Source organism: Aquimarina spongiae, from assembly GCF_900141785.1.
Classification (GTDB): Bacteria; Bacteroidota; Bacteroidia; order Flavobacteriales; family Flavobacteriaceae; genus Aquimarina; species Aquimarina spongiae.
On record NZ_FQYP01000001.1, the window covers coordinates 57,672 to 173,014 of the forward strand.

Sequence of the window (115,343 nt, forward strand, 5' to 3'; positions counted from 1 at the left end):
CAAGGATGTCTCTTCCTGTTTTATTGATAAAACCATAATTTCCAAATCCTCTGGAGCAGTCTACAGGAGCTGTTTTGGTAATACTTCCATAATTATCAACATTAGTGAAAATATCGGAGCTTTGAACCGCTTTGGGAGCAGGAGTAGGAGCAGGAACAGTTGTGGGAGTAGGACTAGGAACTGGTGTAGGGACGAATTGATTTTGAGTATACCCTTGTGGTGGTGCATAACGATTTGATGGATTTGGATTCGCGTAATTGTTTCCGGTATTACCATATTGGGGGCTAACGTTTTGTGGAGAAGGATTGACAGGTAACACGTTTGCAGATTGGTATTGGTTTTGCCCTTGAAAGTTCTGCGTTTGCTGAGGATTTTGAAAATTCTGAGCAGGTTGTGTATTTGGATATGTTTGAGGCTGTTGATAGGTACTTGTATTGGGGTAATTTTGGCCATATGCATTGGCACTTGTGTTTGCTGCAAATTGTTGATTTGGGTTGGGAAGCTGTTGGTTTTGTAGATTGTTTTGAATATTAGGAGTATAAGACCGCTGATCCCAAGTGTTAGCTCCAGAAGGGACGCCTTGATTTACAGATGGCTGTGTATTGGTAAATTGATTTGTAGAAGAGGTGATCCCTTGATTAGAATTACTATTAGCGTAATTCTGATTAGGAATTGGAGTATTAGTTGGTTCGTTGGTCGCGGGTAGTTTTTTTACACTTTTTAGGTCATTAGCCCTGAATGTAAAATTGTAACCATCCTGAGTTTGTATGGACACGTTACTGTTGTAGTTGAACTCGGTAATCTTACCGATAATGACACTTCCATTTTTTAAAGTAATGACATCATTAGTGTTTTGAGTCCAACCTAAAGAAGAAATTAATAGTGCAAAGGATAAAAGTAAATTTTTCATAACATTTTTTTTAAGCATTTAGATTTAATGTGAATACAACGCAGTATAGCCGTTCTAAAGCAATAGTAGAACAGTTACCTGGTGAACGTTACTTTTTTGGAAGGTAAGTTGATGGATACAAGAACCAAGTAGTTCTTGAAATCTCTTCAAGATACTGATTATTAACAAATTAAATCGTTAAGTAATTATTAAATTCGGTCTTGAAAATGTTATAATTCTATGGTTTTAACTTTTGGCAGTTATAAGGATAAAAGAAAATTTTTAAGGCATTTTTACGTTCCAATATAGATATTCGTATTTTTGCGATAAGACATTAAAATAATGGCTAAAAGAAAAGTAAGTACAAAAAGGAAAACCACAAAAAAAACAAAAACCTCTTTAAAAGAAAGGTTCACTTTATCCAGGCAACAGAAAGTAGTTTTGGGTAGCTTCTTGTTTTTTCTTGGAATAGGATTATTTTTCGCGTTCATCTCATTTTTCTTCAATTGGAAAATGGATCAAAGCGAAATTTCAGAATTTTATAACAGAAGTTCTACTGCAAAAAACTGGTTAAGTAAATCTGGAGCAAAAGTGAGTCATTTTTTCATTTTTCAAGGCTTTGGAATATCAGCACTAGTGCTTCCAGTCCTTACTTCGCTTACCGGTGTTTATCTGTTCTTCGATTTGAATAAAAAGAAGCTGGCTGGATTCTGGTTTTGGGGAGTTCTGGTTATGATCTGGGTATCGGTAGTTTTTGGTTTTGTGCAAAAAGAAGGTGGTCTTTTGGCTGGTGTAATAGGATATGAGATCAATGACCTTTTACAAGATTATGTAGGTTTTATTGGTACAGTATTGATATTAGCGTTTTTTGCAATCATATATATTGTAATTCGTTTGCGATATACACCAGAGAAATTAACTGCCTCTATCAAGAAGACACAAAAAGTGATCGCAGATGATTTTGAAGCATCACCAAAACCTACGGCTGTTCGTAATGAAGTAAAGGATACAGAAGAAAAGGAACCGGAGACTTCTTCGGGGATTAAAGAAAAAATTGATGCTATTATTGCCCGATCCAAGAATGGAGAAAAGGTAGAAAAGAAAAAGGAAGAACCAGTAAAAGTTGTTGCAACCGATACCGATAACAATGAAATTACACTCAATCCTACCATCAATCAATTTTATGGCAATCCCGAGAATAGAGATAATGATGTTCCTGAAAAATTGGTCATAAAATCTGAAGATAACCCAGAAGATATTGCGATGGAGGTAGAAACTACCACCGAAGAAGAACAAGTCAAAAATATCAGTAATAAGCTGGTGAAGGATTTTGGGGAGTTTGATCCTACCTTAGAGTTAGGGAATTTCAAATTTCCAACTATTGATTTATTAAAGGACTATACAGCGAATAGCAGCGGTATTACTATTGATCAGGGAGAGCTTGAAGAAAATAAAAACCGAATCGTTGAGACGCTAAAGAACTATAAAATTGAAATTGCTCAAATAAAAGCTACGGTAGGTCCTACTGTTACCTTGTATGAGATTGTTCCCGAAGCTGGTATTCGAATTTCAAAAATTAAGAATCTCGAGGATGATATTGCACTCTCTCTTGCTGCTTTAGGAATTCGTATTATCGCTCCTATACCTGGTAAAGGAACAATTGGTATCGAAGTGCCTAATAAGAATGCAACCATTGTTTCGATGCGTTCTGCTATAGCATCACCAAAGTTTCAGAATGCAGAAATGGAATTGCCTTTATCTCTGGGTAAAACTATCGCGAATGAAACCTTTGTAGCAGATTTGGCCAAAATGCCTCACTTGTTAATGGCTGGTGCTACAGGGCAAGGTAAATCGGTAGGTCTTAATGCGATCCTAACTTCGCTATTGTATAAAAAACATCCTGCTGAGGTTAAATTCGTATTGGTAGATCCTAAAAAGGTGGAATTAACCTTGTTTAATAAAATCGAAAGACATTACCTGGCAAAATTACCTGATGCCGAAGAGGCAATTATTACCGATAATACCAAGGTAATTAATACACTCAATTCATTGTGTATAGAGATGGATGCTCGATACGACCTGCTCAAACATGCCATGGTACGTAACATCAAAGAATATAATGCTAAGTTTAAAACTAGAAAATTAAATCCAGAAAACGGACATCGATTTTTACCTTACATTGTTTTAGTAATCGATGAGTTTGCGGATTTGATTATGACCGCTGGTAAGGAAGTAGAAACTCCAATTGCCAGATTAGCACAATTGGCCCGTGCTATCGGGATTCATTTGATCATTGCCACACAAAGACCTTCGGTAAATGTAATTACGGGTATGATTAAAGCCAATTTCCCTGCGCGAATTGCATTTAGGGTAACCTCAAAAATTGATTCTCGAACGATTTTGGATACTGGAGGAGCGGATCAGTTAATCGGTAGAGGAGATATGTTGTATACCCAAGGAAATGATATCATCCGTATTCAGTGTGCTTTTGTAGATACTCCAGAAGTAGAACGCATTACAGAATATATCGGTAGCCAAAAAGCATATCCAGATGCGCATTTGCTTCCAGAATATGTGGGAGAAGAAAGTGGCACAAGTCTTGATATAGATAAAAGCGATAGAGATAAACTGTTTAAAGAAGCAGCTGAAGTTATTGTAACAGCACAACAAGGATCGGCGTCTTTATTACAAAGGAAACTAAAGTTAGGGTACAATCGTGCGGGTCGTTTGATCGATCAGTTAGAGGCTGCCGGAGTTGTAGGACCTTTTGAAGGTAGTAAAGCAAGACAAGTGTTGGTTACAGATTTGGTGGCACTTCAACAGTTATTAGATAATGAGTGATCATAGAATTTAACACCCAATTTATAATGATACACACAAAAACAAAGAAATTAAATAGAATGATTAAAAAGGTAGTATTTGCAGTACTTTTTATGGGAGCCGCTGCAATGCAAGCTCAGGATGCGAAGGGGTTATTGGATGAGGTTTCCCAAAAGGTAAAAAGTTATAGTAATATTGTGATAGGATTTAAATATGCTATCAACAATCCAGCAGAAAATGTATCTCAGGAAACTAGGGGAGATGTTACTTTAAAAGGAAATAAATATCTTTTGAATTTGATGGGAACAGAGCAGATGTATGATGGTAAAAAGTTATACGTAATTGTGCCAGAAGATGAGGAGATTAATATTTCATCCCAAGATGAAGATGATGACAACAGCATCACTCCATCCAAAATGTTGACTTTTTACGAAGAAGGGTATACCTATAAAATGGATATTGTTCAGAATGTGCAAGGTCGTAAGATTCAATTTGTAAAGTTGATTCCGATCGATTCGAGAAGCGATCTGAAAGAAGTATTGCTAGGAATCGATAAGCAAACAAAGCACATTTATAAAATGATTCAGAAACAAAACAATGGTTCTAATGTAACCTTTACGGTAACTAGTTTTAAAACGAATCAACCGCTATCAGAGACCTTATTCATTTTTGATGAGTCTAAGTACGATAGCTATTATATCAATCGTTTGGATTGATCTGCATAAAATTATGATAAACAAAAGAACGGGTATTAAAAAATACACGTTCTTTGTCTTTTAATAGTTTTTGAAATGGCATTTTATAGTGTCCTTATATAAATATTGATTAGGAAATTTAAGTGAATGAAAATTCTTGACAGATATATTTTATCAACCTTTTTGAAGACGTTTTTTCCACTGTTCTTCATTATTATGTTTATTCTTTTATTACAAACAATCTGGTTGTTTATATCTGAACTGGCAGGAAAAGATTTAGATTTTTCTGTAATCATTAAGTTTTTGACGTTTGCGACTCCAAGGTTAATTCCTATGGTACTGCCGCTTACAATTTTATTGACTTCCATTATGATTTTCGGGAGTTTTGCCGAAAATTATGAGTTTGCTGCAATGAAATCGTCAGGGATCTCCCTACAGCGTGCCATGAGAACACTAGCTGTTTTTATCTTTTTTGTAGGAATAGGAGCTTTTCTCTTTTCGAACACTGTAATTCCCTCTTCAGAAAAACGATTCATTAATCTCAGGAAAAACATTGTAAAGGTCAAACCCGCTATGGTAATCGCTCCCAATCAATTTAATGATCTGGGAGATATCAATATTAAGGTCGCCGAGAAGTATGGAGATAATGATCAATTTCTTAGAGATATTATCATTCATAAAAAAGCAGCAAAACCAGGTAATTTTACAGTGATTAAAGCGGTAGATGGAGAATTAAGAGGGAGTACAGATTCTGACTTAATTACACTGATACTTAAGGATGGGAATTATTATGACGAAATCCAGCAGCGTTCCCCACAACGAAGAAAAAAGATCCCATTTGCTAAAACTCATTTTGAAAAATACTTACTTAACATAGATCTGTCTTCTTTAGATAATGTAGATATGGATGCACAGCAGTATCGAAAAGGATACAATATGTTGAATGTAAATGAACTGAGGCATGAGATCGATACCTTGTCTGATCGGGTAAATAAAGATTTTGAATCGGTAATAGACAATATCGAGAAAAGAAATGGCTTAAAGGAACTAAACAAGAATATTAAAATAGATACACTTCCCAAAGCAACCAAAGATTCTTTAGACCTGAAGGATTACTTTGATACTAAGCAAAAAGTACAGATTTATAAATTGGCTTTTTCTAATGCAGATGGAGTTATCAGACAAATTAACTCTACCCAAAGTACAACTACGGCGCTCAAAAGAGCATTGAATAAATACGAAATGTCACTACATGATAAATATGCTCTGGGAGTTGCTTGTATTATTCTGTTTTTTGTAGGAGCACCGCTAGGAGCAATTATTAGAAAAGGAGGGATGGGATTGCCGATTGTAATCGGTGTAGTGCTATTTTTGACCTATCATTTTATAGGAATCTTTGCAAAGAACAGTGCAGAAGAAGGTGGGATACCTCCTTTTATAGGTTCTTGGCTTTCCACTTTTATTATTTTTCCACTCAGCATCTTTCTTACTCGTAGAGCTACGACGGATCAAGGTATTTTTAACTTTGATAACTTTGTCCAGCCTGTTAAAGATTTCTTTGTAAAACGATTCTCAAAAGAAGAAAAATAGTCTTCTTTTTTGAATATCTTTGCATCTAAATTATACGGAATACTATGTCAGAAATTAAGGAGACTACCAGCAAGATCAAGTTGAATACTATTCAGGAAGCGATTGAAGATATTCGACAGGGAAAGGTGATCATTGTAGTAGACGATGAGGATAGAGAAAATGAAGGGGATTTTTTGGCTGCTGCAGAAAAGGTGACTCCAGAGATGATCAATTTTATGGCTACGCATGGTAGAGGACTTATTTGTGCGCCACTTACCGAGAACCGTTGTGAGGATTTGAGATTGAATATGATGGTTGGGAACAATACAGATCCTATGGAAACGGCTTTTACCATTTCTGTCGATTTAAAAGGGAATGGAGTTACGACAGGTATTTCTGCTGCCGATAGGGCAAAAACTGTGTTGGCGCTTACCGAGGCAAATACCAAACCACATGAATTGGCTAGGCCTGGTCATATTTTTCCTCTCAAGGCAAAAGAGGGGGGAGTATTAAGACGTACAGGTCATACTGAAGCCGCAATAGATTTTGCCCGATTAGCTGGTCTAAAACCAGCAGGAGTTATTGTAGAGATCATGAACGAAGATGGTTCGATGGCTCGTTTACCACAGCTGGTAGAAGTAGCCAAAAAGTTCGACCTAAAACTGGTTTCTATAGAAGATTTGGTAGCCTATAGAATGCAGCATGATTCTTTGATCGAGAAAAAGGAAGATTTTGATTTGGTGACTCGTTTTGGGAAATATAGATTAAGAGCCTACAAACAAACTACAAATAACCAAATCCACATAGCACTTACTTTGGGGAACTGGAGTGACAACGAACCAGTATTGACTAGAGTAAATTCTACCTTATTTAATAATGATATTTTGGGAACCTTGACCAACAATGCAGATAAACGTTTGGATGCTATGTTCCAAAGAATTAATGCTGAAGGAAAAGGGGCTATTATTTTTATCAATCAGGAAAGTCAATCTTTGAACCTTTTAGGACGTTTAAAAGGATTAAAAGAAATTCAGAATGGAGAAGATGTAGTAAAAGCACCAAAAATCATGATGGATAGCAAAGATTTTGGTATAGGGGCACAGATTCTTCATGATTTGAACATCCATAAAATTCGATTAGTCTCTAATACGGTACAACAAAAGAGAGTAGGGATGATTGGTTATGGACTCGAAATCGTAGATTATGTCAATTATTAGTACGTAATTAATCTTTACTGGTAGAGTGCACTACCGATAAAACTAAAATGCTGTTTGGTTTGGTCTTAGATTACAGGAAGAACTAGTCATTTGCTATATGAAACATGTAAAGTTTAATAAAAGTTTATGCGGAGTCGACCTTCTTCTTAATGTATTACGAATCAAATATGAAAGTAGCATCGTCTTTTCTGATGATGTGTATACTACAGACTTTTTTCAGATTGTTTTTATCAAGGAAGCTAATGGTACATTACTGCTAAATGATCAAACGATTACTCTTGAAGATAATAGTATTGTATTCATTACAGAAAATCAACGATATCAATGGGACGTGGATCAAGAAAAATTTGATGCTACCATTTTAGTTTTTCAAGAAGACTTCCTAAATGATTTTTTTGCCGATCAATATTTTACATATCGCTTGCTGTATTTTTATCAAACAGATTTTCCATTGTATCTAAATGTTTCTGAGAATATTAAGAATGATTATTTAGAAAAACTTAAGGAAATAAAAACCGATTTACAACATCCCAAAAGCGATAGTGTTCATCTTATTCGCTCTATTTTGTATTATCTTTTAATTCAGTTGAATCGCTTGTATTCAGAACAGTATAATATTACTTCTACTATTTCTAATGATAATCTGGCGTATCAGTTTCGAAAATTAGTAGAACAACATATCTACGAAAAACAGCGTATAGATGATTATACCGATATATTGAAGGTAAGTAGGGTTACTTTAAATAAAACGATCAGTAAACATTTTAATGTAACTACCACCGAATTTTTAAAATCCCGATTAGCTTTTGAAATCAAAATGAAATTGTTGTTTACGATGTCAACAATAGAAGAACTAGCAGACATATTTCACTTTTCTGAGTCGAACCACCTGTCTAGGTTTTTCAAGAATCAAACAGGCTTAACTCCAAAAGAGTATCGCTTGTCTTATCAAAATGGTAGTTATTCGTAGCCGTTTGGTATTCTTCTATTCATTTCATATTTAGATTTTTGCAACGTACTTTTTTTAAATCTAATAGAAAATGAAAATTCATCATATTCGAAATGCAACCCTGGTCATAGAAATAGAAGATAAGGTAATCTTGGTAGATCCAATGTTGGGGCAAAAAGGAGAAACGGGACCTCCGTTTACCTTTTTCCGTTTCAAACCACAACGTAATCCTACAATTGATTTACCCACTGCCGCAATAGAACTTATCTCAAAGACAACACATTGTTTGCTTACTCATTTACATCCGGATCATTTGGATAAAAAGGCTGAGCATTTCCTTCGTTCCAAAAACATACCCATTATTTGCAGTGTAAAAGATGTATCTGCTTTGGAGAAAAAAGACTTGAATATTTCTCAGGAGATTAATTATTGGGAAAGAGTAGACTTTTTAGGCGGTAAAATCGAAGGGATTCCTGCTCGTCATGGCTATGGTTTTATTGCAAAACCTGCTGGTAATGTCATGGGATTTTATATGCAGTTCCCTAATCAACCTTCAATCTATATCAGTTCGGATACGATTTATACTAATAACGTAAAAAAAGTGCTTACCGAATACGAACCGGATATTAATGTTTTGGCAACGGGTTCTGCTCAATTTGATATTTTCAAACCGTTGCTAATGACTATGGAAGACATTCTTCAATTTATCAAGGATGCACCAGGCCATGTAATTGCCAACCATATGGAGTCTGTGAACCATTGCCCAACAACCAGAGCACAACTAAAAAAAGAAGTTGCTAATATTGGATTATCCGAAAAAGTATTCATTCCAAATGATGGAGAATGTATGATCTTTTAATTCGAACTATATAGTTATAAAACACTTTTGATAGCGGCCACCATGTTTGCGGCTCTTTCTTGAGTTTCTTCTTCAGACCAACCTAGTTTCACCAAGCAAGAAATGGTTCTTCCCATCCATGCATCACTGGCATCAAAAGATCGATTGTTCTTTTGTAGTCCAGATTGCACTTCGGGGGATAATTTGCCCAAAGACTTTTGTTCTAGAAGGTGTTCCCATTTTTTGTAATAGTGCCAGTTGTTGTCAAACCAGTAGAAGCATGCATCTACACCATGTGCTCCCAATGCTTTATGTGCTTTTCTGGCGATATCTTCATTAGGTAAAAATATATTTAAAAAGGAATAATTTTCAACTCCGGTTTCTGGTACGCGTCTAAAAGTAACTTCAGGGATTTCAGTTAATGCATTTCGGAATATCATGTAATTCTTTTCTTGTACAGAAAGCGTATGATCTAGTTTTCTCAATTGTGCAATTCCAACTGCCGCGTTTAATTCAGAAATACGATAGTTATATCCCAAAAATGGATGTGTTTCTGCACCTCTATCATTACCAATATGATCATGTCCGTGATCGTGATATTTGTGAGCTCTATCAGCAAATAGTTCAGAGTTGGTAATGATACCGCCACCTTCACCGCAGGTAACCGTTTTTACATAGTCAAAAGAGAAACAACCTAAATCCCCATAGCTTCCCAGAGGTTTTCCGTCATAAGTGCCACCAATAGCTTGGCATGCGTCTTCTAATAAAATAAGCTGATGTTTATCACAAATAGCTTTTAGCGCTGCCAAATCTGCCATAGATCCACACATATGTACAGGCATTACTGCCTTTGTTTTTGGAGTAATCGCAGCTTCTACTGCTTTTGGATCCAAAGTAAGCGTATCATCTATATCGCATAGTACAGGAACAGCGCCTACAGAAAGTATCGCTTCAAAACTTGCCACAAAAGTAAAAGTAGGCATGATTACTTCGTCTCCTGCACCAATTTCTGCACAAGCTAAGGCAACAGTAAGTGCCGCAGTACCACTAGAAACTACTTGAGCGTACTTTGTTTCCATTCGCTTTGCCAGATCTTTTTCAAGTTCGAGTGCTTTATGGTGACCGTTTCTCATAGGATCAAAACCATAACGCATTAAGACTCCATTATCCAAAACGTCTTGTACTTCTTTCCTTTCTTCTTCACCAAATAATTCAAATCCTGGCATAGCTAGTTGTGGTATTATATTAAAAACTCTTTTCGGCAAAAATACCGAAAAGAGTTCTTATATGCTTGTTGCTATTTTATATTTTTTTAACTAAATATTTATTATAGTGTCTTTGGTAGAGCGTCGTACTTTCTTAAAGTCAGAGAACATATCATCTTCTGCTCGATACCCAACAGGGAGTACCAAAACAGAGGTCAATCCTTTTTCGTCAAGTCGTAAAATTTCATCATATTTTTGTGGGATAAAGCCTTCCATAGGGCAGGCATCAATTTTTTCTAAGGCACATACGGTTAATAAGTTACCCATAGCAAGATAGGCTTGCTTGGCGGCCCAGTTTGCAATCTCTTCTTCAGGTTTGTTTTTAAAAGAATCTACCAGTTGGTCCCTAAAAGGTTTCAAGATTTCATCGGCAGTATTTCTTATGGCTTTTACATTTTTAAAATATGAATCGATATATGTTTCTCCTATTTGCGTTTCGATACAAAAAATAAGTAGATGTGATGCCTGGACCACTTGATTTTGGTTCCAGGAATGCGCTACTAGCTTTTCTTGTAACTCTTTATCCTGTATCACAATGAGTTTAAGTGGTTGAAGCCCATATGATGTAGCAGTTAAGTTAAAGGCCTCGGTAAGTATATCGATTTTTTCTTTTGGAAGAATTTTTTCAGCATCAAATTTTTTGGTAGCATAACGCCAACGTAAACTTTCTATTATATCCATTGGAAGTTTTTTAAATACATAGCAAAGATACTGCGATATGATTTACCTTTGGTACAAATTTATATAAGAAAAAACTATATCATCATCATATGAACACTATTGAAGAATTGATCGAAAAATCTGAAACCAGAATCTTTAAAGCCGTTTTTCCCAATACCACAAATCACTATGAAACCTTATTTGGAGGTACTGCACTGCAATTGATGGATGAGGCATCTTTTATTTGTGCGACTCGTTTTAGCCGAAAAAAGGTAGTTACGATCTCTTCAGATAAAGTTGATTTTGAAAAACCAATTCCTGGAGGTACCATTATAGAGTTAATTGCAAAAGTTGAACTAGTTGGAAGAACCAGTTGTACGGTAAAGGTAGATATTTACAAAGAGGACATGTATAGTTTTAATAGAGAGCTTGCGGTTACGGGATCTTTTAAATTTGTCGCCATTGGTAATGATAAAAAGCCAATTCCGATTGTTGATGCTCAATCATAAAAAAAGGAGATTCTTTTGAATCTCCTTTTTTTATTTTTTTATCCAATTTAGTTCTCCTTCAGTTGTTTAATTTTTATACGGAAAGCAGCAAAGATTAAGGTCATAAAGAAGCTTAACCAATTAAAGATGGCATAGAAGGCATAATCAACAACAGGAACACCTAATACACCACTTTGATACGCTCCACAGGTGTTATAAGGAATAAGCACTGATGTTACTGTACCCGTATCTTCAAGTGTTCTACTTAAGTTTTCTGGAGCCAATCCTTTATCTTTAAATGCTTTTGCATACATACGTCCTGGTACAACAATCGCCAAATATTGATCTGAAGCAGTAGCATTCAAGATCAGACAACTAGCTGCAGTACTTGCGAATAGACCAAATACAGAATCAAACATTTTTAATAATGCTTTACTTATGGTAGCCAAAGCTCCAATAGCATCCATGATACCACCAAACACCATAGCACATACGATCAACCATATGGTACCTAGCATTCCTGCCATACCTCCGGAAGTAAATAAATCATTGAGTTGTGCATTTGTAGTTTCTACTGCAGTATCCACAGTCATTGCTTTCATTACTCCTTGATACGCCGAAGTAAAGGTCAGTTCTGAACTTTCTGTAATATTCATAACAATATCAGGTTGTGCGATTATTGCAGCAATAGCTCCTAATAAAGTACCTGCCAACAAAGCAATCAAAGGAGGTGTCTTCTTTACGATAAGAACAATTACTAGAATTGGAACGATAAACAACCATGGCGTAATGGTAAACGCGCCTTTTATCGCAGCTAATTGTTCTCCTATTTGTGGAGTCCCCGAAGTATCTATCGAAAAACCAATGATGATAAAGACAATAAGTGTAATAGTAATAGTTGGAATCGTAGTGTATGTCATGTACTTGATATGAGAAAACAAATCTCCACCAGCCATAGCAGGAGCAAGGTTGGTAGTATCCGAAAGGGGAGACATTTTATCTCCAAAATAAGCTCCAGAAATTACAGCCCCAGCCGTCATACCCAATGAGATTCCTAAAGTATCACCAATTCCTATAAGTGCAATACCTACTGTAGCCGAAGTAGTCCAGGAACTACCTGTAGCAATAGAGATCACTGCACAGATAATTACACAGGCGGCAAGGAATATTGTGGGATTTAAGATTTGAAGTCCGTAATAAATCATCGTAGGGATAATTCCGCTAATAAGCCAGGTACCTGCCAAAGAACCTACCATTAATAAAATGAGCAAAGCCCCAGAAGTAGATTTTACATTATTGGCTACTTCTTCCATCATTTGTTTGTAAGATACCTTGTTGAAGAATCCTACGATGGCAGCCACGGCTGCTCCCAACAACAGAATAAACTGATTACTTCCGCTCAAAGCATCATCGCCAAAAACAAATACATTATAGAATAGCATAATTACTAAGATCACTACAGGTATGAGCGCTTCCCAAATATTAAGGGCTTTGTTTTCTATAATTTCTTCATTTTTTGGGGTAGAAGGAGTAATGTTTTGACTTTCCATACGTGATTTTCAAAATTTTCGGATGTAATGTTACGATATTAATGAAATTTATGCAACGTATAGGATCAGTTAATTAGTAGATAAAGTAGGTACTTATCATTTAAAAACCCCCTCTTTTTTTGGTTTTTAATACGATATTTTGCTTTTCATCGATTATTTATGTTTTTTATCGATAAAACATTGCTTTTGAACCCCTCTTTTTCTATAAAATCTCGAATACTGTACTACTTTTGAAGTGTAAATGAGAAAAGTAAGAGAAAAAGAAAAATTTGAATTGTTTGTTTGATTGTTTTTAGACTTTTTTTGTCCCTGGAAAAAATAATTCCCCCGAATTATTGACCCCAAAACTTGTTAAAAAGCCTCTTCCCCCAAGAGGCTTTTCTTTTTGAGAATTTCCGTAAAAAATTAACTTTTTTAACACTATTTTTGCTTTTTATCGATTAAATTCGTACTTTGACGATCAATATTGATAATAATGTAATTTTGTTTGTAAGATGTATTACGGATTACCACATATACGACAAGGATTACAACCGAGATAAATTTTTAAAATATTGATTAGCCCCACTGAACTCAACTTGGCTTAAGCCAAAATTAATTACCCCTAATAAAAGGCCTCTACACCATAGAGGCTTTTTATATAGTACATATTTCCTTAAGTGGAGAAAGGACATTTGTTTAAAATTTTATCAAAATTAACCAGATGTTGTGTTCTTTCATTTTTTATAATGAAATTCGTAAAAAACTCTGCTATGTATAATTCCGCTTATAAAGGTTTTGAATTACTATTTCTTTTTGTGCTATTACCCATTAGTTTTTTATTTCCGTATCCAGCATATATAAAAGCTGGACTTACCGTTATATGCTTTATATACATACTTATATTGCTACGAAGAGGAGGTCTGCTAAAATTAAAATTTCCTCCTAAGGCCTATTGGAAATCCTTTTGGAGAGAAATTTTGTTGAAACTTGGGATTATTATCGCCGTAACTGTTCCATATGTGCTATTTGTGGCTCCGGATAAATTATTTTTTGTAATCCTTAAAAGACCACAGTTGTGGGTAATGATCTTGTTTATCTATACATTTTTATCTGTTTGGCCTCAGGAAATTATCTATAGAACATTTTTCTACGATAGATATGAATCTCTGATTAATAACAAATGGTTATTCATCTTTATCAATGCTATTTTGTTCTCTTTGGCTCATATCTTTTTAAAAAGCTTTTTAGTACAATTGCTTACTTTTTTGGGGGGATTACTTTTTGCGTATACCTATCAGAAAACAAAATCAACGACTTTGGTCTCCGTAGAACATGCAATTTATGGTAACTGGTTATTTACTGTAGGTATGGGGGAGATGCTTGCTTTTCCAGGAGTGAATTAACCGTTTAAAAAATCAACCAATTGCCGTACTGCTTTTCCTCGATGACTGATCTTGTTTTTTTCTTGTAGTGATAATTGCGCAAAAGTATGTTCATATCCATTAGGTAAAAAAATAGGATCATAACCAAATCCTTCATTTCCTTTTTTATCAGAGGTTATACTTCCCTCGCAAATCCCTGTAAAGGTATGAAGTGTACCTTCTAGTTCTAATGCGATAACCGTTTTAAAATGCGCCTTTCTATTTGAATTGTTATTTAACGCATCTAGCAGCTTATCCATATTGGCATGATCGTCTTTCTGATCACCAGCATATCGGGCAGAATATACTCCTGGGGCACCATTTAAGGCATCTACTTCAAGTCCTGTGTCATCTGCAAAACAATCATAGCCATAGTGTTGTTTGACATGCTTTGCTTTAAGAATAGCATTTCCCTCAATAGTTGACGAAGTTTCAGGAATATCTTCTGTACATCCAATATCAGTAAGACTTAATAGCTCAATAGACGTAGGCAAAAGTTTTTGCACTTCTTTCAGTTTGTTTTGATTATGCGTAGCAAAAACAAGTTTCATAAGTTAGATTTTTCTTATGGTTGAACTTAAAATGACTCTATCATTTGTTTCTATGCTTCGGCGTCAAAATCCGAAATCCATTTTCCTTGAACTTTTAAAACCTGTTCAATGACATCTCTAACACATCCTTTTCCTCCTTTTTTGAAAGAAACATACTTTGACACTTCTTTAATTTCTGCAACGGCATCTTGAGGACAGGTGGGTAATCCAACCAATTGCATTACGGGTAAATCGGGGATATCGTCACCCATATAGAGTACGTTTTCGGGTTTGATATCGTAGATGTCCATATATTCATCTAGTTGATCTACTTTATGATGAGCTCCCAAATAAATATCAGTAATACCTAAACCTTTTAAACGTTTACGGACCCCTTCATTTTTACCCCCGGAAATAATACAAACGTTAAACCCTTGTTGCACGGCAGTTTTAAGAGCATATCCATCTTTGATGTTCATTGTTCTTAGGAGTTCTCCATCGGTATTGATAATTACGGTTCCATCGGTCAATACACCATCTACATCAAAGATAAATGTGGTGATGTGTTGCAAGTATTCTTTATAGCTTTTTTCCATGTTTTGATTGTATAGCTTTGGTAAGGATAGTATATATTTCTTTTTGCGAGTCGGTATTCATTATTTTTAAATGCCGCGCTATTGTTTGTTGATCATTTCGTATTGCGGGTCCTGTTTGCGCTTCTGTTGCAGGGATTTCCAAGATCTTTTTTGCAGTTTCCTGGATCAGAGGATGCAAAATCTCAAAAGGAACATCATAAGCCTCACATATATCGGTGCCAATAGTATAAAGATGATTAGTAAAGTTATTTACAAAAACAGCCGATACATGCAACACATTACGTTGAGCCGATGTTATTTCATATACTTTGTCGGATAAGGGCGAAGCTAATTTTTTTAATGTATTTAAATCTTGGGTTTCCTCAGCTTCTATACAGATGGGGATGGTACCAAAATCTACAGATTTATCTTTGCTAAAAGTTTGTAATGGATAAAATACGCCTTTTCGGTTATCACCGGCAATAGCATCCATAGGGACGCTTCCAGAGGTATGTACTACCAAACGATTTTGGAAAGGTAGTTTATCCGAAATTTGAGCGATAGCGTCATCGCTAACAGCAACAATGTATACATCTGCATCTTTTAGGGCAGCTATATCGGTTATTATTTGAGTAGCGTCTTGATCGGGATGAAGCGGTATTCCTTTACGATTATAACACTGAATAATATTCACATCTTCCGCCCCATTCAATGCGTGGTATAGGTGTGTTGCTACGTTTCCGGCCCCCAAAAGACAAACTTCTATCATGCGGCAAAAATAAGGAAGTAACCTTAAAATTAAGAATAGAAAACCATTTACTACATGAATTGTTGAAAAATGGGTATTTCCTATTATGTTAAAACGTAAAATACGGTTTAGCTCTAAGACGCATACACTTCTACTACACATCTTATTCTAATTGTTAAATAATACTGCTTTATCCTCATAAAAACCTTAAATTTGCCGAGCTAAAAAAAGAAATCACTATGCAGAAAAAACTTGCAAGTATTTTGTTCTCCACAAGATTAATGGCCATATTGTTTATTGTATTTGCGGTTGCTATGGGAATAGGCACTTTTTTGGAAGATGCACATGGTACCACAGCAGCACGAATTTGGATATATAATACCTGGTGGTTTGAAGCCATAATGGTCTTTTTTGCAATCAATTTTTGCGGAAATATAGTGCGCTATCGCCTGTACAAAAAAGAAAAATGGGCTACATTGTTATTGCATTTATCTTTTATTCTGATTATCGTTGGAGCTTTTGTAACTAGATATGTCAGTTATGAAGGAGTAATGCCGATCAGAGAAGGAGAGACCACATCAAAGTTCCTTTCTGAAAAAACATACTTAACCATTTTTATGGATGGCGAAATTGATGGAGAACCACTCCGTCGTATTGTTTACGAACCGCTAGAACTTGCTGAAGCTACTGGTAATGATTTTACCATTCAGACCGATTATAACAAACAACCTGTTACTATTGTCTATAAAGACTATATTATGGGTGCTGAAATGGGCTTAGTTCCTTCAGAAAATGGTGAAAACTATTTGAAGATCGTAGAGTCAAGTGGAGGGAATCGACATGATCATTTCCTAAAAGAAGGAGAAGTGGCTAATATCCACAATATATTGATGGCTTTTAATGCTCCTACCAAAGGCGCTATTAATATTACTTACAAGAACGATGAATATTTTATAGATTCTCCTTTTGATGGTTCGTATTTGCGTATGGCAGATCAACATCAGGGACTAGTCTTTAAGGATAGCTTACAACCTTTACAATTACGATCCCTATACCAAACTGCTGGGATGCAATTTGTGATTCCAGATCCTGTAATCAAAGGAAATTATGATGTAACACCAATCGAGATTAAAGACAAAGGTCAACAGGATGCTTTAATTTTTGATGTAACTTCAAACGGTGAAACAAAAGAAGTAAAACTACTAGGAGGTAAAGGATATCTTAATGATATGAAACAAGTATCTCTGGGAGGACTAGAGATGTATTTCCAATATGGATCCAAGCAAATGGAACTTCCTTTTTCATTAAAATTGAACGATTTTATTGCTGAAAAATACCCAGGTACAGAGAATGTGTACAAATCCTATATGAGTAAAGTGGATATTGTAGAGAATAATAACTCTAGACCATACGATATTTACATGAACCATATTCTGGATCATAGAGGCTACCGATTTTTTCAAGCTTCTTTTGACCCAGATGAAAAAGGAACTGTGCTATCTGTAAATCATGATCGCTGGGGAACCGGGATTACTTATGCTGGTTATATGTTATTGTATCTTGGATTAATGCTTATTCTGTTTACCAGAGGATCGCGTTTTAAAGATTTGGAAGCGATGCTAAGCAAGGTGAAATCGAAGAAAAAGGATCTAGTTACTATTTTCTTATTAGGTATCTCAATATCCTCTTTTTCGCAAGAAGTACCAGGGCATTCTGATCATGTACAAACTTTCCCTACAAAAGCAGAATTGGATTCTGTAATCAAAACCAATGCGGTAACCAAAGAACATGCAGCCAAGTTTGGAAGTATCGTAATTCAGGATGAAAGAGGAAGAATGAAACCGGTAAATACGTTTTCTTCAGAACTATTAAGAAAAATAAGTAAAAAAGATACCTACGAAGGATTAAACGCGGATCAGGTTTTTGTTTCTATGGTAGAGAATCCATTTGTGTGGTATAGTGTTCCTATTATTGAAATAAAAAGAGAGAATGATAGTCTTCGTAAAATACTAGGGGTACCTACAACAGAACGAAGAGTATCTCTTATCGATTTGTTTGAGCCTGACGGTTCTTATAAATTAGATCCGTATTTGGAAGAAGCTAGTAAAACCAATACTCCAAGTAGTTTTGAGAAAGATTTCTTAAAAACACATGAGAAATTCTATTTGCTAAATCAAGCATTAGGTGGAGGTATTCTTAGGATTTTCCCTGTACAAGGGGATGAAGGAAACAAATGGGTCTCTATGCCAGAACTGAACGAATATAAATTCTCTGGTATGGATTCGGTATATACTCGTCAAATCATTCCGATTTATAGACAGTCTTTGCAAGAAGCTCGTGCAACAGGAGATTACAGTAAATCAGATCAATATGTAGAGAGTATTAAGAGTTACCAGAAAAAATTTGGAAGTGAGGTATTACCTTCAGACAAGAAAATCAAGGCAGAGATCGCTTTAAACAAGTATGATATCTTCAGAACTCTGTATCGCTACTATATGATGATAGGATTGTTCTTGATGATATTTGTGATTTTTAGGATTTTTAAAGAGTCTAAAATCATTAGAGCTCTTATTGTAGGAACCATAGGAATCGTAGTTTTACTATTCATTTCGCATACTGCAGGGTTGATTATACGCTGGTACGTTTCTGGTCATGCTCCCTGGAGTGATGCTTACGAATCTATGATATATGTGGCTTGGATGACGCTTGCCATTGGTTTAGCTTTCGGTAAAAGAAGTAATTTAACCATTGCAGCTACTACATTTGTGGCAGCGATAATATTGTTTTTTGCTCATGAGAACTGGACGGATCCTGCCATTGCCAATTTGCAACCGGTATTGGACTCCTATTGGGTACTTATTCATGTATCTATTATTGTGGGTAGTTATGGACCTTTCTTTGTTGGAGCAATTTTAGGAATTTTGGCATTGTTACTTACGATTCTTACCACAGAGTCCAACAAGAAAAGAATGGAACTCAACATCAAAGAGATTACCATTATCAATGAGATGGCTCTTACTATCGGTTTGGTGATGTTGACGATCGGTAACTTCCTAGGAGGTATGTGGGCCAATGAGAGTTGGGGTAGATACTGGGGTTGGGACCCTAAAGAGACCTGGGCACTGATCAGTATTATGGTGTATGCATTCGTAATCCATATGCGTTTGGTACCAGGATTAAGAGGAAGATGGACCTTCAATTTACTGTCTGTAATTGCTATTTACAGTGTATTGATGACGTATTTTGGAGTGAATTTCTATTTGAAAGGATTACACTCTTATGCGAGTGGAGATAAAGTGATTACTCCAAGCTCGGTATATTATTCTATCGTCTTTATCCTGATTCTAGGAGCTGTTTCGTATTGGAGGCACAATGTGCATTATAAAAAGAAAAAAGAAATTTCGTAATCAGAAATACTCATTCTCAAAAGCCTTGTATCAAACAAGGCTTTTTTTTATTTGTAAATAGTATCCTCTCAAATTAGTTATATTTGAGTATCAACCATAGTTCCAGATTTTGCCAATGGATTTTAGTAAAGAACTTTTGTTTTTATTTAGTGCACTGGGTGTTTGTAATGGTTTGGTGTTGGCGATTTACTTTTTCTTTTTTGCTAGACCCAAACACAAATCGCATATATTTTTAGGTTTTTTATTGTTGTTTTTGAGTATTCGGATTGGTAAATCGGTGTTCTACTACTTTAATTACGATCTGGCCGGAGTATTCGTACAAATTGGGCTAACGGCATGTTGGTTACTAGGGCCATTTTTGTATTTCTATGTAATATACGCAACTTCAAAAAAAGAAATAAAACGACCTTTTTGGGTATACCATACGCTTGGTTTGATATTGATCGCTTTGTTTGTAAACTTAACATACCCGTGGGAAGAGTACAGACCTCTCTGGCAAAACTATTTTATTTTTGGAATTCATCTACAATGGTTAGCTTATCTTGTTGCTGCAGGGATACAGCTATATAGTACATTTCGAAGAAAAGAGATAACTACGACTTCGAATGGTAGTTTCAAAGTTTGGATATTGAGTATTTACTTCGGAAATGTAATCATATGGCTTGCCTATAATCTTTCTCCTTATACTTCGTATATCATAGGAGCGCTTACATTTACGCTAATATTTTATCTGTTGTTACTACTGATTTTGTTAACCAAAAGACGAAAGTCGTTATTACTGTTAGATCCGCCAAAATATAGTAAATCTACTATTGAAAGCGCAGAAGTAGAAAGAATTGTACATGTTCTTGGAGAAGTACTAAAAGAGAATCAGTTTTTTAGAGATCCTAATATTTCTCTTCAAAAGGTTGCTCGAAAAATAGGAATTCAACCCAATAAACTATCACAGGTGTTGAATGTAAATATGAATACAAGTTTCCCGGGAATTCTAGGAACATATCGTGTAGAAGCAGCCAAAAAACTGATCGTAGAGAATCCCGAATACTCTATAGAAAGCATAGGTTATGAATGTGGTTTTAATTCCAAATCTTCTTTCTACAGTACTTTCAAAAAGAATACAGGAATGACACCTGCCATGTTTAAGAAGAAGGCAAACATCTAAAGAAAAAAGTTCAAAATAATTTTTTAGGACTCCTAGAAAGCATTTCCAAACTACTTTGTGAAGCAGACATACTATACTTGTTACAAAACTTATAGTATGAAAGGTTTACAATCGCTTTTGCAATTAGGAATACTATGTCTAACCTGTATGTTTTATGGGCAGGAAAATTATACACATACCCTCACAACATCTCAGGAAAAACAGATCGATAGTTTGTTTGTCGATTATGGGGACCCTAATAAACCCGGGGTAATCATGGCCATTCTACACAATAACCAATTAGTGTATCAAAAATCTTTTGGATCAGCAGCAATAACACCAAACACTCCTATCACAAAAGAAACAAAATTTCAACTAGCGGTTATGGCCAAGCACTTTACTGCTTATGCCATTTTGCTTTTAGAACAACAGCAAAAATTGTCTGTAGATGATCCTTTATATACGTATGTGCCAGAGTTAGCTAATCTGCCTTCATCCATACGTCTTAAAGACCTGCTTCGAAATTCTGATGGATTACACGATTATAATGCGCTAAAAAGAATAGCGGGAAAATCAAATGATGTTGGTATGTCGAATGCGGATATCATTAAGGTTTTAAAAAATGTGACTTCTTATAATTTTGAAGCAGGGAAGGATTATGAATACACAGATACAGGAATGATTCTATTAACAGAAGTTATTAAGAAGGTAACAGGAGTAAAATTTTCAGAGTTTATGCGAAAAGAAGTATTCGAACCTGCGGGTATGATGAACACCTTATTCGTAGATACTAAAAACACGGTTCCCATCAATGTAGCGATTCCTTATGTAAACCGCAACGATCAGTATGTAAGAGGAAAGATACTGGATCATGTTTATGGGGTGTCGAATTTTTTTTCTACGATCGAAGACTTAGTGAAATGGGAACAAAGAATCCTAAATGCTAAGGGTCAGGAAAATGGAAGATTGCTTATTAAGCTCAATGAATTGGTAGCTTTGGATACCGGAAGAAGATTTCGTACTTCTTTGGGCAACCTTACTTATGGGCAGCAATTTGAACATAAAGAAAGAGGATTGAGCTCAACGTATCATACGGGTAGTTACTCGGGTTATGCGAGTTCAATGTTTAGATTTCCGGATCAGAATTATGCCGCAATTGTGTTAAGTAACAATGGATTGGAGTACAATGGGTATTTTGGAGTGTTGGCAGCACATATTCTGCTGGAAGATCAGTTTACAGAACCTACTTCGATAGACATAAATACCTTAGATATCAAACCTATTACTTCACAAGAATTACAAAAATATGCCGGGAACTATTGGGACCAAAAAGGAGGGTTTTATCGTAAGCTTGAGGTAAAAAATGATACCCTACACTATGTAAGGACAAACGGATATGTATCTCCACTGGTACATTTGGGAAATCATAAATTTCAGATGGTGTTGGATTGGGATGATAAAATCTTTATCACTTTCAGTACAGATTATAAAACCTTTGATTTTGTAAATGGTGAGGCAGAGCCTATTCGATTTGAACGATTTGTATGGAACGAAATTACCGAGGATAAGGCTAAAGCCTATGTAGGAACTTATTATTGTGAAGATTTGCAAATAGGATATGATATTGCATTTCAAAATAATCAGTTGATCATGAAAAGTATACATAACGAAGATGTTGTACTCACTCCAATAATGAAAGAGTTGTTTCATGGAGACCAGTGGTATATGCGCAGCATTACCTTTAAGAGAAACCCAAAGAATTCAGTTTTGGGCTATTACACTTCAATGAGCGATTTGAATGGAGTTTGGTTCAAAAGAATAGAGTAGAGATCTAAAAAAAGAATTTAGAAAACCACTCAGTTGAGTGGTTTTTTTTTTTAAAAAATTCTGATTAACAACGTGTTATTTGAGTGTGGTTTTAGTTTTCAGGTTTTGTGTAAGTGACGATATCAATGCCAATACCATTGGGGTCTTCTATAGCAAAATGTCGATCTCCCCAGGGCTCATCTCTAAGTGCTATTTTGATTTCAATTCCCTTTTCCTTTAATTCTTGATATAGAGTATCTACATTTTCTACTTCGATAGTAAAATACATACCAGTACCAGCGTATTCAGTTTGGAAAAAGGGTTGTTGGGTGTGGTGGTTGGATTGTGTAAACGAAATCGAAGCTTGTTTGTTTGGAGTGTGTAATAAAAGATAGAATTCATTTTCGAAAGCCACTCCAAATCCAAGGTGATTGGTGTAAAAGGCTTTGCTTTCTTTTATTTTGTTGGTGAATATTCCTGCGTTCAGATTCATGATGCTTGTTGTTTGTGCGTGTACTGATCCAAATGAAATAAGTACAACTGCGATTACTATTAGATTTCTCATTTCTTATGTTTTGATAACACAAACTTAGCGTAGGATGGAAGAGAGGAATTGTAAAAATCGGACAAAGACTAGCCAAAGGCTTCAGATGGAGTAACCCCATAAAACGTTTTAAAGTTTTTGATGAAATGGGCTTGATCAAAAAAACCGACATCAAAATATAGTTTATCCTCTTTTAGGCTTTGTCTAGAAGGTTTTACATTCAAAATGTACTGAAACCGTACTACATTGCTGAAGGATTTTGCGGTGGTACCGATATAAAAATTAAAAATTCTACGTAGTTGTCGTGCACTTAGACCAGTATCCAGTTCTCTTTCAGTGTCTAGAAAACCATTTTTCTGAAAAATAAGATCTAAAGAATTCAGGAATCGAGTATCGTATTGCAACTGCTGATTTTGGATGATATCCGCTAATTTATCACTCAAGATGGTAGTAATATGAGCAAATGAATCAGATCGCTTTATTTTTGCAAGTATCCAATCAGAAAGTTCGGGCAATACTACATTCAATGGTGGTGATTGATTACTTAATGTTTTGGCATCGATCCCAAAAAGAAGAGGAAAGGCAGCAGGCAAAAACCGAATCCCAATATAATCAAAGTGAGTACCAATAGGGAACTCGGTATACTTTCTACAGAATCCCATGATAAAATTATCTGAAGGCTGATTGTGATCAAAAAAGATATCGATACATCCATCAGAGACCACTCGGTATACAAAGGGTTTTTGAAGAGGTTTAGGTGTTTTTAATTGCCAAAAACAATACACAAAATTTTCGATAGTAGGACTGGGCCGAATTTCCTGATATACAACTTCTTTGTCTTCAGTTTTCACTGTAGGTTGAATAGGTTTGTAATGGTTTTTTATGATTTCAAATTCTTTCATGTCATGTTGATCGAATTTTTCTGAAAATACAAAACATTATTCTTCCACAGGCACATTATCTGTATTATTGATTTCCCAGATGGCATCTTCATACATCGAAGTATATTGAATATTAAATTTCCATTTTGGATTAAGGCTGATGGGATCTAGCTCTAAATATTTGGTAAGTTGAGGTAATTTGGCAATAGGGATATCGAATTTGTAAATGACTAAGGTTTCATTAGAGGATAGGGTAGTATAATCTTCTACAGAAGCAGTTTCTGCAATATTACCATACTCTTCTATTTGTGGAAATTTTTTAATCGCAAAAGCATCGAAGTCTAGTTTGTACTGCTCTTTTTTATACAGAATATTCGCCTTTTGCACAATGGCAGGTCCCAGCCCTTTGTTTTTTACCCATTGGGTAAATGAAACGATAGAGTCTCCTGTAGTTTGAGTAATTCCAAAGGATAGACGAGGTTTAACCGAAAGCTTGCTTTGTCGGTTAATAATATTGGTTTGATAAATAAAAATAATCAATGTCAGGATACTCACAATCATTGCTGAAAGACTTAGAATTCTTTCTGTCTTGGGAAACTTTATTTTCATGAACCGCAATCGTTAATTTGTTTTACTTTTTCTATTTACAATGAAGAATACAAATAAACACTATTTTTTCGGTTTTTGCATTTTATACGCCAGAACTAAAGAAGATGCACATGATTCTTGACGAAGTACTATTTTGGTTTTTCCATTTCATATAGATCAAGCCCTTTTCCCCAATAATTTTTTTCGATTCGATTGGTGTTAAATCCAAATATTTCAAAAAACTGATAGGCATGTTGTGAGGTGGTTACTACAAATTTTTCTACGTTACTGTGGTTGTTTAGCCGCTCTAGGCAATGGTATACAGCCTGTTTTCCTAGTCCTTGCCCTGCATATTCTGGATCAAAGAAAATCCAGGTGATTCGCCCAGATTTGTCATTTTTATTTACATAATATCCTGTACCGCCCACAATACGATTGTCAACCTCAATAGTCAAATAAGTTGAAGCGTTTTTCTGTAAATACGTTTCAAAATCTTTGATTTCTTTTTTATCAAAAAATAGAGGAGTATTCAAGGCGAAAACCCGTAATAGTTCTTCTTTGTCAGCTGATGTATAAGGTCGGATCATTTTATGTATTAATACTAAGATCTAAAGTAGTGTACGTCTTTTATTTGAAATAGCTATTAGTTTGATTTCTTCCAGGATTAAAATACATCGGTTGTATATCCAACAGCACTACTGATCTTTTGAATAAACTTTCTATTGCTTTTAGATATTCCATGAACAGTATACATAGTTTTACCTTCGGCATTAAATAATCTCAAAACGTCAAACATACCATAGTACTTGGTTTTTGCTATTTGTGACCAAGGATAATTAACACTATTCCCTTTTTTGATGATTGTAAAACCATCTTTGTCATAGCTAATCTTCGTGCCTATATATCGAATTAAGACTAAACCAACATATGCACCATATCCGGCAAAAAAAGTAATTACAGGAATACCACCAATAGATAAAAAGCCTTCTTTTTGTATTAAGGTTACCATCCAAAAGATGGAGAATATCGTTATAAAACAAAAAACAAGCACAACCACATAAGTAAGTAATTGGAGGAGTGGGGGATTGAGTATGATGTCTCCAGTTACCTTGTTTTTGTGAATTTGCCTTTCTGAAGCTTCTTTGGTCATACGTCTTTTTGATTATTGATAGGGAATCTCTAAGGTAATGAAATAGTATTGAAGTATTTTGTTTTTATTAGGCCGTTAAAATAAAAAACTATACATCTTCATTAATTTCAATCCAATAGCCATTAGGATCTTGAAAATAGATCTGTTTGATTCCGTCTTTTCGAACATAATCTTTATTTGGCGTATCTCTCCAGTCAGAGTAGTCGATGTTTAATGCTTCCAGATGTTTAATAAATGGACTTAGATCTTCTGTGGCCAGTGCAAAATGAACGGCTTTATTCGTTTTTATCTCCGCATCCGGGCGAGGAATAAGATGCAATTGCTTGCCTTCTCCTAGGGATAACCATCTGGTTTTTGAGTTGGATGCTGTATTCTCAATTTCATCAAGTTGCAGTACTTTTTTATAAAAATCAATAGATTCGTCAACATCTTTTACCGAAAGCGCAATATGATTGAATGAAAAAGTAGGCATTTGTTTAGCTATATTATTTTGATACAATATTCTACCCTTACAAAGTTCTTATTTTTTTGATTGTAATAACTCTTTTACCATTAATTTTAGCTCCAAAATTTCTTTTTCTTGTTTAGCTAATGCAGAATTTTGTTGTTCTATTTCCTTTTGTTGTTGAATGGTATACAGCGTTAGCTCTTCCACTTTTTTAAGAAGATTCATGTCCATTTCAGCAAGTAGCAGCCCATTTTTTTTGAACTCTTGAGCTGATGGAATTTCTGGTAGATGACCATGTTTTTTGATGTAGTTTTTTACTTCTTCAATACTTCTTAAGTCATAACTTTTGGCAAACACATAATCTGGTGCAGGAATATTCAGGTCGATTTTAACCTCTTTGGCGTGAATATTTCCATTTACCGTTAACTTCATGTCTGGATTAGTTGTTCCAATACCTACATTTCCAGCAGTGCCATAAGGGTTTGGGTCTAAAATAATGTGATTTTGTGAAGAAAGTTTTAAACTGGTATTTAGACTTTGGGAATTTGATCTTGTTGCTTGGATTTCGAAGAAACCGTTTTCCTCTGTTTTGAACCTAGCCAAAGATGTACTTCCTTCAATTCTTAACTTAGCATCAACATTAGTGGTTCCAATTCCTACTCCATTACCATCTCCCTTTACAATCATTAATTTTGAATATCCATTATTACTATTGAAAAGAATATCTTGAGAATCTCTAGTCTCAATTTCTAAATCCCGACCATAACTTCTGATTTCATTTGTTCCTCCAATATTATTCCGAAATAACAAGAACCCATCAGAGTTACCAATACTCATTGTTTTAGAACTACCAAATATTTCTAAATTGAAATTAGGATTAGTAGTGCCTAGACCTACGTTTCCATTTTCTGAAAAAACTATTTTATCATCGATACCTCCAGGTTGAAATCTGATCTTTCCTACTGAAGATCTAAGGATCAAACCATTGGAGAGTTGACTATCAGTTCCAAGAACACCGGCCCTTGTCCAGGTACTTACCTCATTGTAATTTGGAGATGTAGAAAGCAGGTATACAGAGTTACCCGGTAGTCCGTTACCAATAGAAATTCCTCTTCTGGCCAAATTTCCTTCACTACTATTATTTACTTCAATAAAAGTAGTTCCGTTGTGGTTTTTTTCAACATCCAAAATTGCACTGGGATTAGTAGTGCCAATCCCCACGTTTCCTGTAGTTCCTATTTGATTTTGTTGTGCATATATTACAAGGTTAGTCAAGAATATCAGGATACTTAGATTTAATTTTTTCATTATACGGTTTTTATTGCTACTAAAACTAAGTGTCTCATATCCTAAAAATGTTACGTGAGTTTAACGTATTTGTTATAAATATTTCAAATTAGATACCATAAACACAATATGTTTTCGAACTGATGTTAACTATCTAGCCAGTGATGAGTCTATTTTTTCTTCGGTCTAAAAGGTTGTATAACATCCTCATTACATTCCAGATATGGACCGTTCATAAGATCTATACAATAGGGTACAGCGGGAAAAACGGCATCCAAACATTCTCGTATCGATTTTGGCTTTCCAGGTAGATTGATGATTAAACTTCCTCCTCTAAGACCTGCCGTTTGTCGTGATAGAATTGCAGTAGGTACATATTTTAGTGACTCCGCTCTCATAAGCTCTCCAAAACCTGGCATCATGCGATCGCATACAGCTTCGGTAGCTTCTGGTGTAACGTCCCTTTTGGCAGGACCTGTACCTCCTGTGGTCACCACCAGACAACAATTTTGCTGATCAACCATATCAATGATGGTTTGTTCAATTACTTCTTGCTCATCAGGAATGACCTCATATACTTCAGTCCAATCAGAAATCAGGTATTCGTTAAGGGTGTGTATGATTGCTTTTCCGCTTAGATCTTCGTACACACCTGCACTGGCTCTATCACTTACCGTTATAATTCCTATTTTGATATCGTTGTTTACTTGCATTCAGAATAATCTTTTGTTATGGTTAGTTTAAGCCTTGGGAGGCACATTCATTCATCTTTACTTTTTTAAATAGTGCTATAGTGCTTTCAAAATGAGTACTAAAGTAGCGAAATTACAATGATTTCAATGTTACTTATTGAGTAGGTTTAGTCTTCTACATATTCTAAAATATCCCCAGGCTGGCAATCCAATGCTTTACAAATAGCCTCTAGTGTTGTAAATCGAATTGCTTTAGCTTTGCCTGTTTTTAATATAGAAAGATTTGCAGGGGTGATCCCCAGTATTTTTACCAGCTCTTTTGATTGCATTTTTCGTTTTGCAAGCATCACATCTAGGTTAACTATTATGGCCATAATTATATAGTTAATTCGTTTTCTTCTTGTAGTGAAATTCCCTTTTTAAATACATCAGCCAAAAAGAACATAAAATACCCCAAAATCAAAAACACTAATAGTTCTGTTGATAAAAGGTCAACAACTCGACTTGAAGTTTTTGCCCAGGCGAGAAAAGCGATATCAATAAGTAATGTACCAAATGCAAAAGCAAGAAATGATTTTCCGGCCTTTTTAAATGCTGAGCTCACTTCTTGTTGAAAAATTTTCTTTTCCGCCAGTAATTTTGTGGTGTTATTAAGTTGATAGAGCCCCAAGATGATAAATCCAAAAACCAGAATATAAGCTATAGCAAAGATGAGATATGCGGTTATCGAAATCTGTACGTCACTGTTGGCGATATTGACCTTTGAGAAAAAAGGCTCTTCCGGCAAACTCCATTTTTTTATCAATTGAAACGTCCATTGCAAATCATCGGTTAGTTTACCAATAACGAAGATAATTCCGATAATGTATATGGTGTTAAAAGCCTGAATTCCTGTACCTGTTTTTTTTGATGTACTACCCATTTTAAAAAATATTTTGTTATTGCTAATCTATAAAAAATTATTGAAAAACAATAATTAAATATTTAAAAATGATAAAAATTTAATTTCAAGAGTTGATTTTCAGATAGTTGTTTTTTTGATGGAGAAGATAAAAGAACTTTATAAACACTTTTATAAAACGAAGATTAGACAAGAAGGTAGTAAAGATGAATAGCACCAAGTTCCAGAACATTCAAATCAGGATTGTTGGATTGAATTAGTCCGATTTTTTTGATCGGAGTAAAATGAAAATGGTTCCACCAAGAATCATTATATAATAAGATGGGGAAATAGGTATTCCACTAGTATATTGATCCCAAATGTTGAACACTCCAAGAAAGATGATAAAACCAGCAATTATTTGTGACCAACCAATTGATTTTCCTTTACCTTTCATAAATTCCTTTTGAGTTGTGCTTAGTGTTTAGTAATTTTTTCTAGTTCTTTCAGGGATACCTTGGATTTGTTTCTATCATACCAAGCCGACCATATTTCAATTATCTTCTTGTCCAACACGGGTGTAAGGTTTTGAGTTCGATGAATTCTCCTACGTGTGATTTTGGTCTTTTTTTCGAACAATGATGAGGTCTTACGAGCATAAATGTCAATTTGAATAGAATAATTTTCGTCGACCCTTTCAGATTGGTAATATTGTGAATACTCTTCTGGTGAATAGGTTATAATTGTATCATTGTTATTTGACCAAGCCTTTTCTACTTCATATTGGATCCATAATCCTCGTATTAGAAACTCGGTAATGGAGTCTTTTTTACTCGAAATGTCGTTTTGCGAGAAAGTAACAGTACTAACAAGTACCAAAATTATTAATGTCAGATTTTCTTTCATCACATTAAGCACAACGGTTTGTGTATGAAACGTAGCGTGTAAAAAGACGCTAACTTTTCGAATTATCACAGAGCCGAATTTTTATATTTTGTATTTAACTTATCAAACTTAAAAGCCAAATTTAAAATTTGGCGATCTACCTAAATAAACATGAACCATTCGGAAAGCCCTTATTAGCTATGTTTTATACACGTTGTTGCCACACGTATTTTTAGCGGAAGTATCCTAAGTTTTCCAATTCTGAATACCTTGTTGATATTTCTGATATTGCACTTTCGCTTAGTAATTCGGCAGTTGTATTTTCGTAAATTTTATATGAACCAGTTCCACTTCTGCAAGTTTTTACTTCTTGATTACTATCTCTCAAAGCATAAATTCTTTTCCAATCACTTTGGCTTAGTAGTTCCGATTGGAGTTGTTCAGTATAGTCTTTATTATTAGAGATTTTATAATTAAGTGATTCAATCCGCCAATCCGATATTTTTTTTGATTTCAAGGTATCAAGTTCCTTTATCATCTGGGTAAGCTCAATTTTTAGATTTTCCTCGATATACTTTTTCTTTTGTAAGTCGTCATAAATCAAAGCGTCAATTACATACAATTGAACTTGAATATTCGGATAATCAACTATTTGTTCTAATAAGTCTCTTCGTTGGTATCTAATTAACTGAATAGTAGCTTGCCTTCTTTGAGTTGCCATACCTACAGTTGAGTATTCGCAAATCCAACCATATTCATCTCTAGTTCCTACGCCAATTAATTCATAGTAAGCTTTTAAAACATCTTTTGGTTCAGCGATAGATAATTTTAAAGAGTCGGGTAGGTTTGGCAGGTATGTATGAGCATATTCTAACCAAACATCTTTATCAAAATAATTCGTATTCGTTTCTTTTGATGTGTTTGATATTTGACTATGATATTCCATCACTTTATTGTTGAAACTTGTCAGTACAAAATCTGCAACACGACCTTGTTGTACATATTCATACTTGGTCAGTAGACTATCTTTTCGCTCGTAAGCATAATGACCTTTATTTGATTTGCTGAAAGCCTTCAGATTTTCCCAGTCTAATGATTTTAGTAGGTCAGAAGTGGCAATTGGTTTTTGTTCATTCTGTTCTGATGGGAATTTTCCGAAATCAACAGTTTGAGCACTTAATATTGAATTGAAAGCTAAAGTTAAAATGATAAAACTGATTTTTCTCATATGTGTGGCAACGGTCTATGTATGGTGCGTGCTTCGCATGCACTATACACCTTGTTATAGCGTGTTTTTTTCTTTTTCAAACCATTCAATAGCAATGGTCTTTGTTTTATTTCTATAGAATTTAGTCCATTTAGATTTGATATTTTTATCTTCAATTCCATTCGTCAAATATTCCATTTCCACTCCAGCCTTAATTCCTTTTTTGTAGAACTCAATTCCATAATTTTCAGTTGAATCAATTAAAGATTTATAGTTCTCTTTAAGTTTTTCTTTGAAGTCTGTACTTGAATCTATGAAGTCAGATATAATTTCAAATCGTTGCTCTTTAGTCAGTCTAGGAATGAAAATATGAGTATCATAGTTCTTTTCATTGGCTATAATAGCTTCTTTTATATCCCTTTCTTCCTCTTTAGTTAGTCCCGATTCATATTCCGATTTACATTCTGAAACTAAAGAGTGATCAAAAATATGAACTCCAATAACTTTTAAATCTCTCTTTCTTAAATAGAAAGTTTCGTTCATAGAAGTAAAGGAGTAAGCAAAAGCAGAAATCAAGAATTCTATATTTGTGTTTTGCTCTTTCATATTTAATGTGCTACAACATTTAATATATGTGTCGTAGCAGGGCAAAATATTACCTTGCTTTTCGATTTTTCTGCACATTGGTTGCTAACTTTTACTTTCTGCAAGTATTGCACCTACCAAAAATACAACAACCATTAGATTCATCACTTAGCTGCTATGAGCATATATATAGTGTTGTGAGTTTTTTTTAATTCAGTTCAAGTTTTATTCTATTTTCTAATTGAACAAGTTCATACTCCAATTCATCTTCGGGGATGTCCAAAAATTTACCCCATTCATTTTTGAATTGGTTAAAGAATATTTCGCTTTGATTTTTAAGTGTGTCAAGAGGAACATCTTTAATGTCTTTTTGTCTCAGGATATCTATTTTTGATTCCAATTTTCTTCGGTAAACTTCACATAAGTCAAATCTCACATTTGCAATTCGGAGAGTCATAAAGTTTGTGGTGTCCGAAACAAAAGATTTTGAAGGTACAAAGACTGTTGTAGATTTATATTCGATTTTAGAATTCCGAATATGGTACCTTGCTGCTATACCAACGTCCGTTGATATATTGTCAATTAGGTTTTTTTCAGGATCATATATGAAATCTTCCCAATCTAATTTGACATTTGATTTCCAGATTATTTTATTTTTTAGTGTTAAGTATTCTTGAAAATCGTAGTAAGCATATTGTAATCTTTGCCAGAATAGAATTGTTGTAATTCCAATCAACACTATTCCTCCAATAATAATCAACTTCTTATTCATATACAATTACTAACAACGTTCCTTGTATGTTGCTTTTGCTTGCCGAAGGGAGCAAATGAAATATACAAATTGTTGTGTGTTGTTTTTATTCTAGTTTAAAATATACGGTAACAAATGCATCAACTCTTATGTTATCAAATTCAACTTCCAAATCTTCTCTTAATTCATATCCCCCTTTTCGTACTGAATTTAAACCTCTAATATTCAAACCAGGGACTCGACCTTGCAGAAGACCTGTAATGTTAGTCTCCAAGTCAGATACAAAAATTGCTTTTCCTAAGTTTTGATTTAGAGCTTTTGCCATTTGTTCAGCTTGCTTTTTTGCCTTTAAAACTGCTTTTGATTTGAGTTCAATTTTCAGTTCCTCTAACTTAGTATATTCCGTTTTTAAGAGATTTACATTTGATATCTTTTGCGACTCTAAGTCTCTAAGTACCTTTCCTGCTAGTTTTGCATCATTTATTTCCAATTCATAACTCTTAGTCTTATAAACATCAGTTTTTTTTAAGAAAAAATCTCTAAAATTACTTGAAAGAGTTACAAGTCTTAGCTGGGTTTTCGTATCTATATTATTAGATTTTAAGACCGTTTCTAGTCGTTTTTCCAATTCTTCTACTGAAATTTTACCTTTTGAATTACTTTCTTTTAGCAAGATGGACAGTGTTATCTTATCTGGGGTAACCTCAGTAGTATAAGTGGCTTTGGTTTGAATTTGTGGAATTTTAGAAAAGTCTATTTCTTGTGAAAGTCCAAAAATTGGTATAAAAACTAGTATTAAAATTATATATCTGATCATTTGGTGAATTTTAGTTCCTCAAAACTAATTTGATTTTGTTAATCATAATAATCGGATTGAGTAAACTATGTTTCTGGTTGAGTGAATAAGCTTTTTCAATAACGTTTAATGTAAAATGCGTTTTAATGCATTTTTATATATTGTTGTAGTGTCGTTTTAGTAATTTAAGTTATCAAGCTCATGTTTAAAAAATGTTTCAAATTCCCGCTTAATAGTTACTCTGTTTTGCTTGATTAAATCACAAATTAAGTCTTTAATTGTTAATACTCTAGTATCGATTTTTGGTTTTTCATTTAAATGAAACAAAGAATATAAACTCAATTTCTTATTCTGACTAACCGGCTGAGGAAGCTGGTTTTTTATTGCTTTATAAATTTTAAGTCTGTCTGTTTGGTTAAATTTTTTGTCCAAAAATGATTCTCTGGATAATTCGTTTTCGAATAGATTTTGCATTTTTAGAGAATTTAAGATTCTTAATTTGAAAAATACGAATGCAATATCATTACGTAAAATTACATTATTATGAATAAGCTCTAACTTTTTGTTATCTAAAGGAAAACTAAAACTGTGTTTTTTTTCTAATTCTTCAGTGTTTTCTGGATAAGTTCTCATCTGTTATAATCTTCTTAGGATCTTATTTTAAATGCATTACAACGCTCCCGGCTATGATTTCGTTGTGGAATCATCCGCAAGATTATTCCGTCTAGAAATCAGTCGTTGGTTTATACTTTTATTTTGGTGTGGCACACAACCACAATGAATTATAGCCATTGTTGGCAATAGATTTTTATTAAATAGGGTATTTTTCTTCCTTCATTCCCATATATCTTTCTTTAATTACTTTTATGTGTCTTAATTCATGTCCAGCAATATGATAGATCAAAGCTCGAACAGTTCTTTCATTTTTAATTTCCCCATCATCATCGATTCCGCTTCCAGACCGCATCAGAGATTCCTCAGGTAAGTTTTGAAATAATAATAATGTTGATAGTCTAACACTCCAGTATTCATCGAAAATATTTTCTAAACTTCTTTTATTAGCTTTTGAATATTTTGCATAATTATTTTGGTCAAATCCATGAAAAGGAGTCTTGTCATTTCGTGCATACCGCAAAGCTCTATAGGTGAAGATTCTTTCATCGTCTATATTATGAACCAATACTTCCTTAATGGTCCATTTATCTTTGGCGTATCTGTAAACTAATTTCTCTTCTGGCAAAGAAAAAATCAGTTCCTTTAGTTTGAAAAAATTGTCATGAAGCTCTTGTAGAATATCGTCATCCGTTTTTATCAGATCAAAATAATGCTGTGAATATTCTGGATACTCTGTCCGCATCGGTCTTTGAATTTTTCTAAATTGATTCATTCTACTAAATTATTGGCAATGTTTAATATATGTGTTGTAGCAAGACAAGATGTTACCCTGCTTTTCGATTTTTCTGCGCAGTGATTGCTAACTTTTCTTTATTGCGAGTGCTGCGCCACTGCAAAATAACCAGATCATCCAATTAGTCATCTAGCAGCTATGATCACATATATGTTGTTGGCAAATCGTTTTTACTCTTTAGTATTACTTTCCTTTTCTTTACCAATTGCCCACTTCTTTATTCTATAATTTAAATCTCTAAACCCTATTCCGCTTAGTAACATTCCAATTGGCATTCCAATTATGGTTCTCCAAAACTCTTTTGGATTTCGTTTATAATCGGGTAAATATGCCCAATAAAGGAAAATAGTAAAAAGGGTTATTAAAACACCAATTATTATATATTCCATTTTCAAGTTTTCTCGTTTTTAATATTCAAATTCCGTGTCATCGCTATTCATTAGTTTGTCAATTTTCCATTCAGAGACTTTTCGAATTCTTTTAATTCTATCTGATAATTCAGGGTTATAGCTACAACGGTTTTCATTAAAACCAACCCAATTCGGGAAATATTTTTTAGCTAATTTGAATGTTCGTTTTTCAATGCTTTTGGAATTCTCTTTTTGAGTTTCAAAATTTTCATTCACAATTAATTTCGTCCGATAATTAAGAGCATACCTTAAAGCATTTTCTAATTTGGGATTACATTTTTCAATTCCTTCATCTTCCCAAACTACAGCGTCCGCTAGAACGTGATAATCCATTTTTGGGTTTTCAGAATCAGATTTAGTTGGAAGACTATTTTTATACTTTTTAAAAGCCTTCCTAATAAATAAATCTTGTATTATCTTTTCTACTATTTTACCCATTAATTTTTAATGTTTGCCAACGCATGTATATAGTTACTAAAGGTAACTATATTTCTTATATATGGTCTTGCAATTGTTTGTAACTAATTGTAAGTGTTTGTAAACCCATAAGTGTTACCCTAAGAACTCAAAAAGATTCAAGCTTAAACTTTGATAGACTAAAGTTCGAACCATCTTGCCTAAATTTTAGCTTCTAAAGTCTAATGTTAGATCACCAAAGGGGACTGCTAGATTCCCATTGTCCCCAAAACACTATATAACATCCCGTTTTTAACAAGGTTGGGCACTATTTGTTGGGTACTTTCTTTTTGTAAAGGTTTTTTGTTATGAAATAATATTCAAAAGTTCATACTAAAAACCTTCCAACATGAAAAAGCAAGTACAATTAATAATATCCACCATTATTATGGTATGGATGAGCCTGGCTGGATATGGCCAAAATGTAGGGGATCAATTTACGGTTGATGCTATTAAATACGAAATTACTTCAATCACTACACCCGAAATTAGGATTGTGGTTTATGAGGGTTCGGCCACAGAGGTGGACATCCCCGGAACGGTCCTTCATGATGGTGAAACTTACGCAGTGACCCTCATTGGTGAGGATACCGATACTTTTCAGGGTGGTGTTATTCGACCTTTTATAGGAAATGGGCTGACCCGTGTCACCATTCCCAACACAGTGACCACTATTGGACTTGGGGCTTTTACCAACAATAAATTGACCGAGGTAGAAATACCGAACAGTGTCACTCATATAAGAAGGTGGGGCTTTTCCGGTAACAACGGTTTAGAAGAGCTGACCATACCAGCCAATGTGGAATATATTGGGCCCGGGGCTTTTTTTGGGAACGGAGACCTCATTGTGAGATCCCAAGGCAATCCACCACCAGAAATTCATGAAACAGCCTTTAATACTCCACAGGGCCCTACCCGAAAAATGGCCCTTGTGGTTCCCTTTGTTAGTATCCAAGCTTATGAAGATGCAGGCTGGAAGGACTTAGGTTTTATGAGCATCACCTCTGGAGCCATTATCTTGGATGGCGTTATATACGGAATTATTGACACTCCAAACGAAGTAACAGTGATTGGCAATATTGGCGTAGGCTTTAATATGACCATTCCTCCAACGGTGGAGATTGATGGGGGTACCTATCCGGTGACTGCTATAGGTGATGATGCTTTTCTGAATCCAACTTTGCTAACGGTTGTGATACCGGGGACTGTGAAAAGTATTGGGTCCCGTGCCTTTTATACACGGCATATTAATCGAGTGACAGTGACGGCCCATGAACCACCGACGCTCGATGCAGATGCCTTTCAGTATCCATATCGTCACGACAAAATAAAGGTGATCGTGCCCAAGGGCAGGGTGCAAGCTTATAAAGATGCAGGATGGACAGGTTTTAATGACATCTTTTCGCTTATTGGACAAGAACACAATAATAGTGGCTTTATATGGGAAGTCACATCGACATCCCCCAATGAAGTAAAGCTCAAAAATTATATAGGCCTTAGCGGAGTTCCTACCGGAGGTCATGTAGAAATCCCCTCAGAAGTCCATTACCTCCCAAACAGTGAGAATGACAATATATATACGGTCACGGCTATAGGGGATAATGCTATGCGGAATACAGATTCAAGGAGTTTTACGGATGAACCGGAACCAGTTGACAGAACATTAAACACCGTACAAATTCCCGAAAGTGTTACCAAGATCGGAGAAGGTGCTTTTGCAGACAACCAATTGACCCATGTTGATATACCTGATGGTGTGACCTATATAGGAGAGTCTGCTTTTGCATATAATCAATTAACCGAGGTAGACATACCCGGCAATGTTAAAAGTATTGGGAAAGATGCATTTTGGCAAAACCAATTGAGCAGTGTTGAGATTTCAGAAAGTGTGACCAGTATCGGGCAACGGGCATTTGGACATAACGAATTGACGGAGGTCACCATACCCGATGGTGTGACCAGGATTGAACAGTGGATCTTTTCCCGAAATAAACTAACAAAGATTACTATACCGGCAAATGTGGAACATATTGGTTACCAGGCCTTTTTCGACAACCAATTGACAGAGGTAACCATATCAGGTAGTCTGAAAAACATTGATTTGTATGCTTTTCAGAATAACCCAGACCTTCACTTGATGACAGTGGAGGCTAACGATCCTCCATCGCTCCATGAGGATACATTTACAAATCCAAATCGTGACCAAATAGACCTTGTTATACCTACCGGCAAGAAACAGGAGTATTTAGATAATGGGTGGCACGGGTTCAGATCCATCAGCAACGGAATCTTTACCGTTGATGACATAAAATACGGAATTACCTCTCGAACTGAAGTTATGGTGGTGGACTATATTGGCATGGCCAAAGACGTGAGTATTCCTGAAACAGTGGATCATAGTGAAGAGCCCTATATAGTGACCGCTATCAAAGAAAATGCTTTTCAAAATAAAGAACTGGCTAGTATTGAGATTTCATCCGCTGTAATCAGTATCGGAGAACTAGCGTTCGGTAACAACCAATTGACAGCTATTGCTATACCGAACAGTGTGGAACGTATAGATAGCCACGCTTTTTATGTCAATCCTGACCTTGTCTTGGTGACAGTAGAGGCCAATAATCCGCCAATGCTCCATGCAACGGCCTTTGCTAATGCAAACCGTCATCAAATTGACCTTGTGGTACCCCCAGGTAGAATACAAGCTTATAAAGATAATGGTTGGGGCGGCTTTAGATCTATATCAATATCAACGGAAAGTATCCTTTCCCAGCTTATTGCGGATTTTAATAGAGGGTTTTCCCCCAACGCCGATGGCATTGCAGATACCCTGGTGATCGAAGGTCTTGAAAAATATAAGAACAACGTGGTCAAGATATACGATCTAAGCCAACGCTTGTTATTCAGTGCCCATTATGGCGGGCTCAACGATGCCTGGGATGGCACCCATAAAGGCAGCCTAGTTCCTGTGGGCTCTTATGTATGTGTGATCGACTATAACGAATCGGGGTTGACTCACCAAACAAAAATGATCTATGTAAATTATTGATGTTTTTGTTTCTGTAGTAGCCGGGCTTCGAGAGCCTCAGCCCTCGTATCCGAACCCTGAGGCTCTCGAAGGGTAAGTAGTACTAAGCATTATCCCGGGTTTCGACTCCGCTCAACCCTCGTGTCCGAACCCTGAGCGGAGTCGAAGGGAGAGCGTCGCACTGAGCTTGTCGGGCTTCGAGACGTGTGCTGAGCTCCGTCGAAGTACCATTTCCAAATAACAATCCCCAAAACCAATATCAAGTATAAACCATAAATAAATAATACGTATGTCCAAACAAAATTTTGAAAAGAAATTAACCGAATTAGAAAACATACCACAAGAATTAGTTAAAGCACCATCACAACCCGTAGATGTCACTACACAAGAAGCCGAAGACCTATTTGTTTGGGCGCAAGAAGATAAACAAGTACTAGTTAGTATAGGATTAGATTGGAGCAAATATGTAATCGATCTACCGATACGAACAGGAGCGTGCCGATATGCACAAGCCATTTGGAACAAAGAGCGCTATAGCCAGGAAGAAGCAGCCAAGACCTGGAGAGAAGAATCGCCCAAAGCCTATGAGTTTAGAAACGATCTATTGGCCGATATGCGTTTTGCGTTTAGAAAACGCCCAGATCTATTAGGACGGGTACGCACTATTGCAGGAGGAGATGGCAATGCCGATATGATCCAGGATTTGATGGATATCAGTGTGCTAGGAAGAGGAAATACCACCGAATTTGAAGCAATTAAATATGACGTATCCCGCTTTGATGTTGCTGAGCAAAAGTCAGACGACCTGGCCGAGCTATTAGCCAAAGCTAATGGTACAACTTTAGACAATTCTAAGGCCAAAAACATTCGTGACCGTGCGTTTACCCACCTTAAAGAAGCCATGGATGAGATTAGAGATACGGGTAAATACGCCTTTAGAAAAGATCCTGAACGCTACAAAGGCTATATAAGCCGTTATCGACGTAGGTGAGACTTGTTTATAGTTGATGGTTGTCCGAATTGAAAATTTTTTAAGTACTCATATTTTTTAAAGCTTACTATTACTGGCCCGCGCACTGGGTTGAGGTCTCCGCGCCATGCGGACGCCTCGCCTTGGTGCGCGGGTTTCTTTTTACCTTGTGCGGAAGCATCTCCCTACACCGCGGACCGATAAACCTTGTGTGCGGGAGGGTCACCTATCTGTACGGAGCACCTGCCGAGTGTCGTTGGTCGATAAAAATGTGTGAATATCAAGCCGTAACACAAATAAGAATAGTTCCCTTTTTTTACCAAACTATAAATGAAAAGAATAAAGGTATTATCGCTGAAGTTACAATTGAGTCAAAAAATATCTAAGACTAAATTCGTTTATGCATCTCTTCTTAAAAAAATAAGGCTGAAACTCCAATTATGATTAAATCAAAAATGTAATTAACTTTTGATCATCTAAATCCAAATTTCTTTACTTTCATATGGTTTGTTTATATGTTGCACAAAGTTTCTTGTATATTGTGTTTGCCTGCCGAAGGCGGCATATGCAATATACAAATTGTTAGGTGACGTTTTTTGTTCTTTTCTGTTTTAGTAAATCAGCACATTTAGGGATTCCAGATTTTTGTCGTTGCTTATCGGATAAACATTCCCTTGTTTTTCCACCCATTTGTCTGTATTTGTATGGTATAGTTCCCTTTGACGAAGGCGTAAATTTCCATTCAAAATTCTTTAGAGCTAAAAATAAATGACGATTAATAAAAATGTCTAATTCTTCTGAAAATCTCTCCACCTCAGTGTAGTAAAATGCAGAAACCCAACCGTCATAAACGTTAGAAATCTTCTTTAATAAAGTCAAAACATTATATTCCACTTTTCCATTGCATATATCTCTTATTTTACTTTTTAGTCTATCAATATTACTTTTTGAAGGATAAAAAACCTTACCATTAAAAGTAATTGATAAAAAATCAAAAGTTGAAGTTTTTAAATCTACTATTTTAGTTTTGTCACCTTCTGACAAGGGATGAATTTTTAGTCCTAGTTTTTTGAGTATTAATTCGCAATCATCAAATGCTTTTTTGCACTCTTTTTCATTAGAACATAAAATGACAAAGTCATCTGCATACCTAACTAAATTGTAATTTTTCCTTTTTATATATGTGTCAAACGGCGATAAGTAAATATTGGATAGAAGTGGTGATAATGGATTTCCTTGTGGTATTCCATCGTTTATATCTTGAAAATAATGTCGTTGCTTTTTTTGAATACTTTCTAATCCTCCAATTTCTTGATTCAATGCAGATTCTATTAAATTATTTAAGCTATCATCTGGTAATTGTGGGAATATTTGTTTTGTAAGTAATACGTTCTTATCTACTTCTCCAAAAAAATTAATTAAATCTGCTTCAAGTACGACTGGGTTGCCTTTATCATAAAGTTCTTTAATTTTTTCAATAGCGTTTTTGACACCTAGTTTTTTTTGGTAAGCAAAGCTTACACCATCACTTTTTGAGATGGTTTTTGCAAATTGATTTTCTAATTCTATTGCAATGGCTTTTAAAACTAGTCTGTCGGCAATTACTGGAACTTGTAAAGGTCTAAACTTCCCATTAGATTTTGGAATCAGAACAGCTCGGTTAGCTGAAAATGAGTAGGTATTATCTCTTAATTTTTTAGAAATTGAAGATATTTTGTCATCAAGATTATTTGCGAAATCTTCTATTGAAATGTTATCTAGTCCATGAGAGGATTTATTGGTTCTGTTTAGTTTTCCCCACGCATCTAAAAGCTTTTCTGGGGATGATATTTTATATAGTAAAGATTTTTTCATCTATTCTTGTGTTGCAAAGACCGTTTGGAAGACAAGTAGTTGTCCGTATGACAGCTCCTTACAATATAGACACAGAACCCCTTAAGGTTAAATAGAGCCAAACGAGGTAAATCGTTCTGACAAAATATCTCAAAAGATGTTCTAGGGCAATACAGGTCGGCGCAAACTTGACATTAAATTCAAGCGTTTTCTCATTGGCGTTCTGGACGGCATTTTTTTGGATTGTCTGCTGACGCCTAAATTGAAGGTGTAATATGTACTCATTTCATTCAAATTTAAGGTTTTTTCTGACTTTTGCAACTTTTTTACATTTTTTGCAGAAAATGTGACTGATGCCCTGCGCTCTCTGCTCTTAAAAGAGCTTGATACCATTGATTCCATTGGCTTTGTGCTGTCATACACAATGGCATCAAACGAGAAGCACACAGAACCACTTAAGGTTAAATAGAGCCAAACGAGGTAAATCGTTCTGACAAAATATCTCAAAAGATGTTCTAGGGCAATCCTGACGATAGGTTTATGAGAGAGCCTAAAGTCTAATCCAAATATTATATCAATGAACTTGTTTTCTGGAAATTAAGTGTCAATTTTTATACCAATGTTGAAACTATGACAGAGTGTCTTTTTTATGACACCTAACGTTTAATATATGTGTCGTAGCAGAGCAAAATGTTACCTTGCTTTTTGATTTTTCTTGCGCATTGATAGCTAACTTTGCTTTTTGCAGGCATTGCGCCTTTGTAAAAATACACAGACTTTTTGAATCATCACCTAGCTACTATGACATCATATATAGTGTTACTCACAGTTTTTATTCTAAGACTTTCCACAATTCATATGAACTCCATCTTGTTTCCCCTTTTTTCATAATCTCGACTTTGTCTTCTTCTATTTTTAGATATTCACCGTCGATATTGTCCCAAACGTCATATTCTAAAATTATAATACCTTTTTTATCACAACTCTCATTAAGTTTAACTTTAATTTCAAATTTTTCTTTATTTAGGTCGGTGATAATTCCTTTAGCAATGCATTTGTCATTCATCCATTTTTGCTCTTGTTTTTTTGTTACGAAATCATAATCATAAGAGAATTCCACCGTACTCCCAATTTTAAATTCACTAAACTCCTCTGTTTTTCTTTTGGTTTCTTTTCTCTCGGATTCTGCCCAATAGTTTTGGTAATATTTTATTTGCTCGTTTAACTCAATTGATTTTCCATTTAGTTTTCTATGAAGTGAAGTTAGAATTATGCCAGACATATCATCTGGATGATGAATTCCTAATTCCCTAAAGTGTTTAGATATTTCTGAAGTTCCAGCCCAAAGATTCCAATTATTTCTTATTGACATACCGGTTGAGAAGTGTAAACTCGAAGTTGCTTCCCGTTCTTCTTTATTTTCAAACTCTTTCAGTATCTTTTCAGGAGTTTTGCACTCAAAATATGCTATAGCATCAGATAGGTCAGTAGGAATGTAATTTTTAATGTATTTATCACAATTATTTTGTCCGATTAATAAAGTCGGTAGAAGTAGTAAAAAGAGAAGAATTTTATTTTTCATATTCGATTAGTTTTCTCAAATCTAATTAGCCCTCTAGATTTAGAAAACTCAAATTGAGTAAACTATTCATTTCATTTAGTTAACCACTTTTACAATTGTGGGTAACGTATGTATATAGTTACTAAAGGTAACTATATTTCTTATATATGGTTTTGTAATTGTTTGTAACTAATTGTAAGTGTTTGTAAACGTCTAAATGTTACCTTAAGAACTCAAAAAATGTTACTGAAAGTATAATCGAAAAAACGAAAGCCGCACTTTCTAAAATCTTAGAATTATCTACAATTAAAAAAGCCCTCAAAATTTGAGGGCTTTTAGGTTATAAGTAGTATTTAGTCAAATAAATAGCTTCTATCTCCAAAAGTTATTCTATATGTACGAAATAATTGTCTTTTACGGGCCATGGATAATTCTATTTTGCCCTTATTATTATCCCAAACAATTAGTTTAGGTTCCTCGTCAAAAGTACACTCTTTCATAGTTGATTTCGTTTCTTTTGCACGTATCCCTTTTTCATCAACACTTTCAGAAACTTCTATAACCTGGTCAGTGTTATATAGTGCTTTTGGTTCTCCATATGCATCAACTAATAAGTTATACGTTTCACGATTCAACTCTCCTGGAATGGCAATACTAATTGTTTGAATAATATTTTGTTTGTTAGTACCCAATGAAATACCATCGATTTTAACGCCTAAAAATTCAAAGTTCCCCGAAATAGAATATAAATTAGCTTTGGGTAATGATTCACTGGCTTCTAATTTAGCATTAGGTAATACGCTAATATCTTGTCCAATGGCATCGAATGGAATCGGGTTCGTCATATTTAGAGTTATAAAAAAAAGTAATTTAATCATTTATATTTTTCGGCTTCCTCATATTAAGGACAAGAGGGTTTGTGCTAGTATATGTAAGTGTCAATCAAAACGTTACCTATATTTTTTGAGTTTTTTAAAACGGTAAATACTTGCCACCAAACAAAAAAGCCACTCATTTGAGTGGCTTTTTGTGATCGCGACAGGATTCGAACCTGTGACCGTCTGCTTAGAAGGCAGATGCTCTATCCAGCTGAGCTACGCGACCATTATTTTGTATATGTGGTAGTAGGATTAGACCTACTTATATTGCTTAATGATTGGTTGTCGATTTCAGCGACGCAAATATACAACAGATCACCATTTCTGCAAGGATTATACAGGATTTTTTTAGTACATTTTTTTTGACCTTTTTCTTTCTTGATGTTTTTATGAAACAATCATACTTCAATTATTTTGTTTTCAATTATTTATCAGGTAAAAACATGGCCTTATATTTTTTTGTATAAATGGCTTTGTGACCATTGTTACAAAAATAGTCCTTGGTAAATCGTACTTTTAGTAAAGAATTAGATCTATTTGACGAATCGGGGAGACTATTTTACAAAAAATAAGCGTAAAATGTAAAGGAATGCGGTCTAATACGATCTAAAGAGTGTGTTTTTAAAAGTGCGAAAAGAATTATGATTATAGAAAAATACAGCAGCGTATTTATCGAGGCTTTTATGAATAATATACAATGGACCTGGAAATCTATTTTGTTCGAGGTGCCTTGGTATCTCAATTACTTTTGGGGACTCACCTTAATCTCTTTATTGGTTTGGGGATTAGAGATTGCTTTTCCGTGGCGTAAACATCAATCGATTTTTAGAAAAGATTTTTGGTTAGATGCTATATATATGTATTTCAATTTTTTTCTCTTCGCTATTGCCATTAGTGGATTTTATGGGATACTAGGAGTGGGGTTCGAACAGCTTGGAATTTCAGCAAAGAGCCTTACGTTATTAGATATTTCAACGTTCCCAATGTGGGTTCAGCTTTTGATATTCTTTATTCTGTTAGATTTTGTACAGTGGTTTACCCATGTATTATTACATAAATTTCCTGTGCTATGGAGATTTCATAAAATACATCATTCGGTAAAAGAGATGGGATTTGCTGCACATCTACGCTATCATTGGATGGAAAACATATTGTATAAACCCTTAAAAACGCTGGGAGTAATGTTAATTGGTGGTTTTGAACCCGAGCAAGCCTTTATTGTACATTTTATAGCGATAGCCATTGGTCACTTTAATCACGCCAATATTAAAATCACCTGGGGCCCTTTGAAATACATTCTAAACAATCCTGTTATGCATTTGTATCACCATGCTTATGAGTTACCCAAAGGAGCGTTTGGAGTGAATTTTGGAATTAGCCTTAGTATCTGGGATTACCTCTTCAAAACAAACTACATTCCCGAGGATAGTGGTACAGTAACTATTGGATTCCCTGGGGATGAAAAAATTCCGAAGAGCTTTTTTAAACAAATCATACACGGTTTTGTAAAGCAGAAATAGGAACTGCTACGGTACGTCCTTGTTATTCTCCTTAAAAATAGCATTTCGCACATCATTAAGATAACTTCTACCGATAGGATAACGAATATCTGCTATCTCTATGCTGTTACCTTCAACTGCATCTATTTTTTCAATCGATATGGTGTATGACCGATGAATACGGATAAATTTGTCCGAAGGGAGTTCATCAGTAAAACTGCTCAAGGTTTGATGAATCATATATTTATCAGCTCCGGTATTTATTTTGATATAATCTCCTAAACTTTCAATAGATAAAATCTCATCCAGATATATTTTTTGCATCTTTTTCTTATCGATTTTTATAAAAAGATAAGCCCTGTCATTATGTGAAGCAAAATCATCCTTCTGTTGGTATTCTTTCATCTTAAAAGCCTTATTAACTCCCATCAAAAACCGATGAAAAGAAATAGGTTTTACCAGATAATCCACCACCTCTAATTCATAACTCTCTACCGCAAATTCTTCATGGGCAGTGGTAATGATAGTTAATGGTTTTTTTGGGATACTTTTCAAAAGATTTAAACCATCCAATAGCGGCATATTAATGTCCAGAAAAATAAGATCTGGTTCGTGATTTCGTAAGTATTCGACGCTCTCGGTTGCATCATTAAAAGAGTCCAAAAGTATGAGCCCTTTGGTTTGATCTACATAATTTTTTATCACATTAATCGCCAACGGCTCATCATCAATGATTACACATTTTAAATCCATTACACTTTAATTTTTAAGTCCACTACGTACAAGTTGTTGTTTTCTCCTATGGTTAAATCGTATTCTTCTTTTTTGTACCCTAGTTCCAGCCTTTTTTTGACATTTCCAATTCCAATACCGCCGGGATAAGATACAATTTCGTTATTATTAATCTGAGTGGGTAGGGGATTCGTGATTTTAAAGTGAAGAAAATCATCGATCACATTAAAATCAATATTGATTTCTACATCCCCAATGTTTTTATTAGCTCCATGCTTAAAAGAGTTCTCAACAAAGGAGAGTAACAACATGGGAGCGATCTCTTTATCTTCTATTTCGCCAGAAACATTAATATTAATTTTTAATAAGTCCCCGTATCGAATCCGTTCCAAATCCAGATAGTTCTGAAGACAGATAATTTCTTTAGACAGACTTTGACGTTTTTGATTGGTTTCATGAAGCAAGTACCTCATAAGCTCAGAAAGCTTCAATATGGTTTTAGGGGTCTTTTCCGATTTTTCTACAGCCAAAGAATAAATATTATTCAACGTATTAAAAAAGAAATGAGGAGATATTTGGGTACGTAAAAAACGAAGCTCGGTTTCCAACTGTAGTTTTTCTACATCGACCAATTTTTTATGTTCCCGTAACCAATCCAAAGTAACTTTAATAGCCGCTACAAAGGCCATTACATACAACTCTCCCAGCATCATTTCTATAGCATAGTTCAAAGTCAATCGGTTGGTTACTTCTGGTCCTTCTGGCCATACGTTATGACTAACCATAAAATAGGTCAAATAAAATTTTGCCAACAACATTATGAAGAGAGAAATAATTACTGAAATGATATACAATAAGTATTTGCGCTTATGAATAAACTTTGGCATTAAGAAGTAGATGTTGAAGTAACTCAACGTCATATGTATAATAAACCCCAGTACAGTGGTTTTAAAAGAATACACATAATCATTAAAATAACTTCCCCATCTAAAGGTGGTAAATAGAAAATATACCAACCAGAATATTACATGATGTTTTAATGTAATATTATAATTATTACTAGGAGTAATATTTATAAGTTGTCTAACTTTTTGCAACATATTCCCGTGTTTTTTTTAGACGTTTAACAGAGTTGCTTTGTTATTGGTCTAAAATTATTCGTTTAAACTTAAGATTTGTAAATATTTATATTATTGTTGTTTTAGTGGTCTACAAATCATTTAAACGCAAATTATATACAGATGAAAATACTTTACAATGTTAAACTGTTACTAGGAATTTTGTTCATCATATTTTTTTCGTGCGACCGAAAAAAAACTAGTAGCAATGGTATAAATATAATAGAAACAAATTTAACCGGATTTGTAGACCCTTTTATTGGTACCGGTGGTCATGGTCATACATACCCGGGTGCTACAGTACCTTTTGGAATGGTACAAGTGAGCCCGGATAATGGTATTTCGGGATGGGATTGGTGTTCTGGTTATCATTATTCAGATTCCAAAACCATAGGGTTTAGTCATTTACATCTCAGTGGAACGGGAATAGGTGATCTAACTGATATTAGAGTGATGCCTATCAATAAAAAGGTGGATCTTTCTCTTCCTATTAAAACACGAGATGACATACCTTATATTTCTAAGTATTCGCATACCAATGAAAATGCAAGCCCAGGATATTATAGTGTTTTCTTAAATGATTTTAATATCAAGACAGAACTTACCGCAGATCTTAGAACTGCTTTTCATAGGTACACTTTTGACGAGGGTGATGATCAGTCTGTAATTCTGGATTTAGGGTATACCGTGAACTGGGATAAAACTATAGATTCAGAAATTACTATTGAAGATAAGTATACGGTGTCAGGATTTAGGCATAGCACGGGATGGGCCAAAAATCAAAAGGTGTATTATGTGCTCCAATTTTCGAAATCTATCAATGGTTATGATCTGTATAAAGGAAATACCAAAGTAGAAAAACTAAATACCGTTAGAGATACAGCGACTTCGGTACAGTTATTCTTTAATGAAGTCATCAAAAATCAATTAGAAGTCAAAGTAGGAATCTCTTCGGTTAGTGTAGAGAATGCCAAGAAAAATATTAGTGAACATCAAAATAATTTTGAATTTGATTCGGTAAGAGAGCAATCGAAGGAGGCTTGGGAAAAAACACTTTCTCATATCACAGTAGATACAAAAATAGATTCTCTCAAAACTATTTTTTATACGGCCTTATACCATTCGCAAGTAGCGCCAGTAACCTATAGTGATACTGATGGAGCATTTAGAAAAGAAAATGATAGTATTCGCTACGCCAAAGATTATACGGCGTATTCTACACTATCTCTTTGGGACACCTTTCGTGCAGAACATCCGCTGCTGATTTTTACAGCTCCTGATAAAGTCTCTGATATGATTAACTCTATGTTGGCATATTATGAGGATAAAAAGATATTACCGGTTTGGACGTTGTATGCCAATGAAACCAATACCATGACAGGCTATCATTCTGTATCTGTGATTGCCGAAGCCTACCTAAAAGGAATAAAAGGTTTTGATATCGAGAAAGCATATCAAGCGATGAAGGAGACTATGATGCAAAATGAAAGAGGATTAGAATTCTACAAAAAATATGGGTACATACCTTATGAACTGCTCGACGAATCGGTAACCATAACACTAGAGTATGCCTACAACGACTGGTGTGTAGCTCAAATTGCAAAAGCACTCAACAAAACGGAAGATTATCAATATTTCATCAAACGATCGGAAGCATACACACATTTATTTGATAAGGAAACTGGTTTTATGCGGGGAAAAAATGAAGAAGGTACCGAGTGGCACGAACCTTTTGATCCAAAGTTTTCTGCACATCGTGTTCATGCAGATTATACCGAAGGAAATGCGTGGCAACACAGTTGGTTTGTTCCGCATGATGTAGAAGGATTGATTCAATTATTTGGAGATGAAAGTGCTTTTGCCACAAAATTGGAGCAATTATTTACCGAAGATTCTGAAATCACTGGAGACAATGTTTCTGCAGATATTTCAGGTTTAATTGGGCAGTATGCCCACGGTAATGAACCTAGTCATCATATTGCTTATATGTTTAACAAAGCCAATATGCCCTGGAAAACGCAGTATTGGGTACATCAAATCTTAAAAACACAATACAATACTACTCCTAATGGTCTAAGCGGAAATGAGGATTGCGGTCAAATGTCTGCTTGGTACGTATTTAGTTCCCTAGGGATCTATCCTATGAACCCGGCATCTGGGGAATATGAAATCGGGAGTCCGCTTTTTGAGCAATCCATATTAAAAATAAGCGACGGTGTAGCGTTTAGAATTGAGGCAGAGCATGTGTCTGATACCAATATCTATATACAATCAGCAACATTAAACGGAAAAGAATTTAATCGATCATATATTACTCATCAGGAAATTATTAATGGAGGAACATTGCATTTTGTTATGGGATCATCTCCAAATAAAAACTGGGGAGTAAAGAACTAACAAACTTTAAATGAGCCTAGCAACCATCGATATTGTAATAATCATTTGTTACATCATTATTACTCTTCTTCTGGGATTTTACGTTTCTAAAAAAGCATCAAAAGATATAAAATCCTACTTTTTGGGAGGAAATGAAATTCCGTGGTATTATCTAGGCTTATCCAATGCTTCTGGGATGTTTGATATCTCGGGAACCATGTGGGCGGTTACAGCCATGTTTGTGTATGGGCTTAAAAGTGCCTGGTTACCCTGGTTATGGCCAGTGTGGAATCAGGTTTTTATTATGGTATTTCTAGCAGCATGGTTAAGAAGATCTAATGTTATGACAGGCGCGCAATGGATCACATATCGATTTGGAAAAGACTTGGGAGCACGACTATCCCATATCATTGTAACTGTATTTGCTATTATTAGTACCCTAGGATTTATTGCCTATTTTTTTGAAGGTATAGGCAAGTTTGCCACCATATTTTTCCCATGGGATCTTTCATTTACCCTGGGATCTATATTGATTTCTTCAGAACAATCCTATGCGCTATTGATTATTGCAATTACCACAATTTATACATTAAAAGGAGGTATGTATAGTGTGGTGGGTACCGAAGTAATTCAATTCGTAATCATGACCATTTCCTGCTTGGTGATAGGCTATATTGCTTTTACCACGGTTTCTGGAGATCAGATCACTGCCGCAGTGCCGGAAAATTGGAAAAATCTATTCTTTGGGATGGAACTGGATATTGATTGGACGGGCTATATCGATAGTGTGAATACCAAAATTGAAGAAGACGGGTTTTCACTTTTTGGGTTTTTATTCATGATGATGATCTTCAAGGGCATTTTTGCAAGTTTGGCCGGGCCGGTCCCGAGTTATGACATGCAGCGTATATTATCCACAAAGAATGAAGTAGATGCCTCCAAAATGAGTGCACTAACCATTGTCGTATTGTCCATACCACGGTATTTGATGATTACTGGTTTTGCAATTTTAGGATTGGTATACCTAGGGCCAGAGTTGCAACTGTCTGGTGCAGGAATAGATTTTGAAACGATATTACCACTGGCCATTCAGCGATTTATACCTATTGGACTAAAAGGATTATTGCTTGCCGGACTTCTGGCAGCTTTTATGGGAACCTTTGCGGCGTTTATTAATGCGGCGCCAGCGTATCTTGTTAACGACATTTATAAAAAGTATATCAAGCCCAATGCTTCTAGTAAAACATATGTTAGATTCAGTTATCTGTCATCGATCTTGATTGTCATTGTTGGACTGTTATTTGGTTTTTTCGCTTCTTCTATAAATACATTAACCGTATGGTTAACTTCGGCACTGTACGGAGGATATGCAGCGGCCAACGTATTGAAATGGATTTGGTGGCGATTTAATTCGTATGGGTATTTTGGCGGGATGTTGGCAGGATTAATAGCGGCTTCTGTGGTACCCGTCTTTTTTCCTGAAACACCAGCAATTTATCTGTTTCCTATGATACTTTTATTATCCTTTGCTGGATGTATGTTGGGGGTGCTTTTAGGTAAACCGGACGATATGGAAGTACTTAAACACTTTTACAAAACAACGAAGCCGTGGGGTTTTTGGAAACCAGTGTATGATCAAATTAAAATTGAAGACCCTGAATTTACAGCAAATACGGATTTTTGGAAAGACACTTTTAATTGTATTGTAGGGGTGATCTGGCAAATGACTTTTGTCTTGATCCCCATGTATTTATTGATTAGACAGTACGATTATCTAAGTGTAGTAATTGGTATTATGCTGGTAACCACATTTATCTTAAAAAAGACTTGGTATGATAAAATGATCACAAAAGCAAAAATATAACTCTTATAACCAAACAACTAATATCATGAAAACACACAAACTCATTTTTAAATTTATACTACTTCTATTTTGTGTAGGAATAAGTTGCCAGATGAACGCTCAGGAATCGGCAATTTACGCCGGAGGACCCATTTACAATAACAGAAATGTGTCCATCGATGAATTACGTAATTCGGGGTATACTACAGTAGTAGTATGGACCATTCATATAGAAGCGAATGGTGATTTAGGATTTAACGGAGAATTTCCACTAGTACAGAACGGAGTGTACGTGGGAGATAATACATACCCTAATTTCCCTGATGATATTGTGAAGTTAAAAACTGCGCCAACATCAATTAATAGAGTCGAATTTGGCCTCAGTGCTGCCGGTTCCGGAACATTTGATGCAGTTCGTAATTTCTACAATTCTGAAGGATTTGGCCCAGGAACTACCTTATATAATAATTTTTTGGCACTCAAAAATGCCATCCCGGGTATTGATGCCTTTAATAATGATGATGAGAGTACCTATCATGTGGCATCGGCAGTGGCATTCACCAAAATGTTGGCAGGACTAGGATATAAAAATGCTATAGTTCCTTATACCAGAAGTAGTTTTTGGAGCTCTTTGGTAAGTCAGGTAAACGCGGCTTATCCAGGTAATATCGATAGAAATTATTTGCAATGTTATGCGGGTGGAAGTGGTAACAACCCTTGTTCTTCTTCCTGGGATTTTGGAATACCAGTGTATCCTGGGCTTTGGGGAGGATCCGGACAGTATAGTATTAGTACGGTAGAGAGTAGGATGAACTCCTGGCAAAACAGTTGTGGAATAACGGGAGGTTTTATGTGGATTTATGATGATTTTGATAACAGCTCTGCTGTTGCCGGATATGCAGCGGCTATTAATAATGCACTTTCCCCAGGCAATGCTCCAGGGGCAGCAAGTGCTCCTAATCCTTCGGAAAACGCTACCAATGTAAGTACAAATACTTCATTAAGCTGGTCTGCTGGATCAGCAGCTACCTCTCATAATGTATTTTTCGGCACAAATCCTAGCCTGGGCTCAGGAGATGCGCTAGGGAATCAATCGGGAACTACCTATAATCCAGGGAGTCTAAATCCAAATACTACCTATTATTGGAGGATCGACGAAGTAAATGCTATTGGCACCACAACAGGTTCGGTATGGAGTTTTACTACAGCCAACGCAAATACCAATGAGGTGGATCATACCGATCCTGCGGGAACAGGAACGATTACTGCCCGAGCAGAAATCAATAATGCAGAATCAGCTGATAGGGCGTTTGATAATTTAAGTACCAATGGAACCCAAAATACGAATTGGAGTAAATGGTTGGATAACGGTGGAATTCCTAGTGTTACTAATCCGAGTTGGATTCAGATTCAATTGCCAAATGCGGTAGTAGTAAATAAATTGGCCATTACAAGTGCCAATGATGTGCCTGATAGGGATCCGGAAAACTTTAATCTACAAGGATCTAATGATGGAACAAATTGGACCAACTTAAATAGTTGGACTGGGCAAACCTGGTCTAATCGATTTCAGCGTAAAGAATTTAGTTTTACTAATGCTACCAACTATTCTTATTATCGTTTGAATACTACCAAAAATAGAGGAGGGATCTCAATGACTCAAATCTGCGAAATTGAACTGATAGGTCCTGCAGGAACTAACCCGCCGGTAGGATGTACGGATTGTATTGATTTTAATACAATAACCTTAGGATCTTATTCTAATCAGGATGCCGATGGGACACATTTTATAGAAGATAATGGTGACACTGCCAGATTGGTCAATAATACCTGGAAACGATCATCTACTTCATACACCATTACGGCTAATACCATGTTAGAGTTTGATTTTAAAAGCACAAACGAAGGAGAAATTCACGGTATTGGGTTTGACGAAAACAATTCATTAAGCAGTAATCGAATTTTTAAAGTACATGGAACACAAAATTGGGGAATACGAACCTATGATAATTATGATGCTAATGGTGGCTACAAAACCTATGTGATCCCTGTTGGTAATTCTTATACCGGAAACGCGATGAATCTGATTCTGGTAAATGATAATGATGCAGGGAGCGGAAATAATAGCTCGTTTAGAAATGTTAGAATGTATGAGAGTACACGTTCTAATGCTATCTCCCAAAATAAAGGTTCGAAGAGTATAGATGAGTTTGACGACGAACCCAACGGTAGTTTGGGGAACCAGGATATTCTAATTTATCCAAGTCCAATAAACGAATCTTTGCAAATAAAATTACCAGTAAATCATGGTTTTACAAGTGCTCAAATATTCAACCTTACCGGACAATTAGTAGTGGCAAAAAAGGTAGATTTAGGACAATATCATATTCAATTTGACACCTTGCAAACGTTGAACAGTGGCATATACATATTAAAACTTGAAGGAAAACAAAATTCCAACATTCAAAAATTTATTAAAAAATAACAGATGAATAAGATTCCTTGGCAGGACCGACCAAGCGGGGTCACCGATGTAGTTTGGAGATACACAGAAAATCCAATCATTGATAGAGATGCTATACCACCCTCAAATAGTATTTTTAATAGTGCAGTGGTGCCTTTTGGGGATGGTTTTGCCGGGGTTTTTAGATGTGATAATAAAGCAGTGCAAATGAATATTTATGCAGGCTTTAGTAAAGATGGGATCAATTGGGAAATTAATCATGAACCTATAGTCATGAAAGCCGGAAATACCAAAATGATTGCTTCAGACTATAAATACGATCCACGGGTTACTTTTATAGAAGATCGATATTGGGTTACCTGGTGTAATGGATATTATGGGCCAACAATTGGGATAGCATATACCTATGATTTTAAGGAATTTTTTCAATGCGAAAATGCATTTTTGCCGTTTAATAGAAACGGTGTGCTATTTCCTAAAAAGATCAATGGCAAATATGCCATGTTAAGTAGGCCTAGTGATAATGGGCATACACCTTTTGGGGATATATTTATGAGTTATAGTCCCGATATGAAATATTGGGGAGAGCACAGAAATGTAATGCAGGTGGCTTCTTTTCAAGATAGTGCCTGGCAATGTACCAAAATAGGAGCAGGATCAGTACCTTTCTTAACTGAAGAAGGCTGGTTATTCTTTTACCACGGAGTTATCAACACCTGTAATGGGTTTAGATATGCAATGGGAGCGGCTATTTTGGACGAAGATCATCCTGAAAATGTGAAATATCGAACCAAACCGTATCTACTATCTCCAGCTGTGCATTATGAACAGGTAGGAGATGTACCCAATGTGATCTTTCCTTGCGCTACATTACAGGATATAGAGCAAGACAAAGTAACTATTTATTACGGTGCAGCAGATACTGTAGTCGCTATTGCCTTTGGAAGGATAAGCGAAATTATTAAGTTTACTAAGGACAATACCTTATAATCATGATGAAGACAAAAGACCATATGTACAGAATAGAAAAATACAGCAACATACATTGTCTGATTGTATTTCTATTCATAGTATTTTGGTCTTATGCGCAGGAGAGTAATGAGAACGTATCTCCTAAAAAATATATAGCATATTTTACCGATCAATCTATCGACGTAAACGGAAATGAATCTGAAGAATCCTGGAAAAAAGTAAAAGCAACAGAACACTTTATAGATATTGAAGGCGTAAAAACTCCTAAGTATAAGACCTCTGTAAAAATGCTGTGGAATGAGGAATATGTATATTTTTTAGCCAAAATGGAAGAACCTCATGTTTGGGGGAATCTCAAACAAAGAGATACCATTATTTTCTACAACAATGACTTTGAGATCTTTATAGATCCAGATAACGACACACACAATTATTACGAATTTGAAATTAATGCTCTTAATACACTTTGGGACTTGTTCATTACAAAACCCTATCGGGAGGGTACTCCAGTATTGAATGATTGGGATGCAAATGGATTAAAATCGGCAGTGCAGATAAATGGAACATTAAATGACCCAACAGATATCGACAAAGGTTGGACACTAGAAGTGGCCATTCCATTCAAAGTTTTTAGAACTTCTTATTACCACAAAAATGTTCCAAGGGATACTTTTTGGAGAGTGAATTTCTCCAGGGTAAATTGGGATTTCCAGCTCGAACAAAATCGATATCAAAGAAAGAAGAACCAGCAAGGAAAATTTGAATCAGAGTATAATTGGGTATGGTCTCCGATGGGAGTAATTAATATGCACAGACCCGAAGATTGGGGGTATGTGTATTTCTCTTCCAAAAAAACCGGAGAACAGGATGAGTTTGAATTACCCCAAGATCATAGAGTAAAACAATACTTGTATATGCTCTACAGAAAACAAAAAGAGTTCTATAAAAAGAACAATCGGTGGGGGACCACTTTTGAAGAAATTTCCTCAAATCACCTGGAAATAGAAGGAAATAGACTTATCCGGAATTTAGAAAATCATCAAACAGGATTTAATATAACAGTAGTAAGCCCATTTACTAATCGTTTATTCATCATAAAAGAAGACGGTAAAATAGTTGAAAAAGAAGATTGATATGAAAATGATCAAAGGTATATATCTAGTAATCATACTTATTCTTATCGGTTGCCAAGCCGAAGAAAAAAAGGAAATAGTTACACAGAAAGAAGAAGTGTCAGAAATGAAAACAACACCTTTTAAATATTGGACATGGATAACCGCTAATCCTGAAAAATCAGAGCAGGAGTATACAATTGAATTCAAGAAATATAAAAATAACGGAATAGATGCAGTATTGATCAACACATTTGCAGATCCGATAGTGTTGGAAAAGTTAACCAAATTGGCTGTGAACGAAGATCTAGAAGTTCACGCATGGATGTTTACCATGAACAGACCTGATGATAAGGTAGCATTACAACACCCTGATTGGTATATGGTGAGTAGAAGTGGTAAGTCTTGTTTTGATGATAGACCTTATGTAGATTATTACCAATGGTTGTCACCTAGTCACCCAGAAGCTCGACAACATGTTTGGGATTTGGTGGAAGGTTTAGCCAAAGTAAAGGATGTGGCAAGTGTGCATTTGGATTATATCAGGTATCCGGATATTTATTTACCCATTGGATTATTACCCAAATACAATCTGGTTCAAAATGAAGAATTGCCAGATTTTGATTTTGATTACTCTCAAGCTTCAGTACAAAAGTTTAAACGTCTATATGGTAAAGACATTCAAAAAGCTGAAGTTCCTGCAATAGATATCGAATGGAAACAGTTTAGATTAAATGAAATCAAAGAGGTTGTAGATGGTGCGTATGACATTGCACATAAGCATGGAAAAAAACTAACGGCAGCAGTTTTTCCATATCCTGAAATGGCAGATCATATGGTACGTCAGCGTTGGGATAAATGGAATGTGGATGAGGTTTTGCCAATGATCTATTATAATTTTTATAACGAAACGGTGGATTGGGTAGGTTTTGCTACTCGACAAGGTGTAGAAGACTTAAAAGGAAAAAATACCAAACTACATACGGGGATTTATTTACCCCCAATGAGTGCGAAAGATGTTGCCGTAGCTATCGAATTGGCTAAAAACAACGGGGCTGCAGGAGTGTCTTTTTTTGATGGAGAAAACATCACAGATGAACAATTTGAAGCCATAAAATCCGCAAAAAACAAATAAAATGTGCGTTTCATGATGAAATCATTTCTATGAAAATAGTATACATAAATATCGTCATCGTGCTATTTCTTTGGTCCTGTAAAAAGGAACAAATCAAGAGACAAAATAATGATTTTGCCGAATCATTATTGACCTCATATGTAAATACTTTTATAGGAACCGATGGTCCCGGGAATACCTATCCCGGGGCTACGCTTCCTTTTGGAATGGTGCAGTTAAGCCCAGATATCGGGATTCCCGGATGGGATCGTATAGCAGGGTACTATTATCAAGATTCTATCATTAGTGGTTTTTCTCATACGCATCTTACGGGCACCGGAGCTGGCGATTTGTATGATATTCTGGTAATGCCTACCAATAGTAGGTTTTCAGAAAGGATAAAAGAAAATAACTATAAGCCATTTTCTAAATTCAGTCATGAAAATGAAAAATCATCTCCAGGCTATTATACGGTTGATTTATTAGACTATGGTATTAAAGCAGAACTCACTGCGACTAATAGGGTAGGAATACACCGATATACCTTTCCTAAAGATACAGCAACGGCAATACATATCGATTTGGGATATGCCCTTAATTGGGATAAACCTACAGATACCTTTATAGAAAAGGTGAATGATTCCACATTACAAGGATATCGCATGTCTACAGGTTGGGCAAAAGATCAGAGAGTGTATTTTGTCATGCAATTCTCTAAGCCATTTCAGAATTATACCATGTACACGGATGATCGTGAAATAACAACCTCATCAGTACAAGGTGAAAACACAAAAGCAGTAGTCCATTATCAGACTTCAGACCAAGAACAAATTATCATAAAAACAGGTCTATCTACCGCAAATATTGAAGGGGCAATGGCCTCATTAGAACAAGAGACTGAAGGTTTTGATTTTGATCAGTACAAGGAAAAAGCACAGGAAACATGGGAGAAGGAATTACAAAAGATTAAAATCAAGACAGCAGATGCAGATAAGAGAGCGATATTCTATACGATGATGTATCAGTCGATGTTGGCACCAACTTTATTAAGCGATACTAACGGAAACTATAAAGGAGCCAATGATACGATCGCCCAGGCTATTGGGTTTAACAGGTATGATACGTTTTCATTGTGGGATACCTTTAGAGCCGCACATCCATTGTACACGATTACTCAACCAGAACGTGTGCCAGATATGATTCAATCTCTTTTGGCACACTACAAAGAAACCGGCCTCTTACCTGTTTGGTCTATGCAAGGAAACGAAACCAACATGATGATTGGTTATCATGCGGTTCCGGTAATTGTAGATGCCTATTTTAAAGGATTTGATTTTGATGTCGAACTCGCTTATAAAGCTTGTAAAGAGAGTGCTATGGTAAACGACCGACAAATTGATGTATACAAGGATTTAGGGTATATCCCGATAGGAGAACATCATGAAAACTGGTCAGTTTCAAAAACATTAGAATATGCATATGATGACTGGTGTATCGCCATGTTTGCGAGAGATTTGGGTAAACAAGAGGATTATGAATATTTCATGAGTCGATCCCAAAACTGGAAGAATATGTATAATGAGAAGAGGTCCTGGATACAACCCAAAAATGATATAGGAGATTTTATAGAGCCTTTTATTCCTAAAGAATATACTACGTACTTCTGCGAGAGTAATGCTTGGCAATACTATTGGTTTGTACCCCAGGATATCGATGGTTTGATTAAAAAGACAGGAGGCAAGGAACGATTTACACAAAAACTAGATTCCATGTTTTCTTATGATCCAGAACCTGGAGATAAATTACCCATTTTTAGTACAGGTATGATTGGTCAATATGCGCATGGTAACGAACCGAGCCATCATGTTGCTTTCTTGTATAATTATGTGAACCAGTCTTCTAAAACCCAGGAATTGACTCAGGAGATTTTGTCAAAACAATATCAAAATCAACCTAATGGGCATTGTGGAAATGAGGATTGTGGGCAAATGTCATCTTGGTATATTTTTAGTTCTCTTGGTTTTTATCCGGTAAACCCAGCACAAGGAGCTTACCTTTTGACTTCCCCCATTTTTGAAGAAGCTACTATACAATTGCCAAAAGGAAAAGTTTTCACGATTAAGACCAAAAACCGCTCTGCTCAGAATACATATATATCAAATGTTACTCTTAATGGAGAACCTCTAAAACAGCTGTTTATAACGCATAAAAACATTTTAGCCGGAGGACTTTTGGAGTTTGAAATGAGTGATAAACCCAATGATTCGAAATTTATAAATATGGGATTGCCCGAAATAAATAAGATATATCAATGATAGTAAGAAATTATACATACCGCTTTTCAATGCTAATGCTGATCGCTGTTTTTTTGAGTTGTAACAATGACAAAAAGACCGAGGATATTATTGTAGAAAAGAAAGCAGTAGTTGATACAGTAAAGCCAGTAGTGATTTCCACCTGGAACCACGGCGTCCCTGCCAATGAAGAAGCTTGGAAAGTGTTAGCGGCAGGCGGAAATGCACTAGATGCGGTAGAGTTGGGTGTACGAACTGCTGAAGCAAATCCGGATATTCAAACCGTTGGATTAGGAGGTTTTCCTGATCGTGAAGGTAATGTTACTCTTGATGCATGTATTATGGATCATAAGAGCAACTGCGGAGCTGTATCGTTTTTGCAACATATAAAACATCCAATTTCTGTGGCTCGTAAGGTTATGGAAAAGACACCGCATATTATGCTTACCGGAGAAGGAGCCTTACAGTTTGCTTTAGAACAAGGGTTTGAGAAAGAAAACTTACTTACTCCAGCTTCCAAAAAGGCATATGAAGATTGGTTACAAAAATCAAATTATAAGCCTATTATTAATATAGAAAACCACGATACCATCAGTATGCTAGCATTAGATCAAGATGGTAATTTGTCGGGGGCATGTACCACAAGTGGAGCTGCCTGGAAAATGCATGGAAGAGTGGGAGATTCTCCAATAATTGGGGCTGGATTGTTCCTGGATAATGAGGTGGGAGCCGCCGCGGCTACGGGACTTGGCGAAGCCGTAATCAGAACTGCAGGAAGCGCTATGGTAGTAGAGCTCATGCGACAAGGGAAATCTCCTTACCAAGCCTGCAAAGAAGTTGTAGAACGAATCTATAACATACATAAAAATCACAGTGATTTAGAATATTTACAGGTGGGCTTTATTGCACTAAATAAAAAGGGTGAATATGGCTCTTATTGCCTGAGACCAGGATTTAATTTTGCTATTAAGAATGCTTTTGTTGACAATGAACTGAAGAATGCACAGTATAAGATAAACTAAGAATTTAATGGTATAACCAAAAGAAATCAACACATGAAAAAGAGACAAGCGTTGATGTACTTTTTGATTTTTTTTACTGCCGCAATTTTAATAAGGTGGATGCTATCTTCTCCAAATGAGGAGTATGTAGCACTCAAAAATAGCGCGGAGATAAGTACAAGCACAGACCAGGCTGGAACAGAAGGAGATTTGGAACAAGCGATACCTGATAACATTAACTATAGTTTTCATGTAAAACCAATTCTATCTGACAAATGTTTTGCCTGCCATGGACCCGACGAAGCGACCATGGAGAGTGGACTTCGATTTGATACCAAAGACGGAGCATATGTTGCTTTGGGAGAAAATAAAGATCGTTATGCGGTAATCCCTGGGGATATTGCTAATAGCGAAATGATAAAGAGAATTTATTCTGAAGAAGCCCATAAAATTATGCCTCCAGAGGATTCTAATTTAACGCTAAGCAACTACGAAAAAGAAGTTTTGAAAAAATGGATAGAACAAGGAGCGAAATGGGATTCGCATTGGTCGTTTAAAGTTCCAGAAAAACCTTCGATTCCTAAAGTAGTAAATCAAAATTGGACCAATAATGAAATTGATTTTTTCATTCTTAAACGATTAGAAAACGAGAAACTTAAGCCGGCGGGTCGAGCTGAAAAAGAAAGGCTAATAAGAAGAGTATCTTTTGATCTGATAGGCTTGCCACCAACTATTAAAGAAATAGAAGATTTTGTAAAGGACACATCGTCAAATGCCTTTGCAAAAGTAGTAGATCGATTATTGAGTGACAAGGCATATGGCGAGCGCATGGCACTAGACTGGATGGAAGTATCCCGATACGCCGATACCCATGGATATCAGGATGATTTAGAACGCACCATGTGGCCATGGAGAGATTGGGTAATCCATGCTTTTAATGAAAATCTGGCGTATGACAAATTTGTAAAATGGCAATTGGCAGGAGACCAAATTGATAATGCAAGTTTAGAACAAATAGTAGCCTCTGGGTTTAATCGAAATCATAAAATCACCCAAGAAGGTGGGGTTATAGACGAAGAGTATCGTGTAGAATATGTAATGGATAGAACCAATACTACTGCAAAAGCATTTATGGGGCTTACCATGGAATGTGCACGTTGTCACGATCATAAATATGACCCAATTTCTCAGAAAGAGTTCTATGGGATGTATAGCTTTTTCAATCAGTTGAACGAAAAGGGGCAAATGGATTATGGAGAAATACCTGAACCGTATATCACCCTGGATAAAAACACAATTGATGCTAAGCTATCATTTATGAATATACCTGATTCTATTGCAGAAGTTAAATTGATGGTAATGAAAGATGAAAAGGGAATACGAAAAAACAAATTATTAAACCGTGGCCTTTATGATGCTCCAGGAGAGGAAGTACCTTATGCCTTGCCAGAAAATGTACTTCCATTTTCAGAGGAGTACAGTAAAGATAGATTAGGATTGGCTACTTGGTTTTTTGATGATAAAAATCCTTTAACCGCAAGAGTAATTGTAAATCGATTGTGGCAACAAATGTTCGGAACCGGGATTGTAGCTACCGCCGATGATTTTGGTAATCAGGGAGCGTTACCCACACATCCAGAACTATTAGATTGGTTGGCCGTTACTTTTAAAGAAGAAGGTTGGGATATTAAACGTATGCTGAAAAGAATGGCTTTGTCCGCTACATATCAGCAAAACTCTAAAATCACTCCAGAGTTGTTAGAAAAAGATCCAGAAAACCAATTGTTGGCCAGAGGAGTTCGATATAAATTACCTGCCGAGGCTATTCGTGATAATGCACTTGCTGCTAGCGGGTTGCTGGTGGAGAAAGTGGGAGGTCCAAGCGTAAAACCTTACCAACCCAGCGGCCTTTGGGCCGAGACTACCTCTGGAGTTGGTCTTACCGAGTATATCCAAGACAAGGGAGAAGGGTTGTATAGAAGAAGTTTGTATACTTTTTGGAAACGTACAGTGCCTCCTCCTTCAATGCTCACTTTTGATGCAGCTTCAAGAGATTTTTGTACGGTACAACGACAAAAAACCAGTACACCCCTGCAAGCGTTGGTGTTGATGAACGATCCACAATTTATAGAAGCTTCAGAGGTAATGGCTATTCAAGTATTAAAGGATAATTCTTCTTCAGAGACAAAAAAGATTGAAACCTTATTTCAGAAAATAACTTCACGGAAACCAGATGAGTCAGAAGTAAATAAGTTATCGGCATACTTGAATGAACAACGACAAGAAAGTACTGAAAACGAGATGACAAAAGAGCTTTCAGAAAACATCCGAGAATTACCAAAAGGTATTGATGAAAAGGAGTATAAGGCGTATACGGCTTTAGTTAGTTTATTATTCAACTTAGATGAAACGATTACCAAAAGTTAAGAGTCATGAACGAGTTATTCAAGCATTTTAATAATAACAACAGAAGACATTTCTTAAAGAAAGTAGGATTAGGTATTGGTGGATTAGCTTTAGGTTCTTTGATTGATCCCACACAAATGTTTCGCTCTCCGGATACTGCTCAGCATTTGGACTTAAGCCCGGGTTCATTAAAATTACCACATTTTGCACCAAAGGCAAAAAAAGTGATTTACCTTTTCCAAAGTGGAGGGCCTTCGCAACTGGATCTGTTTGATTACAAACCAAAATTAACAGACATGAGAGGGCAGGATTTGCCAGAGTCTGTTAGAAAAGGTCAGCGATTAACGGGGATGACCTCTGGTCAGGCTAGTTTTCCTTTGGCAGATAGTAATTTTACATTCAAACAATATGGAGAATCCAGAGCATGGGTAAGTAGTTTGATGCCTTATGTTTCTAAAGTGGTAGATGAATTGTGTTTCATAAAATCTATGCAAACAGATGCCATCAATCATGATCCTGCGATTACTTTTTTTCAGACAGGATCACAACAATCTGGTAGACCCAGTATAGGATCATGGATGAGTTATGGTTTAGGGAGTCTCAATAATAACCTCCCTGCCTTTTCGGTATTATTAAGTAGAGGTACAGGACGGCCCAACGCGCAACCTTTGTATTCTAAACTCTGGGGGAATGGTTTCTTAAGTTCTCTTCATCAGGGAGTTCAATTCCGATCAGGAAAAGATCCGGTATTGTATTTAAAAGATCCCGAAGGGATGTCCAGATTAGATCGCAGAAAAATGTTGGACTATTTAAGTGAGCTGAACCATAAGCAGGAATCAGAATTTGGCGATCCTGAAATCAATAGCCGTATTGCCCAATATGAAATGGCTTACAGAATGCAAACTTCTGTTCCTGAAACAATGAATATAGATGATGAACCGGATCATATTTTCAGGATGTATGGTCCTGACTCTCAAGTTCCGGGAACTTTTGCTGCCAATTGCATACTAGCCAGGCGTTTAATAGAAAAAGATGTACGTTTTGTACAGTTATACCATATGGGATGGGATCAGCACGACAACCTTCCTACACAAATCGAGAAACAGGCCAGAGATGTAGATCAGGCATCTGCAGCACTTATTTTGGACTTAAAACAAAGGGGATTACTAGAAGAAACCTTGGTGATATGGGGTGGCGAGTTTGGAAGAACGAATTATAGCCAGGGAACATTAACCGATACCAATTATGGTCGGGACCATCATCCAAGATCTTTTACCATTTTTATGGCAGGAGGAGGTGTAAAACCTGGATTTACCTATGGGGAGACAGACGAACTAGGATATAATGTAGTAAAAGACCCAGTACATATTCATGACTTTCAAGCCACATTAATGCACCTTATGGGAATCGATCATACCAAGTTTACCTTTAAGCACCAGGGGAGAAGATTCCGATTAACCGATGTGCATGGTCATGTGATCAATGATATTATTGCTTAATACATAAGATGACCATGAACAGAAGAAATTTTCTCCATAAATCGTTTTGTGTTAGTGCAGGAATGCTCACGTTGCCTATGTACGCTGGAGCATATCGATTTGATATGTCCAAAGATTTGATCATTGGTCATAATACTCACCAATATAAGGTAGATCTCAATTGGGGGAATTTGAATGCTTCTGAAGTTCCCGTAAAGGATTGTCATGAGATTATTCAGGATTCCAAAGGGCGGATTGTATTGCTTACCAATCATATAAAAAACAATATCATTATTTATGATAAATCTGGAAAGTTGCTGGATACTTGGGGAACAACCTATCCGGGAGCACATGGATTAACACTAGCGGTAGAAAATGGTGAAGATTTTCTATTTATTACAGATTATGAACGGCATCAGGTGATCAAAACTACAATAGATGGTAAGGTAGTACTGACGGTAGATTATCCAACGGATTCGGGTAAATACAAAACGAAAGAAGAGTATAAACCTACAGAGACTACGGTGCTAGAAAATGGAGATTTTTATGTCGCCGATGGTTACGGGAATCAATTCATTTCTCATTATAATCACAAAGGAGAGTTATTAAATGTATTTGGAGGAAGAGGAACAGGAAATGATCAGTTTTTGAATGCCCATGGTATTTGTGTAGATCAAAGAGATAAAGAGAATCCAGTACTATTGATTACGGCAAGGGAACAGAATGTGTTAAAAAGATTTTCTCTAGCAGGTGAATACCTTTCTTCTATCGAAGTTCCAGGGGCTTTGATATGCAGGCCGGTCATTCATAAAGAGGAGATTTATTTTGCAGTACTAAAGTCCAAAGGATCCACTCATGATGCTTCCGGATTTCTTTTGATTATGAATGATAAGAATGAGGTGGTTTCATGTCCAGGTGCTACAAAACCGGTATATGAGAATAATCAACTATCAGAATTGTATCAGTCTATAAAACTATTTCAGCATCCTCATGATGTATGTATAGATGAAGATGATAATATTTATGTAGCACAGTGGAACTCGGGACAAACATATCCGATAAAATTAACCCGAGTATGAGAATGTTAATAATCATATTAGGAGTAGTGATGTTGTATTCGTGTAATACGGATAAAAAGGATAGTGTAGAGCCGAAGACTTTTTTGCAGAGTAAAGAAATACAATTGGCTAATCCTAAAATTGAAGTAGATCACGTAATTATAGATAGTTCTTCTTTGATTACTGCTTCTTTGGGAGTGGATAATGCTAATATCTTTTACACGATTGACGGAGGAGAACCTACGCAAAAATCGAAAAAATACAAAGAAACCATAGTGGTTTCAGAACCTGGTAAATATACATTTAAAGCGTTTCATGAAGATTTTAAACCCAGTGAGACAGAAACGGTAACTTTTTATAAAAAAGGGATGGATGTAGCTCATTTTTCTATCATTTCTTCTTTGAATGAACAATATCCTGGACAAGGCGAAAACACATTGGTAAATCATAAAAAAGGAAGTTTGAATTTTAGAGATGGTCAATGGATTGGAGTAACAGAACCTTTTATAGCCGAAATTGACTTTAAACAAAAGATAGTTTTAGAATCTTTGGATATCAGCTTTTTAATTAATACTAATGCCTGGATTTTTCCGATACAGAATATTACGATCAAAATTTCCAGGGATAGGGATAGTTTTGAATCGCTACCTGTGGATTTTTCAAATACTCCACTAACTCAAGATATTACTAGACTGGATAATGTTCATATTCCTGTACTAAAAGAATTGCGTAAAATGCGTGTTGAAATAGCGAATACCACATCAATTCCTGAGTGGCATCAAGGTAAAGGAAACCCGGCCTGGCTTTTTATGGATGAATGGATTTTTAACACCAAAAAGAACTGATTTATGTTGGGATTGTTAGATATGTTTTTGGTAACCGTATTTGATCAGGAGTCAATGAATAAGACACCAGAATTTATATTGTTTTTGGGGCGTTTTCACCCATTGATTTTGCACCTACCTATTGGGGGATTACTGTTGGTGTTTTATTTTGAAGTGGTAGGGCGTTTTCGGAAAAAATACTCAGACGCTCTTATTAGAAATGGATTAGGTTTTAGTGCAGTTTTTGCGATTTTAGCCTGTGTTTTAGGGTATTTCTTATCCCTCGAAGGTGGTTATGAAGAGAAAGTAACCAATATTCATATGTATACAGGTATCGGTACTGCTGTATTAATTACGATACTATTTTGGCTTAAAAAATCATCGAAAGACAAGTTGTACTTCCCTTTATTTGTGCTTACCATAATTTTGATCAGCATAACAGGACATTATGGAAGTGTATTAACACATGGAGATAGTTTTCTTACCCAGTACTCACCTTTGGCTACAAAAAAAGAAAAACCTAAGGTGATAGATAGCCTTCAGTATTTTTCGGATGTGATACATCCAATTCTTGAAGACAAATGCATCCAGTGTCATAATGCGACAAAACAAAAAGGAGGATTATCTCTTATTTCAGAAACTGTAATTTTACAAGGAGGGGACGAGGGTAAAGGACTTCTACCTGGAAATGCCTTTGATAGTAATTTGGTAAAACGAATCGTACTTCCTCTAGAAGACGAAAATCATATGCCACCGGCCGGCAAAAATCAAATAACTTCAAATGAGTTATGGTTATTGAAGCATTGGATCAATAATGGAGCGAGTTTTACCGATAAAGCCCTTGCCTTTGAGGATAGTGATACGCTGGTCAATCTGCTAGGTAATTATTTAGAGAAGGATATAGAAATCATACCAGAAGCTTCTATGAGCGCGATAAATGAAGTGGTACAAGCAGGTTTTTCTTTGCATAGAATAGCAACAGATGGGCCACATCTAAGTGCGAAATTTGATGGGGATTCAATTTCCAAAGAAGCCATATCAGCTCTAAAAGGAATTGCAAAGCAATTGGTAACATTAGATTTGAATGCTACTCATCTAACAGACAATATGACCAAAGGTTTGAAGAAGTTGAAAAGACTAGAGCACCTGCGGTTAGACAATAATCAAATTTCTAATAAAACATTAGAATACTTAGTGGATTTAGAAAGAATAAAAGTGCTCAATCTGCATCATACTTTGGTAGATAATGAGGGACTTTCTATGATCGTAGATCACATTTCTCCAGAGGACATTTATGTTTGGAATACTAAGGTTGATGAGCAGTACGCCAAAGAAAAGATAGAAAACGATAGAACTGTAATTCATCATGGGATTTTTGAAGGTTTTGCAGAAATTAAACCTTTAAAACCACCTACGCTTATTACACAACAGACCATTTTTAAGGATAGCTTAGAGATTGAATTTGATCAACCTCTTCGGAATGCAAGATTATACTATACGCTAGACGGGACAGAACCTGATAGCACTTCATCTCGATACACAGCACCGATTAAAATTGCCAATTCGGTGAGTTTAAAGGCCAAAATGTATCAAAAAGAATGGTTGCCTAGTCCTACAATGGAAGAAGAGTTTTTTAAGATAAAACACAAGATCAAAGATTTCAATATGCAACATAAACCATCGGTAAAATATCCGGGATCGTATAAAGTTTTTGATTTTGTTGAAGCCAGCACGTTATTTTCGGATGGGAAATGGGCTGGATTCGAAGGGGAAGATCTGATCACCAATATCAGTTTTGAAGAATCTCAAGCCGTAAATAGCATCTCTATTAGCTCCCTTCAAGATACGGGGTCCTGGATCTTTTTTCCGAAGAAAATTGAAATCTATGCAAAAAATAGAAATGCTTCTTTTCAGAAAATAGAAACATTGAGCTATGATGCTACGAATGAAAAGCAAGCGACCGAAGTAAAGAAAAAACGTTTTAAATTAGAGTTTCCTGCGATAGAGGCGAAACAAATTAAGATCGTAGTTCATAATGTAGGGAAACTCCCTAACTGGCATCAGGGAGCAGGTCAGAAAGGATGGCTTTTTGTTGACGAAATATTAATACAGTAAACCGAATATGACAACCGCAAATAAAATTTCGTATCCCATAAAATTTCAGCCCATATTAAAAGAAAAAGTATGGGGAGGGAATAAGTTGGCTACCCGTTTTAATAAAAAAGCAACCAAAGATAATATCGGAGAAAGTTGGGAAATATCAGATGTTGATGGTGATGTTTCTGTAGTGTCCAATGGCCCTTTGATAGGTAAAACATTAACCGAGATCTTAGCAGAATACAAGGAATTATTGGTGGGTAAGCACGTATATGAACATTTTGAAAACAAGTTTCCTTTGTTGATTAAATTTATAGATGCCAAAAAGCCTTTAAGTATCCAGGTACACCCAAACAATGAGTTGGCTCAAGAACGACATAATTCTTTTGGAAAGACTGAGATGTGGTATATCATGGATGCTGAGCAAAATGGAAATCTGATTGTTGGGTTTCAAAAAGATGCCAATCAAGAAGAATATCTAGAACATCTCAATAACAAAACCCTGATGAACATCCTTAATGAAGATGAGGTGCAGGAAGGAGATGTTTATTTTATTCCAACGGGTAGAGTACATGCTATAGGAGGAGGAGTCTTGTTGGCAGAGATTCAGCAAACTAGTGATATTACCTATCGTATTTATGATTGGGACAGACCAGATCAGTACGGTAATTATAGAGAATTACATACTGATCTTGCTCTGGATGCTATAGATTACAAGGCAGAAACATCCTATAAATCATCCTACGAAACCAAGGAAAATACACCAACAGAATTGGTGAGTTGTGAGTATTTTACCACCAACCAATTAGTGATAAATCAAGATACTTATCAAGCAAATCACCTTCAGGATTCATTTGTGATCTATATATGCGTTAGCGGATCATGCAGTATTCATTATGAGAATGGCTCAAAAGTAGATATGGCTGTCGGTCAAACGGTATTAATTCCTGCGGTTTTAAAAAGCTATTCCATCGAAGCCAAGTCCGAAGCAAAACTGTTGGAAGTATATATTAAATAAAAGTCAAGGTGCCAATAATTATAAACATACTATAAGCAATGAGAAACCAACATATAACCGTATTATTAATCTCGTGTTTATTCTTTTCCTGTAAACAAAACCAGGAAGTACAATCTTCTGTAGAACCCACTGAAAAGCTGGAAAATCTTACCGATTTGGTAAATCCACTCATGGGAACAGATTCTGCTTTCGATTTGTCTAATGGAAACACTTACCCAGCAATTGCAACTCCTTGGGGAATGAATTTCTGGACGCCAATGACTTCAAAAATGGGTGATGGTTGGACATATAAATATGATGAAAATAAGATAAGAGGAATAAAGCAAACCCATCAACCCAGTCCGTGGATTAATGATTACGCTGCTTTTTCGTTAATGGCAGTTACCGGGGATCTTAAATACAAAGAAGAAGAAAGAGCTTCATGGTTTTCTCATAAAGCTGAAGTTGTAAAACCTCATTATTATAAGACATACCTGGCAGATCATGATGCCACTGTAGAGGTTTCTCCTACAGGGCGAGCAGCCCATTTTAAGTTTACATTTCCAAAGAGAGAGCAGTCGTTTATTATTCTAGATGCTTTTTTTAAAGGATCTATGGTAAAGATTATCCCCGAAGAAAGAAAGATTATTGGGTATTGTCGAAATAATAACGGCGGGGTTCCGGAGAATTTTCACAATTATTTTGTGGCCGAATTTGATAAAGATTTTGAAGTAAATCATACCTGGGGAGATGGTTGGAAATTGGTTAAAAATTCCAAAGATAATGAAGGAGAACATGTAGGAGCCATTGTCGGGTTTAAAACCAAAAAAGGCGAAGTTGTACATGTTAAGATAGCCTCTTCTTTTATCAGCCCGAAGCAGGCACAGTTAAATTTAGATAGAGAAATTGGGGATCATACTTTTGAGCAAACCAAAGCCAATGCAAAAGAAGAATGGGAAAAAGAACTAGGAAGAATTCAAGTAGAAGACAGTAATATAGAGCGTATTAAGACTTTTTATTCTTGTTTGTACAGAGTGCTGCTTTTTCCAAGAAAGTTTTATGAGTTTAATGAGAACAACGAGATCGTCCATTATAGCCCATACAATGGTAAAGTGTTACCTGGATATATGTTTACTGATAATGGTTTTTGGGATACGTTTAGAGCGGTATTTCCTTTTTTCAATATGATGTATCCAGAATTGAATAGCCATATCATGGAAGGTCTGGCAAATACTTATAAAGAATCGGGTTGGTTACCAGAATGGGCTAGTCCGGGACATCGTGATTGTATGATAGGATCCAATTCGGCACCTATTGTGGTTGATGCTTTCTTAAAAGGAGTACCTAATATGGATGCAGAAGTTTTGTTTGAAGCCATACTGAAAAATGCCACAACTTCTGAAGGTAGACCATTATCCAATGGAAATCCGATTCGATCTGTTGGGCGAGAGGGCGTAGAGTACTATAATAAGTTGGGTTATGTGCCGTATGATGTAGAGATTAATGAAAACGCTGCTCGTACATTAGAATATGCGTATGCTGATTTTACCATAGCTAAAATGGCAGAAAAATTGGGTAAAGAAGAGGTCGCCAATTCGTTCTATAAACGTTCTCAGAACTATAAGAATCTATTCGATCCTTCTACCAAATTGATGAGAGGGAAAAATGAAGATGGAAATTTTCAAACCCCTTTTAATCCTTTAAAGTGGGGAGATGCTTTTACCGAAGGGAATAGTCTGCATTATACCTGGTCTGTTTTTCATGATGTCGAAGGATTGATTCAGTTGATGGGAGGAAAGTCGGAGTTCGAAAAAAAACTGGATGAGGTATTCACCATGCCACCAGATTTTGATGCTTCGTATTACGGATTTACGATTCATGAAATTCGAGAAATGCAAATCGTAAATATGGGGAATTACGCTCATGGTAATCAGCCCATACAACATATGATTTATTTATACAATTATGCCAATGCGGCCTACAAAACACAAGAAAAAATAAGAGAAGTATTGACCAAACTATATTCGGCTACCCCAGATGGATATTGTGGAGATGAAGACAACGGCCAAACTTCTGCCTGGTATGTATTTAGTGCGTTAGGATTCTATCCTGTAACGCCAGGGGTAAACCAGTATGTTATTGGGAGTCCGTTATTCAAAAAAGCAAGGTTACATTTAGAAAATGGCAATACTTTCGAAATCAATGCTCCTGAAAATTCAGACTCCAATATTTATATTCAATCTCTTACTTTGAATGAAAAAGCGTATGAGAATAGTTATTTGAGGTTTGAAGATATTCAAAACGGGGGAGTATTAGATTTTCAGATGGGAAGTGATCCAAATAAGAATTGGGCAAACACCAACGAAGCAGTACCTTATTCTTTAAGTGCTAATTAATTATTTTTTATTGATGGTAATATTTCGGCAAAAAACGTTTTTTCAAAGTCTTTTAGTAATGGTTGGGATTACTCTTGGTGCATGTCAACAGGAAAATGCCCAGAATTCTCCAATAGAAAAAGAAGTTGAACAAATACCTGTAAAAGAGGTTGCCAAATATGTGAACCCATTTATTGGTACTTCCAATTTTGGAACTACTAATCCAGGTCCGATTGCTGTAAGAGGAATGGTCAATGTATCTCCCTTTAATGTTGCTGGGGCTCAAAATTTACCTTTAGAAAAAGACAGTCGCTGGTTATCCACTCCTTATGTAAAAGAAAATACATTTTTAACTGGTTTCAGTCATGTTAATCTAAGTGGTGTAGGTTGCCCAGACTTAGGAGTGATCATTACCATGCCTACAACCGGAGTTTTGGAAACCGATCATTTAGCATATGGATCCAAATATTCAAACGAAATTTCTAAAGTAGGATATTATTCAAATACTCTAGATAAATATAACATCAAAGTGGAAACCACCGCTACCGCAAGATCGGGCTTAAGCACGTATTCATTCCCAAAGGGAAAGGCCAATATTTTGCTTAATTTGGGATTGGGATTAACCAATGAACAAGGTGGAATGCTAAAAATAGTGTCCCCAACAGAAATTGAAGGATTTCGTACGGTGGGGGCATTTTGTTATTACAAGCCTGATGAGACGTATCCCGTATATTTTGTGGCTAAGTTCTCAAGACCAGCAAATGAATTTGGTGTTTGGCAGAATAGAGATCACTACAAAGGGGTAGAGTCTGAATGGATGAAAGCCTATAACGGCAAAACGATAGTGAAGAAGGAATATACCAAAGAGATTGTAGGGGATAGTATCGGAGGATATATGAGGTATCATTTTGATGAGCCTACACAAGTTGAGGTGAAAATAGGAATCTCGTATGTAAGTATAAAAAATGCAAGAGAGAATTTAGAAAAAGAAACATCCGGGAAAACTTTCGAGCAAATTAGACAGGAAACCAACAAAGAATGGAATCAATACTTATCTAGAATAGAGGTAGAAGGTGGGGAAGAAGAGGATAAAGTAAAATTTTATACCGCGTTGTATCATACGCTTATACATCCTAGTACATTAAATGATGTAAATGGGGAGTATCCAAAAATGAAAACCAGAGAAACGTTAAAGACCGACGGTACCAGGTATACGGTTTTTTCTCTTTGGGATACCTATAGAAATTTACATCAATTGATGAGTCTGGTATATCCTAAGCAGCAATCTAATATGGTAAAAAGTATGTTGCAGATTTATGATGAGTCAGGTTGGCTTCCTAAATGGGAATTAAACGCTACTGAAACAACGACAATGGTAGGAGATCCTGCGGGAATTATCATAGCCGACACCTATTTGAAAGGGATCAAGGATTTTGATATTCAAAAAGCATACGAGGCGATGATAAAGAGTGCTGATCGTATTGAGAATAATCCTTTACGTCCAGGACTAAAAGATTATTTAGAAAAGGGATATCTCACTACATCAACCACCAACAGTGGTTCTGTATCGATTACACAAGAATACAATATTGCGGATCATGCTATCGCGCAATTAGCCAAAGAGCTGGGCAAAGAACAAGATTATGAACGTTTTTCAAAAAGGTCGTTATCGTACAAAAACCTTTTTGACTCCGAATTTAATTTACTACGTCCTAAAAATCATGATGGGACATGGTTATCTCCTTATCGTCCAGAAACAGGGGCAAATTTTGTGAAAAATCTTGGATTTATCGAGGGTAATGCATGGCAATACACGTTTATGATCCCTCATGATATTACCGGTTTAAAAACGTTGATGGGAGGAGATCAGGCTTTTATTGAGCAATTACAAAAGGTTTTTGATAACCAACAGTTTGATATGGCTAACGAACCAGATATTGCATATCCATTTTTGTTTAATTACATCAAGGGGGAAGAATGGAGAACTCAAAAAACAGTGAATAGTTTATTGGACACGTATTACAAAAATACACCGGACGGTTTACCGGGTAACGATGATACTGGAACCATGTCTGCATGGGCAGTCTTTTCGATGATGGGCATATATCCTGTAGAGCCGGCCACACCTGTATACGCTCTCTGTACTCCAAAATTTGAAAAAGTAATTATTCATTTGGACAAAACGTATTATGATACAGATACCTTAACGATTACTTCCAAAAAAACAACTTCCAAAAATTTGATAAAAGAAATTAAAATAGACGATGTCCCGTTTGATAATTTCTTTATCTCTCATGAACAACTTCTAAATTCCAAAAACATACATTTTACATTGCAATAGTGTTTTTTATCTCACTAAGTTGCAAAAAATCAACGCTTCTTTTTATGGTTAATACTTAAATGTTCAGGCAGTTAAACGTAGGGTTGCGCCTCTTCTTTTACGGGGATATAGGTTTTAGGTCCGTTGAACCTATTTGAATTGTTATTCACCTTTTTTTTTAGGGTTTGGGAAAAGCTATAAATACTTTTAAGATAGCTTTTTGCCTATTTACCAACTTCAGAATATTAACCATTTTAATAAATATATTATGTACACACAAATCAAAAAGATTCAAATTGCAACATGTATTTCACTCCTAATGATTTTGGGTATCTCCTGTAGTAAGGATGATATTAGTGAAGAAGATTCGATTAGTTTAGAAGAGTTTACCGAGGTACAGGAAAAAGCACATGGCTTAAAGAACCCTGCTTCTGTCATGTATATCGAAGTAAACAATCAAAAGATGCAAAACGCAGCCGCGTACACCTTACCCGATGGGAAACCTATGATTGACATTGCTGTAATTTTTGCTGCCAATGTAAATTACAATACCCAAAGTGGAAGAACCCATGTGTTAAGTATGAACGATAATGTAAAAAACGTATTACGTAATCGGGCGACTACGATCAGACCATTACAAAATAAAGGGATTAAAGTGCTGCTATCTATTTTAGGAAATCACCAAGCGGTAGGTATTGCAAATTTTCCGACAAGAGCTGAAGCCAGAAGATTTGCAAAGCAAGTGGCAAAAGTAGTAAAAGATAATGGACTCGATGGTGTGGATCTAGATGATGAATTTGCAAAATATGGAACCATAGCTGGAAGACCAGCTATTAATAGAAATTCGTTTATTTGGTTATTGAGAGAGTTAAGAGCGGCTATGCCTAGTAATAAAATAATTACGTATTATCGTATTGGAGAATCTACTGGTCAAATGCAATCACAAGGAAAGAAAGCAGGACAGTTCTTAGATTTTGCATTTCAACCATTTTATGGATCGTATGCCAATATTAATGTTCCGGGATTAGGAAAACGAAAAAAAGCTGCTGCCGCTGTAGATGTAACAAGAACAGCTGCTTCTACAGCAAGAGATTTTGCCAATAGAACAAAAAGAGATCGATTCGGGGCTTTTGTTATGTACAATTTGGATGGAGTTAACAGAGAAAGTTACCTAAATGGTATTTCTCAAGGATTGTATGGCAAACAAACAAGATTGACGGGTACTTTGCAGTAGAGTAATAGGTAGAATAAATATTTGAAAATATAGAGGTTATCTGAAATCCAGATAACCTCTTTTTTGTGGATAAGCTATACTAATAAATTAAATTTTTAAAGTTTAAAGAAACTTCAAACGTTTTCGTTGTTTTGCTTTTTAACTTTTCAGCTTCGTTATTGATCGAAAAACTTTTCTAAAAGTTAATGATATTGTAATATTTATGTTAACAATTAATGATTACCCTAAGGGAAACAAATATCAAATTAACAATTAAATAAACAAATATGTGTAGGAAGTTACTAGTATTTATGCTGTTTATGTCTTTTACATGTTTTGAATCCATCTTCGCACAAGATTCAACGGTAACGGGTAAGGTAACAGATACTAAGGAAGGGAACCCTCTTCCAGGAGTAAACGTAATAGTCAAAGGTACATCGGTCGGTGTTTTAACTGATTTTGATGGGAATTATTCTATTAATTTACCGCAACAGGATGCGGTCTTAGTTTTTTCTACTTTGGGATATGCAACCCAAGAGATTGCAGTAAATGGAAAAACTACAATTAATGTGTCTTTAGCTGTAGAAACAGAGCAATTAGACGAAGTGGTTGTAACAGCTTTGGGGATAGAACGCGATCGAAAAACCCTGGGATATGCGGTAACGCAATTACAAGGAGAATCCGTATCGGAAGTAAAAACACCCAACGCTCTTAATGCTTTACAAGGTAAGGTAGCAGGAGTTAACATTACCCCACCTTCTACAGGAGCCGCTGGTTCGAGTAGAGTGATCATTAGGGGGGCATCGAGTATATCAGGGACAAATCAACCGCTATATGTTGTAGACGGAGTTACCATAGATAATACACAGTTAGGTGCTGCCAGTGAGTGGGGAGGCTCAGATTTTGGTGATGGAGTATCAAGTATTAACCCAGATGATATAGAATCGGTAAGTGTACTTAAAGGAGGTGCCGCAGGAGCGTTGTATGGATCCAGAGCATCTAACGGGGTGATCATTATAAAAACAAAAAACGGTAAGAAAGGACAAGGATTTGGTGTAGAGTATAGTAATCAAATTACTTTTGAGGATATACTAACCAATGTAAGAGATTTTCAAAGGACTTATGGTCAGGGATCTCAAGGAGTAGCGCCAACGACTCAGCAAGAAGGATTGCAAACAGCATTCTCTTCCTGGGGACCAAGATTGGGAAGCATACCTTCTTCTGTACAATTTGATGGTGTTTCTAGACCCTATGTAGATACCGGAGAAAACTTAGATAAGTTTTATGATACTGGTGTTACTATAATAAACACTGTTGCAGTGTCGAAGAACAGTGACGATTTTAATTATCGATTTGCTGTAACAGATTTTGATAATGACGATGTACTCCCAAATTCAGAATTAAACAGAAAATCATTCTCTCTGAATTTAGGTTCGGTAGCTGCAGAAAAACTGTCATTAAACTTAAGCGCAAGATATATTGTCGAAAAAGTAACCAATCGACCTAGAGTTTCAGATGCACCAGGAAATGCGAACTTCTCCGCAGGATTGTTACCTGCCAATGTGAATATAGAAGATCTGGCTCCAGGATTTAATGAAGACGGGGTAGAACAACAAATTTCTGGAAATCCTTTTGTTCAGAATCCGTATTGGGCGGCAGAGCGATTTAGAACATTTGATCGAAGAAATAGAATATTGAGTTCAGCAACTGTAAAATATCAGATTTTTGATTGGTTAGATATTACCGCCAGAGCAGGAATTGATCATGGTACCACACGTACTACTCAAATCGAAGGTTTTGGTACCGCATTTACGCCACTGGGAAGTATAGAAGAAAGAGAAAACAACATCACCCAGGTCGATGCGGATTTAATCTTAGGGTTCAATAAAAAGGTTACGGAAGATTTAGGGATAAAAGCTTTTGTAGGAGCCAATAAGAATACCCAAAGGAGAGATTTTTTGAGACTTAGAGGAGAACGATTTGTAGTACCTTTTTTAGAAATTATAGGAAATGTAGAGAATATCAGTAATGAAAGAACATTAACCGAGCTGGCATTTTCGGGGATTTATGGTTCTGTAGAACTGGGATATAAAGACTTTTTGTATGTAACGGTTACAGGTCGTAATGATTGGTTTTCTACTTTATCAGCAGCGGGTAAATCAACACCAAATAATGATTTTTACCCTTCGGTAAGTGGTAGTTTTGTTTTTTCTAGTGCCTGGGATATGCCATCTTGGTTAACCTTTGGTAGAGTAAGAGCTAATTATTCTGAGGTAGCGGGAGGAACAGAGACTCCGTATCAATTAAGTTTACCATTTCGTATTTTTGGACAGGGGCATTTAGGGCAACCGTTAGGAGAGATTGCTACGGGTACATTACCTAATACTTCTTTAACCCCGTTTAGTAAGTCTGAAACAGAAGTAGGATTAGACCTTAGTTTCTTCAATAGTAGATTAGGAATAGATTTCGCGTATTATAGAAATGAGACTGAAAGAGATATTTTACCTGTAGATATTTCCAATACTTCTGGTTTTTCTAATGTATTGTCCAATATCGGAATATTAGAAAATAGAGGAGTAGAATTATTACTTCGAGGGACACCTGTTCAAACCAACAATTTTAGTTGGAATGTAAGTTATAACCTTGGATTTAATGAAAGTGAAATCGTTGCTACAGATGATCAGGATAATATTCTTACTGTAGGTAATGTAAGAACTTTTGATGCAAGCATTAGTCAAATCGTAGGAGAGCCTTTTGGAGTAATTTATGGAACTGCTTACGAAAGAAATGCCGCAGGACAAATCGTTTTTGGAGCAGATGGATTGCCTATAGAAAGTGCAGAACGTAAGATTCTGGGAGAAGGAGTACCGCCATGGACTATGGGATTGACCAATAGTTTTCGTTATAAGAATATTGACTTAAGCTTCTTAATCGATGCCAAGTTTGGTGGTCAGGTTTATGCTGGTACCAATGCTATTGCACTTTCAACAGGTTTAGATAGACGAACCTTAGAAGGACGAGAAGGCGGATTAGAAGTTAGCGGAGTTGACGAAGCAGGAAACCCGTTTACTTTTACACATGATAATTCTACTTTACAAGCGTATTACGGACGAATTTCAGGAATCGCAGAAGAAGTGATAGAAGATGCCGACTTCATCAAGTTGCGCCAATTAAGCCTGGGATATACTTTTCCTTCCAAAGTATTGGATAAGATTTTCTTAGATAGTGCAAGTGTATCTTTAGTAGGAAGAAACCTGTTCTTTATCATGAGAGAATCAGAAAATATAGACCCAGAAGCAGGATTTAACGGAGGTAACGCTCAAGGTTTGGAGTACTTTGGATTACCACCTATCGCAAGTTATGGACTTACTGTTAATTTGAAATTTTAAGAATTAAAAATATTTCAACGATGAAAAAAATAATCATAGCAATTTTAGTCATCTTTATTGGTACTACCTCTTGTGATAGTGGTTTTGAAGAACTAAATGTTAATCCAAATACAGCAACAGAATTAGAACCAGGACCAAAATTGACCAATGCAATTTTGAGGACAGCTGGAGATCGTTTCGAGAACTGGAGAGGAAATCTAATTTACTCTTCGATGATGATACAACACATGGCCTCAATCGGAGGTGTTTGGGCGGGAGATAAATACCTTTACAATGCGCAATGGTCTGGAGCCTGGTTCGAAAGAGGATACAATGATCAAGTAAAAATTATTGAAGATATTGTGTTTCAACTAGAGACAGATCCAGAAGATCAATATTCAGAAGAAATGCTGGCAATCGCGAGAATACTAAGAGTGTTTATTTACCATAAAATCACCGACCTTTATGGAGATGTACCTTATAGCGAAGCTGGAAGAGGTTTTATTGAAGGAAATTTTAGGCCTGCTTACGATCCACAGAGCGAAATCTATGCAGATATGCTTAATGAGCTTGCAGAGGCTACCGCAGCCTTAGGAACAGGTACTTCACAATTTGGAACAGCAGATATTTTATTCGATGGGGATCAGGATAAATGGAGACGTTTTGGATATTCCATGATGTTGCGTTTAGGATTGCGTCTTATCAAAGTAGATCCTACCGGAGCGCAACAGTGGGCGCAAAGAGCAATCGATGGTGGAGTAATGCAGTCTAACGATGATACTTCTTACGTAGAGCATACAGACGGTCCCGAAGGGATCAATAGAAATGGTAATGGTCAGGTGTTTAGTGCAGACGATGATATGCGATTAAGCGACACGTTTATCAACGCATTAGCCGGAGATCCAAGATTACGAATTTATGCAGCCTTACCAGATGGCGATGGTGATAGAAACACCAGTGGGAGTAATGATCCAGCGATGCAAAGAGGATTACCTAATGGACTTGATGCGACAACAGTACTTAACATACCAGGAGGTGATGATATTAATAATTTTTCTGAGCCTAATAGAAACCTAATTACAGCAGAAGACGAACCTTATTTTTTCCAAACCTATGCAGAAGTAGAGTTTATGCTTGCAGAAGCTGATATTAGATGGGGAATCGCAGGAGGAGATCCTGCTGCACATTACAGTGCAGGAGTAAGAGCAGCAATGAGACAATTAGATTTATATGATGTAGGAGATCAAAGTGTTACAGATATAGAAATTCAGGACTTTTTAACGGCAAATCCATTTGATGCAGCTAATGGTCTTGAACAGGTAAATACACAATATTGGATTGTTACTTTTTTAAATGATATAGAGTCTTTTGCCAATTGGAGAAGAACTGGCTTTCCGGTGTTAATTTCTGTGGATTATCCAGGGAACGAATCCAACGGATTGATTCCTAGGAGATTACGATATTTTGAAAGAGAACAAACTACAAACCCTCAAAATTATCAGGCTGCTATATCAAGACAAGGACCTGATCAATTTACCACCAGAATGTGGTGGGATGTTGAATAGTTTGGCGTTTGCCGTCAATATAGTTTGATTTAACCAAAAAAGAAGGGATTGTTTTCCCTTCTTTTTATCTTAAACTTTATGAAACGAACATTAATAAATTTTATAAATTTCTTAGCCAAAGGAAATATTCCAAATTTTTAATGTGAGAGCGTAGCGGTTACACACATTCTTAATTTTATAATTAATATGAAATCAGGTAATTACTAAAATTTAAACGTGTGAAAATAATAAGTTTTTTTTGGGTTAGCTTTTTTCTTTTCCTGAGTATGAATGCTCAGGAAAAGAAAATTTTTACACTTCTATCTCCCGAGGAAACAGGAATATCATTTTCTAATGATGTTGTTGATCTGAAGGATAAGAATATTTTGTTGTATTCAAATTATTATGGAGGAGCAGGCGTAGGGATTGCAGATTTTAATAATGATGGTTTACAAGATATTTTCTTTGGAGGAAACCTCGTAGGGGATCAGTTATATCTGAATAAAGGAAATTTAACTTTCGAAAACATTACGCAAAAGGCAGGTATTCTGGATGATGGTGGATGGTCTTCTGGAGTTGTTTTAGCAGATGTAAATGGAGATGGTTATACTGATATTTATGTTTGTAGAGAACTCTATGACGATGATCAAGAGCTTCGAAAAAATAAATTATATATCAATAATGGCGATCTTACGTTCTCCGAACAATCCGCCAAATTTGGTATAGATGATAATGCGAGAACCCGACATGCAACATTCTTTGATTATAATAATGATGGGTTTTTAGATCTTTTTCTATTAAATCAACCTCCAAACCCTGGAAGTTACTCTAAGTTTTTTGGAGTTAAAAACCTTAAAAAAGACTTGCGATATGCCTCAAAACTGTACAAAAATGTCAATAATACTCACTTTGTAGATGTTAGTAAAGAAGCGGGAGTTTTTAGCACCAGCAATGCCAATAGCGTATCTGCAGGAGATTTCAACAATGATGGCTTTACAGATCTGTATATCGCTAATGACTTTTTTTTACCAGATTTCTTCTACTTAAATAATCAAGATGGGACATTTACTAATGTAGCAAATACTGCACTGAACCATATGTCATATTTCAGTATGGGAGTGGATGCAGCAGATATCAATAATGATGGACTTTTGGATATTATGGTAGCCGATATGGCGGCAGAAGATAATGTAAGATTAAAGTCCAACATGAGCGGTATGAATCCAAAGACTTTCTGGAAAGTCGTGAATAATGGAGGCCATTACCAATATATGTTTAATACCCTTCAACTCAACAATGGAAATGGAACGTATAGTGAAATTGCTGAGTTATCCAATATTGCATCTACAGATTGGAGTTGGTCCAACCTTATCGCAGATTTTGATAATGATGGATTAAAAGATATCTACGTGACCAATGGTTTGTTGCGAGATATAAGAAATACTGATGCCAATAAGAAATTAGCAGATTATGTAGTTGATGTGGCAAACACTTTTGTAAAAAACAATCCTAATGCAGGCGATGTAAGCATATGGGATATTCTGGATTTGGAAGAAACAGTGAATATTTTGCCTTCGGAGAAATTAAAAAATTATGCTTTCAAAAATAATGGAGATTATACCTTTTCTAAGGTGATGGACGATTGGGGTTTGGATCAAAAAACATTCTCGAATGGTGCAGCTTATGCAGATTTGGATAATGATGGCGATTTAGAAATTGTTGTGAATAATATTAATGAGAAAGCATTTGTATACAAGAATAACACTATCGAAAACGCTAAGCATAATTATTTAAGATTTCAATTATTAGATAGAGGTAATAAACCTACGCTTGGGACCAAAATCACCTTGTTTTATGGGGATCAGAAGCAGTTTGCAGAAACCACAAACGTTAGAGGGATTTATTCGACCAGTGAAACTATTGTTCATTTTGGATTAGGCAAACTTTCCGAAGTAAGCAAGGTGACCGTAGATTGGCCAAACGGAAAGCAAACGGTTTTAAATAACGTAAAGGCGAATCAGGAGATTACGCTTTTGATGAACGAAGAGACCGGAACAAAACCAATAAACGAGGAAACATTAAAAACCATTTTTCAAGACATTACCAGGCTTCAAAAATTAAAACATCGTCATAGAGAGAATGTGTATGATGATTTTGAAGATCAAGTTTTATTACCACATAAGTTGTCTCAGTTTGGTCCTGCGTTGGCTGTTGGTGATATCAATGGCGATACCTTGTTAGACGTTTATATAGGAGCAGCAAAAGATCAGACTGCGGCATTATATGTGCAAAATACCTTAGGTTCTTTTACAGAAGCTCAGCAGCAATCTTTTGTTAATGATAGCCCTACAGAAGATGTGGATGCTATTTTTTTTGATGTAGATAATGATGGAGATCAGGATTTGTACGTAGTAAGCGGGGGCTATGAATACCAGAAAGGAGCAAAAGAATATACCGATCGTTTATATATCAATAATGGGAAAGGGAATTTTATTAAAAATACTGAGGTAAAATTACCTTTGGTTAGTGGAGCTTGTGTCATCCCAAACGATTTTGATCAGGATGGTGATCTTGACCTATTCGTTGGTGGTAGACTAACTCCAAAATCGTATCCAGAGCCCACCTCAAGTTACATTTTGGAGAATAAAAATGGGAAGTTAACAGATGTTACCGCCCAACGGGCACCTCAACTCATAAACATTGGTATGGTTACCGATGGGGTTTGGGATGATTATGATGGAGATGGAGATTCTGATTTAGTACTGGTAGGAGAATGGATGCCTGTAACCGTTCTAGAAAACAACGGTAAGAATTTTAAAAAAATAAACCTTCCTGGGTTAGAGCAATCTTCTGGATGGTGGTTTAGTATTGAAAAAGGAGATTTTGACAATGATGGGGATACCGATTTTATAGCAGGTAATTTAGGGCTTAATTATAAATACAAGACTTCTGTAGACGCCCCTTTTGATGTGTATTATGAAGATTTTGATGATAATGGAAGTAATGATATTGTTTTGGGATATTACAATTATGGAAAACATTATCCTTTAAGAGGCTTTTCCTGTTCTGCACAGCAAATTCCACAGCTTAAACAAACTATAAAAAAGTATGATCTTTTTGCGTCATTAGACATTAACGAAGTTTATGGTAATGATAATCTTCAAGAAGCCCTTCATTACGAGACACAAACCTTTGCAAATTCTTATATAGAAAATTTAGGACAGGGAAAATTCAAAATAGTTCCCTTACCGAACAGAGCACAATTCTCGAACGTAAATGATATGCTTATTAAAGATTTTAATGCAGATGGAAATTTAGATGTTTTGCTGGCAGGAAATCTATTTGTGTCAGAAATTGAAACTATGCGTAATGATGCAGGTACGGGGCTACTTCTTTATGGAAACGGGAAAGGAGAATTTCATCCAGAAACAGTTATGAATAGTGGCTTTTTTACTAACAAAGATGTTAGAAAAATGAAAATGGTCGAAAATCAGAATTTAATTCTTATCGCTAATAACAATGATCAATTACAAGTTTTCAAATACAAAAATTAAAACACCAATCAATACGATTTTAATCAAAGTTTGCACACAATGGATAACCAAAAAATGAACTACAAAAAACCATTTATAACCATCACTTTTTTATTTTTTATGTGGGGGTTTATTACAGTGATGAACGATGTGTTAATACCACATCTCAAGGCTGTGTTTGAACTTTCTTATTTCCAGGCTGCCCTCATACAATTTGCATTTTTTGGAGCATTTTTTGTGATTTCTTTGATCTATTTTTTGATCTCCGTAAGCCAAGGAGACCCTATTTCCAAAATAGGATATAAAAATGGGATTATTATTGGTTTGATTCTTTGCGGAGTAGGATGTAGTTTATTTTACCCTGCGGCTAATTATCAACGGTATGGGATTTTTCTAGGGGCATTGTTTGTACTGGCATCTGGGGTTACTATTTTACAAATAACGGCAAACCCGTATGCGGCAATATTAGGAGACCCAAAAACTGCGTCGAGTAGACTAAATTTGGCACAAGGATTTAACTCTTTTGGGACCACCTTGGCACCAATCATTGGGGCCATATTATTGTATAAAGTATTTTCAAATGGTGAAATCACGGTAGACTCCTTAAAAATGCCTTATTTGATATATGGTGGACTATTTCTTGCTCTTGCTGTTATCATAAAGTTTATTGAATTGCCTTCGTTTGTAAATAACGAGAAGATCGAAAAAGGTTTAGGGGTATTAAAGTTTAGGCATGTCGTTTTAGGGATGTTTGCTATTTTCTTCTATGTGGGCGGAGAAGTTTCTATAGGAAGTTTTTTAATCAATTTTTTTGGTTTGGAATCGGTTATGGGAATGGATGAAGCTGAAGGAGGAGTATTTCTTTCGTACTATTGGGGTGGAGCGATGATAGGAAGATTCTTGGGATCGGTTTCTATGGGGAGTATAAGAAATACGACTAAAAAATATAGTATCATGGCAGGTTTGTCAATACTTTTCTTTTTAGTCCTGTATTTTATCACCGCAATAAAAGTGGAAGGGGCAGAATTTTCTCTGCAGCTATTACCATTTTCCAAAATTTGGCTGTTTATCGTATTCCTGATCATTAACTACCTGGCCTTTCTAATAGGAGGGTCTAAACCTCCAAAAGTGCTAACACTGTTTGCATCGATTATTATCGTATTACTGTTGGTAATGATCCTGAGTCATGGAGCGATAGCTTTCTGGAGTGCCATAGCCATAGGAGCATTTAATTCTATTTTATGGTCTAATATATTCACACTGGCCATAAAAGATTTAGGGAAATACACGAGTCAGGCCTCATCACTATTAGTGATGATGATTGTAGGAGGTGCTTTGATTCCATTATTGCAAGGAGCTGTAGCAGATAGTATTGGAATTCAATTATCCTTCTTTATACCTATTATTTGTTATTCCTATCTCGTGTTTTACGGCGCAGAAGGATATCGAATTAAAAATGTATCTGATAAAACCTGAAATTTTAAAAAGAATGCTCAATTAATCAGAAAAGATGAAACGCGTAACCATCAGTATTTTCATAATTACTAGCCTGCTAGGTTGTAAAAAACAGCAAAAAACACTTCCATATTTAGATAAGGACATCTCTATTGAAGAAAGAGTATCTGATTTAATTTCCCGAATGACTCTTGAAGAAAAAGTAGGGCAACTGGATATGTATTCTTCTAATGATTTGATATTTAATGGTAAGCTTGCTGTAGAAAAAGCAGATAAGATCTTGGAAAAAACAACGATTGGGTCGGTTCATGACTTCTATCCAGAATCTGCAGAGGCTTCTAATGAGGTGCAAAAATACATCATGGAAAACACTAGATTAGGGATACCTGCTCTTTTTATTGAAGAAGCTTTACACGGTTATCAAGGAAATAAAGGAACTGCTTTCCCTGTTCCAATAGGAATGAGTAGCATGTGGGATGTGGAGCTTATGGAAAAAATAGGAAATGCCATAGGAGGAGAAGCTCGTTCTGTAGGAGTGACTATGGTTTTGTCTCCCGTATTAGGAATTGGGCGTGAACCGCGATGGGGGCGCATTCAGGAGACCTACGGAGAAGATCCTTATCTAGCTGCAAGAAATGGAGTAGCAATTATTAAAGGGATGCAGGGTGAGGACCTAACGGCAAATGACGCTATTGTGGCTGAGCCAAAACACTTTGGGATTCACAGTATTCCTGAAGGAGGAAAAAACACAGCTCCTGTTTTTATAGGAGAACGAGAAGCCCGGTCTAATTTTTTGTATGTTTTTGAAAAAGCTTTTACCGAAGCAAAAGCTTTGGGAGCAATGGCAGCGTATCACGAATGGGATGGCGTACCGGCGGCAAGTGATCCATGGTTATTAAAAAAAGTTTTGAGAGAGGAATGGGGATTTAAGGGAATGGTGCTTTCAGATTTAGGAGCGATAGCCAAGCAAAATAATTCTCATTTTACGGCTACAACTCCAAAAGAAGCAATCAATAATTCGATTAGCGCAGGATTGGATATGCAATTCTATGATTATAGCCATGAGGTATTTCAGCAATCCATGATAGAAAGTATTAATGACAAGACCTTACCAATTGAAGATTTAGACAGAGCAGTAAGCAGTGTTTTGTATGTAAAGTTCAAACTAGGACTTTTTGAAAATCCATATGTCGATACTTCTTTAAAAAGTAAGAGATATCATTCAAAAGCGCATCAAGAATTGGCATTAGAATCGGCAAATAGATCCATTACATTACTCCAAAATAAAAATAACCTACTCCCCTTGGGTGATCAGGTGAAAAGTATAGCGGTTATAGGAGAACTTGCCAATAAGGTCTTACTTGGAGGGTATTCACCCAAAAATGTGGAAGGAGTCTCTATTTTGGATGCCTTTAAAGAAACGGATTATACTATTGATTTTGTTGAGGTAGGAGTTCCTGCCAATAGTATGGAACAAATTGATGAACGGTTTTTTCAAACTGAGAGTGGGGCAAAAGGGCTAACAGTAACGTATTTTAACAATACCGAACTTTCTGGAGAACCTGAATTGACGCATACATCATCTAATTTGAATAAATATTGGCATAACTTAAGTCCAGCACCAGGGATATCCGATGATAATTTTTCCATTCGTTGGAAAGGGTATCTAGTTCCTGAATATACGGGAACCTATGAATTCTCATTGATTGCAGACGATGTAGCTCGATTATTTATTAATGAAGAGCTGGTGTTGGATAACTGGAATAGAGAACAAATCAATGTTTGGTCAAATTATAAAGTGCGTTTAGAAAAAGGTAAAAAATATCCTTTTCAATTAGAATTTGCTGAGTACGAGGAGTTTGCCGGCATGAAGTTGTTCTGGAAGGTTGAGCCAGATACCAAAAGTCAATTTTCAGCTATAGAAAAGGCTTTGGAAACTGTAAAAAAATCGGATGTAGTAGTTTTGGTATTAGGAGAAAAAGATGAAGAATCTGGAGAAGGAAAAGATAAAATTAGCTTGGAACTCAATAGCTATAGCAAAAAGTTGATTCAAGAAGTAGCTCGGTTAGGTAAACCCATAGTTTTGGTACTTCAAAATGGAAGACCATTGGCATTAGAAGATGAAAGTATACATATTGATTCCATACTAGAAACCTGGTATGCTGGTGAATTTAGTGGTAAAGCCACTGTAGATATTATTACGGGGAAAGTCAATCCTTCAGGGAAACTGCCAGTCACTTTTCCGAAACGAACGGGTCAGTTACCGTTGTACTATAACCTTAAAAAATCTTCTAGAGGAGGGTATGTTGATGGGAGTAATCAACCTTTATTTGCCTTTGGGCATGGTTTGAGCTATAGCAAGTTTGAATATTCAGATTTGCAAATAGAAAAACCTGAAATAGTAAAAGAGGAGCAGCAAAATATAACAGTTAAGATCAAAAATACCTCAAACCGAAAAGGCACAGAAATAGTTCAATTATACATTTCTGATATATACAGCTCTGTGGTAACACCAGGAATTCAGTTAAGAGGTTTCCAACGTGTAGCATTAGAAGCAGGAGAAGAAAGAGAAGTAAATTTCACCCTATATCCTGATGATTTAGCTCTTTGGAATAAAGAAATGAAACGTGTGGTAGAATCTGGAGAGTTTAAAATTATGATTGGCGCTGCTTCAGATGATATTAGACTAGAATCTTCCTTTGAAGTGAAATAAAGGACAATTCTGGTATGTCAAGAATATGTTAGTATAAGTGATAACGATAAAGAACAAAAGCTTAAAGAAATAATGACGATAGGTGTAGACATAGGAGGGAGCCATATTATGGCCGCAACCATCAACGAGAAATCGCCAGACAAAACACAACAAGTGTATAAAATGGAGGTCGGGTGTAATGAATCCAGAAATATTATACTAGATAGTTGGGTTTCCGTTTTAGGAATTGCAATCGATAACCTGAAGGGTGAAAAGTTACACGGAATTGGAATAGCAATTCCTGGGCCTTTTGATTACTATAATGGGATTTTTCCAAATAAAGGAGAAGGGAAATTTGAGAAATTATACGATGTTAATCTTCGGGAATATATTAAAAAAGAATTGCAACTGGATTCCTCAACTTCGGTAAGGTTTTATAATGATGCCGCATGTTTTGGTATCGGAGAAGCTTGGGTAGGAGAGTTGTCCACCTTTAAGAAGTGTGTTGCAATTACTTTGGGAACTGGGATGGGAGCAACATTCCTGGATAAAGGGATTCCGCTAAAACATGGTGCGGGGGTTCCTAAAGATGGTGAATTGTATCATCTACCATTTGAGGAAGGTATTGCGGACACCTATTTTTCAACACAATGGTTTCAACGTCGCTACGAGGAAATCTCCGGAAACCAAATCAAAGGAGTTAAAGAGTTGATTATGGACACTCAGAATTTGACGATTGCTGAACTAATATTTAAAGAGTTTTCTCAAAACTTAGCAGTTTTTTTGGCTCCTTGGTTATCAGGTTTTGAAGCAGAAGCTTTGGTAATTGGAGGTAATATTTCTAATGCATGGCATTTCTTTGAAAAAGATTTAAAAATTGCTCTGAAAGAATTTCAAATTGATATCCCAGTGTACAGAAGTAAGCTTCTCGAAAACGCTGCATTAATAGGAAGTGCTCGAATTATAGATAATGAGATCTATGATGCGCTTATAAATGGATAAGGAAACAAATTACAACTCCAAAAGATTAACATAGTAATAGTTTGTTAATGATTAATGTATTCACTTATTAAATGTAGGATTATGTTCATAAAAGAGGCCTGCGTAGAGGGAATTAAACAAGCACAATTGGCAGAACAGCATGGAGCCAATAGAATTGAACTTTGCGGCGATTTGAGTGTTGGTGGTATCACACCCTCTTTAGATGAGATAAAAAGAGTGCAAAGTGAATTAGAAATACCGATACGGGTGATGATTCGGCCAAGAGGAGGAGATTTTGTGTATTCAAAGAAAGAATTTGAAATCATGAAGCAGCAAATTATGTATTGCCATAGGTTGAATGTTGAAGGAGTGGTTTTTGGGATATTAAATAAGGACAATACTTTAGACACTAAGCGAATCAAAACATTGGTAAAACTTGCGCTACCGATGAAAGTAGTTATTCATAAAGCTATCGATGAAACTCCTGATATCATGATTGCCTTAAAAAAACTTTTAAAAATCGACGGAATACATGCAGTATTGACTTCTGGAGGGAAATCTACGGCCCATGAAGGAAGAATTGTTTTAAAGGATATGGTAAACATAGCAGAGCAGGCCTTAGAGATCGTTGCTGCTGGCTCAATTACTGACGAGAATGTAGACGCACTTCACAAATACATCAATTCAGGGTTTTATCATGGTAGAAGGATAGTTGGAAATTTAAAAGACGAATGGTAGTTACATGACGATCTAATAGCATCAACTTATAAAAACAGGAAAACCCTTTGTTTTATGATCAAAACAAAGGGTTTTTCTTGTCGGGGTGGCAGGATTCGAACCTGCGACCTCCTGCTCCCAAAGCAGGCGCGATAACCGGGCTACGCTACACCCCGAAAAATGCGGAGAGACGGGGACTCGAACCCCGGCAACACTTTCGCGTTGACAGATTAGCAATCTGCTGCATTACCACTCTGCCACCTCTCCTGATAAGTCTTTTTAAGAACTCTACATTTGTATTCCCAAATGCGGATGCAAATGTAACTTTTATGTCCCTACAATGCAACATTTTTTTTGCATTATTTTCGTTTTAATGAGTAGGTCTTTTTAAAAAGTTGAAAATCAGTTTTTTCTTAAGAGTAAAAATGGTCTGCATTTTGTATCATGTGATCAAAAAAAGCTTTTTTATATTTGTAAACGATAGACCTATTTTAGCTATGATACGCCTAACAAAAAATACTACCCATATGAATTTTAAATACATTCTGGTTTTTGCTTTGTTAACCAGTAGTTTTGCATTTGCACAAAAACCGGTTCTTCTCAAAGATTTTACGTTTAAGTCAGGAGAGAAATACAAACGTATAAAAAGTATCAATACCTATAATATAGCTGTTGGAGATCGATTGGTTTCTATAAAGAAAGGGCGCAAGGATATGACGATCCAGCGTTTTTCTTTAAAAGACCTTAAAGAAGATCTCAAGAAAAGACAGGTAGTCGAGGATAAAGGAGATTTTCAAACGGTAATGCAACTGAATGATAAGGCAGTGGTTTTTTATACAAAAGGCAACAGAGCTTATGGTCAGAAAGTTTCATTGACAGGAATTATAGTAGAAAAACCAATACAATTAATAAACGATAAAGAAGGTATAGCCAGAGATTTTGGTTTTAAAAGCACCTATGGATATGATGCAGGTGGAAGAATTAATCAATTTGTTTTTAAAGCTTCTCCAGATAGAAAAAAGTTATTAGTACTCTTTCGTATCAAGACTCCGGATAATAAACCGGATAAAGTTGGTATTACGGTATTTAGCGATGGGCTTAATTTATTGTGGAGACGCAAAGTAACCATGCCTCATCCTTCAGAAATTATGCAGGGAGAAGATTTTGCAATCGATAACTATGGTAATTTTTATATGACTGCTTCTTATTTTAGTGAAGTAAATGATGATAAGGATAAACTTACTATGGCATACAAAACCGAGGTGTATCGTATCAATGAAAATAGTGGGCCAATAGTAGAGCAAGAGTTGAAAATTCCAGGATATTCTATCACTGATGGAGTGATCGAATTTGATCCCCAGGGTAATGCAAAGGTTACTGGATTTTATGCGGATAACACGGATAAGTCCGTTGTCAAAGGAGTATTTACCGCCAACCTAGCCGATGATGGAGCTGTAGGAGCGATTTCAAAGAGTAACATCTCTGATGAGATACTGCAAAAGTGGGTATTCGAGAGAGAGGCCAGAATAAATGAAGGAACACAAAAGGAAGACGATAAAAAAGACTTAGAAAATCTAAGAGTCAATGATGTTGTCTTTAATCCCGATGGTAGTACTACCATTTTTGGAGAACAACGTTATGTAGAGTCGTTTACAACTTCAAGTTCCTCGGGATCGAGAACAACTTATAAATATTACTATCGAGATATCGTTGCGTTTAAATTGTCTTCTGATAACAAACTGTTATGGGTAAATAAACTACCAAAAAACCAATTGGGAACAGTAAGCAAACGAAGTATGTCTTATCTCAATTTTAAAAATGATGGAAAACATTATTTGTTCTACATCGATGACTTTACAAATCTGAAACGTTCTTTTGAAGAAGCTCCTACTCGTTATTTTGATGGTAAAAAAGAATTTATTTACATGACATCATACATTATCGATGATGCTACGGGAGAGGTTTCCAAAGAAGCCATTTTGACCGGAAGTGATATTCGAAATTCCAGATTGGATGTTATAGAATTGACTAAAGCAGCCACCTTACCGAATAAGGATATGATTTTTGAAGCTTTCGACGGAAAGAAGAACAATTTATTACTTAAGGTATCAATTGCTAAATAGAAATCCCTTCTAACAGGTATATATTTATTTTCAGAAAAAAGTTCTAAAGCTAGTGGTAATGTTTTGTGCTAGTGTGACACTCATGAGTAAAGTACAAACATTAAATAACAACTAGACCGATGAAAAAATATACCATTTTGCTTTTATTGATAGTTATTGCTAGCCATTCGTATGGGCAAGTCAACGTAGGGAAAAGTAAGTCTCCTATCAATCTTTATGTTTCAAAACACAAAAAAGATGTGTTTGAAAACATCAAAAAAACCAATACCGTTTTTGTAGTACCTTCATCATTAGAGGCAGAAGAATTTAAAACGATGATTTCGAGCGTTTGGACATTCAATGAAATCACGTTTATTGACGAAAAAACGTATGATGACAATTCAGAAAAATATATATCATCAAGTAATTCAATTGTTCGTTTAGTAGATAATGGATATCAAAAACAAAAGACAGGAGGAGTTATGGGACCAGGGACCAGAACCGTTGCAGAATATATCGTCTTTAAGTTTATGATGGCGTCTAATTTTGAGAATGTCAAAAAAAACAAAAAAGGAAAATTGAAGTATGATTATTTAAATGTAGCGGAGCTCTTTTTTACTCCAAATATCAGATATAGACAAGACTTTAGCTCAAAAATGAGAATAGGAAGTTTGGATAAGATCAATGAAAAATACGGAGAGGAACCTGGCTTTTACAATTTTGATATGGGGTATATCAAAAACTATTTTCAAGAACTTAATAGAAGGCTTTCTAACTCAGAAAACTTAGTAATCGAAGATGGAATTGAGAAAAAAGAGGAACTAAAAAAATTAAAGGATCAAACCTTGTACGCTCCAAAATGGATTCTGAAAAAATACAATGCGCTAGCAGCTACTTGGGGTAAAACAAGAACAGAAGAAGATATTTTTGGTAAATATGGACACAAGTATGAAGTGATTGATAATGAGGATTTGAATAAAAAAATTCTTAACGGTGACGATTTCTATTACTTGATGCACACTCAATTTAATCAAAAGAAAATGGTATCGGTAATTCATAGTACCACAGGAGAAATCATTTATTTAAAAGAAGACGGATCCTATAACATAAAAGATTCTGACCTTAAGAGTATTGCAAAACTCATCAAATAAGGATTTAAAATTCTAGAAAAGGAAGCTTTTTGCTTCCTTTTTTTCATATTTGTAATATCTTATAAAACCAATCGTTTCTAAGAGAAAGCTTTCAATTTTAAAACATGGTAAAAGTAATATCTCTCATTTTTTTACTCTTTTTTAATACGGATGATGCTGTTAGTTTAAATAGTATCCGAGATGCATATAAGGTTTGTAATCAGTCAAAAGAAAATGCCGAAAAGTTTTATGAAATGACCAAAAAGGCTGCCGAGAACGGCGAAGCTATTTATGAGGGATATCACGGGGCTGCGTTAGCACTTCAGGCCTCTTTCGGGTGGAACCCTTTTTCCAAGATGTCTTATTTCAATAAAGGAAAGAAGCTGATAGATAAAGCGATCCAAAAAGAGCCGGATAATATCGAACTACGGATGATACGATTAAGTATCCAATCTAATACGCCAAAAATTTTAGGGTATAACAAAAATATAGAGGAAGATCGAGATTTTATTTCAGCAAATGTTGATAAAATCACAGGGAAGGACCTAAAAGAATACATAGAAGGGTATATCTCACATTCAGAGGTGTTTGCTAATCCCTGATTATAAATCTACTTTCTTACACTGTAGCACAATTTTTTGATCATTACAATCCGTTGTGAAGAATAGATAATCTTGCCCACCATCTTTGATTTTAAACTTTTTACGAAGAACAGATACACTTTCCTGAAAGTTTCTGGTAGTAATATTTGCTTTATTAATGTTAGTTTTGGCCAAGATCTTTTTTTGATATGGAAAAGAAGCAATGATTTCGAATCGTCTTCCGGGAAATGTAATAAGTTCATCAGAGGTATATAAATGAGAATTACGATGTAGTTTAGGTGCAGAAAGATGATTTGAAACACTTGTAAAACCTCCACTTTTCATAATTGCAGCGTTGGGTTCGTACAAATATTTTTTTGGTTCAGATAAGTTAAGAGTTAGCTGACTTTCTTCAAAAAATATAAAATCGAATTCTTGATTTCCTTTTTTCTGCAAATTAACAGTCTTAATTTCTAACTCGTTTTCATAGCCTTTCTCGATGAACCATAATAATTCCTTTACCTCATTTTCGACCGCTACAACGTGTATTTCTTTAATGTTTTTTAAAGATTTAATACCAGAGCTGATATCCAGCAAGGGAGATGTTTTGATGAGGATATTAGTGCTTTTGGAAAGCAAAAAATCAAGATGTTCGGGAACATTGGGTAAACAATCCTCAAGAAAAAATACTTTGCCCTTGCTCTCATGCCTTCTCGAAGGATCAATATAAATCCAATCTACCGTATCAAGGCCTTTTAGGATTTCTATACCATCACCACATAATGATTTTACATTATCGGTTTGTAGTATACCAAAGTTGTGAGATGCTATAGTGCTCAGTTCTTCATTCATTTCGCAATGAATAACTTTTTTGAATACCTTGGTAAAGAAATAATCATCAATACCAAAACCACCGGTAAGATCAATTAAGGTATGCCCATGTATTTGCTGACTTTTATAACGAGCAGTTATTTCAGACGAGGTTTGCTCTAGATTCAAACCAGGAGGGTAGTAGATATTGGTACAAGAAAACCAAGTTGGTAATTTCTGTTTTGCCTTAGAACGTCCAATAATTTGTTGTGCTAATTCTTGTACAGTGACGTTTGAAAACGGACTCCCTGCCAAAATCAGTTTGTTTACATTTATAGGCTGATCAGAATTTTGGATAATATATTCCTGTACGTCTGTATGTAAAATATGAGGATTCAATAATATCGTATTGGATAAGACATTTACTTTTATAAGTCTTTGGTCAACGTTTTAACGATTTTGTACTCAGATAAAAACTCTTTGGCAATTACTTTGATCGCTGTATAGAAAGGAACGGCAACAATTAGCCCTCCGATACCAAATAGCAGTCCAAAAATAAGAATGGCCAAAAATATCTCTAGTGGATGTGATTTTACACTGGTACCAAATATAAGAGGTTGATTTAAGAAATTATCGATGAGTTGAATGATAAGATATCCTATTAGAATATAAGTCAACTTTGGTAAGATCACTGTTGGGAAATCGTATCCAAGGTTACTGGTAGTAGCCAGAAACAAAACAAGTACTCCTCCAAATAAAGGTCCTATGTAAGGGATAAGATTTAGAATTGCGGCTATTAAAGCTACTGCGATAGCATTGTTTACTCCAAAAATCAAAAGCAATATGGTGTAAAGTATAAATAAAATGCATACTTGCAGTAACAAGCCTACAAAATATCTGGATAAGAGATCTTTGATTTTTGTAAAGGCTCTCATAAATTTATTCTCATCTTCTTTTTTTGCAAAAACCAATAGGCTATTTTCTAATAACTGACTGTCTTTTAGTAGAAAAAAGGAAATAAACAATACAGAAAACAAACCAATCAAAACAGCACCAAATCCGCTTAAGAAGGAATTGATCAAATTAGGAATCGCTTTAAGATCAAAAAACTGCATCAAATCTGTTTGCTTAAATAGCTCAATAAAGCTTAGTTTTTCTACATTAAAATAATCGCTGATCTCTTGATTGAGCTGATCCAGATCATCACCAATTTTGTTGATGTCGATTTCGCCAATAAGCTGTCCTTGTTCTGTAATGATAGGAACGAATAACATCGAGATCCCGAAAAATACCAAAATGGTAATAAACAATGTAAACACTACAGCAAGGGTGTTGTTAAATTTCAGTTTTCTTTTTAAAAATGAAACCAAAGGTCTACCCATTAAAGAAATTACAGCGGCAAAAGCAATATAAATCAGTACCGATCTAATTTGGAATAAAAACCATAACAACCCTAAGACTCCCACAATGGCGCCGACCGCTCTAAGTATACCGTATGAAATTGTTTTTGAGTTCATAATTTAAAAAAGGATCAAAATTCTAAGTTGGTTTGGTTTAAAAATAAGATTATCTATCCAATCTAGCACTAGGGAGGAGTTGATTTGTAATCTCATAGAGTGCAATTCCTGTAGCTACGGCAACATTCATACTACTGTTATTGCCATACATATCGATGTGTACGGTTTGATCTGATAATTTGAGAGCTGCTTCAGAAACGCCATGATTTTCTTCTCCAATGATCAGTGCAATCTTTTGTTCAGAATTCATATCATAGTCCGAACAAGCAATACTATCTTCAGTAATCTCGAGGGCAACAATCGAATATCCATCTTCTTTTAGGCTTGTAATGACCTCTGTAATTTCTTCTTTATGTTGATGCGCAACATGATGATGCGTTGACCTGGCTGTGCGCAACATACGTTTGCTTACTACAGTAATGTCTTCACCACAAAAGTAGATTTGAGAAATACCAAAACTGTCCGCAATACGAAAAAGACTTCCAATATTAGCAGGAGAATTTACCTGATCACAAATAAGAACTATTGGAAATTTTTTTAGTTCAAATTTAGTGGTATCGTGATGTAATTGATGCCCCATTTAATTTTCGAATGCGTATTTGATGATATTTGCTCCCATTTTTAGTGCTTTCAAACGAACTTCTTCGGGATCATTATGTACTTCTGGATTTTCCCAACCATCTCCCAGGTCACTTTCAAAAGTGAATAGCAATACCAATCTGTTATTGTCTATAATGCCAAGGGCTTGTGGACGTTTGCCATCGTGTTCATGAATTTTGGGTAGCCCTTGCGGGAAGCTATATTTTGAAGAGAATACAGGATGTGAAACGGGGAGTTCTACCAATTCTTTATCAGGAAATATTTTTACCAGTTCCTTACGTACGTAGGGTTCCATACCATAGTTATCATCAATGTGCAAAAAACCACCACTCAATAGATAGTTTCTTAGATTTTCAGCATCTTCAGGTGTAAAAAATACATTACCATGCCCAGTCATATGTAAATAGGGATACTGAAAAATATCTACGCTCTCTGGTTTTACCGTTTTGGGTTTCCCAGCAATGGTAGTATTAATATTTTGATTGCAAAACCTTATGAGGTTAGGCAACGCAGTGGGATTACTATACCAGTCACCACCTCCTTTGTATTGCAAAACAGCAATTTCCTGGCTATAGGTCGTAAAGGATGTCAATAAAATAAGGAGTGAAACCGTAAGCTTTCCCATAAATCTCGTCTAAAATAAAGTCTAAAAATACTAAAATTATAAAATGAAGAAGCACCTTTTAATTTTATTAACGCTCGTTGCGTTTTCGTCTGTATATGCCCAAGATCAGAATTCTGCCATAGTTTTAGAATTGTTTACCTCTCAAGGATGCAGTAGTTGCCCTCCAGCAGATGCCTTGTTGGATGATATACGAGAGCAATACGAAAATGATAATGTATATGTGTTATCCTATCACGTAGACTATTGGAACCGTTTAGGTTGGAGAGATCCTTTTAGTACCGAAGCCTATAGCGACTACCAAAGAGATTATGCGGTTAAATTTAGAAGTAGATCGATTTATACACCTCAATTGGTAGTAAACGGAAGCGAACATTTTACGGGATCAAATCAGTACAAAGCTGATGACGCATTGCGTAGATATGCTAAAGCGCCTACGACAAATAATATTAGTATTAGTGATGTGAACCAAAAGGGAAATACAGTGAGTTTTTCATATACAACCAAAGGAGATGAATTTTCTACAGTAACATTAGCGTTGGTAGTGGCAGAAAGGATCACTAAAGTTTCCAGAGGAGAAAATAGAAATAGAACCCTTAAAAACACCAATATCGTAGCCAATAGAGTGGTGAAAAATGAAGAAACTGGGGAAGTATCTATCGCGATACCAGATTGGGTAGGAGATACGGATCAATTAGCAGTTATCGCTTATACCCAGGATAGTGGATTACGAACTACAGGAGCTGTACGAATAGAAATTTAGTGTTACCGAATAACTTTGAAGAGAATAAGCTGATTTAATTGCGGGAAAAAAGAACTAAAATTATTATCAGATACCACTAATATGGCTCTACTTCCATCCTCAAAAGTAGGGCCAAAGGTAATGCCTTCTAGATTGTCGACCATGGTGTTGGTTAATTGACTACGGATGGTCTCAAAATCAAAAAGTAATGTTTTTTCTGCTTTCACAATATTCGCTCCGGATAGTGAAGCAATATCTAATGTATTAGAAGTTTCACTAGCATCTACTTTATAGATTTTTACAGAATTTCCTCCATCCAGATATCCCGAAGAAAAAGAGCGTTCGAGTACCAGAAATTGATCGGTATCATATTCCAGGATTTCTACCAATCCGTTTACGGTAAAATCTGTACCCAATGCTGGTGGTCTTGCAACTGGATCTAATTCGTAGGCAAATTGTCTTTCGGCTATACCAGTAGTTTTGTTGATGTACGTAATTCTAACCGGAGAGTCTGTGTCTGTAAGACCGGGTTCGGGACCGTCTTCTACCAGAGGCAATTCGAAAGCGATCCAATATCCATGTTGATCATGACTACTAGATAACCCTTCCAAAGCACCATTATGCCTTGGGCCAGTAGTGTTATCAGTAGTATTGGCGCTAAAGTTATCTGGCAGTGCAAAGCTTTTGATCTGTTCCCCCGATGTTGTAATTTCTATTAGAGCAGGATCAATTCCATTAACTATAGAACCTTCACTTGTATATAAAAGAGTATTTGTAGTAGTATCAAAACGTATCGCTTCGGGATCTACCATTCCTGTTTCGAAGGAAATTCCATCTGCATTTTTGATTTCAGTCATTTTAGATATCCCCACATTAGTAAATCCTTGTTGCGAATAGGTGATAGCAGCTTCGTAAAATCTAATAGGTGGTGTAGAAGCATCACTTAGCAAGTACCATTTGTTATTGTAATAGTCGATACCTGATAAGCCACCAACAGGAACTCCCTCGATATCTTGACTTGGGATCACAAATTCATCGATAAATTCTAAAGCGCTGATAGTATTGGTATCTGGAGCATCTGGATTTGTATCATTGTTGTTGGAAGAACAACTACATAAAAAAGTGAATAGCACCAGTGAAAATAAAGCCCCCTTTTTCATAAATGTTTGATTTAAAATATAAAGATATTGATTCGAAATGAGATGCCAGTAGTTATGCATTAATGAATGCAATACTATGTACCGCAGAAATGGCTGCTGTTTCGGTTCGCAATCGAGTTGTACCCAATGTAATTGGAATATAACCTACGTCCAGTGCTATTTTAATTTCTTTATTTGAAAAGTCCCCTTCAGGCCCGATCAAAATTGTAGTATTGGTTTTGGGCTCTACAATGTTTTTTAGTAGTTCTTTTGGCCCCTCTTCGCAATGTGCGATCAATAGTTGTCCTTGAGATTGCTGTTGCATGAACTCTGAAAACGAAACTGCCGGATGTAATTTGGGTAAATGATATTGTAGGGATTGTTTCATTGCACTTTGCAAAATGCGCTCAAAACGCTCAGGTTTTATTACTTTCCGCTCACTATGATCACAAATAATGGGTGTGATTTCATCGATTCCAATTTCGGTTGCTTTTTCCAAAAACCATTCATAACGATCGTTCATTTTGGTAGGAGCAACAGCCATATGCAAACGATAAGGATGCTTTGTTTGTGTTTCTCTTGAATTTATTTTTGCAATGCATTGCGAAGGGTTAGAGAACGTAATTTCTGCAATAAACAGTTCTCCCTTACCATTGGTGATATGCAATACATCTCCTTCTTTTTTACGCAGTACTTTGGCTATATGCTTGCTCTCCTCCCTGGTAAAGCGGATCTCTGTACTTGTGGTTTCTAAAGTATGGTTGTAGAAAAGTTGCATTAGATTTTTATTCTGGCTTTGGCAACTACGCTCATGTCTGTAAATTCTCCTTTCAGGTATTTTAAATATCCAACAATCCCTATCATTGCTGCATTATCTGTGGTATATTCAAATTTTGGGATAAAGGTTTCCCAACCAAATTTACCTTCACCTTCTTTCATGGCATTTCTGATTCCAGAATTTGCCGATACACCACCTCCGATAGCTATTCTTTTAATTCCTGTTTGTTTTGAAGCTTTTTTGAGTTTATCCACCAGGATTCCAATAATGGTATACTGCAGGGAAGCACAGATGTCGTACAAGTTCTCTTCTATAAATTTTGGATTTTCCTTCACTTTTTTCTGAATAAAATAAAGCACCGCGGTTTTGAGTCCGCTGAAACTAAAGTTCAAATCACCTACTTTAGGTTTAGGAAACTGAAACGCTTTTGGATTTCCCTGTTGCGCATATTTATCAACCAAGGGACCACCTGGATAAGGCAAACCTAGTAGTTTTGCACTTTTGTCGAAAGCTTCTCCCACAGCGTCATCAATGGTTTCTCCGATCACATCCATATCAAAATGATCATTGACTTGAACAATTTGCGTATGTCCACCGCTAATGGTCATCGCTAGGAATGGAAAATCAGGTTGCTGATATCCTTCTTCTTCAATAAAATGGGCAAGGATGTGCGCTTGCATATGATTTACGTCGATCAAAGGGATATCTAGGGCCAGGGCGAGGGATTTGGCAAAAGAAGTACCTACTAGCAAAGATCCCATTAGTCCAGGGCCTCTAGTAAAGGCAATGGCATTCAAATCTTCTTTGGTAATTCCTGCTTGTTTTATAGCCTGATCAATCACAGGAACGATATTTTGCTGATGTGCTCTAGAAGCCAATTCAGGCACAACACCACCGTATTGTTCGTGTATTTTTTGGGAGGCTACAACATTTGATAAAACTTTTCCGTTGCATAATATAGCAGCAGAGGTATCATCGCATGAGGACTCAATACCCAGGATGTATATTTTTTGTGGATTCATTATGAGGAAAAGGGCATAGAAATTGTTAATATTGTCAGCAAAGTTAAAACAATAAAGCATATCAAAAAATTTCGGAAAATATTACTTAGGGTATTTCTTACCCTTTTGTCGCTATTTGCATTTTTAGTGATTGTATTTTCTGTTCCTGCTGTTCAAACTTATTTTGGAGATAAAATCACCAATAATCTTAAAGAAAAAAATAACGTAGATATTACTATCGGTAGATTAGGGTTAACATATGCCGGTAGGGTGAGTCTTAAAGAAGTATTGGTAAAGGATCATCATAATGATACCTTGATGTTTGCTGGCGAAATTGAGACATCGATAGGTAATATTAATGATATTTCTAATGGCCAACCAGAGATAGGAGATGTAGCTATAGAAGATCTTGTTTTCAAAATGAAAATGTATAAGGATGAAAAGTCGGATAACCTCATGACTTTAATCCGCAAATTCGAAAGTGATAACCCTTCTTCTGGCAAACGATTTTTATTGACTACGCAAGCCATAACTATTACTAATGGAAGGTTTAGTTTCACCGATGAGAATCTAAATAATCCAGAAGTGATTGACTATCGAGATATTTCTCTAGATGCTGAAAATTTAATGGTCGACGGGCCTGATGTGTATTTGAATATCAATGCACTGGGATTAAAAGATCAAAGAGGGCTTAATATTTCAAAGTTACAAACGTGTTTTTCTATCAAACCTGAAGAAATGAATTTTCAGGAGTTAGTGATAGAAACTCCGGATTCTAAGATTCAAGGAGAAATATTGTTTTCATACAAGGTTGGTGGACTGAGTAATTTTGAAAATGAGGTAAATATCAAAGCTGATTTTGATAAAGCCAGTGTATCTACAAATGATTTAATTCCTTTTTATGGCGGATTTGGAAGAAATCAACAGTTTAGATTAAAAAACACCTCGGTGCAAGGAGTATTGAATGATTTCAAAGTAGTTAACGCTAATATTACGGGATTAGACAGATCTATAGTAAAAGGAAATATTAGAATTAAGAATGCGGTTTCAGACGCCACAAAGTTTGAACTCGAAGGAGATTTTGATGATATTACCACGAATTACTATGACCTTATTAATCTTATGCCCAAGATTCTGGGAGAAGCGCTTCCTAAACAATTGTATCAATTTGGTAGCGTAAAAGCTATAGGTAATGCTTCGGTGACTACCAAAGCGGTTGATATGGATATGGATTTGATATCTCAACTTGGGAAAATAAATGCATTTGTTTTACTAGAAAATCTGGATGATATCCGGACATCTACTTATAATGGAAATGTAATTTCGAGTAACTTCAATGTAGGGCAATTGTTGGGATTAAAAACAGTAGGAAATGCAGGGTTTGACATTCATGTTGATGGTAGCGGTTTTACCCTGGAAAGTTTGGATACCAAGATAGAAGGGGATATCAATAAACTTGAAATTAATAATTATACCTATACCAGGCTTAAAGCTATAGGAAACCTAAAAGACCGTGTTTTTGATGGGGAACTAGATTCCAGAGATCCAAATATTAGGTTTGCTTTTAACGGGGTTGCTGATTTATCTCAGGAAATCAATAATTATGATTTTGTAGCTCAAGTGGATCATGTGGATTTGAATAAACTGAACATCTTTACTCGAGATGAGGTGTCTGTGTTTAATGGAGATGTATTCATGAAAATGAAAGGAACCAATATCAATGATGCTTTTGGTACCATTTCGTTTGCAAAAACCTTGTATGCTAATCAGGACGCAAATTATTACTTTGAAGATTTTGATATCACTTCAAGTTTCGATGATCAAAATGTACGTACCATCACCATCAATAGCCCAGATATTATTCAAGGGAGTGTAAAAGGGATTTTTCGGTTCGAGAATGTGTACGATTTGTTTAGAAATTCTGTAGGTAGTCTATATACTAATTTTGAAGCGACCGAAATTACAGACGATGAGTTTATGGAGTTTGATTTCAATATCTACAATAAGATTGTGGATGTTTTTTATCCTGAAATTCAGTTCGCACCCAATACTGTGATAAAAGGCCGAGTAGAAAGTAATGAATCTGAATTTAAACTCACTTTTAAATCCCCGGCTATCCGAGCATTTGGTAATTTGATGGAAGAGGTGGACATCCAAATCGATAATAAGAACCCATTATTCAATACTTATGTCGCGGTCGATAGCATAGCCTCCAGGAACTATGGGTTATCAGAGTTTAGTTTGATTAATGTAACCCTCAAGGATACTTTGTTTATGCACTCCGAATTTAAGGGAGGCAAAAATAATGCAGATAACTTCAATCTGGAGTTTTATCATACCATCAACCAGGAAAATAACTCGGTGATTGGATTTAGAAAATCTGATCTCACCTACAAAGGGCATACCTGGTATGTAAATCGCGATAAAAACAAAAGCAATAATAAGATCATTTTTGATAATGATTTCAACAATATTGATATCCAATCCCTGATATTTAACTATAAAGATGAGGAAATAAAGGTGAATGGAGTTGTGGAAGGGAAATACCATAAGGATGTCAAAGCCACTTTTCAGAATGTAGATTTAAATAAAATTACTCCTAGAATAGATAGTCTTAGTTTTGGAGGAAGGGTAGATGGAGAGTTAACTGTTCTGCAGGAGAATGGAGAGTATTATCCCAATTCAACAATCAGCGTAGATAATTTGGCTATTAATGAAACACTATTGGGGGATTTAAGGATTGATGTAACGGGAAATGATGATTTAACCGAATATAATGTAAATACACAATTAACCGATAATGGGAATCACCAAAGCCTGTCTGCTTTGGGGACCATTAATGTTTCAGAAAAAGGATCAAAGATGGATGTAGATGTAGATCTGGATCGTTTTAATATAGCAGAGTTTAGTGCTTTGGGAGGGATTGTAGTATCTAATATAAGAGGATATGTTTCTGGAGATGCCAAGATCTCGGGAAGTTTTAAAAACCCTTCGATAGATGGAGCGCTCAAATTAAACCAAGCAGGACTTACAGTACCATATTTGAATGTTGATTTGGATTTTGCAGAGAATTCCAGAGTTGTTTTAGAAAAACAACGGTTTAATTTTGATGATATTGATATCATTGATACCAAGTATTATACTCAAGGTGTATTGAGTGGATATATTGGGCATCGACAATTCTCCAAATGGGAAATAGGATTGAACTTACTTGCACCTGATCGATTATTAGTATTGGATACCGAAGAAGACGAAGAGTCTTTGTATTATGGAACAGGGTTTATAAGCGGAGATGCTCAAATACAAGGGCCCACAGATCGTTTGGTAATCGATGTGAATGCTACTACAGAAGAAGGTACGGTCTTCAAAATACCATTAAACGAGAGTGAGTCTATTGGGGACAATTCTTTTATACATTTTTTAAGTCCTGAAGAAAAACGTGCACGACTAGAAGGAAAAGAAATCATATTGGACGATGTAAAAGGGTTAGAACTTAATTTTGATCTGGATGTAAATAACAATGCTGAGGTAGAAATTGTGATCAATAAAGAAAATGGAAGTTCTTTAAAAGGAAGAGGAGCGGGTACTTTGCTTATCGAGATCAACACCAACGGTAAGTTCAATATGTGGGGGGATTTTGTGGCGTATGAGGGGACTTATAATTTCAGATATGGTGCTTTTGTAGAGAAATTGTTTTCTGTTCGGGATGGAGGGACCATTGTTTGGGATGGTAGTCCAACCAGAGCATTATTGGATCTTAGCGCAGTCTATAAAACTGAAGCCAATCCTGCTATTTTATTAGAAAATGCCTCGATAAATCGAAAAATTCCTGTCGAAGTGGTAGTGGATTTGCAAGGAGAGTTGATACAACCTAATCTTAATTTTAATATCGAATTTCCGAATTTGAGTTCTGTGGTAAAAAGTGAATTAGATTATAAGTTGAGTGACCAATCCAATAGAGAACTACAAGCGTTATCTCTAGTGTCACAAGGACAATTTTATAGTGACGAAACCCTTAATCCAAATACTATAACCGGAGGATTGGTAGCAGAAAGAGCATCGAGTCTATTTAATAACTTATTGTCTGATGATGATGATAAGTTTCAGGTAGGGGTAAATTATGTACAGGGAGTAAGAACCCTGGATCAGGAAAATGCAGATCAGTTTGGTCTCACTCTTTCGACACAGATCAATAATAAAATTTTGATTAATGGTCGAGTAGGGGTTCCAATAGGAGGTACAGATCAGTCTACCGTGGTAGGGGACGTAGAAATCGAGTATTTGTTTAATGAAGATGGGTCGTTACGAGGAAAAGTATTTAATCGTCAAAACGATATACAGTTTATTGGGGCGCAAAACCAAGGATATGAACAAGGTTTAGGATTATCCTATTCTGTAGATTTTGATAATTTTGGAGAGCTATGGCAGAAGGTGTTCAAAGGAAAAAAGAAACCAAAAGACTCGATTGCAAAGCCAGTAGATACTACCAAAATAGAAGCTCCGGATTTTATTAACTTTACTGAGAAGAATAAGTAAATTATTTTTCAGACTTTTATTACAAACAAAACCAACTAAACAACAAAAATAAATGGCAAAAGAGATCAGAACGATTGGGGTGATGACCTCTGGAGGAGACGCTCCTGGAATGAATGCAGCGATCCGTGCAGTAGCACGAGCTTGTGCGTATTACAACGTAAAATGTATTGGGTTTTATAGAGGGTATCAAGGAATGATCGAGGGCGATTATTGCGAAATGAACGCTCGTAGTGTACGTAATATCATAAGCCAAGGTGGAACCATTTTAAAATCGGCCAGGTCCGAAGAATTTCGAACCAAAGAAGGAAGAAAAAAAGCAATGGATCACCTTAAGAAGCTAGGTATAGATGCTATGGTACTGATCGGTGGTGATGGAACTTTCAGAGGAGGGCAAATTTTTAGTGAAGAATTTGATATTCCTGTAATCGGTGTGCCAGGGACTATCGATAATGATATTTCAGGAACAAATTATACCATTGGTTATGATACGGCTTTAAATACAGTGATCGATGCTATTGATAAGATTCGTGATACTGCCAGTTCTCATGATCGACTGTTTTTTATTGAGGTGATGGGGCGTGATGCTGGTTTTATTGCTTTAAACAGTGGTGTAGGAGCAGGAGCCGAAGAGATTTTAATCCCGGAGGAAGATCTTGGTTTGGACCGATTGTTAGAATCTTTGAAAAGAAGTAAACGTTCTGGAAAATCCTCAAGTATTGTTGTAGTAAGTGAAGGAGATAAGATCGGAAAAAACGTATACGAACTAGCGGATTATGTAACCGAAAATCTACCGGATTATGATGTCCGGGTTACAGTATTAGGCCATATGCAAAGAGGAGGGTCACCAAGTTGTTTTGACCGCACTTTGGCAAGTCGACTATGCGTAAAAGCGGTAGAATTATTGTTGGATGGTGAAAAAAATGTAATGGTTGGACTCATCGATAATAAGGTAACCGCTACCAGTTTTGACGAAGGACTCTCCAGCGAACATGAAATCAATAAGGAATTACTGCGCATTTCAGATATTCTGTCTACCTAATTTTCTGTTTTTATTCTATACCTTATGATGACAATTGCAATTATAGCCCACGATGGCAAAAAAGCAGAAATGGTGCAGTTTCTTAACGAACACCAGAACGTACTAAGCGACAAAAATATTAAACTCGTATCTACCGGTACCACTGGAGAAAAGGCCAAAAGGGCGGGTTTTGAAGTATCTCCATATCTTTCAGGGCCGTTGGGAGGGGATGCGCAAATTGCTTCAGATGTTGCCGAGAAAAAAGTGGATATGGTGATTTTCTTCAGAGACCCATTAGCAAAACACCCACATGAACCGGATATTTTTATGCTGATGCGACTGTGTGATGTGTATAATGTACCACTAGCTACAAATCCTGCTACTGCCGAGTTGCTACTCAAAGGATTGTAGTATCTGGATTCACTTTTTATTTAAATACCTTTCTTTCAGGGGGAAATCATCCTTCACAAAGTAAAGTTATCTACAAGATTAATGATGTTTGTTGTTTAAATGATCTCATATTCAGTAAGATATCGTTTGTAGATAGCTAGCTTCATTTGTAAATTATTAACAGTCTTCGATATCCGTGATTTAATGTCTTCAGCTTTTTTATATTTGCAGCTTCTTCTTGAACTCCCCAAAATAGAAGGAAAGTAGTTATAGTTTAACACTATTATGTATTCAGACTTTGACCATTGATTTTTATTTTTTTGTAGGAAAACTAAAAAAAAATGAAAAAACAGGGTAACAAAGTTAACGGTTGTTACATAAATAAAAGTTAAACGATAATTAAAGGCAAAACATTTACATCATTTTATAAACTAAGGTATAGATGAATAATACACTCATTCGAAAATCAATGCTAATTGGATGTTTAATATTTTTATATTCTTCGATTGCATCAGCGCAGGTAGTAATTAATCCTGCTTCAGGAAGAATAATGGATATCGATACAGATTTTGTATTCAGACTTACAGAAAAAGGATATAACAGACCCATACTACAATCAGGATGGTTATCCGGAGTTGGGGATTTTTTAGCGATCAAACATGGGGGTCAAATACAGAGGCAACTACCTATGGTTTTCGTATTAGTGATGCCAGAGGATTTGAATTTGGTAAAAACGATTTTGGATCTACATTTTTTAAAGTAAATACTAATGGGAATGTAGGGATAGGTACTTCAAATCCAGGAATCGAATTCGACGTAAGAGGTAGGGTTCAGTTTCATAGTTTAGGGAACACAAATAATTTCTTGCATTTTGATTATGACTCCAACGGAAACAAATTAAGGAGTTATGGAACCAATCTTTTTTTAGAAACCCGAAATATTACCGAAAACATAGAGTTTCGAACAAACAATTCTTCAAATTCATTAATGATTGTAAAGGGGAATGGAAATGTAGGAATTGGAACAACGGATCCACAGGATAAATTGCAGGTTAGAGGAAATTTAAGGTTAGATGGAGGATATAGTAATGATGAAATTAGGTTTGAATCACAAAATGGCTTTCATAGAATAGCTTTTAGACAGTTACGATTTTATGATTGGGATGGTGGAGGAGATAATCTCACCATTAATAATGGTAGTGTTGGAATAGGTACAACCACACCAGACGCAAAACTTGCTGTAAATGGTAATATACATGCCAAAGAAGTAAAAGTAGATTTGGTAGGTTGGCCGGATTACGTATTCGAAAATACCTATGAATTACCAACATTAAATCAAGTAGAAACACATATCAAAGAAAAAGGACATCTGCAAAACATACCATCGGCTCAAGAAGTTGCCGAAAACGGTATTGAATTGGGGGAGATGAATAAAAAATTATTGGAAAAGATAGAGGAGCTTACTTTGTATACCATTGCTCAGGAAAAGGAACTTAATGACCAAGAAAAGCGGATTAGAAGTTTAGAAAATAAACTAGAAAAATTATTGCAACAATAACTAGGCAAACATGAAAAAAATAATTGTAATTGGTTTGATACTGCTTTCAAGTAGTGGGGGTATAGCGCAACAGTGGAATTCATCTGGAGATAATACTACTTCGGGGAATGTAATTGTACAGAATCCTCAAAACACTTCGGCAGTAAGTATATTATCCTGGCAAAATAATATCGCCAGAATCAGGATTGGTGGAGATGGAGTTGGTGCTGATAATGGTTTTATGATTCAAGGTGTAGGAGATAAAAACCTACTTCGCATTATGAATGGAGGAAATATTGGTATTGGTACAACGAATCCATTTACTCCCTTGCATGTTAAGTCATCCCTAGATGGAGTAGTTACTTTTCAGACAGAAGATAACACATGGCTATATACCAATTGGATGGATAATACCGGTACTCGAAAGACATGGATGGGGTTAGGAGCAGATCTATCTTCTTTTAATATTAATGTAGAAAACGGGACTAATAAAATACTTTTTAACGGTGGAAATGTTGGGATAGGAATGACCGATCCCAAAGAAAAGCTGGAAGTGATTGGAACCGCTCTGATCAGTTCGAGAAATACCCGCGGTAGTGTAAAACTTAAGTTAGAGCGCGGAACAGAAGGCAAAGATGCAGCTGTGATTTCATTTGGACAAAATGATAGTAGTATTTGGCATACCGGATTATTGTATTACGGAGGAAACCCTTCACCTAACTTTTATATTAGTCAAAATAATGCTATTGTTGATGGAAATGGACAAGCGGTGCATACCCCAGAATTTACAATAGATCAAAATGGAGATGTAGGTATCGGAACAATTTCACCATCTGCAAAACTTGAAGTAAGAGGAGATGCTTTGGTGAATAATTTCAACACCAGAGGAAGTGCTATTCTTAAAATAGACCGGGGGACACAAGGAAAAGACGCTGCAGTTGTTTCTTTTGGTGAAAATAACAATTACACTTGGCATACAGGATTATTATACAATGGTGGAGCACTTACTCCTGATTTTTACATCAGTCAAAAAAATCTTATCAGAGATGGAAATGGACAAGCTGTTCATACTCCTGAACTTGCCATAACGAAAAACGGAATGGTTGGAATAGGAACCACTACACCAGATTCCAAACTAGCCGTAAACGGCAATATACATGCTAAGGAAGTAAAAGTAGATCTAATAGGTTGGCCAGATTACGTATTCGAAAATACGTACCAATTACCTACACTAGATCAGATAGAAACTCATATCAAAGAAAAAGGACACTTACAAAACATCCCATCTGCTCAAGAGGTCGCAGAAAATGGGATTGAACTTGGGGAGATGAATAAAAAATTGCTGGAAAAGATCGAGCAGCTTACGTTGTATACTATCCAACAGCAAAAGGAAATAGAAGAACTAAAAGAAATTGTAGCAAAATTGATAAAACAATAATAAAGGAAAGATGAGAAAACTGATTGTAATTATTACACTACTATCAATAAATATTGGGATGCATGCCCAGGAAAATCAAATAGGAAATACCGGAAATATTGGGATCGGTACAACAAATCCATTTTCTCCGTTACATATTAAATCTTCACTTGATGGTATGGTTACTTTTCAAACTTCAGATAATACTTGGTTATATACCAATTGGATGGATAACGGTGGTACGCGAAAGACATGGATGGGATTGGGAGCAGATCTTTCTTCTTTTAATATCAATGTAGAAAATGGGACTGACAAAATACTATTTAATGGAGGAAATGTAGGTATTGGAACCACAAACCCCGAGCATCATTTGCAACTAACTAGCTCTAATAATCCAACTCTTGCTATTGGGAAATTAAATACAAACACTCAAGGTAAATCTTCATTAATATTTTTTGCCGGAAACGGCACAACAGCTAATGGTTTTACTATGCAGTATAACAAAACAAATAGTACAGATAGACTATCTTTTGTTGACGGAGGAAATAGGGAAGCTCTTTCAATTGAAAATGGCGGTGATATTGGTATTGGGACCACTACACCAGATTCCAAACTTTCTGTAAAAAGTGGAGGACAATCGATTAACTTCTTAACAGGTACAAATTCGAGCGGATATGTATTAAATATTGGGGTGAATGATGATGGGGTAAATATTGCCAATAACTCTAAAATTAGAGGTTTTAACCTCAAGAATTCTGATCAAACCATCAATTTCCTTACGGGAACGAATACGAGCAGATATAACCTGAATATTGGAGTGAATGACGATGGTATAAACATAGAAAATAACTCAAGTGTAAGAGGTTTTAACTTTAAAAATGGCAACGGAGATTTGATGCGTATCACACATTCTGGTAACATAGGGATCGGTACGATTACTCCGGACTCCAAACTCTCTGTTAACGGTGTAGTTCATGCCAAAGAAGTAAAAATAGACCTAGTAGGTTGGCCAGATTATGTATTCGAAAATACGTATCAATTACTAACACTAGAACAAGTAGAAACTCATATCAAAGAAAAAGGACACCTGCAAAATATCCCATCTGCTCAAGAAGTAGAAGAAAACGGGATCGAATTGGGGGAGATGAACAAAAAACTTTTGGAGAAGATTGAAGAATTGACCCTGTATACCATCGCCCAGGAAAAACAAATACAAGAACAAAACAAAAAAAATCAGGAATTGGAAGACAGGTTGAAAAAGATTGAAGATCTGTTGTCTCAAAACTAAATACACTTAATAGTAAATACATATGAATAAACTAGCCTTACCCATCGCAATTATAGCATTAATAGCTTCTGTAGCGTCTTTTTTCTATTTACAATCTTCTTCAGAGTTGGTATACGTAGATGTCAATAAGCTTTTGGATGGATATAAACGTACAAAAGTGGTGAAAGCGGAATTTGATGAAAAAGCTAAGACCATGAAAGCGAATGTAGATAGTCTGGTAGCCAATTGGCAAAGTGAACTGAAATCTTATGAAAAAGAACGTAGTTCTATGACCAAAAAAGAATTGGAATTAAAACAAGAGTTACTGGGGAATAAACAGCAGCAGATCAATAACTATCAACAAGCGGTACAAAAACAGTTAATGGAGGAAGATAAAAAGGTGACGCAAACGGTAATTAATGACATTAATGACTTTGTAAAAGAATATGGGAAAGCAAATGGATACAAAGTGATTTTTGGAGCTACCGGTAATGGTACCATTATGTACGGAGAATCCTCTGCCGACCTTACCGGAGAAGTACTGGAACAACTTAACGCCGAATTCGAAGGAAAATAATGTATAGAACAATAATTGGGATCATATGTATGTGCTTGGCTTTTGGTTGTGGTAACAAATCTTTTGATACCGCAGAAGCATTACAGTTATATATCCAGCAGCCAGAGAATGAGTACGTATACTCTAAGACCGTGAATGGGGTTGATTTTTCGGTGCTGTATAAACCCACTGACTTGTTGGTGAATCAAGAGTTAGGTGATCACAAATCTGCTGAGATTGTAGATAGTCTTCGAGATAAGTATAAAGCATACATGTATTTCACGGTATCCATGTCCAAAAATAATCAAGAGTTGCTAAGCAATGTAGCAGGTAATAAGCGGCGTTTTGGAGCCATGGTCAATGAACTGGCTTTTGGTATGGAACAGAAGGTACATCTTTATACACCCAAAAAGGATACGGTCTTATTGGTAGATTATATATATCCGAGGATGTATGGTATGAGTGGAGCCACCACAATGCTTTTTGTGTACCCAAGAGAACAAAAGGTAACAAATCAAGAGTTTATGACATTAAGTATAGAAGACTTAGGATTTTACACTGGGGAAGTGAAGTTTAAAATCCCAACCAAAATAATAGCAAGCGAACCTAGAATACAATTCAACTAAGCAAAAAGAAAGAAGTAGGGGGAGGAGATTCATCATCTTCATACCTCATGCATTGCACTAAAAACAAAAATCTGATGAAGAAAACCGACGCTGTACTAAAAATTAGTTCAATTATCAGGTGTGCCATTATGGTCCTGATTTGTACCCAAGTTTTGATAACCAGTAGTATTTATGCTCAGGGACCAAATGCACCAGAAGCAGGAGCATTTGAACCAGTAGATGCGACAGATATGGTAAGCTTGTTAACGGGTGATATGACTTATGTATTACCATTATTAACAGTGCCAAGTCCGGAAGGAGGGTATCCACTATCTCTATCGTATCATGCAGGTATTGCAACCGATCAAGAAGCTTCATGGGTAGGATTAGGTTGGTCTGTAAACCCTGGAGCTATTAATAGAGGGGTAAATGGATATCCGGATGATTGGAAAAATGGACAATTACGAGAAAGTTTTTTTGATGTTGGAGGATCAGAAACTAGGCAATCGATAGATGTATCTTATACTTTTTTGGCTGGAGTTCCTTGGTCTATAGGTACTTCTTTCTCTTTTAGCTCAAACAAAGCATTTGGAGGTTCTGTGAATTTTGGGCATAAGCTCGGAGAAGGACGAATAGGACTAGGACTAGGTTTTGGAGTAGGAGCTAATGGTAGGTTTTCTGGGTCATTGAATGGAGGTTATAGTTCTTCAACTGGACAATATCTTGGAGGTAGTGTAGGATCTAATGGAATAGGCTTAAGTTCAAATTTGGGGATAATTGACATTGATTTATATAAAGGGTATAACGGAGAACAATCACTTTCTTTAAGTTATTCAAAAAGCATAGCTGGTAAGACTAACAGTGTAGGAATCAGTTTTTCATCTGAAGGAACATCTATTTCTACTAAAGTACTAGGTGTAGGGATTGGTGCTAGAAACGCATTCGCTAATGCTATTTCTATGGGTGATTATAATGTAAACCACGATAATGAATCTTATTTAATTGGAATACCTACGGCAAAAGGGCTTTTTACTTTCGGCTATAACAAACAAAAGGTGAGTTGGTATTTGAACTCGGCAAAGACTAGTAATGTAAGTGGGGCGTTGTATCTTGGAGATGCATTGAAATATGAATGTGCTGTAAACATAAGGTACCATTCAAATTATGGTCAAGGGACACAATCTACAATTACTACTTATGTCAATTCACCATCAGATTGTAATTGTAGTGCAGTTGCAGATAATCCTTTAAGAGACTTGTTTTCATGTTTGAGTGCCAATTTGATATCCGAAACTCCGGTAAATGGAGAGAAATATTTTATGGATGTTAATGAAATAGGGTTAACTAATGGGGTAAGAGAGTTAAACGAAAACAATCCGATGTTTCCAGCTTTCGATTCATTTAATGTGTCGGCTCAGGGGCTTTCAGGATCTATGACTCCTAGGGTATCTCGAACTGGAGCTTTGTTAGGTTTACCTAGGAGTATATCAAATAACAGTGCTTACGAATTAAGTTATAACTTATCAAGGTACTCTGGTTTTCAAAATAGCTATAGTTTCCCTCCTGAGGTTTATTTTTATTTTAACAATCAGTATTCTTCTTCTTTAACTGTAAATCCTGCCAATTTTAATTCTAGTTCTTCAAATAACGATATTTATGATTATTACCAAAATGGTAGTGGGACATCATATACTTCAAGAAAAAAAGATGGACGTTTTGTTTCTCATTATACAATTAGTGAGATGGAAGACGGTTCTGCAGCGCAGGATGGGTTGTTATTACCATTAGGGTTTGATGTAAAAGATATTGTAGATGGAACTTTGGCAACTGATGGAGCTTACATCCCGATAGCTGGACTGTCTAATTCTACTAATGATATTATTGGGGGTTTTATGATCGTAGCTCCAGATGGAAAAACATACCATTACTCTCTGCCGGTATTAAATCTTAGTACTACAACCAGAACTTTTGGGGCAATTAGTAATAAGCCTGAAAGAGAATCTTATTTTGAGACTAATCAGGATCCATATGCAACCCATTGGTTGTTAACAGCGATTACAGGACCTGATTATGTAAAGATGAGTTCTACAAGGAATTATCCAGATGAGGGAGATTTTGGATATTGGGTACGTTTTGATTATGGAAAATGGAGTAATACAAGTGTTTGGAAGACTCCTTACGGGGAAGATTATGACGTTTCTGAGGATGACCCAAATATTAAAACCAAAACTTATGGGCGAAAACAGATATACTATTTGGATCGAATAAAAACCAGAACACACACAGCTTTGTTTGTAAAAAATATCAGATTTGATAATTCTAGTGAACGATGGGAGAGACATCAATTCGCTAATTCTGGAGTGCAACCAAGTACTAGTCAATTTGATCAAATCACATTCACTATTCCTAGTCAAAAACCATTACGTTTGGAGAAAATTGTTTTGGTAAAAAACGGAGATGATTCTGTGGATAAATCACATAGCGCTAATTTTTCTACGCCAGCTATGGCATTAACACCAGTCAATAGTGCACCTAGATCGGATCATAATCTACAAGACAACATTATTGATGTAAAAGACAATATAGATGCGGTTATTAATAAGGCAATCAAGGTTATTGATTTTGGATCCCATTATTCCTATGATTTGGTGCCGAATTCACTGAATTCTCCGGGTGGGAGACTAACGCTAAATGGATTGACATTTAAAGGTAAAGGAGGAACTCAAATGATTCCACCTTATAAATTTGAATATCAAAAGAATTTGAGTTATAATGAAAATAATAAGGATCTTTGGGGCTTTCATAAAAATGATCCTGGGGCTTGGTCATTGCACAAAATTACTACTCCAACTGGAGGAAGTATCAATGTTACTTATGAACCTGATGATTATGATTTTGCAGCTTCAGAGACTGGAAGAGTTTTTAATAAAGGATTAAAATTCACTTTTCTTTCGGGACAATTTCCAACCAGTAATACAACTCCTAGAAATATTCAAATTAAAGTTGAGGTAGATAATCAGGATAACTCTGTCGCTCATTTTGCACTAGCGGATTATTTTGAGAGCGGGAAGGATTTTTATATTGACATGTGGTTAAATGCAAAAATAGCTCTAGTAACTAATATTACATCCATTAATATCTTGCCCCAACAAGCTAGAATTATTTCGTTGGATGCATCAAATAACTCCATGGTTATCGAAGTTTCAGCAATGGGGACTTCTGGAGTAGGCTATGATATTTTTTTGAATGCATCTCCAATCTCAGTTAAAACCACAAATACAGGCGCCTTAGGAGAAAACAAAAGGAAACCACGACCATATACAGTTACTGGAGGAAGCAATCAATATTCTTTGGTGCATAGTATAGTTTCAAACAAAAGACCTGACGGTAAAGTAGGGGGAGGTCTTCGAGTCAAAGAACTAAGTGTTTCAGATGGGATTAACAGCCATAAAACACAATATTTTTATAATCGACCTGGAACTAACGAAAATCCAGCAAATTCCTCATACAAATCCTCAGGTGTTGTAAGTTATATACCGGTTCCAGAAAAAACGGAGCTACCAATCGGTTATGGATCAGAACTACCAGCTCCTACTCCTATGTATGAATATGTAACTGTTAAGTCAGG

At 35.9% G+C, this 115,343-nt stretch carries 90 protein-coding genes, 3 tRNA genes and 1 pseudogene (2 of these 94 cut by a window edge); 52 read left to right on the forward strand and 42 right to left on the reverse strand.

What is annotated here, in order from left to right; translation table 11 throughout:
- Positions 1-910 carry the 5' portion of a hypothetical protein gene (locus BUE24_RS00250; RefSeq protein WP_073312387.1) on the reverse strand. The gene continues 224 nt to the left of window position 1, outside the view, so 910 of the gene's 1,134 nt are visible here — the first part of the coding sequence; it begins with the start codon at positions 908-910; its stop codon lies beyond the left edge, outside the window.
- Positions 911-1,231: 321 nt separating this feature from the next.
- On the opposite strand from BUE24_RS00250, the gene BUE24_RS00255 reads away from it, so the two are divergent.
- The 6 genes from BUE24_RS00255 (at position 1,232) to BUE24_RS00280 (ending at position 8,998) form a co-directional block, all read left to right on the forward strand.
- Positions 1,232-3,730: an FtsK/SpoIIIE family DNA translocase gene (locus BUE24_RS00255; RefSeq protein ID WP_073312388.1), complete on the forward strand. Its 2,499-nt coding sequence runs from the start codon at positions 1,232-1,234 to the stop codon at positions 3,728-3,730.
- A gap of 26 nt (positions 3,731-3,756) precedes the next feature.
- Positions 3,757-4,425: an outer membrane lipoprotein periplasmic chaperone LolA1 gene (lolA1, locus tag BUE24_RS00260; protein ID WP_425290155.1), complete on the forward strand. Its 669-nt coding sequence runs from the start codon at positions 3,757-3,759 to the stop codon at positions 4,423-4,425.
- Positions 4,426-4,551: 126 nt separating this feature from the next.
- Positions 4,552-5,994 carry an LptF/LptG family permease gene (locus BUE24_RS00265; RefSeq protein ID WP_073312392.1) on the forward strand — a complete coding sequence of 481 codons (1,443 nt, stop codon included), beginning with the start codon at positions 4,552-4,554 and terminating at the stop codon, positions 5,992-5,994.
- A 44-nt stretch (positions 5,995-6,038) separates the two neighbouring features.
- A complete protein-coding gene (gene ribB / locus BUE24_RS00270) occupies positions 6,039-7,190 on the forward strand; it encodes a 3,4-dihydroxy-2-butanone-4-phosphate synthase (protein ID WP_073312393.1) in 1,152 nt (383 codons plus the stop codon).
- A 97-nt stretch (positions 7,191-7,287) separates the two neighbouring features.
- Positions 7,288-8,160 carry an AraC family transcriptional regulator gene (locus tag BUE24_RS00275; RefSeq protein WP_073312395.1) on the forward strand — a complete coding sequence of 291 codons (873 nt, stop codon included), beginning with the start codon at positions 7,288-7,290 and terminating at the stop codon, positions 8,158-8,160.
- A 70-nt stretch (positions 8,161-8,230) separates the two neighbouring features.
- Positions 8,231-8,998 carry an MBL fold metallo-hydrolase gene (locus BUE24_RS00280; RefSeq protein WP_073312396.1) on the forward strand — a complete coding sequence of 256 codons (768 nt, stop codon included), beginning with the start codon at positions 8,231-8,233 and terminating at the stop codon, positions 8,996-8,998.
- A gap of 14 nt (positions 8,999-9,012) precedes the next feature.
- On the opposite strand, the gene BUE24_RS00285 is transcribed toward BUE24_RS00280, so the two are convergent.
- Together BUE24_RS00285 and BUE24_RS00290 are read right to left on the reverse strand one after the other, a co-directional pair.
- A complete protein-coding gene (locus tag BUE24_RS00285) occupies positions 9,013-10,203 on the reverse strand; it encodes a DegT/DnrJ/EryC1/StrS family aminotransferase (protein WP_073312398.1) in 1,191 nt (396 codons plus the stop codon).
- Between the two features lie 90 nt (positions 10,204-10,293).
- On the reverse strand, positions 10,294-10,923 hold the full coding sequence (locus tag BUE24_RS00290; protein WP_073312399.1) for an NAD(P)H-dependent oxidoreductase: 630 nt from the start codon (positions 10,921-10,923) through the stop codon (positions 10,294-10,296).
- 89 nt (positions 10,924-11,012) lie between these two features.
- On the opposite strand from BUE24_RS00290, the gene BUE24_RS00295 reads away from it, so the two are divergent.
- Positions 11,013-11,411 (forward strand): acyl-CoA thioesterase, encoded by a 399-nt coding sequence (locus BUE24_RS00295; RefSeq protein ID WP_073312401.1) that lies wholly within the window; start codon positions 11,013-11,015, stop codon positions 11,409-11,411.
- Positions 11,412-11,458: 47 nt separating this feature from the next.
- Here the strand turns inward: BUE24_RS00295 and nhaC are convergent, their stop codons facing one another.
- Complete coding sequence (gene nhaC / locus BUE24_RS00300; protein ID WP_073312403.1) at positions 11,459-12,940, reverse strand: Na+/H+ antiporter NhaC; 1,482 nt, start codon at positions 12,938-12,940, stop codon at positions 11,459-11,461.
- 752 nt (positions 12,941-13,692) lie between these two features.
- Here nhaC and BUE24_RS00305 point away from each other — a divergent pair.
- Positions 13,693-14,325: a CPBP family glutamic-type intramembrane protease gene (locus tag BUE24_RS00305; RefSeq protein ID WP_073314359.1), complete on the forward strand. Its 633-nt coding sequence runs from the start codon at positions 13,693-13,695 to the stop codon at positions 14,323-14,325.
- Here BUE24_RS00305 and BUE24_RS00310 read toward each other — a convergent pair.
- Genes BUE24_RS00310 through BUE24_RS00320 form a run of 3 tightly spaced genes read right to left on the reverse strand, consistent with a single transcriptional unit; the run spans position 14,322 to position 16,217 of the window.
- Entirely contained in the window at positions 14,322-14,894 is a 573-nt protein-coding gene (locus BUE24_RS00310) for a non-canonical purine NTP diphosphatase (RefSeq protein ID WP_073312404.1), read from the reverse strand. The two genes, BUE24_RS00305 and BUE24_RS00310, sit on opposite strands and share 4 nt — an antisense overlap.
- Before the next feature lie 50 nt (positions 14,895-14,944).
- Positions 14,945-15,469 (reverse strand): KdsC family phosphatase, encoded by a 525-nt coding sequence (locus BUE24_RS00315; protein ID WP_073312406.1) that lies wholly within the window; start codon positions 15,467-15,469, stop codon positions 14,945-14,947.
- A complete protein-coding gene (locus BUE24_RS00320; protein ID WP_073312408.1) occupies positions 15,453-16,217 on the reverse strand; it encodes a Rossmann-like and DUF2520 domain-containing protein in 765 nt (254 codons plus the stop codon). The genes BUE24_RS00315 and BUE24_RS00320 overlap by 17 nt, the downstream gene beginning before the upstream one ends.
- Positions 16,218-16,435: 218 nt before the next feature.
- Between BUE24_RS00320 and BUE24_RS00325 the strand changes: the two genes are divergently transcribed.
- The 3 genes from BUE24_RS00325 (at position 16,436) to BUE24_RS00335 (ending at position 22,571) form a co-directional block, all read left to right on the forward strand.
- On the forward strand, positions 16,436-19,603 hold the full coding sequence (locus BUE24_RS00325; RefSeq protein WP_073312410.1) for a cytochrome c biogenesis protein CcsA: 3,168 nt from the start codon (positions 16,436-16,438) through the stop codon (positions 19,601-19,603).
- A 115-nt stretch (positions 19,604-19,718) separates the two neighbouring features.
- Entirely contained in the window at positions 19,719-20,765 is a 1,047-nt protein-coding gene (locus tag BUE24_RS00330; protein ID WP_073312412.1) for a helix-turn-helix transcriptional regulator, read from the forward strand.
- A 96-nt stretch (positions 20,766-20,861) separates the two neighbouring features.
- A complete protein-coding gene (locus BUE24_RS00335; protein ID WP_073312414.1) occupies positions 20,862-22,571 on the forward strand; it encodes a serine hydrolase domain-containing protein in 1,710 nt (569 codons plus the stop codon).
- Positions 22,572-22,662: 91 nt separating this feature from the next.
- Here BUE24_RS00335 and BUE24_RS00340 read toward each other — a convergent pair whose 3' ends face one another.
- The 19 genes from BUE24_RS00340 to BUE24_RS00435 form a co-directional block, all read right to left on the reverse strand.
- Positions 22,663-23,043 (reverse strand): VOC family protein, encoded by a 381-nt coding sequence (locus tag BUE24_RS00340; protein WP_073314361.1) that lies wholly within the window; start codon positions 23,041-23,043, stop codon positions 22,663-22,665.
- Positions 23,044-23,183: 140 nt separating this feature from the next.
- On the reverse strand, positions 23,184-23,996 hold the full coding sequence (locus BUE24_RS00345; RefSeq protein WP_073312416.1) for an AraC family transcriptional regulator: 813 nt from the start codon (positions 23,994-23,996) through the stop codon (positions 23,184-23,186).
- Positions 23,997-24,032: 36 nt separating this feature from the next.
- Complete coding sequence (locus BUE24_RS00350) at positions 24,033-24,584, reverse strand: hypothetical protein (protein WP_073312418.1); 552 nt, start codon at positions 24,582-24,584, stop codon at positions 24,033-24,035.
- A 128-nt stretch (positions 24,585-24,712) separates the two neighbouring features.
- Positions 24,713-25,150, reverse strand: a complete 438-nt coding sequence (locus tag BUE24_RS00355; protein WP_073312420.1) for a GNAT family N-acetyltransferase — start codon at positions 25,148-25,150, stop codon at positions 24,713-24,715.
- A 77-nt stretch (positions 25,151-25,227) separates the two neighbouring features.
- Positions 25,228-25,713 (reverse strand): hypothetical protein, encoded by a 486-nt coding sequence (locus BUE24_RS00360; protein ID WP_073312422.1) that lies wholly within the window; start codon positions 25,711-25,713, stop codon positions 25,228-25,230.
- A gap of 88 nt (positions 25,714-25,801) precedes the next feature.
- A complete protein-coding gene (locus tag BUE24_RS00365) occupies positions 25,802-26,185 on the reverse strand; it encodes a VOC family protein (RefSeq protein ID WP_073312424.1) in 384 nt (127 codons plus the stop codon).
- Positions 26,186-26,233: 48 nt separating this feature from the next.
- Positions 26,234-27,469, reverse strand: coding sequence for a hypothetical protein (locus tag BUE24_RS00370; RefSeq protein WP_073312426.1), 1,236 nt, complete (start codon positions 27,467-27,469; stop codon positions 26,234-26,236).
- Between the two features lie 149 nt (positions 27,470-27,618).
- A complete protein-coding gene (gene mog / locus BUE24_RS00375) occupies positions 27,619-28,161 on the reverse strand; it encodes a molybdopterin adenylyltransferase (RefSeq protein WP_073312428.1) in 543 nt (180 codons plus the stop codon).
- Between the two features lie 146 nt (positions 28,162-28,307).
- Positions 28,308-28,514: a helix-turn-helix domain-containing protein gene (locus BUE24_RS00380; RefSeq protein ID WP_073312430.1), complete on the reverse strand. Its 207-nt coding sequence runs from the start codon at positions 28,512-28,514 to the stop codon at positions 28,308-28,310.
- A gap of 2 nt (positions 28,515-28,516) precedes the next feature.
- A complete protein-coding gene (locus BUE24_RS00385) occupies positions 28,517-29,062 on the reverse strand; it encodes a DUF2975 domain-containing protein (protein ID WP_073312432.1) in 546 nt (181 codons plus the stop codon).
- Positions 29,063-29,497: 435 nt separating this feature from the next.
- Positions 29,498-29,995, reverse strand: coding sequence for a hypothetical protein (locus BUE24_RS00395; RefSeq protein ID WP_139241882.1), 498 nt, complete (start codon positions 29,993-29,995; stop codon positions 29,498-29,500).
- 142 nt (positions 29,996-30,137) lie between these two features.
- Positions 30,138-31,133 carry a hypothetical protein gene (locus BUE24_RS00400; protein WP_073312451.1) on the reverse strand — a complete coding sequence of 332 codons (996 nt, stop codon included), beginning with the start codon at positions 31,131-31,133 and terminating at the stop codon, positions 30,138-30,140.
- Between the two features lie 54 nt (positions 31,134-31,187).
- Positions 31,188-31,718, reverse strand: a complete 531-nt coding sequence (locus BUE24_RS00405; protein WP_073312453.1) for a hypothetical protein — start codon at positions 31,716-31,718, stop codon at positions 31,188-31,190.
- 187 nt (positions 31,719-31,905) lie between these two features.
- A complete protein-coding gene (locus BUE24_RS00410; protein ID WP_073312455.1) occupies positions 31,906-32,469 on the reverse strand; it encodes a hypothetical protein in 564 nt (187 codons plus the stop codon).
- An 85-nt stretch (positions 32,470-32,554) separates the two neighbouring features.
- Positions 32,555-33,265 carry an SIMPL domain-containing protein gene (locus BUE24_RS00415; RefSeq protein ID WP_073312457.1) on the reverse strand — a complete coding sequence of 237 codons (711 nt, stop codon included), beginning with the start codon at positions 33,263-33,265 and terminating at the stop codon, positions 32,555-32,557.
- Positions 33,266-33,421: 156 nt separating this feature from the next.
- Positions 33,422-33,877 (reverse strand): hypothetical protein, encoded by a 456-nt coding sequence (locus BUE24_RS00420; protein ID WP_073312459.1) that lies wholly within the window; start codon positions 33,875-33,877, stop codon positions 33,422-33,424.
- A 178-nt stretch (positions 33,878-34,055) separates the two neighbouring features.
- Positions 34,056-34,631, reverse strand: coding sequence for a DinB family protein (locus BUE24_RS00425; RefSeq protein ID WP_073312461.1), 576 nt, complete (start codon positions 34,629-34,631; stop codon positions 34,056-34,058).
- Positions 34,632-34,822: 191 nt separating this feature from the next.
- Entirely contained in the window at positions 34,823-35,041 is a 219-nt protein-coding gene (locus BUE24_RS00430) for a hypothetical protein (RefSeq protein ID WP_073312463.1), read from the reverse strand.
- A gap of 18 nt (positions 35,042-35,059) precedes the next feature.
- Positions 35,060-35,500, reverse strand: coding sequence for a hypothetical protein (locus BUE24_RS00435; RefSeq protein WP_073312466.1), 441 nt, complete (start codon positions 35,498-35,500; stop codon positions 35,060-35,062).
- A gap of 415 nt (positions 35,501-35,915) precedes the next feature.
- Here BUE24_RS00435 and BUE24_RS24430 point away from each other — a divergent pair.
- From BUE24_RS24430 to BUE24_RS00445, 3 genes and pseudogenes are all read left to right on the forward strand, one after another.
- Positions 35,916-36,812 (forward strand): annotated as a pseudogene (locus BUE24_RS24430) (leucine-rich repeat domain-containing protein); the annotation flags it as partial.
- A 45-nt stretch (positions 36,813-36,857) separates the two neighbouring features.
- Positions 36,858-38,564 (forward strand): leucine-rich repeat protein, encoded by a 1,707-nt coding sequence (locus BUE24_RS24195; RefSeq protein WP_244548093.1) that lies wholly within the window; start codon positions 36,858-36,860, stop codon positions 38,562-38,564.
- 268 nt (positions 38,565-38,832) lie between these two features.
- Entirely contained in the window at positions 38,833-39,534 is a 702-nt protein-coding gene (locus tag BUE24_RS00445; RefSeq protein WP_073312470.1) for a hypothetical protein, read from the forward strand.
- Between the two features lie 561 nt (positions 39,535-40,095).
- On the opposite strand, the gene BUE24_RS00450 is transcribed toward BUE24_RS00445, so the two are convergent.
- The 4 genes from BUE24_RS00450 to BUE24_RS00465 all read right to left on the reverse strand — a co-directional run bounded on the left by BUE24_RS00450 (position 40,096) and on the right by BUE24_RS00465 (position 44,011).
- On the reverse strand, positions 40,096-41,367 hold the full coding sequence (locus BUE24_RS00450) for a reverse transcriptase domain-containing protein (protein WP_073312471.1): 1,272 nt from the start codon (positions 41,365-41,367) through the stop codon (positions 40,096-40,098).
- An 811-nt stretch (positions 41,368-42,178) separates the two neighbouring features.
- Positions 42,179-42,928, reverse strand: a complete 750-nt coding sequence (locus tag BUE24_RS00455; RefSeq protein ID WP_073312473.1) for a DUF6794 domain-containing protein — start codon at positions 42,926-42,928, stop codon at positions 42,179-42,181.
- 332 nt (positions 42,929-43,260) lie between these two features.
- Positions 43,261-43,752 (reverse strand): hypothetical protein, encoded by a 492-nt coding sequence (locus BUE24_RS00460; RefSeq protein ID WP_139241883.1) that lies wholly within the window; start codon positions 43,750-43,752, stop codon positions 43,261-43,263.
- 185 nt (positions 43,753-43,937) lie between these two features.
- Positions 43,938-44,011 (reverse strand) — tRNA-Arg (locus BUE24_RS00465).
- 415 nt (positions 44,012-44,426) lie between these two features.
- On the opposite strand from BUE24_RS00465, the gene BUE24_RS00470 reads away from it, so the two are divergent.
- Positions 44,427-45,305 (forward strand): sterol desaturase family protein, encoded by an 879-nt coding sequence (locus tag BUE24_RS00470; RefSeq protein ID WP_244548094.1) that lies wholly within the window; start codon positions 44,427-44,429, stop codon positions 45,303-45,305.
- Positions 45,306-45,311: 6 nt separating this feature from the next.
- On the opposite strand, the gene BUE24_RS00475 is transcribed toward BUE24_RS00470, so the two are convergent.
- Positions 45,312-46,037 (reverse strand): LytR/AlgR family response regulator transcription factor, encoded by a 726-nt coding sequence (locus BUE24_RS00475; protein WP_073312476.1) that lies wholly within the window; start codon positions 46,035-46,037, stop codon positions 45,312-45,314.
- Positions 46,037-47,116 (reverse strand): sensor histidine kinase, encoded by a 1,080-nt coding sequence (locus BUE24_RS00480; RefSeq protein WP_073312478.1) that lies wholly within the window; start codon positions 47,114-47,116, stop codon positions 46,037-46,039. The genes BUE24_RS00475 and BUE24_RS00480 overlap by 1 nt, the downstream gene beginning before the upstream one ends.
- 141 nt (positions 47,117-47,257) lie before the next feature.
- Between BUE24_RS00480 and BUE24_RS00485 the strand changes: the two genes are divergently transcribed.
- The 24 genes from BUE24_RS00485 to BUE24_RS00600 all read left to right on the forward strand — a co-directional run bounded on the left by BUE24_RS00485 (position 47,258) and on the right by BUE24_RS00600 (position 89,389).
- The gene (locus tag BUE24_RS00485) at positions 47,258-49,531 is read left to right on the forward strand and encodes a GH92 family glycosyl hydrolase (RefSeq protein WP_073312480.1); all 2,274 of its coding nucleotides are present in this window, start codon (positions 47,258-47,260) and stop codon (positions 49,529-49,531) included.
- A gap of 10 nt (positions 49,532-49,541) precedes the next feature.
- The gene (locus BUE24_RS00490; RefSeq protein WP_073312482.1) at positions 49,542-51,374 is read left to right on the forward strand and encodes a sodium:solute symporter family protein; all 1,833 of its coding nucleotides are present in this window, start codon (positions 49,542-49,544) and stop codon (positions 51,372-51,374) included.
- 25 nt (positions 51,375-51,399) lie between these two features.
- Complete coding sequence (locus BUE24_RS00495) at positions 51,400-53,838, forward strand: T9SS type A sorting domain-containing protein (protein ID WP_073312500.1); 2,439 nt, start codon at positions 51,400-51,402, stop codon at positions 53,836-53,838.
- Positions 53,839-53,841: 3 nt separating this feature from the next.
- Positions 53,842-54,807 (forward strand): glycoside hydrolase family 130 protein, encoded by a 966-nt coding sequence (locus BUE24_RS00500; RefSeq protein WP_073312502.1) that lies wholly within the window; start codon positions 53,842-53,844, stop codon positions 54,805-54,807.
- 2 nt (positions 54,808-54,809) lie between these two features.
- Complete coding sequence (locus tag BUE24_RS00505; RefSeq protein ID WP_244548095.1) at positions 54,810-55,922, forward strand: carbohydrate-binding family 9-like protein; 1,113 nt, start codon at positions 54,810-54,812, stop codon at positions 55,920-55,922.
- Between the two features lies 1 nt (position 55,923).
- A complete protein-coding gene (locus BUE24_RS00510; RefSeq protein WP_073312504.1) occupies positions 55,924-57,036 on the forward strand; it encodes a family 10 glycosylhydrolase in 1,113 nt (370 codons plus the stop codon).
- Positions 57,037-57,065: 29 nt separating this feature from the next.
- Positions 57,066-59,330: a GH92 family glycosyl hydrolase gene (locus BUE24_RS00515; protein ID WP_073312506.1), complete on the forward strand. Its 2,265-nt coding sequence runs from the start codon at positions 57,066-57,068 to the stop codon at positions 59,328-59,330.
- Entirely contained in the window at positions 59,327-60,331 is a 1,005-nt protein-coding gene (locus BUE24_RS00520; protein WP_073312508.1) for an isoaspartyl peptidase/L-asparaginase family protein, read from the forward strand. The genes BUE24_RS00515 and BUE24_RS00520 overlap by 4 nt, the downstream gene beginning before the upstream one ends.
- Before the next feature lie 33 nt (positions 60,332-60,364).
- Positions 60,365-62,737, forward strand: a complete 2,373-nt coding sequence (locus tag BUE24_RS00525; protein ID WP_084549341.1) for a PSD1 and planctomycete cytochrome C domain-containing protein — start codon at positions 60,365-60,367, stop codon at positions 62,735-62,737.
- A gap of 5 nt (positions 62,738-62,742) precedes the next feature.
- Positions 62,743-64,215, forward strand: coding sequence for a DUF1501 domain-containing protein (locus tag BUE24_RS00530; protein WP_073312509.1), 1,473 nt, complete (start codon positions 62,743-62,745; stop codon positions 64,213-64,215).
- Between the two features lie 14 nt (positions 64,216-64,229).
- The gene (locus tag BUE24_RS00535) at positions 64,230-65,273 is read left to right on the forward strand and encodes an NHL repeat-containing protein (RefSeq protein WP_073312511.1); all 1,044 of its coding nucleotides are present in this window, start codon (positions 64,230-64,232) and stop codon (positions 65,271-65,273) included.
- The gene (locus BUE24_RS00540) at positions 65,270-66,097 is read left to right on the forward strand and encodes a chitobiase/beta-hexosaminidase C-terminal domain-containing protein (protein ID WP_084549342.1); all 828 of its coding nucleotides are present in this window, start codon (positions 65,270-65,272) and stop codon (positions 66,095-66,097) included. Before BUE24_RS00535 ends, BUE24_RS00540 begins: the two co-directional genes overlap by 4 nt.
- A gap of 3 nt (positions 66,098-66,100) precedes the next feature.
- Positions 66,101-68,191 carry a c-type cytochrome domain-containing protein gene (locus tag BUE24_RS00545; RefSeq protein WP_073312514.1) on the forward strand — a complete coding sequence of 697 codons (2,091 nt, stop codon included), beginning with the start codon at positions 66,101-66,103 and terminating at the stop codon, positions 68,189-68,191.
- A gap of 7 nt (positions 68,192-68,198) precedes the next feature.
- A complete protein-coding gene (locus tag BUE24_RS00550; RefSeq protein ID WP_073312516.1) occupies positions 68,199-69,191 on the forward strand; it encodes a type I phosphomannose isomerase catalytic subunit in 993 nt (330 codons plus the stop codon).
- A gap of 38 nt (positions 69,192-69,229) precedes the next feature.
- Complete coding sequence (locus BUE24_RS00555) at positions 69,230-71,566, forward strand: GH92 family glycosyl hydrolase (protein WP_073312518.1); 2,337 nt, start codon at positions 69,230-69,232, stop codon at positions 71,564-71,566.
- Positions 71,567-71,624: 58 nt separating this feature from the next.
- Entirely contained in the window at positions 71,625-73,886 is a 2,262-nt protein-coding gene (locus BUE24_RS00560; protein ID WP_084549343.1) for a GH92 family glycosyl hydrolase, read from the forward strand.
- 247 nt (positions 73,887-74,133) lie between these two features.
- Entirely contained in the window at positions 74,134-75,099 is a 966-nt protein-coding gene (locus tag BUE24_RS00565; protein WP_084549344.1) for an endo-beta-N-acetylglucosaminidase H, read from the forward strand.
- 299 nt (positions 75,100-75,398) lie between these two features.
- A complete protein-coding gene (locus BUE24_RS00570; protein WP_244548096.1) occupies positions 75,399-78,467 on the forward strand; it encodes a SusC/RagA family TonB-linked outer membrane protein in 3,069 nt (1,022 codons plus the stop codon).
- A 20-nt stretch (positions 78,468-78,487) separates the two neighbouring features.
- Positions 78,488-80,011: a SusD/RagB family nutrient-binding outer membrane lipoprotein gene (locus tag BUE24_RS00575; RefSeq protein WP_073312521.1), complete on the forward strand. Its 1,524-nt coding sequence runs from the start codon at positions 78,488-78,490 to the stop codon at positions 80,009-80,011.
- A 218-nt stretch (positions 80,012-80,229) separates the two neighbouring features.
- A complete protein-coding gene (locus BUE24_RS00580; protein ID WP_244548097.1) occupies positions 80,230-83,544 on the forward strand; it encodes a VCBS repeat-containing protein in 3,315 nt (1,104 codons plus the stop codon).
- 39 nt (positions 83,545-83,583) lie between these two features.
- Positions 83,584-84,999 carry a sugar MFS transporter gene (locus BUE24_RS00585; RefSeq protein WP_073312523.1) on the forward strand — a complete coding sequence of 472 codons (1,416 nt, stop codon included), beginning with the start codon at positions 83,584-83,586 and terminating at the stop codon, positions 84,997-84,999.
- 34 nt (positions 85,000-85,033) lie between these two features.
- Positions 85,034-87,691 (forward strand): glycoside hydrolase family 3 N-terminal domain-containing protein, encoded by a 2,658-nt coding sequence (locus BUE24_RS00590; protein ID WP_073312525.1) that lies wholly within the window; start codon positions 85,034-85,036, stop codon positions 87,689-87,691.
- 72 nt (positions 87,692-87,763) lie between these two features.
- Positions 87,764-88,672, forward strand: coding sequence for an ROK family protein (locus tag BUE24_RS00595; protein ID WP_073312527.1), 909 nt, complete (start codon positions 87,764-87,766; stop codon positions 88,670-88,672).
- A gap of 81 nt (positions 88,673-88,753) precedes the next feature.
- Positions 88,754-89,389 carry a copper homeostasis protein CutC gene (locus BUE24_RS00600; protein ID WP_073314374.1) on the forward strand — a complete coding sequence of 212 codons (636 nt, stop codon included), beginning with the start codon at positions 88,754-88,756 and terminating at the stop codon, positions 89,387-89,389.
- A gap of 80 nt (positions 89,390-89,469) precedes the next feature.
- Here BUE24_RS00600 and BUE24_RS00605 read toward each other — a convergent pair.
- Both BUE24_RS00605 and BUE24_RS00610 read right to left on the reverse strand, forming a co-directional pair.
- Positions 89,470-89,544, reverse strand: a tRNA-Pro gene (locus BUE24_RS00605).
- 7 nt (positions 89,545-89,551) lie between these two features.
- Positions 89,552-89,635 (reverse strand) — tRNA-Ser (locus BUE24_RS00610).
- Between the two features lie 260 nt (positions 89,636-89,895).
- Between BUE24_RS00610 and BUE24_RS00615 the strand changes: the two genes are divergently transcribed.
- The 3 genes from BUE24_RS00615 to BUE24_RS00625 all read left to right on the forward strand — a co-directional run bounded on the left by BUE24_RS00615 (position 89,896) and on the right by BUE24_RS00625 (position 93,202).
- Complete coding sequence (locus BUE24_RS00615) at positions 89,896-91,491, forward strand: hypothetical protein (protein WP_139241884.1); 1,596 nt, start codon at positions 89,896-89,898, stop codon at positions 91,489-91,491.
- A gap of 119 nt (positions 91,492-91,610) precedes the next feature.
- The gene (locus BUE24_RS00620) at positions 91,611-92,621 is read left to right on the forward strand and encodes a hypothetical protein (protein ID WP_073312531.1); all 1,011 of its coding nucleotides are present in this window, start codon (positions 91,611-91,613) and stop codon (positions 92,619-92,621) included.
- 104 nt (positions 92,622-92,725) lie between these two features.
- Positions 92,726-93,202: a hypothetical protein gene (locus BUE24_RS00625; protein WP_073312533.1), complete on the forward strand. Its 477-nt coding sequence runs from the start codon at positions 92,726-92,728 to the stop codon at positions 93,200-93,202.
- Here the strand turns inward: BUE24_RS00625 and BUE24_RS00630 are convergent, their stop codons facing one another.
- Genes BUE24_RS00630 through BUE24_RS00645 form a run of 4 tightly spaced genes read right to left on the reverse strand, consistent with a single transcriptional unit; the run spans position 93,203 to position 96,733 of the window.
- On the reverse strand, positions 93,203-94,390 hold the full coding sequence (locus BUE24_RS00630; protein WP_073312535.1) for a class I SAM-dependent methyltransferase: 1,188 nt from the start codon (positions 94,388-94,390) through the stop codon (positions 93,203-93,205).
- A 29-nt stretch (positions 94,391-94,419) separates the two neighbouring features.
- Positions 94,420-95,508 (reverse strand): AI-2E family transporter, encoded by a 1,089-nt coding sequence (locus BUE24_RS00635; protein WP_073312537.1) that lies wholly within the window; start codon positions 95,506-95,508, stop codon positions 94,420-94,422.
- Positions 95,509-95,557: 49 nt separating this feature from the next.
- Positions 95,558-96,088 carry a TrmH family RNA methyltransferase gene (locus tag BUE24_RS00640; protein ID WP_073312539.1) on the reverse strand — a complete coding sequence of 177 codons (531 nt, stop codon included), beginning with the start codon at positions 96,086-96,088 and terminating at the stop codon, positions 95,558-95,560.
- Positions 96,089-96,733, reverse strand: a complete 645-nt coding sequence (locus BUE24_RS00645) for a DUF4159 domain-containing protein (RefSeq protein ID WP_073312541.1) — start codon at positions 96,731-96,733, stop codon at positions 96,089-96,091.
- Between the two features lie 43 nt (positions 96,734-96,776).
- Between BUE24_RS00645 and BUE24_RS00650 the strand changes: the two genes are divergently transcribed.
- A complete protein-coding gene (locus BUE24_RS00650) occupies positions 96,777-97,493 on the forward strand; it encodes a DUF1223 domain-containing protein (RefSeq protein WP_073312543.1) in 717 nt (238 codons plus the stop codon).
- Positions 97,494-97,495: 2 nt separating this feature from the next.
- On the opposite strand, the gene BUE24_RS00655 is transcribed toward BUE24_RS00650, so the two are convergent.
- The 3 genes from BUE24_RS00655 to tsaD are packed head-to-tail and all read right to left on the reverse strand — an operon-like array spanning position 97,496 to position 100,411.
- Positions 97,496-98,632 carry an esterase-like activity of phytase family protein gene (locus BUE24_RS00655; protein ID WP_073312545.1) on the reverse strand — a complete coding sequence of 379 codons (1,137 nt, stop codon included), beginning with the start codon at positions 98,630-98,632 and terminating at the stop codon, positions 97,496-97,498.
- Between the two features lie 52 nt (positions 98,633-98,684).
- Positions 98,685-99,389, reverse strand: coding sequence for a 16S rRNA (uracil(1498)-N(3))-methyltransferase (locus tag BUE24_RS00660; protein WP_073312547.1), 705 nt, complete (start codon positions 99,387-99,389; stop codon positions 98,685-98,687).
- Positions 99,389-100,411 carry a tRNA (adenosine(37)-N6)-threonylcarbamoyltransferase complex transferase subunit TsaD gene (gene tsaD, locus BUE24_RS00665; RefSeq protein ID WP_073312548.1) on the reverse strand — a complete coding sequence of 341 codons (1,023 nt, stop codon included), beginning with the start codon at positions 100,409-100,411 and terminating at the stop codon, positions 99,389-99,391. The genes BUE24_RS00660 and tsaD overlap by 1 nt, the downstream gene beginning before the upstream one ends.
- A 126-nt stretch (positions 100,412-100,537) precedes the next feature.
- Between tsaD and BUE24_RS00670 the strand changes: the two genes are divergently transcribed.
- Genes BUE24_RS00670 through BUE24_RS00680 form a run of 3 tightly spaced genes read left to right on the forward strand, consistent with a single transcriptional unit; the run spans position 100,538 to position 106,355 of the window.
- A complete protein-coding gene (locus BUE24_RS00670; protein ID WP_244548098.1) occupies positions 100,538-104,926 on the forward strand; it encodes a translocation/assembly module TamB domain-containing protein in 4,389 nt (1,462 codons plus the stop codon).
- Positions 104,927-104,978: 52 nt separating this feature from the next.
- Positions 104,979-105,965 (forward strand): 6-phosphofructokinase, encoded by a 987-nt coding sequence (gene pfkA / locus BUE24_RS00675; RefSeq protein ID WP_073312550.1) that lies wholly within the window; start codon positions 104,979-104,981, stop codon positions 105,963-105,965.
- A 27-nt stretch (positions 105,966-105,992) separates the two neighbouring features.
- The gene (locus BUE24_RS00680; protein WP_073312552.1) at positions 105,993-106,355 is read left to right on the forward strand and encodes a methylglyoxal synthase; all 363 of its coding nucleotides are present in this window, start codon (positions 105,993-105,995) and stop codon (positions 106,353-106,355) included.
- A 393-nt stretch (positions 106,356-106,748) separates the two neighbouring features.
- Here the strand turns inward: BUE24_RS00680 and BUE24_RS23785 are convergent, their stop codons facing one another.
- Complete coding sequence (locus BUE24_RS23785; protein WP_073312554.1) at positions 106,749-106,943, reverse strand: hypothetical protein; 195 nt, start codon at positions 106,941-106,943, stop codon at positions 106,749-106,751.
- A gap of 12 nt (positions 106,944-106,955) precedes the next feature.
- Between BUE24_RS23785 and BUE24_RS00690 the strand changes: the two genes are divergently transcribed.
- The 6 genes from BUE24_RS00690 to BUE24_RS00715 form a co-directional block, all read left to right on the forward strand.
- A complete protein-coding gene (locus BUE24_RS00690; protein ID WP_073312556.1) occupies positions 106,956-107,891 on the forward strand; it encodes a hypothetical protein in 936 nt (311 codons plus the stop codon).
- A gap of 10 nt (positions 107,892-107,901) precedes the next feature.
- Positions 107,902-109,308 (forward strand): hypothetical protein, encoded by a 1,407-nt coding sequence (locus BUE24_RS00695; protein ID WP_073312558.1) that lies wholly within the window; start codon positions 107,902-107,904, stop codon positions 109,306-109,308.
- Between the two features lie 10 nt (positions 109,309-109,318).
- Positions 109,319-110,575 carry a hypothetical protein gene (locus tag BUE24_RS00700; RefSeq protein ID WP_073312559.1) on the forward strand — a complete coding sequence of 419 codons (1,257 nt, stop codon included), beginning with the start codon at positions 109,319-109,321 and terminating at the stop codon, positions 110,573-110,575.
- 22 nt (positions 110,576-110,597) lie between these two features.
- Positions 110,598-111,131 carry an OmpH/Skp family outer membrane protein gene (locus BUE24_RS00705; RefSeq protein ID WP_073312561.1) on the forward strand — a complete coding sequence of 178 codons (534 nt, stop codon included), beginning with the start codon at positions 110,598-110,600 and terminating at the stop codon, positions 111,129-111,131.
- Entirely contained in the window at positions 111,131-111,736 is a 606-nt protein-coding gene (locus BUE24_RS00710) for a hypothetical protein (protein WP_073312563.1), read from the forward strand. Before BUE24_RS00705 ends, BUE24_RS00710 begins: the two co-directional genes overlap by 1 nt.
- 74 nt (positions 111,737-111,810) lie before the next feature.
- Positions 111,811-115,343 carry the 5' portion of a hypothetical protein gene (locus BUE24_RS00715; RefSeq protein WP_073312564.1) on the forward strand. 1,978 nt of this gene lie beyond the right edge of the window, so the window shows 3,533 of its 5,511 coding nt (coding positions 1-3,533); it begins with the start codon at positions 111,811-111,813; its stop codon lies off the right edge, out of view.

Coding starts and splice junctions, on each gene's coding strand:
- BUE24_RS00450 (WP_073312471.1), bottom strand. CDS start 41,367: ATGAAAAAATCTTTACTATATAAAATATCATCCCCAGAAAAGCTTTTA.
- BUE24_RS00445 (WP_073312470.1), top strand. CDS start 38,833: ATGTCCAAACAAAATTTTGAAAAGAAATTAACCGAATTAGAAAACATA.
- BUE24_RS00415 (WP_073312457.1), bottom strand. CDS start 33,265: ATGATCAGATATATAATTTTAATACTAGTTTTTATACCAATTTTTGGA.
- BUE24_RS00275 (WP_073312395.1), top strand. CDS start 7,288: ATGAAACATGTAAAGTTTAATAAAAGTTTATGCGGAGTCGACCTTCTT.
- BUE24_RS00330 (WP_073312412.1), top strand. CDS start 19,719: ATGGATTTTAGTAAAGAACTTTTGTTTTTATTTAGTGCACTGGGTGTT.
- BUE24_RS00405 (WP_073312453.1), bottom strand. CDS start 31,718: ATGAAAGAGCAAAACACAAATATAGAATTCTTGATTTCTGCTTTTGCT.
- BUE24_RS00410 (WP_073312455.1), bottom strand. CDS start 32,469: ATGAATAAGAAGTTGATTATTATTGGAGGAATAGTGTTGATTGGAATT.
- BUE24_RS00585 (WP_073312523.1), top strand. CDS start 83,584: ATGGATAACCAAAAAATGAACTACAAAAAACCATTTATAACCATCACT.
- BUE24_RS00355 (WP_073312420.1), bottom strand. CDS start 25,150: ATGATCCGACCTTATACATCAGCTGACAAAGAAGAACTATTACGGGTT.
- BUE24_RS00650 (WP_073312543.1), top strand. CDS start 96,777: ATGAAGAAGCACCTTTTAATTTTATTAACGCTCGTTGCGTTTTCGTCT.
- BUE24_RS00510 (WP_073312504.1), top strand. CDS start 55,924: ATGAAAATGATCAAAGGTATATATCTAGTAATCATACTTATTCTTATC.
- BUE24_RS00565 (WP_084549344.1), top strand. CDS start 74,134: ATGTACACACAAATCAAAAAGATTCAAATTGCAACATGTATTTCACTC.
- BUE24_RS23785 (WP_073312554.1), bottom strand. CDS start 106,943: ATGGGTCTGTTATATCCTTTTTCTGTAAGTCTGAATACAAAATCTGTA.
- lolA1 (WP_425290155.1), top strand. CDS start 3,757: ATGATACACACAAAAACAAAGAAATTAAATAGAATGATTAAAAAGGTA.
- BUE24_RS00455 (WP_073312473.1), bottom strand. CDS start 42,928: ATGAAAAATAAAATTCTTCTCTTTTTACTACTTCTACCGACTTTATTA.
- BUE24_RS00295 (WP_073312401.1), top strand. CDS start 11,013: ATGAACACTATTGAAGAATTGATCGAAAAATCTGAAACCAGAATCTTT.
- BUE24_RS00635 (WP_073312537.1), bottom strand. CDS start 95,508: ATGAACTCAAAAACAATTTCATACGGTATACTTAGAGCGGTCGGCGCC.
- BUE24_RS00345 (WP_073312416.1), bottom strand. CDS start 23,996: ATGAAAGAATTTGAAATCATAAAAAACCATTACAAACCTATTCAACCT.
- ribB (WP_073312393.1), top strand. CDS start 6,039: ATGTCAGAAATTAAGGAGACTACCAGCAAGATCAAGTTGAATACTATT.
- BUE24_RS00575 (WP_073312521.1), top strand. CDS start 78,488: ATGAAAAAAATAATCATAGCAATTTTAGTCATCTTTATTGGTACTACC.
- BUE24_RS00335 (WP_073312414.1), top strand. CDS start 20,862: ATGAAAGGTTTACAATCGCTTTTGCAATTAGGAATACTATGTCTAACC.
- BUE24_RS00475 (WP_073312476.1), bottom strand. CDS start 46,037: ATGGATTTAAAATGTGTAATCATTGATGATGAGCCGTTGGCGATTAAT.
- BUE24_RS00590 (WP_073312525.1), top strand. CDS start 85,034: ATGAAACGCGTAACCATCAGTATTTTCATAATTACTAGCCTGCTAGGT.
- BUE24_RS00385 (WP_073312432.1), bottom strand. CDS start 29,062: ATGGGTAGTACATCAAAAAAAACAGGTACAGGAATTCAGGCTTTTAAC.
- BUE24_RS00615 (WP_139241884.1), top strand. CDS start 89,896: ATGAATTTTAAATACATTCTGGTTTTTGCTTTGTTAACCAGTAGTTTT.
- BUE24_RS00340 (WP_073314361.1), bottom strand. CDS start 23,043: ATGAATCTGAACGCAGGAATATTCACCAACAAAATAAAAGAAAGCAAA.
- BUE24_RS00530 (WP_073312509.1), top strand. CDS start 62,743: ATGAACGAGTTATTCAAGCATTTTAATAATAACAACAGAAGACATTTC.
- BUE24_RS00595 (WP_073312527.1), top strand. CDS start 87,764: ATGACGATAGGTGTAGACATAGGAGGGAGCCATATTATGGCCGCAACC.
- BUE24_RS00515 (WP_073312506.1), top strand. CDS start 57,066: ATGAAAATAGTATACATAAATATCGTCATCGTGCTATTTCTTTGGTCC.
- BUE24_RS00485 (WP_073312480.1), top strand. CDS start 47,258: ATGAAAATACTTTACAATGTTAAACTGTTACTAGGAATTTTGTTCATC.
- BUE24_RS00420 (WP_073312459.1), bottom strand. CDS start 33,877: ATGAGAACTTATCCAGAAAACACTGAAGAATTAGAAAAAAAACACAGT.
- BUE24_RS00540 (WP_084549342.1), top strand. CDS start 65,270: ATGAGAATGTTAATAATCATATTAGGAGTAGTGATGTTGTATTCGTGT.
- BUE24_RS00460 (WP_139241883.1), bottom strand. CDS start 43,752: ATGACGAACCCGATTCCATTCGATGCCATTGGACAAGATATTAGCGTA.
- BUE24_RS00690 (WP_073312556.1), top strand. CDS start 106,956: ATGGTTATCCGGAGTTGGGGATTTTTTAGCGATCAAACATGGGGGTCA.
- pfkA (WP_073312550.1), top strand. CDS start 104,979: ATGGCAAAAGAGATCAGAACGATTGGGGTGATGACCTCTGGAGGAGAC.
- BUE24_RS00710 (WP_073312563.1), top strand. CDS start 111,131: ATGTATAGAACAATAATTGGGATCATATGTATGTGCTTGGCTTTTGGT.
- BUE24_RS00435 (WP_073312466.1), bottom strand. CDS start 35,500: ATGGGTAAAATAGTAGAAAAGATAATACAAGATTTATTTATTAGGAAG.
- BUE24_RS00625 (WP_073312533.1), top strand. CDS start 92,726: ATGGTAAAAGTAATATCTCTCATTTTTTTACTCTTTTTTAATACGGAT.
- BUE24_RS00560 (WP_084549343.1), top strand. CDS start 71,625: ATGGTTGGGATTACTCTTGGTGCATGTCAACAGGAAAATGCCCAGAAT.
- BUE24_RS00490 (WP_073312482.1), top strand. CDS start 49,542: ATGAGCCTAGCAACCATCGATATTGTAATAATCATTTGTTACATCATT.
- BUE24_RS00620 (WP_073312531.1), top strand. CDS start 91,611: ATGAAAAAATATACCATTTTGCTTTTATTGATAGTTATTGCTAGCCAT.
- nhaC (WP_073312403.1), bottom strand. CDS start 12,940: ATGGAAAGTCAAAACATTACTCCTTCTACCCCAAAAAATGAAGAAATT.
- BUE24_RS00365 (WP_073312424.1), bottom strand. CDS start 26,185: ATGCCTACTTTTTCATTCAATCATATTGCGCTTTCGGTAAAAGATGTT.
- BUE24_RS00350 (WP_073312418.1), bottom strand. CDS start 24,584: ATGAAAATAAAGTTTCCCAAGACAGAAAGAATTCTAAGTCTTTCAGCA.
- BUE24_RS00570 (WP_244548096.1), top strand. CDS start 75,399: ATGTCTTTTACATGTTTTGAATCCATCTTCGCACAAGATTCAACGGTA.
- BUE24_RS00520 (WP_073312508.1), top strand. CDS start 59,327: ATGATAGTAAGAAATTATACATACCGCTTTTCAATGCTAATGCTGATC.
- BUE24_RS00325 (WP_073312410.1), top strand. CDS start 16,436: ATGCAGAAAAAACTTGCAAGTATTTTGTTCTCCACAAGATTAATGGCC.
- BUE24_RS00305 (WP_073314359.1), top strand. CDS start 13,693: ATGTATAATTCCGCTTATAAAGGTTTTGAATTACTATTTCTTTTTGTG.
- BUE24_RS00495 (WP_073312500.1), top strand. CDS start 51,400: ATGAAAACACACAAACTCATTTTTAAATTTATACTACTTCTATTTTGT.
- BUE24_RS00655 (WP_073312545.1), bottom strand. CDS start 98,632: ATGAAAAAGGGGGCTTTATTTTCACTGGTGCTATTCACTTTTTTATGT.
- BUE24_RS00400 (WP_073312451.1), bottom strand. CDS start 31,133: ATGAGAAAAATCAGTTTTATCATTTTAACTTTAGCTTTCAATTCAATA.
- BUE24_RS00600 (WP_073314374.1), top strand. CDS start 88,754: ATGTTCATAAAAGAGGCCTGCGTAGAGGGAATTAAACAAGCACAATTG.
- BUE24_RS00550 (WP_073312516.1), top strand. CDS start 68,199: ATGACAACCGCAAATAAAATTTCGTATCCCATAAAATTTCAGCCCATA.
- BUE24_RS00285 (WP_073312398.1), bottom strand. CDS start 10,203: ATGCCAGGATTTGAATTATTTGGTGAAGAAGAAAGGAAAGAAGTACAA.
- BUE24_RS00290 (WP_073312399.1), bottom strand. CDS start 10,923: ATGGATATAATAGAAAGTTTACGTTGGCGTTATGCTACCAAAAAATTT.
- BUE24_RS00280 (WP_073312396.1), top strand. CDS start 8,231: ATGAAAATTCATCATATTCGAAATGCAACCCTGGTCATAGAAATAGAA.
- BUE24_RS00255 (WP_073312388.1), top strand. CDS start 1,232: ATGGCTAAAAGAAAAGTAAGTACAAAAAGGAAAACCACAAAAAAAACA.
- BUE24_RS00360 (WP_073312422.1), bottom strand. CDS start 25,713: ATGACCAAAGAAGCTTCAGAAAGGCAAATTCACAAAAACAAGGTAACT.
- mog (WP_073312428.1), bottom strand. CDS start 28,161: ATGCAAGTAAACAACGATATCAAAATAGGAATTATAACGGTAAGTGAT.
- BUE24_RS00310 (WP_073312404.1), bottom strand. CDS start 14,894: ATGAAACTTGTTTTTGCTACGCATAATCAAAACAAACTGAAAGAAGTG.
- BUE24_RS00645 (WP_073312541.1), bottom strand. CDS start 96,733: ATGGGAAAGCTTACGGTTTCACTCCTTATTTTATTGACATCCTTTACG.
- BUE24_RS00430 (WP_073312463.1), bottom strand. CDS start 35,041: ATGGAATATATAATAATTGGTGTTTTAATAACCCTTTTTACTATTTTC.
- tsaD (WP_073312548.1), bottom strand. CDS start 100,411: ATGAATCCACAAAAAATATACATCCTGGGTATTGAGTCCTCATGCGAT.
- BUE24_RS00640 (WP_073312539.1), bottom strand. CDS start 96,088: ATGGGGCATCAATTACATCACGATACCACTAAATTTGAACTAAAAAAA.
- BUE24_RS00705 (WP_073312561.1), top strand. CDS start 110,598: ATGAATAAACTAGCCTTACCCATCGCAATTATAGCATTAATAGCTTCT.
- BUE24_RS00680 (WP_073312552.1), top strand. CDS start 105,993: ATGACAATTGCAATTATAGCCCACGATGGCAAAAAAGCAGAAATGGTG.
- BUE24_RS00320 (WP_073312408.1), bottom strand. CDS start 16,217: ATGATAGAAGTTTGTCTTTTGGGGGCCGGAAACGTAGCAACACACCTA.
- BUE24_RS00380 (WP_073312430.1), bottom strand. CDS start 28,514: ATGGCCATAATAGTTAACCTAGATGTGATGCTTGCAAAACGAAAAATG.
- BUE24_RS00555 (WP_073312518.1), top strand. CDS start 69,230: ATGAGAAACCAACATATAACCGTATTATTAATCTCGTGTTTATTCTTT.
- BUE24_RS00370 (WP_073312426.1), bottom strand. CDS start 27,469: ATGAAAAAATTAAATCTAAGTATCCTGATATTCTTGACTAACCTTGTA.
- BUE24_RS00480 (WP_073312478.1), bottom strand. CDS start 47,116: ATGTTGCAAAAAGTTAGACAACTTATAAATATTACTCCTAGTAATAAT.
- BUE24_RS00525 (WP_084549341.1), top strand. CDS start 60,365: ATGAAAAAGAGACAAGCGTTGATGTACTTTTTGATTTTTTTTACTGCC.
- BUE24_RS00695 (WP_073312558.1), top strand. CDS start 107,902: ATGAAAAAAATAATTGTAATTGGTTTGATACTGCTTTCAAGTAGTGGG.
- BUE24_RS00535 (WP_073312511.1), top strand. CDS start 64,230: ATGAACAGAAGAAATTTTCTCCATAAATCGTTTTGTGTTAGTGCAGGA.
- BUE24_RS00265 (WP_073312392.1), top strand. CDS start 4,552: ATGAAAATTCTTGACAGATATATTTTATCAACCTTTTTGAAGACGTTT.
- BUE24_RS00500 (WP_073312502.1), top strand. CDS start 53,842: ATGAATAAGATTCCTTGGCAGGACCGACCAAGCGGGGTCACCGATGTA.
- BUE24_RS00545 (WP_073312514.1), top strand. CDS start 66,101: ATGTTGGGATTGTTAGATATGTTTTTGGTAACCGTATTTGATCAGGAG.
- BUE24_RS00505 (WP_244548095.1), top strand. CDS start 54,810: ATGATGAAGACAAAAGACCATATGTACAGAATAGAAAAATACAGCAAC.
- BUE24_RS00660 (WP_073312547.1), bottom strand. CDS start 99,389: ATGCAACTTTTCTACAACCATACTTTAGAAACCACAAGTACAGAGATC.
- BUE24_RS00700 (WP_073312559.1), top strand. CDS start 109,319: ATGAGAAAACTGATTGTAATTATTACACTACTATCAATAAATATTGGG.
- BUE24_RS00425 (WP_073312461.1), bottom strand. CDS start 34,631: ATGAATCAATTTAGAAAAATTCAAAGACCGATGCGGACAGAGTATCCA.
- BUE24_RS00470 (WP_244548094.1), top strand. CDS start 44,427: ATGATTATAGAAAAATACAGCAGCGTATTTATCGAGGCTTTTATGAAT.
- BUE24_RS00315 (WP_073312406.1), bottom strand. CDS start 15,469: ATGGAAAAAAGCTATAAAGAATACTTGCAACACATCACCACATTTATC.